Annotated in this window: 104 protein-coding genes and 3 pseudogenes (1 of these 107 running past the window's edge); 62 read left to right on the forward strand and 45 right to left on the reverse strand. The window is 64.2% G+C overall.

The genetic code is table 11. The features are described from left to right. The first annotated feature begins 156 nt into the window (after positions 1-156). From P9272_RS18995 to P9272_RS19015, 5 genes are read left to right on the forward strand one after another with little or no spacing between them, the layout of a single operon-like run. A complete protein-coding gene (locus P9272_RS18995) occupies positions 157-1,632 on the forward strand; it encodes a glycine cleavage T C-terminal barrel domain-containing protein (protein WP_278161720.1) in 1,476 nt (491 codons plus the stop codon). Further along, positions 1,633-2,214 carry a hypothetical protein gene (locus tag P9272_RS19000; protein WP_278161721.1) on the forward strand — a complete coding sequence of 194 codons (582 nt, stop codon included), beginning with the start codon at positions 1,633-1,635 and terminating at the stop codon, positions 2,212-2,214. A gap of 2 nt (positions 2,215-2,216) precedes the next feature. Continuing rightward, a complete protein-coding gene (locus P9272_RS19005; protein WP_278161722.1) occupies positions 2,217-3,125 on the forward strand; it encodes a dihydrodipicolinate synthase family protein in 909 nt (302 codons plus the stop codon). Between the two features lie 7 nt (positions 3,126-3,132). Then, on the forward strand, positions 3,133-4,101 hold the full coding sequence (locus tag P9272_RS19010; RefSeq protein ID WP_278161723.1) for a D-2-hydroxyacid dehydrogenase: 969 nt from the start codon (positions 3,133-3,135) through the stop codon (positions 4,099-4,101). 21 nt (positions 4,102-4,122) lie between these two features. Further along, entirely contained in the window at positions 4,123-5,664 is a 1,542-nt protein-coding gene (locus P9272_RS19015; protein WP_278161724.1) for a trimethylamine methyltransferase family protein, read from the forward strand. Between the two features lie 49 nt (positions 5,665-5,713). Here P9272_RS19015 and P9272_RS19020 read toward each other — a convergent pair whose 3' ends face one another. Genes P9272_RS19020 through P9272_RS19050 form a run of 7 tightly spaced genes read right to left on the reverse strand, consistent with a single transcriptional unit; the run spans position 5,714 to position 12,834 of the window. Then, positions 5,714-6,379 (reverse strand): isochorismatase family cysteine hydrolase, encoded by a 666-nt coding sequence (locus P9272_RS19020; protein WP_278161725.1) that lies wholly within the window; start codon positions 6,377-6,379, stop codon positions 5,714-5,716. Positions 6,380-6,381: 2 nt separating this feature from the next. Continuing rightward, positions 6,382-7,659, reverse strand: a complete 1,278-nt coding sequence (locus P9272_RS19025) for a Zn-dependent hydrolase (protein ID WP_278161726.1) — start codon at positions 7,657-7,659, stop codon at positions 6,382-6,384. Next, positions 7,656-8,816, reverse strand: coding sequence for an FAD-binding oxidoreductase (locus P9272_RS19030; RefSeq protein ID WP_278161727.1), 1,161 nt, complete (start codon positions 8,814-8,816; stop codon positions 7,656-7,658). Before P9272_RS19030 ends, P9272_RS19025 begins: the two co-directional genes overlap by 4 nt. 16 nt (positions 8,817-8,832) lie before the next feature. Beyond that, complete coding sequence (locus P9272_RS19035; RefSeq protein WP_278161728.1) at positions 8,833-10,119, reverse strand: Coenzyme F420 hydrogenase/dehydrogenase, beta subunit C-terminal domain; 1,287 nt, start codon at positions 10,117-10,119, stop codon at positions 8,833-8,835. Between the two features lie 7 nt (positions 10,120-10,126). Continuing rightward, on the reverse strand, positions 10,127-11,041 hold the full coding sequence (locus P9272_RS19040) for a nitrilase-related carbon-nitrogen hydrolase (RefSeq protein WP_278161729.1): 915 nt from the start codon (positions 11,039-11,041) through the stop codon (positions 10,127-10,129). Further along, positions 11,026-12,456 (reverse strand): dihydropyrimidinase, encoded by a 1,431-nt coding sequence (gene hydA / locus P9272_RS19045; protein ID WP_278161730.1) that lies wholly within the window; start codon positions 12,454-12,456, stop codon positions 11,026-11,028. The genes P9272_RS19040 and hydA overlap by 16 nt, the downstream gene beginning before the upstream one ends. 27 nt (positions 12,457-12,483) lie before the next feature. Further along, positions 12,484-12,834 (reverse strand): RidA family protein, encoded by a 351-nt coding sequence (locus tag P9272_RS19050; RefSeq protein WP_278161731.1) that lies wholly within the window; start codon positions 12,832-12,834, stop codon positions 12,484-12,486. Between the two features lie 236 nt (positions 12,835-13,070). On the opposite strand from P9272_RS19050, the gene P9272_RS19055 reads away from it, so the two are divergent. From P9272_RS19055 to P9272_RS19095, 9 genes are all read left to right on the forward strand, one after another. Next, positions 13,071-14,318, forward strand: a complete 1,248-nt coding sequence (locus tag P9272_RS19055; protein ID WP_278161732.1) for an MFS transporter — start codon at positions 13,071-13,073, stop codon at positions 14,316-14,318. Continuing rightward, complete coding sequence (locus tag P9272_RS19060) at positions 14,318-15,082, forward strand: SDR family oxidoreductase (RefSeq protein ID WP_278161734.1); 765 nt, start codon at positions 14,318-14,320, stop codon at positions 15,080-15,082. The genes P9272_RS19055 and P9272_RS19060 overlap by 1 nt, the downstream gene beginning before the upstream one ends. 26 nt (positions 15,083-15,108) lie before the next feature. After that, complete coding sequence (locus tag P9272_RS19065) at positions 15,109-16,131, forward strand: NAD(P)-dependent oxidoreductase (RefSeq protein ID WP_278161735.1); 1,023 nt, start codon at positions 15,109-15,111, stop codon at positions 16,129-16,131. 28 nt (positions 16,132-16,159) lie between these two features. Then, a complete protein-coding gene (locus tag P9272_RS19070) occupies positions 16,160-17,092 on the forward strand; it encodes a polysaccharide deacetylase family protein (RefSeq protein ID WP_278161736.1) in 933 nt (310 codons plus the stop codon). A 3-nt stretch (positions 17,093-17,095) separates the two neighbouring features. Beyond that, complete coding sequence (locus P9272_RS19075; protein ID WP_278161737.1) at positions 17,096-18,430, forward strand: dihydroorotase family protein; 1,335 nt, start codon at positions 17,096-17,098, stop codon at positions 18,428-18,430. A 5-nt stretch (positions 18,431-18,435) separates the two neighbouring features. Next, the gene (locus tag P9272_RS19080) at positions 18,436-19,209 is read left to right on the forward strand and encodes a glucose 1-dehydrogenase (protein ID WP_278161739.1); all 774 of its coding nucleotides are present in this window, start codon (positions 18,436-18,438) and stop codon (positions 19,207-19,209) included. Between the two features lie 195 nt (positions 19,210-19,404). After that, on the forward strand, positions 19,405-20,502 hold the full coding sequence (locus P9272_RS19085; protein ID WP_278161740.1) for an HlyD family secretion protein: 1,098 nt from the start codon (positions 19,405-19,407) through the stop codon (positions 20,500-20,502). Continuing rightward, a complete protein-coding gene (locus P9272_RS19090) occupies positions 20,499-22,097 on the forward strand; it encodes a DHA2 family efflux MFS transporter permease subunit (RefSeq protein ID WP_278161741.1) in 1,599 nt (532 codons plus the stop codon). Before P9272_RS19085 ends, P9272_RS19090 begins: the two co-directional genes overlap by 4 nt. A 69-nt stretch (positions 22,098-22,166) precedes the next feature. Beyond that, complete coding sequence (locus P9272_RS19095; RefSeq protein ID WP_278161742.1) at positions 22,167-22,598, forward strand: cupin domain-containing protein; 432 nt, start codon at positions 22,167-22,169, stop codon at positions 22,596-22,598. Positions 22,599-22,632: 34 nt separating this feature from the next. Here the strand turns inward: P9272_RS19095 and P9272_RS19100 are convergent, their stop codons facing one another. Next, complete coding sequence (locus P9272_RS19100; RefSeq protein WP_278161743.1) at positions 22,633-22,890, reverse strand: hypothetical protein; 258 nt, start codon at positions 22,888-22,890, stop codon at positions 22,633-22,635. A 281-nt stretch (positions 22,891-23,171) separates the two neighbouring features. On the opposite strand from P9272_RS19100, the gene P9272_RS19105 reads away from it, so the two are divergent. The 3 genes from P9272_RS19105 to P9272_RS19115 all read left to right on the forward strand — a co-directional run bounded on the left by P9272_RS19105 (position 23,172) and on the right by P9272_RS19115 (position 24,998). Then, on the forward strand, positions 23,172-23,927 hold the full coding sequence (locus tag P9272_RS19105; RefSeq protein WP_128260605.1) for a copper homeostasis protein CutC: 756 nt from the start codon (positions 23,172-23,174) through the stop codon (positions 23,925-23,927). Positions 23,928-23,938: 11 nt separating this feature from the next. After that, the gene (locus P9272_RS19110; RefSeq protein WP_128260639.1) at positions 23,939-24,436 is read left to right on the forward strand and encodes a GNAT family N-acetyltransferase; all 498 of its coding nucleotides are present in this window, start codon (positions 23,939-23,941) and stop codon (positions 24,434-24,436) included. A 76-nt stretch (positions 24,437-24,512) separates the two neighbouring features. Further along, complete coding sequence (locus P9272_RS19115) at positions 24,513-24,998, forward strand: SRPBCC family protein (protein ID WP_278161745.1); 486 nt, start codon at positions 24,513-24,515, stop codon at positions 24,996-24,998. A gap of 7 nt (positions 24,999-25,005) precedes the next feature. Here P9272_RS19115 and P9272_RS19120 read toward each other — a convergent pair whose 3' ends face one another. The 4 genes from P9272_RS19120 to P9272_RS19135 form a co-directional block, all read right to left on the reverse strand. After that, a complete protein-coding gene (locus P9272_RS19120) occupies positions 25,006-26,028 on the reverse strand; it encodes an acyltransferase (RefSeq protein ID WP_278161746.1) in 1,023 nt (340 codons plus the stop codon). 205 nt (positions 26,029-26,233) lie between these two features. Then, positions 26,234-27,031 (reverse strand): xanthine dehydrogenase family protein subunit M, encoded by a 798-nt coding sequence (locus tag P9272_RS19125; RefSeq protein ID WP_278161747.1) that lies wholly within the window; start codon positions 27,029-27,031, stop codon positions 26,234-26,236. A gap of 12 nt (positions 27,032-27,043) precedes the next feature. Then, positions 27,044-29,392, reverse strand: a complete 2,349-nt coding sequence (locus P9272_RS19130; RefSeq protein WP_278161748.1) for a xanthine dehydrogenase family protein molybdopterin-binding subunit — start codon at positions 29,390-29,392, stop codon at positions 27,044-27,046. 99 nt (positions 29,393-29,491) lie between these two features. Then, positions 29,492-29,992, reverse strand: a complete 501-nt coding sequence (locus P9272_RS19135; protein WP_278161749.1) for a (2Fe-2S)-binding protein — start codon at positions 29,990-29,992, stop codon at positions 29,492-29,494. A gap of 255 nt (positions 29,993-30,247) precedes the next feature. Here P9272_RS19135 and P9272_RS19140 point away from each other — a divergent pair, with 255 nt between their 5' ends. Both P9272_RS19140 and P9272_RS19145 read left to right on the forward strand, forming a co-directional pair. After that, on the forward strand, positions 30,248-31,432 hold the full coding sequence (locus P9272_RS19140; protein WP_278161750.1) for an FIST N-terminal domain-containing protein: 1,185 nt from the start codon (positions 30,248-30,250) through the stop codon (positions 31,430-31,432). 5 nt (positions 31,433-31,437) lie between these two features. Next, positions 31,438-32,775: a hybrid sensor histidine kinase/response regulator gene (locus P9272_RS19145; protein WP_278161838.1), complete on the forward strand. Its 1,338-nt coding sequence runs from the start codon at positions 31,438-31,440 to the stop codon at positions 32,773-32,775. A gap of 10 nt (positions 32,776-32,785) precedes the next feature. On the opposite strand, the gene P9272_RS19150 is transcribed toward P9272_RS19145, so the two are convergent. Continuing rightward, a complete protein-coding gene (locus P9272_RS19150; protein WP_128260599.1) occupies positions 32,786-33,469 on the reverse strand; it encodes a response regulator transcription factor in 684 nt (227 codons plus the stop codon). Between the two features lie 225 nt (positions 33,470-33,694). On the opposite strand from P9272_RS19150, the gene P9272_RS19155 reads away from it, so the two are divergent. From P9272_RS19155 to P9272_RS19170, 4 genes are read left to right on the forward strand one after another with little or no spacing between them, the layout of a single operon-like run. Then, positions 33,695-34,393 carry a fumarylacetoacetate hydrolase family protein gene (locus P9272_RS19155; protein WP_278161751.1) on the forward strand — a complete coding sequence of 233 codons (699 nt, stop codon included), beginning with the start codon at positions 33,695-33,697 and terminating at the stop codon, positions 34,391-34,393. After that, entirely contained in the window at positions 34,390-35,040 is a 651-nt protein-coding gene (gene maiA, locus P9272_RS19160; RefSeq protein ID WP_278161752.1) for a maleylacetoacetate isomerase, read from the forward strand. The genes P9272_RS19155 and maiA overlap by 4 nt, the downstream gene beginning before the upstream one ends. Continuing rightward, a complete protein-coding gene (locus P9272_RS19165) occupies positions 35,030-35,509 on the forward strand; it encodes a DUF4262 domain-containing protein (protein ID WP_278161753.1) in 480 nt (159 codons plus the stop codon). The genes maiA and P9272_RS19165 overlap by 11 nt, the downstream gene beginning before the upstream one ends. Positions 35,510-35,564: 55 nt before the next feature. Continuing rightward, positions 35,565-36,608, forward strand: a complete 1,044-nt coding sequence (locus tag P9272_RS19170) for a zinc-dependent alcohol dehydrogenase family protein (RefSeq protein ID WP_278161754.1) — start codon at positions 35,565-35,567, stop codon at positions 36,606-36,608. Positions 36,609-36,612: 4 nt separating this feature from the next. Here the strand turns inward: P9272_RS19170 and P9272_RS19175 are convergent, their stop codons facing one another. Beyond that, complete coding sequence (locus tag P9272_RS19175) at positions 36,613-37,476, reverse strand: DMT family transporter (protein WP_278161755.1); 864 nt, start codon at positions 37,474-37,476, stop codon at positions 36,613-36,615. Between the two features lie 102 nt (positions 37,477-37,578). On the opposite strand from P9272_RS19175, the gene P9272_RS19180 reads away from it, so the two are divergent. After that, positions 37,579-38,997 (forward strand): PLP-dependent aminotransferase family protein, encoded by a 1,419-nt coding sequence (locus tag P9272_RS19180; protein WP_278161756.1) that lies wholly within the window; start codon positions 37,579-37,581, stop codon positions 38,995-38,997. A gap of 186 nt (positions 38,998-39,183) precedes the next feature. On the opposite strand, the gene P9272_RS19185 is transcribed toward P9272_RS19180, so the two are convergent. The 3 genes from P9272_RS19185 to P9272_RS19195 form a co-directional block, all read right to left on the reverse strand. Further along, positions 39,184-39,675 carry a MaoC family dehydratase gene (locus P9272_RS19185; RefSeq protein ID WP_128260592.1) on the reverse strand — a complete coding sequence of 164 codons (492 nt, stop codon included), beginning with the start codon at positions 39,673-39,675 and terminating at the stop codon, positions 39,184-39,186. Positions 39,676-39,857: 182 nt separating this feature from the next. Next, the gene (gene phaP / locus P9272_RS19190) at positions 39,858-40,286 is read right to left on the reverse strand and encodes a TIGR01841 family phasin (RefSeq protein WP_128260591.1); all 429 of its coding nucleotides are present in this window, start codon (positions 40,284-40,286) and stop codon (positions 39,858-39,860) included. A 131-nt stretch (positions 40,287-40,417) separates the two neighbouring features. After that, entirely contained in the window at positions 40,418-41,713 is a 1,296-nt protein-coding gene (locus P9272_RS19195) for a DUF445 domain-containing protein (protein ID WP_278161757.1), read from the reverse strand. Between the two features lie 210 nt (positions 41,714-41,923). Between P9272_RS19195 and rirA the strand changes: the two genes are divergently transcribed. After that, positions 41,924-42,385, forward strand: coding sequence for an iron-responsive transcriptional regulator RirA (rirA, locus tag P9272_RS19200; protein WP_128260589.1), 462 nt, complete (start codon positions 41,924-41,926; stop codon positions 42,383-42,385). Here the strand turns inward: rirA and P9272_RS19205 are convergent. The 4 genes and pseudogenes from P9272_RS19205 to hemP form a co-directional block, all read right to left on the reverse strand. Continuing rightward, on the reverse strand, positions 42,382-43,170 hold the full coding sequence (locus P9272_RS19205; RefSeq protein WP_278161758.1) for a heme ABC transporter ATP-binding protein: 789 nt from the start codon (positions 43,168-43,170) through the stop codon (positions 42,382-42,384). The two genes, rirA and P9272_RS19205, sit on opposite strands and share 4 nt — an antisense overlap. A gap of 7 nt (positions 43,171-43,177) precedes the next feature. Next, positions 43,178-43,792: pseudogene (locus P9272_RS19210) on the reverse strand (iron ABC transporter permease); the annotation flags it as partial. A 4-nt stretch (positions 43,793-43,796) separates the two neighbouring features. Next, positions 43,797-44,522, reverse strand: a pseudogene (locus P9272_RS19215) (ChuX/HutX family heme-like substrate-binding protein); the annotation flags it as partial. A gap of 49 nt (positions 44,523-44,571) precedes the next feature. Beyond that, on the reverse strand, positions 44,572-44,778 hold the full coding sequence (gene hemP, locus P9272_RS19220) for a hemin uptake protein HemP (RefSeq protein ID WP_128260584.1): 207 nt from the start codon (positions 44,776-44,778) through the stop codon (positions 44,572-44,574). Positions 44,779-45,044: 266 nt separating this feature from the next. Here hemP and P9272_RS19225 point away from each other — a divergent pair, with 266 nt between their 5' ends. From P9272_RS19225 to P9272_RS19240, 4 genes and pseudogenes are all read left to right on the forward strand, one after another. Next, entirely contained in the window at positions 45,045-47,195 is a 2,151-nt protein-coding gene (locus P9272_RS19225) for a TonB-dependent hemoglobin/transferrin/lactoferrin family receptor (protein ID WP_278161759.1), read from the forward strand. Between the two features lie 7 nt (positions 47,196-47,202). Continuing rightward, positions 47,203-47,635: pseudogene (locus P9272_RS19230) on the forward strand (hypothetical protein); the annotation flags it as partial. Positions 47,636-47,768: 133 nt separating this feature from the next. Then, entirely contained in the window at positions 47,769-48,731 is a 963-nt protein-coding gene (locus P9272_RS19235) for an energy transducer TonB (RefSeq protein WP_278161760.1), read from the forward strand. Positions 48,732-48,869: 138 nt separating this feature from the next. Beyond that, on the forward strand, positions 48,870-49,184 hold the full coding sequence (locus tag P9272_RS19240; protein WP_128258047.1) for an antibiotic biosynthesis monooxygenase: 315 nt from the start codon (positions 48,870-48,872) through the stop codon (positions 49,182-49,184). A gap of 42 nt (positions 49,185-49,226) precedes the next feature. Here P9272_RS19240 and putA read toward each other — a convergent pair whose 3' ends face one another. Further along, a complete protein-coding gene (gene putA / locus P9272_RS19245; protein WP_278161761.1) occupies positions 49,227-52,835 on the reverse strand; it encodes a bifunctional proline dehydrogenase/L-glutamate gamma-semialdehyde dehydrogenase PutA in 3,609 nt (1,202 codons plus the stop codon). A gap of 164 nt (positions 52,836-52,999) precedes the next feature. Here putA and P9272_RS19250 point away from each other — a divergent pair, with 164 nt between their 5' ends. Next, positions 53,000-53,452: an Lrp/AsnC ligand binding domain-containing protein gene (locus P9272_RS19250; protein WP_128258049.1), complete on the forward strand. Its 453-nt coding sequence runs from the start codon at positions 53,000-53,002 to the stop codon at positions 53,450-53,452. On the opposite strand, the gene P9272_RS19255 is transcribed toward P9272_RS19250, so the two are convergent. After that, a complete protein-coding gene (locus tag P9272_RS19255) occupies positions 53,453-54,661 on the reverse strand; it encodes a cytochrome c peroxidase (protein ID WP_278161762.1) in 1,209 nt (402 codons plus the stop codon). It lies immediately after the preceding gene. Positions 54,662-54,668: 7 nt separating this feature from the next. Next, on the reverse strand, positions 54,669-55,112 hold the full coding sequence (locus P9272_RS19260; protein WP_278161763.1) for a FixH family protein: 444 nt from the start codon (positions 55,110-55,112) through the stop codon (positions 54,669-54,671). Between the two features lie 158 nt (positions 55,113-55,270). On the opposite strand from P9272_RS19260, the gene P9272_RS19265 reads away from it, so the two are divergent. Further along, positions 55,271-56,191 carry a sugar kinase gene (locus tag P9272_RS19265; RefSeq protein ID WP_278161764.1) on the forward strand — a complete coding sequence of 307 codons (921 nt, stop codon included), beginning with the start codon at positions 55,271-55,273 and terminating at the stop codon, positions 56,189-56,191. A gap of 41 nt (positions 56,192-56,232) precedes the next feature. On the opposite strand, the gene P9272_RS19270 is transcribed toward P9272_RS19265, so the two are convergent. The 3 genes from P9272_RS19270 to P9272_RS19280 form a co-directional block, all read right to left on the reverse strand. Next, positions 56,233-57,258 carry an aldose epimerase family protein gene (locus P9272_RS19270; protein ID WP_278161765.1) on the reverse strand — a complete coding sequence of 342 codons (1,026 nt, stop codon included), beginning with the start codon at positions 57,256-57,258 and terminating at the stop codon, positions 56,233-56,235. 94 nt (positions 57,259-57,352) lie between these two features. Continuing rightward, complete coding sequence (locus P9272_RS19275; protein WP_278161766.1) at positions 57,353-58,810, reverse strand: NAD-dependent succinate-semialdehyde dehydrogenase; 1,458 nt, start codon at positions 58,808-58,810, stop codon at positions 57,353-57,355. 178 nt (positions 58,811-58,988) lie between these two features. Then, complete coding sequence (locus P9272_RS19280; RefSeq protein ID WP_278161767.1) at positions 58,989-59,939, reverse strand: AEC family transporter; 951 nt, start codon at positions 59,937-59,939, stop codon at positions 58,989-58,991. A gap of 159 nt (positions 59,940-60,098) precedes the next feature. On the opposite strand from P9272_RS19280, the gene P9272_RS19285 reads away from it, so the two are divergent. From P9272_RS19285 to P9272_RS19310, 6 genes are all read left to right on the forward strand, one after another. Further along, positions 60,099-60,647, forward strand: coding sequence for a histidine phosphatase family protein (locus P9272_RS19285; protein ID WP_278161768.1), 549 nt, complete (start codon positions 60,099-60,101; stop codon positions 60,645-60,647). Positions 60,648-60,870: 223 nt separating this feature from the next. Next, positions 60,871-61,152 (forward strand): acyl carrier protein, encoded by a 282-nt coding sequence (locus P9272_RS19290; RefSeq protein ID WP_042644943.1) that lies wholly within the window; start codon positions 60,871-60,873, stop codon positions 61,150-61,152. A 54-nt stretch (positions 61,153-61,206) separates the two neighbouring features. Next, positions 61,207-62,394, forward strand: coding sequence for a beta-ketoacyl-ACP synthase (locus tag P9272_RS19295; RefSeq protein WP_278161770.1), 1,188 nt, complete (start codon positions 61,207-61,209; stop codon positions 62,392-62,394). Positions 62,395-62,422: 28 nt separating this feature from the next. Further along, positions 62,423-63,694 carry a beta-ketoacyl-ACP synthase gene (locus P9272_RS19300; protein ID WP_278161771.1) on the forward strand — a complete coding sequence of 424 codons (1,272 nt, stop codon included), beginning with the start codon at positions 62,423-62,425 and terminating at the stop codon, positions 63,692-63,694. A gap of 116 nt (positions 63,695-63,810) precedes the next feature. Continuing rightward, positions 63,811-64,839 (forward strand): zinc-binding dehydrogenase, encoded by a 1,029-nt coding sequence (locus tag P9272_RS19305; RefSeq protein WP_278161772.1) that lies wholly within the window; start codon positions 63,811-63,813, stop codon positions 64,837-64,839. Positions 64,840-64,859: 20 nt separating this feature from the next. Continuing rightward, entirely contained in the window at positions 64,860-65,849 is a 990-nt protein-coding gene (locus P9272_RS19310; protein ID WP_278161773.1) for a lipid A biosynthesis lauroyl acyltransferase, read from the forward strand. Between the two features lie 203 nt (positions 65,850-66,052). Here P9272_RS19310 and P9272_RS19315 read toward each other — a convergent pair whose 3' ends face one another. Continuing rightward, the gene (locus P9272_RS19315; RefSeq protein WP_128258061.1) at positions 66,053-66,898 is read right to left on the reverse strand and encodes a hypothetical protein; all 846 of its coding nucleotides are present in this window, start codon (positions 66,896-66,898) and stop codon (positions 66,053-66,055) included. Positions 66,899-67,076: 178 nt separating this feature from the next. Beyond that, complete coding sequence (locus P9272_RS19320) at positions 67,077-67,508, reverse strand: L,D-transpeptidase (protein ID WP_278161774.1); 432 nt, start codon at positions 67,506-67,508, stop codon at positions 67,077-67,079. 262 nt (positions 67,509-67,770) lie between these two features. Here P9272_RS19320 and P9272_RS19325 point away from each other — a divergent pair, with 262 nt between their 5' ends. From P9272_RS19325 to P9272_RS19345, 5 genes are all read left to right on the forward strand, one after another. After that, complete coding sequence (locus P9272_RS19325; protein WP_278161775.1) at positions 67,771-69,048, forward strand: acetylornithine deacetylase/succinyl-diaminopimelate desuccinylase family protein; 1,278 nt, start codon at positions 67,771-67,773, stop codon at positions 69,046-69,048. Positions 69,049-69,163: 115 nt separating this feature from the next. Continuing rightward, positions 69,164-70,645: an ABC transporter substrate-binding protein gene (locus P9272_RS19330; protein WP_278161776.1), complete on the forward strand. Its 1,482-nt coding sequence runs from the start codon at positions 69,164-69,166 to the stop codon at positions 70,643-70,645. A 28-nt stretch (positions 70,646-70,673) separates the two neighbouring features. After that, a complete protein-coding gene (locus P9272_RS19335; protein WP_278161777.1) occupies positions 70,674-71,621 on the forward strand; it encodes an ABC transporter permease in 948 nt (315 codons plus the stop codon). Then, complete coding sequence (locus P9272_RS19340; RefSeq protein ID WP_278161778.1) at positions 71,618-72,487, forward strand: ABC transporter permease; 870 nt, start codon at positions 71,618-71,620, stop codon at positions 72,485-72,487. The genes P9272_RS19335 and P9272_RS19340 overlap by 4 nt, the downstream gene beginning before the upstream one ends. Next, positions 72,484-74,106, forward strand: coding sequence for a dipeptide ABC transporter ATP-binding protein (locus tag P9272_RS19345; RefSeq protein WP_278161779.1), 1,623 nt, complete (start codon positions 72,484-72,486; stop codon positions 74,104-74,106). Before P9272_RS19340 ends, P9272_RS19345 begins: the two co-directional genes overlap by 4 nt. Positions 74,107-74,169: 63 nt before the next feature. On the opposite strand, the gene P9272_RS19350 is transcribed toward P9272_RS19345, so the two are convergent. Next, positions 74,170-74,601, reverse strand: a complete 432-nt coding sequence (locus P9272_RS19350; protein WP_128258068.1) for a TerB family tellurite resistance protein — start codon at positions 74,599-74,601, stop codon at positions 74,170-74,172. A gap of 105 nt (positions 74,602-74,706) precedes the next feature. Between P9272_RS19350 and P9272_RS19355 the strand changes: the two genes are divergently transcribed. Then, positions 74,707-75,492, forward strand: coding sequence for a TSUP family transporter (locus P9272_RS19355; protein ID WP_278161780.1), 786 nt, complete (start codon positions 74,707-74,709; stop codon positions 75,490-75,492). Between the two features lie 52 nt (positions 75,493-75,544). After that, positions 75,545-75,715, forward strand: coding sequence for a hypothetical protein (locus tag P9272_RS19360; protein WP_108702979.1), 171 nt, complete (start codon positions 75,545-75,547; stop codon positions 75,713-75,715). Positions 75,716-75,835: 120 nt separating this feature from the next. Here the strand turns inward: P9272_RS19360 and P9272_RS19365 are convergent, their stop codons facing one another. Together P9272_RS19365 and P9272_RS19370 are read right to left on the reverse strand one after the other, a co-directional pair. After that, a complete protein-coding gene (locus P9272_RS19365; protein ID WP_278161781.1) occupies positions 75,836-77,308 on the reverse strand; it encodes a cobyric acid synthase in 1,473 nt (490 codons plus the stop codon). After that, positions 77,308-77,925, reverse strand: a complete 618-nt coding sequence (locus P9272_RS19370; RefSeq protein ID WP_278161782.1) for a dimethylsulfonioproprionate lyase family protein — start codon at positions 77,923-77,925, stop codon at positions 77,308-77,310. The genes P9272_RS19365 and P9272_RS19370 overlap by 1 nt, the downstream gene beginning before the upstream one ends. A gap of 139 nt (positions 77,926-78,064) precedes the next feature. Here P9272_RS19370 and P9272_RS19375 point away from each other — a divergent pair, with 139 nt between their 5' ends. Next, positions 78,065-79,231, forward strand: coding sequence for an isobutyryl-CoA dehydrogenase (locus P9272_RS19375; RefSeq protein WP_128258072.1), 1,167 nt, complete (start codon positions 78,065-78,067; stop codon positions 79,229-79,231). A 24-nt stretch (positions 79,232-79,255) separates the two neighbouring features. Next, entirely contained in the window at positions 79,256-80,140 is an 885-nt protein-coding gene (gene mmsB / locus P9272_RS19380) for a 3-hydroxyisobutyrate dehydrogenase (protein WP_278161783.1), read from the forward strand. A 322-nt stretch (positions 80,141-80,462) separates the two neighbouring features. Here the strand turns inward: mmsB and P9272_RS19385 are convergent, their stop codons facing one another. Continuing rightward, entirely contained in the window at positions 80,463-81,842 is a 1,380-nt protein-coding gene (locus P9272_RS19385) for an aspartate aminotransferase family protein (RefSeq protein ID WP_278161784.1), read from the reverse strand. A gap of 205 nt (positions 81,843-82,047) precedes the next feature. Further along, positions 82,048-84,117 (reverse strand): prolyl oligopeptidase family serine peptidase, encoded by a 2,070-nt coding sequence (locus P9272_RS19390; RefSeq protein WP_278161785.1) that lies wholly within the window; start codon positions 84,115-84,117, stop codon positions 82,048-82,050. Positions 84,118-84,332: 215 nt separating this feature from the next. Here P9272_RS19390 and P9272_RS19395 point away from each other — a divergent pair, with 215 nt between their 5' ends. From P9272_RS19395 to P9272_RS19410, 4 genes are all read left to right on the forward strand, one after another. After that, positions 84,333-85,910 (forward strand): trimethylamine methyltransferase family protein, encoded by a 1,578-nt coding sequence (locus tag P9272_RS19395; RefSeq protein WP_128258076.1) that lies wholly within the window; start codon positions 84,333-84,335, stop codon positions 85,908-85,910. A 101-nt stretch (positions 85,911-86,011) separates the two neighbouring features. After that, on the forward strand, positions 86,012-88,582 hold the full coding sequence (locus tag P9272_RS19400) for an FAD-dependent oxidoreductase (protein ID WP_278161786.1): 2,571 nt from the start codon (positions 86,012-86,014) through the stop codon (positions 88,580-88,582). 186 nt (positions 88,583-88,768) lie between these two features. Further along, positions 88,769-90,280: a glycosyltransferase family 39 protein gene (locus tag P9272_RS19405; RefSeq protein WP_278161787.1), complete on the forward strand. Its 1,512-nt coding sequence runs from the start codon at positions 88,769-88,771 to the stop codon at positions 90,278-90,280. A gap of 17 nt (positions 90,281-90,297) precedes the next feature. Further along, positions 90,298-91,638, forward strand: coding sequence for a Xaa-Pro peptidase family protein (locus P9272_RS19410; protein WP_278161788.1), 1,341 nt, complete (start codon positions 90,298-90,300; stop codon positions 91,636-91,638). Here the strand turns inward: P9272_RS19410 and P9272_RS19415 are convergent. Together P9272_RS19415 and P9272_RS19420 are read right to left on the reverse strand one after the other, a co-directional pair. After that, positions 91,606-92,445, reverse strand: coding sequence for a PhnD/SsuA/transferrin family substrate-binding protein (locus P9272_RS19415; protein WP_278161789.1), 840 nt, complete (start codon positions 92,443-92,445; stop codon positions 91,606-91,608). The genes P9272_RS19410 and P9272_RS19415 overlap by 33 nt on opposite strands. A gap of 75 nt (positions 92,446-92,520) precedes the next feature. Beyond that, positions 92,521-93,522, reverse strand: coding sequence for a fatty acid desaturase (locus tag P9272_RS19420; protein ID WP_278161790.1), 1,002 nt, complete (start codon positions 93,520-93,522; stop codon positions 92,521-92,523). 249 nt (positions 93,523-93,771) lie between these two features. Between P9272_RS19420 and P9272_RS19425 the strand changes: the two genes are divergently transcribed. Together P9272_RS19425 and bmt are read left to right on the forward strand one after the other, a co-directional pair. Next, on the forward strand, positions 93,772-94,629 hold the full coding sequence (locus P9272_RS19425) for a helix-turn-helix transcriptional regulator (protein ID WP_128258082.1): 858 nt from the start codon (positions 93,772-93,774) through the stop codon (positions 94,627-94,629). Between the two features lie 163 nt (positions 94,630-94,792). Further along, positions 94,793-95,815, forward strand: a complete 1,023-nt coding sequence (gene bmt, locus P9272_RS19430) for a betaine--homocysteine S-methyltransferase (RefSeq protein ID WP_278161791.1) — start codon at positions 94,793-94,795, stop codon at positions 95,813-95,815. 7 nt (positions 95,816-95,822) lie between these two features. On the opposite strand, the gene P9272_RS19435 is transcribed toward bmt, so the two are convergent. The 6 genes from P9272_RS19435 to P9272_RS19460 form a co-directional block, all read right to left on the reverse strand. Further along, complete coding sequence (locus tag P9272_RS19435; RefSeq protein ID WP_278161792.1) at positions 95,823-96,107, reverse strand: hypothetical protein; 285 nt, start codon at positions 96,105-96,107, stop codon at positions 95,823-95,825. A 138-nt stretch (positions 96,108-96,245) separates the two neighbouring features. After that, on the reverse strand, positions 96,246-98,441 hold the full coding sequence (locus P9272_RS19440; RefSeq protein ID WP_278161794.1) for a VWA domain-containing protein: 2,196 nt from the start codon (positions 98,439-98,441) through the stop codon (positions 96,246-96,248). A gap of 2 nt (positions 98,442-98,443) precedes the next feature. Beyond that, on the reverse strand, positions 98,444-99,004 hold the full coding sequence (locus P9272_RS19445) for an RNA polymerase sigma factor (RefSeq protein ID WP_128258085.1): 561 nt from the start codon (positions 99,002-99,004) through the stop codon (positions 98,444-98,446). A gap of 173 nt (positions 99,005-99,177) precedes the next feature. Further along, complete coding sequence (locus P9272_RS19450) at positions 99,178-99,909, reverse strand: dienelactone hydrolase family protein (RefSeq protein ID WP_128258086.1); 732 nt, start codon at positions 99,907-99,909, stop codon at positions 99,178-99,180. A 75-nt stretch (positions 99,910-99,984) separates the two neighbouring features. Beyond that, the gene (locus P9272_RS19455) at positions 99,985-100,701 is read right to left on the reverse strand and encodes a hypothetical protein (protein WP_278161795.1); all 717 of its coding nucleotides are present in this window, start codon (positions 100,699-100,701) and stop codon (positions 99,985-99,987) included. Positions 100,702-100,790: 89 nt separating this feature from the next. Next, on the reverse strand, positions 100,791-102,365 hold the full coding sequence (locus P9272_RS19460) for a trimethylamine methyltransferase family protein (protein ID WP_128258088.1): 1,575 nt from the start codon (positions 102,363-102,365) through the stop codon (positions 100,791-100,793). Positions 102,366-102,638: 273 nt separating this feature from the next. Here P9272_RS19460 and P9272_RS19465 point away from each other — a divergent pair, with 273 nt between their 5' ends. Next, a complete protein-coding gene (locus tag P9272_RS19465) occupies positions 102,639-103,337 on the forward strand; it encodes a B12-binding domain-containing protein (RefSeq protein ID WP_128258089.1) in 699 nt (232 codons plus the stop codon). Positions 103,338-103,418: 81 nt separating this feature from the next. Here P9272_RS19465 and P9272_RS19470 read toward each other — a convergent pair whose 3' ends face one another. Then, entirely contained in the window at positions 103,419-103,553 is a 135-nt protein-coding gene (locus tag P9272_RS19470) for an EncA/B family entericidin (RefSeq protein WP_278161796.1), read from the reverse strand. A gap of 53 nt (positions 103,554-103,606) precedes the next feature. On the opposite strand from P9272_RS19470, the gene P9272_RS19475 reads away from it, so the two are divergent. From P9272_RS19475 to P9272_RS19505, 7 genes are all read left to right on the forward strand, one after another. Beyond that, the gene (locus tag P9272_RS19475; RefSeq protein ID WP_128258090.1) at positions 103,607-104,236 is read left to right on the forward strand and encodes a DUF1638 domain-containing protein; all 630 of its coding nucleotides are present in this window, start codon (positions 103,607-103,609) and stop codon (positions 104,234-104,236) included. Positions 104,237-104,259: 23 nt separating this feature from the next. Then, complete coding sequence (locus P9272_RS19480) at positions 104,260-104,838, forward strand: DUF4893 domain-containing protein (RefSeq protein ID WP_278161797.1); 579 nt, start codon at positions 104,260-104,262, stop codon at positions 104,836-104,838. 94 nt (positions 104,839-104,932) lie between these two features. Continuing rightward, positions 104,933-105,715, forward strand: a complete 783-nt coding sequence (locus P9272_RS19485; RefSeq protein ID WP_278161799.1) for a formyl transferase — start codon at positions 104,933-104,935, stop codon at positions 105,713-105,715. Between the two features lie 136 nt (positions 105,716-105,851). Beyond that, entirely contained in the window at positions 105,852-106,154 is a 303-nt protein-coding gene (locus tag P9272_RS19490) for a virulence factor (protein WP_095815460.1), read from the forward strand. Next, entirely contained in the window at positions 106,147-106,737 is a 591-nt protein-coding gene (locus tag P9272_RS19495; RefSeq protein WP_278161801.1) for a methylenetetrahydrofolate reductase C-terminal domain-containing protein, read from the forward strand. The genes P9272_RS19490 and P9272_RS19495 overlap by 8 nt, the downstream gene beginning before the upstream one ends. Further along, positions 106,734-107,825 (forward strand): methylenetetrahydrofolate reductase, encoded by a 1,092-nt coding sequence (locus P9272_RS19500; RefSeq protein ID WP_128258093.1) that lies wholly within the window; start codon positions 106,734-106,736, stop codon positions 107,823-107,825. The genes P9272_RS19495 and P9272_RS19500 overlap by 4 nt, the downstream gene beginning before the upstream one ends. Before the next feature lie 79 nt (positions 107,826-107,904). After that, positions 107,905-108,879 (forward strand): methyltetrahydrofolate cobalamin methyltransferase, encoded by a 975-nt coding sequence (locus P9272_RS19505; protein WP_128258094.1) that lies wholly within the window; start codon positions 107,905-107,907, stop codon positions 108,877-108,879. 79 nt (positions 108,880-108,958) lie between these two features. Here P9272_RS19505 and P9272_RS19510 read toward each other — a convergent pair whose 3' ends face one another. Beyond that, positions 108,959-109,201: a hypothetical protein gene (locus P9272_RS19510; protein WP_278161803.1), complete on the reverse strand. Its 243-nt coding sequence runs from the start codon at positions 109,199-109,201 to the stop codon at positions 108,959-108,961. A gap of 89 nt (positions 109,202-109,290) precedes the next feature. Between P9272_RS19510 and P9272_RS19515 the strand changes: the two genes are divergently transcribed. After that, positions 109,291-111,360, forward strand: a complete 2,070-nt coding sequence (locus tag P9272_RS19515; protein ID WP_278161804.1) for an ASKHA domain-containing protein — start codon at positions 109,291-109,293, stop codon at positions 111,358-111,360. 19 nt (positions 111,361-111,379) lie between these two features. Here the strand turns inward: P9272_RS19515 and P9272_RS19520 are convergent, their stop codons facing one another. Continuing rightward, entirely contained in the window at positions 111,380-112,402 is a 1,023-nt protein-coding gene (locus P9272_RS19520; RefSeq protein ID WP_278161805.1) for an acyltransferase, read from the reverse strand. A gap of 293 nt (positions 112,403-112,695) precedes the next feature. Between P9272_RS19520 and P9272_RS19525 the strand changes: the two genes are divergently transcribed. Continuing rightward, on the forward strand, positions 112,696-112,785 hold the 5' portion of the coding sequence (locus P9272_RS19525) for a hypothetical protein (protein WP_040982459.1). 96 nt of this gene lie beyond the right edge of the window; only the first 90 of its 186 coding nucleotides appear in the window; its start codon is at positions 112,696-112,698; its stop codon lies beyond the right edge, outside the window.

Raw genomic sequence — 112,785 nt, forward strand, 5'->3', positions numbered from 1 at the left:
CCCAAAACTATGCCTACCCCCCTGCCGAATGGCCCGTTTAATCCCCCGGCGCCGTTGGCGGCCAGGCACTATTTCTTGTTTCCACCCCCCTGGGGCCGCGGGGGGGGGGGGGCCGCGCTCTCGAGACTCGGCCATGCGGTTGCCGATGAGCCTCCGGTGGCCAGCCCAAAAGTCGCCCGGCCACGCTATCTGCAGCTGATCGTCGCCGATCCCAAGGGACGCGACTTCGTCGATTTCGACGAGGATCTGCAGGTCAAGGATCTGCAGAACGCAACCAAGGACGGCTATCGCGAGATCGAGCTTGTCAAGCGCTTCACCACCATCGGCATGGGCCCGAGCCAGGGACGCCATTCGGCTCTGGCAACCGCCCGCATCGTCGCCGAGGCGACCGGCCGCACGGTGGGCGAGATCGGCATCACCACGGCGCGCCCTCCCGTCGGACCGGAAACGCTCGGCGTGCTCGCCGGCCAACACGAAGTGCTGGAGCGCCGCACGGCACTGCATGCCAGGCATGTCGCGCTGAACGCCGCGATGAAGCCGGTCGGCGCATGGTGGCGGCCCTATTATTACGGCGACGCAAGCGACGCCGAGGATGCTGTCCGCGAGGAAATCCTGGCAGTGCGCGAAGGCGTCGGCCTGCTCGATGTCTCGACGCTCGGCAAGCTGGAGATCCGCGGCCCGGACGCCGGCGAGTTCCTCGACCGGCTCTACACGATGGCGCATGCCAACCAGCCGGTGGGCCGTGTCCGCTATTGCCTGATGCTCAACGAAATGGGCTCGGTGATCGACGATGGCGTGGCCTACCGGATGGCGCAGGACCAGTTCTATGTGACGGCGACCACCGGCGCCGTCACGCGCGTCTATGCCGACATGCTGTTCTGGAATGCCGAGTGGCGCCTGGAGGTGGACGTGCTCAACCTCACTGGCGCTTTCTCCGGCCTCAACGTGACCGGACCCAAGGCGCGCCAGGTGCTCGAAGCGCTGCAGAGCGACATTGATTTCAGCCGCGACGCTTTCCCTTATCTCAGCGGCCGCGAAGGCATGGTCGCCGGCGTCCCGGTGCGGGTGATGCGCATCGGCTTCACCGGCGAGCTGAGCTACGAGCTGCATTGCCCCTCAAGCCTGGCGCCCGCACTTTGGGATGCCGTGATGGCCGCGGGCAAGCCCCACGGCTTGCGCCCGTACGGCCTGGAGGCGTCGCGCATATTACGCCTGGAGAAAGGCCACATCCTGATCGGCCAGGACACGGATGCGATCACCGCGCCGGACGAGCTCGGCTTCGGCTGGGCGGTCTCGAAGAAGAAGCCGTTCTTCGTCGGCAAGCGCTCCATCGAAATGCGCGCAAGGCTCGGGCAGACGCGCAAGCTGGTCGGGCTGCAATTCCCCGCCGGCGCCAGCAACATCCCTGGCGAAAGCTGCCTGGTGCTGCGCGGTGGCGCCCCCGTCGGCCAGATCACCTCGGTCGGATATTCGCCGTCGCTCGGGCGCCACATCGCGCTCGCCTATGTCCATGTCGACGACCAGGCGGAAGGCAGCCGCGTGGCGGTGAAGTGCCGCAACGGCGAGCTGGTCGAGACGCCGGTCGTCGGCCACGCGTTCTTCGACCCGACCAACGCGCGGCAGGAGATTTAGATGGCCGCCGGCACCGCGACTCGCATTTATCCTTTCATGCCCGGCGGCGCGGCCGACGGCACCAGGCTGGCTTCCGGCGCGGTCGTGCTGAGCGATCTTACCGACCGCCCGCGCTTTGGGTTGAAAGGCGGCGGCAGCGCCGCCTGGCTTGCCGCGCAGGGCGTCAAGCTGCCAGCCGTCAACCGCATCGGCGACCATCGCGGCATGCGCGTCCTGCGCCTCGGCAACGAAGACATCCTGCTTCTCGCGGAGGACGCCGCGGAAACTCTCGCCCAAATCAACACCGGGTGGCAGGCCGCAACGGTGCCGAAAGGCTATTCGTCATGGCGCGAGGAAGGTTGGGCATGGATGCGGCTTTCCGGCCCTGACCTAGCCAAAGCGATGAGCGGGCTTTGCGCGCTGGACCTGAGACCCCAGAAATTCGGCGTTGACGATATCGCGCAGACGCGCGTCGGCCATATTGAAGCCGTGACATTCCGTTCCCCGACAGGTTTCGACATACTCTTCGACATCACCGCTTCGGCCTACTTCGCCCGCGCCGTCGCGGCGATGGCCGGCCACATAGACCACCACAGAGGATAGCCATGACCCGCCCGCAAGGAACCATCGCCCCGATCCTGACGCCGTTCGAAGACGACGGCCGCATCGCGCGCGATCTCTGGATTTCCCATGCCAAATGGGTGCTCGGCCAGGGCGCGCATTTCCTCTCGCCCTTCGGCACCACGGGCGAAGCGCTGTCGGTGTCCCTGCGGGAGCGCATGCAGGCGCTGGAATGGCTGGTCGAGGCCGGCATCGCGCCCGACCGGCTGATGCCCGGCACCGGCGTTACCGCCCTGCCCGAAACGGCCGAATTGTCGGCGCATGCCGTCGGCCTCGGCTGCGCCGCGGTCATGGTGCTGCCGTCCTTCTTCTACACCGGCGCCGGCGACAACGGCCAGGCACGCTATTACGGCGAGCTGATCGAGAAGGTCGCAAAGCCTTCGATGCGCATGATCCTCTACCACATCCCGCAGAACTCCGGCGTGCCGGTCAGCCCCGCTTTGACGGCAAGGCTGAGCAAGGCCTTTCCGGACACGGTCGTCGCCTACAAGGACAGCGCCGGCGACTGGAACAACACCGCAGCCGTCATCGCCGCCGCGCCCGATATCTCCGTGTTCCCAAGCTCGGAGGCGCAACTCACCAAGGGTCTCGCCAACGGCGCGGCCGGCTGCATCTCGGCCACCGTCAATCTGAACGCCGCCGCCATCCGCCGCCTCTACGATGCGGCAAGGAAGGGCGAAGACGTCACGGAGGCGGATGCGGCCGTCAAGGCGTTCAGGAAGGTGATCCAGGATGCCGGGCTGATCCCGGCGATGAAGGCGGTGCTTGCGGTCAAGTCCGGCGACCGGCGCTGGCTGAACCTGCGCGCGCCGCATGAGAATGCGACGCCGAAAAACGGCCAGGCGCTGATTGCGGCGCTGGGCAGCGCCGCCGACCATATCGGCCATAGCTGAGGTCGCGATGTCGGCGCGCCCAACAATCATCCTGCACACCGACAAGCCGGCCGGTGCGCTTGCCGTGCTCGCCGAGATGCATCCTGACCTTGATGTCCATGCCTGCGATACCTACGCCGGCCTCCCTGCCCTGATCGAACAAATCAGCGCCGAGGTGGTCTATTCGATCCGTTTCGACGGCACGCCGCGTTATCCGCGCCAGGCCCTTGTCGAGAGTCCGACGGTGAAATGGGTGTCGATCGGCGGCTCCGGTACCGACCATCTGGGCCGCTGGGATCCCGAGCATCTCACGGTGACGAACTCGGCCGGCGTCGCCGCCGGGATGCTAGCCGAATATGCGCTCGGCGCCATGCTTTCCTTCTCGCTCGACCTGCGCGGCTTCGAGCGCCGGCAGCAGGCCCGCCAATGGGGCGGCGGCCGCGTCGAGCCGATCGAGGGCAGGACCGTCCTCATCGTCGGCCTCGGCAAGACCGGCGAAGCCGTCGCGCGCCGCGCGCAGGCGATGGGCTTGCGCACGCTGGGCATTCGCGCGGGGCCGAAACCGATGCCGGCGCTCGACGAGGTGCATGGTCCCGACGCGCTACTGGCGCTGATCGGCCGCGCCGATTTCATCGTCTGCTGCGTGCCTCTGCTGCCGACCACGCGCGGCTTGCTTGGCGAGGCCGCCTTTGCCGCGATGAAGCCGTCCGCCGTGCTGATCGACATTTCGCGCGGCGGCGTCGTCGAGGAGAAAGCTCTTCTCGCTGCGCTCGACAATGGACGGATCAGGGGCGCTGCACTCGATGTCTTCGCCACCGAGCCGCTGCCGGCCGAACATCCGCTCTGGGGCTACGACAACGTCGTCGTCACGCCGCATTGCGCGGCCGTCTATGACGGCTGGGACATTAAGTCGGTACGCATGTTCGCCGACAATCTGGCGCGCTACCGCCGCGGCGAGCCGCTGGAGAATGTGGTCAATCCGGAACGCGGCTATTGAAAGCCGGGAGGAAATAATCCGATGTCACAGGACAGGCGCGGCGGTGGCCGCAGATCGAAGCTGGGCCGCAGTGGCGGCGGCATTTCGCAACTGCCGTGGCAGAGCGTGAAAAACCCCTACCCGCCCATGCAGCTTCTCGACGAAGAGCGCATGGAGCAGTTGCACAACACCGCGATGCGCATCCTGTCGGAGCTCGGCATTCGCGTCATGAGCGAGAAGGTGATGGACCTATTCGCCAGGGCCGGCGCCATCGTCGATCGCGAGGAGCGGACCATCCGCATCGACGAGAGCATCGTCAACGAGGCGCTGCGCAATGTTCCCTCGTCCTTCACGCTGACCAGCCGCAACCCCGACAAGCAGGTCCATCTCGGCGGCAATTCGCTGGTCTTCGGGCTGGTCGCCGGTCCGCCCAACGTACATGACTGCGTCAACGGCCGCAGGCCGGGCAACCTGCCCGACTATCAGAACTTCATCCGGCTGGCGCACCACTTCAACGCCATCCACATTATCGGCAACCAGGTGGTAGCGCCGGTCGAATTGCCGGCGAATTCACGTCATCTTGATACCTATCATGCCAATCTGACGCTGAGCGACCGCTCCTTCCATTGCACCGCGATCGGCCGCGCCAGGGCGATGGACGGCATCAACATGATGGCGATCGCGCGCGGCATCTCGGTCGAGGAGATGCGCGCTTCGCCCGGCGTGACCACGATCATCTCAATCAACTCGCCGCGCCTGTTCGACGACGCGATGGCCGAGGGCCTGATCGCCATGGCCGAGCACGGCCAGCCGGTGACCGTCACGCCGTTCACTTTGATGGGCGCGATGACGCCGGTGACACTCGCCGCAGCGCTCTGCCAGCAGAACGCCGAGGCGCTGTTCGGCGTGACGCTGACGCAGCTCGTCAATCCCGGCACGCCGGTGATGTATGGCGCCTTCACTTCCAATGTCGACATGAAGTCGGGTGCGCCCGCCTTCGGCACGCCGGAAAACGCCAAGGCCAACATCATCGCCGGCCAATTGGCGCGACGCTATAATTTGCCCTACCGCACCTCCAACGCGAACGCTTCGAACGTCGTCGACCTGCAGGCGGCCTACGAAACCGAGATGGCGACCTGGGGCGCTGTGCTTGGCGGCGCCAATCTCATCTACCACGCCGCCGGCTGGCTGGAGGGCGGGCTGACGGCGTCCTACGAGAAGCTCGTGCTCGACGTCGAGATCCTGCAGAACATGATGGAGTTCCTGCGGCCGCTGCCGTTCCAGGAAGACGACCTCGGCTTCGAAGCGATCAAGTCGGTGCCGGCCGGCGGCCATTTCTTCGGCGCCGAGCACACCATGTCGCGCTACACCACCGCCTTCTACCAGCCGATGCTCTCCAACTGGCAGAATTACGGCGCCTGGCAGGAGGCCGGCGGCAAGGACGCGCTGGAGCGGGCGACCGAGCTCTGGCAGCAGGCGCTGCACGATTACGAGGAGCCGGTGATGGATCCCGCGATCCGCGAGGAGCTCGACGCCTATGTCGCGCGCCGCCGCGAGGAGATTGCCGCCAATCCGGAAACTTAGAGCATGCTTCAAAGACGATTGTCAGAGGCAGATGCGGCTGCGACGCCGATCACAGCGCCTCATAGATCCGGTCGACGCTCTCCAGCGTGTAGGCGAACTCCACCGGCCGCGTGCAGTGCCAGCCTTCGAAGGGCTGGCCGGCCAGCGCCTTCAATGCCTGCGGCAGGCGCAATATGCCGCCGCCATAAAGCCGGTTCGCCATGTCGAGCATGCCGGTGCGATGCATGGCCTCCGTCATGCTGCCGCAGGCGTCCTTGACCAGCCATACGCGAAAACCTTGGTAAACCGCGTCGAACACGCTCGCGGTCACGCAGCTGTCGGTCAGCACCCCGGCGACAACGAGGTTCTCAATGCCAAGCGCGATGAGCCGCTGCACAAGATCGGTGCTGCGAAAGGCGCTCGGCCAGTGCTTGAGGATGACGATGTCGCCCGGCAGCGCCGCCACCTCGGCGCAGATATCCGCGCCTTCGCTGCCCGCCACCGCGGAGCGGAATTCCTCGGTCAGGATCTCCTCCTGCCGCGCATAGCCGTCGCGTTCCTCCGGCTTCACCCAGGCCTGTGCGTAGAGGACGGGCACGCCAGACTCGCGGGCGGCATCGATCAGCGCGGCGGTGTTGGCGAGCACAGCGTCGTAACCGACGACCGGCCAAGCCCCGCCTGGGCGGTATTCGTTCTGCAGGTCGATGACGAGCAAGGCGGTTTTGGCAAGGTTCATGGCTAATCCGGGGAATTGTCGAAATCGGTGACGAAACGCAGAAGCAGTCGGATCGCCTGATCGAGGTCGGTGATCTCCATCGCCTCATGCGGGTTGTGGCTGCCGTTCTCATTGCGCACGAAGAGCATTGCCGTCGGAATTCCGGCGCCGGCAAAGGTCGCCGCGTCATGACCCGCCCCGCTCGGCACATGCGGCGCCTGCATTTTCAATCCTGTGGCGGCGCGATCCAAGCCCTCGATCAACGCAGGTGCCATCGTCGCCGGCTGCCAGGTGAAGCGCTGCCCGAGTTCGAACGTCACGCCCCGCCTAGCGCTGACTTCGGCGAGAATAGTCCGAAGCCGCGCCTCGACGCGTTCCAGAACCGTTGCCTCGGCGCTGCGCACATCGAGCGTGAAGCCAAGCTCGCCGAGTACGCGGCTGCCACCATGCTGCGTGGGATCGGATTGAACCCGGCCGAAGGTGATCGTCGCGTCATGCCCTTCCCGTTCGAGCGCATCCCATTCGATCTCAAGCGCGGCGACAAGATCGGCGAAGCCAAGCACGGCATCATGCCGGGCAAAGCGCGGCTCCGCGCCGGAATGGGCATAGGCGCCAAGGCACTTCGCATCGACGTAGCGGAAGCCGCCGGCAATCCCCGTGACGATGCCAATCGGCGCTTCGGCGGTGACGAGGCGCGGTCCCTGCTCGATATGCACCTCGATAAAGGCCGCGATCTGTGCGGCACCGATGCCCGGCACGCCGCGTCGCGCGGCGTCGGGGTCGAACCCTTCCTCGAGCATGTGTTCGGCCAGCGTGCGGCCGCTGTCGGATCGCCTGGCTTCGAGCGCCTGAGGATTGAGCAAGCCAAGCGCCGCCTGGCTGCCCGGATAGGACAGTGGAAACCAGACCGCCTCCTCCGCGCGCGTCGCCAGCACGATGAGATCGCGCGGCAATCGGATGCCCCTCGCGCCCAATTCGGCCATCACCGCCAGGCCTGCCACGACGCCGGCGGCGCCGTCGAAATTGCCGCCATGCGCCACGCTGTCGAGATGCGAGCCGATGACAAGAGCCGGCAGGTCCGGGTCGCGGCCACTGAGCGTCAGATAAAGATTGCCGGCGACATCGACGCGCGCAACAGCTCCGAGCTTTTCTGCTTCCTTGCGCACGAGGTCATGGGCGAAGCGCTCACCGGCTCCGTAAGCGACGCGCGTGATGCCAGGCGCGTCGGTCGTGGCTTCAGCGAGCACATCCAGGATGCGCCCCGCCAATTCACCGCCAGCCGTCAGGGCGGCGCTGTTCATGAAGCAACCTTGCTGGCTTCGGGTGCAACATCACGCAGCCGGTGCGGCGTAAGATCATCCAGTGCCACGCCTTGCCTCGCGACATCGTCCGGCAGGCCGCCGCCGCGGATCAGGCTGGCGCAGACCCGCGACAACGCTGGCGAGGTCTTGATGCCGTAGCCGCCCTGCCCGACCAGCCAGGCGAAATCCGGAAACTCGTCATCGGGCCCGACCACCGGTGACCCGTCGGCGACGAAGGTCCTCAAGCCCGCCCAGGAGCGCGACACGCGCTGCACCTCAATCGTCGTCGCACGTTCCAGACGCTCTGCGCCGATCGCGACGTCGATGTCTTCGGCAAAAGCATCCATCGGCGCCGACGGCGTGGCATCGGCCGGCGAGACGAACAGCTGTCCGGCATCCGGCTTGAAATAGAACTCCGCGCCGATATCGTTGACCATCGGCCAGTCGGTTATGTCGAGGCCGGCGGGCGCCGGAATATTGAAGGCTGTGCGGCGCTTCGGCTGCAGGCCGACCGGCCGCACACCCGCCATCAGCGCGATCTCGTCACCCCAGGCGCCGGCCGCATTGACGATCAGCGGCGCAAGGAAGGTCCCCGCTTCCGTCTTGACCCGCCATTGGCCGCCATGCCTACCGATACCCTTGACGCCGGCGCTGGTGGCGATGCGCGCGCCACGCGCCCGCGCGCCACGCAAGAAACCCTGATGCAGGCCGTTGACGTCGATATCCATCGAATACGGTTCGATGTAGGCGCCGGCGAGATAGTCCCGGCGCAGTGCCGGCACGCGCGCGATCGCCTCATCCGGCGTCATCGCGACGATCGAGGGCACCAGCGCCTGCGCAGCCGCCAGATCTTCACGCAAAAGGTCGAGTTGGTCGGCGCGTGCCACGGTGATCATGCCGCGCCTGCTAAGCAGCGGATAATCGCAAAAACCCGTGGGCGGCTCAGTCAGGAAGGCGCGACTGGCGAGCACGATGCGGCGGATGACGCCGTTGCCATAATTCTCGGTGAAGCTCGCCGCGGAGCGTCCCGTGGTGTGATAGCCGCAATGGCTCTCGCGCTCGAGCAGCACGACCTTCCTGTCGCGTGAAATCTCGAACGCGGCACCCGCGCCGGCCATGCCCCCGCCGATGATAATGACTTCCGTCTGCTCGCTCATGGATCCCCCAAAATGCTCAACGCGGCACGGCAGGCGGCTCGCCCAGGCGGCCGCGTCGGGCGCGGTTACGGGCGCCCCGCCCTTCGGCCAGATTCTCGGCCGGCGAATTCTGCGCGGCGCAGTCGCGCAACGCGAGGTCGCTGACAAAAGGCACCGGCTTGCCGGCGATTGCCATGCCTGTCAGCCGCGCCCAGACGGCGCGCCGCTTGCGCACCTGATGCGACTGCAACTCGCTGATCTCGGCGATCCCGCTCTCTCGCTTGATCTGCAGAGCGCCGGCCTCGACAGCCGCTTCGAACAGCTCCAGCCCGCGCTTGGTTCGCACGATGATGCCGTTGAGCGGTTCATCCTCTATAGCCGGGCCGCCATTCAGCCAGGCATCCGACACCGCGATATCCGCCACCTGCCCGATCGCATCAGGACAGATCTTGCAGCGCGGCTGGATCATCCATTTGTCCTCGTCTTCCCACAGCTGCCGGTAGCTGATCTCGAAGGCGCGGCCGTCTTTGGTTTCGATCCGGTTGAAGCCCGGGTTGCCGTGGCCGCGATAGCGGAAGAGAGACAACTCGTCTTCGCGAAGGCCAAAACGCTGCAGCACCTGTTCCGACTTGGTCAGGTCCGAGGCGCCGCCGCAGACGAAGGCGAGCGCATAGCGCATGTGCTTGTCAACGCGCGGATCGAGCCGCGCCAGGTTGTGTGCGGCGGTGATATCGCAGGGCTTGGCGATCAGCGCGAACGGCTCGCCGCGATCGAGAATGTCGTTGAAATCCACCAGCGTCGCCGCCGGGCCGTAGCGCGAGCCTGCCCCTTCGAGCACCGAGGCGGCGTCGAAGCTCAGCTTGCGTTCCGTGCGCATTGGCATGGAGCGCGACGCAGCGACATGCAGCACGAATTTTACGCGCCCCGAGCTGAGCAGGAACTGTCCGAGCGCCGTCAGTGTCCCGCCGCCGGAGCCGACAAACCGGACAGTGGGATCTGCGGCGGAACCGAGCACGAGCCGCTCGACCGGTCCCCAGACCGTATCCGTCGACACGGCGTCATTTATCTGCGCGGGGGGCGGACCGGCGATGCGCGTTCCGGGGCAGACGGCGTTGATGCTCTCCAATGTCTGCTTCTCCAATGCCCGCAACGCCACCGGCCGCTCGCGCCCTTCCGGCGTCATCACCATCTCAACGTCGCCGGGACGAGCCATCGACCGGCAGAGGCCACAGCCGATGCAAAGACCGTTCTCGACGATCTCGCCAAGCGACAGCGGATCGGCCGCGAGCGGCGCCTTGCTGCAACTGGTCTCGATCAGGCCCATCGCTGTCTCAGACCGGATCCGAGATGCGCTTGTACTGGTTCGGGCGGCGATAGAGCGCGAAGTTGAAGTTCACTTTGCGACAGATCTCGATCAGGTCGAGGTCGGCGCGGTGCACGATCACCTCGTCGTCGAGCGACATTGCTTGCGCCGCGATCTCGCCAGTCGGCGCGATGATGCAGGACCCGCCGATCAGCGCCTGGCCGTCTTCCAGCCCGGCCTTGGCGGCGGCACCAATCCAGAGCGTGTTCTGGTAGGCGCCAGCCTGCATCGGCAGATGGTTGTGGAACATTCTCAGATGCGCCAGGGCCGGCGCCTCGTCGAGCAGCAGCGGCGTGTTATAGCCGAGCAGCGCCACCTCGGCGCCGTTGAGGCAGAGCATGCGATAGGTCTCAGGCCAGCGGCGGTCGTTGCAGATGGCGAGGCCGATGCGCACGCCGCGATAGTCGTAGACCGGAAAGCCGAGATTGCCTGGTTCGAAATAGCGCCGTTCGAGATGCGTTGTCGTGCCCGCCTGGGGCTCGCTGGACCCCGGCACATGCATCTTGCGATAGCGGCCGATGAAGGCGCCGTCCGACCCGACCAGATCCATCGTGTTGAAATGACGCGTGCGGCCCTCTTCCTGCGTTAGCTCACAATAGCCCAGCGCGAAGCCGACCTTCAGGCGCGCGGCGGCATCATAGAGCCGGCGCGTCTCCGGACCCGGCATCGACGCTTCGAAGAAGGCGTCGATCTCGGCCTGGTCGTCCATGCGCCAGCGTGGGAAGAACGTGGTCAGCGCCATCTCCGGGAACACCGCGACCTCGGCGCCGGAGGCCGCTGCCTTCTCAAGCAGATGCACCAGCCGTCCGACCGTCTCGGCGCGCGTGGCGCTGCGCTGGATCGGCCCCGTCTGGCAAACGGCGATGATCAGGCATCGAGCCACGGCGTCCAATCCTCGACTGGTTTTCCCGAAAGCGCGAGATCTGCGGCGTTGCGTGTCAGGAAGCGGCCGAAGCCCGGCGACGCATGCAATTCGCCATCCGCAACCACCGGCACGCCGCGCACCAGGACGGTGGTCGGCTTACCGGTGACACTCCTGCCTTCATAAGGCGTGAAATCGACCCGCGAATGCAGCGCCTTGTGCCCGAGCGTCCAGCGCGCCCTCGGATCCCACAGCGCAAGATCCGCGTCGAGCCCGACGCCGATGCGACCCTTGCGATCCGCAAACCCGTAGATCGAGGCGGCATTGCGCGAGGTGAGGTCGAGATAGCGCTCCAGCGTCAGCCGACCGGTGAGCAGCCCTTCAGAAAACAGCAGCGGCAGCCGTGTCTCGATGCCGGGAATGCCGCTCAGCGTCGTGGTGAAGCCTGGCATCTCGGAGCGGCCGATCTTGTCCGCGAAGTAATATGGCGAATGGTCCGACGACCAGAGGTCGATACCGCCATTGGTCAGCTCTTGCCACAGATGTTCATGGCTGCGCGGCGAGCGCGGCGGTGGCGAGAAGACGAAGCGCGCCGCATCGATTGGAGAGCGATTGAGATCGGCGGAGGCCAGGAAGAGATATTGCGGGCAGGTTTCGGCGATGGCGGCCACCCCACGCAACTTTGCCCGCGCCACCTCCTCGGCCGACTGCCAGGACGAGACATGCACGATGGTCATGCGAGCGCCGGTCATCTCGGCGAACGCTAAAGCGCGATGCGTCGCCTCGCGCTCCATCGTCTCGGTGTGAGCCACCAGATGATGGCGGATGTCGGTGCGGCCGAGATCGATCAGCCGCTGTCGCGTGCGGCGGATCGCGGCATCGTTCTCGGCATGGACCATGACGATCCAGCCCAGGCGCCTTGCCGTATCGAGAACCTTGAAGAACAAATCGTCGTCGACGGCAAAACCCTGATAGGTCATGAACAGCTTGACCGAGGCGATGCCGCGTGCCGCAAGCGCCCCAAGTTGTGCCTCGACATCGGCGCCGGTGCCCATGGTCACCACGGCATGCAGCCCATAGTCAATCACGGCGCGTCCAGCCGCGCGCTCCAGCGCGCGGTCGATGGCGCCGATCGTCGTCATATCCTGTCCGGGCATGCCGAACGGCACGATGCAGGTCGTGCCGCCGAACGCTGCGGAGATCGTGCCGGATTCGAAATCGTCGGCATTGCCGGCCCCGCCCCAGACGGGCTGGTCGAGATGGCAATGCGCATCGATGCCGCCGGGCATCACCCAGCGGCCACCGGCGTCGATCGACTTCTCGCCGGACAGGCCTTTGCCGATGGCGGCGATACGGCCGTCGTCAATGCCGATGTCGCATTCGGCCCAGCCGTCGTCGAGCGCCACGCGCCCGCCTTTGATCACCAGCTCATGCATTGGCCAGTTGCCCGTTTTGGATTGTCCTCAACCGACAGCCGCCGTCACCATGATCTCGACACGGTACTGGTCGCCGGCGAGCCGCGCTTCGACCGTGGCGCGCACCGGCATGGCGCTGCGGTCGATCCAGGCGTCCCAGGCGGCATTCATCATCTCGAAATCGGCGATGTCGCGGAGCCATATCTGCGCGCTGAGCAGCTTCGACTTGTCGCTGCCGGCCTTGGCCAGAAGCGCGTCGATCTTGGCGAGGATCTCCTTGGTCTGGCTGGAGGTGTCGCCGGAAAGATCGTCCGCCGTCAGGCCGGCCACATAGACGGTGCCGTTGTATCGCAGCACCCGGCAGAAGCGCTGTCCGTTTTCCAGGCGTTCGATCGTCATATCGTTCCTTTCCGCTGTTCCTCGGATTCTGGCTTTTGCCTATGGTAAGGAGGGTGCAAAACCACTGTAAAGCCCGCAGCAAAGCCAAGATGCCGCTTTCCTTCATGGCGATGGCCAAAAAAAATCTAGCCATAGCCGCATCAATCTTCGTTTGTGGCAGCCACGGCAAAGTGTAGCTTCTACTTGGGCTGCCGTTGGTCAACGGTCACGCCAGGGGAGCCACTGCAGCCGCATCAATGAGGTCGATCGCTCAATCCTCGGCGCGGCTCTGGCAAAATGCAGAGCGGTCCCGCGCCATGCTGCCGATCATGGTTGGCGTCTGCCTGGCCTGCATCGGCAGCGCCATGCTGACCACGGCCGTGTCGCTGCATCTAGGAAAGCCCGGCATTTCTCCCCAGGTCGTGCAGATCGTGCTGACCGCTTATCCCGTGGGCTTCCTCGTCGGATGCCTGGTCACCCGCCCCGCGGTCGCCCAATACGGGCATGAGCGCACTTTTGTGGTGATCCTAGTGCTGGCGCTGCTGGCGGCGTCCGGCTTCGTGTTCACCGACTTCCTGCCGAGTTGGATCTGCTTTCGCCTGCTCGGCGGCATGGCGATGGCGTCGCTCTTCGTCGTCTGCGAAAGCTGGATCAACCTTTATGCCGAGCAGCACAATCGCGGCGTGCTGTTCTCGCTCTACATGCTGACGACGGCAATCGCCGTGCTGCTCGGACAACTCCTTGTCGGGCTGGTCGGCCCGCAATCGCCGCATCTGTTTCCGGTCGCGGCCTTAACGGTGCTGCTGGCGCTGGTCTCCAAATTCGTTGGTGGACGCTGGCCGGCGCTGCCCGCAACCGATCCGGAGCACGCGGGTTCAGCGAGACCGGTCAAGCGGCTTGGCCCGCTGGCGCTGTTCCGGCTGGCGCCGGTGACGGTCGTCGCAATCTTCCAGGGCGGTATCACCAACATGAACATCTTCGTGCTGACGCCGATCTACGGTACCCTGATCGGGCTGTCGGCGGCGACGACAGTCGGGCTGGTCACGACCATCAGCATCGCTGGCATGTTGGCGCAAACCCCGGTCGGCTGGCTGTCGGACCGATTTGAGCGGCGCATCATATTGCTTGTCCAGGGCATTCTGTCCGTCGCGCTCTGCGCGACGATCGCCTGGGTCGGCAATTCCTCGGTGCCGCTGTTGTTCGTGCTGTTCTTCGTCTATGGCTGCACGGCGCTGACGGTTTATCCTGTGGCGATGGCGTTCGGCGCCTCGCAATTGCACAGCCGACACATGGTCGGCGCTTCCGGCACGCTGCTCCTGCTCTATTCGATCGGCAATGTTGCGACGCCCGGCATATCCGCCGGCCTGATGGAGCATATGGGCGCGCCGGCCATGTTCCTGCTTCTGGGCGGCGGCGCCGTGCTGGTCACGCTCGCGGCCTGCTACAATCTGTTGCGCCGGCCGGTCATCGCGCCGGCGATGCAGGCAGTCGAGGAGCGCGCCTGATGGCGGATGCAGCAACGAACCGCCTTGAAGGCAGCGTCATCCTGATCGCCGGAGCTGCCAGCGGGATAGGCGCGGCAATCGCGCGCCGCTGCATTACCGAAGGCGCGAAGGTCGTCTGCGCGGATTACGATCTGGAGCCGGCAACCAGGCTCGCCGAAGCGCTCGGGCCTGCCGCCGCCGCTTGCCAGTGCGACGTGACCAAGATCGAATCCGCCGAAGCAGCCGTCGACTTCGCCGAGAGAAAATACGGCCGGCTCGACGGGCTGGTGCACAACGCCGCCGCGCCTTCGACTAGCGCCACCGTTGTCGATCTCGACGAACGCGCCTGGCGGCACGAGATCGATGTCGGCCTGACCGGCGCCTTCTTGATGAGCAAGTTCGCCGTGCCACTGGTCGCGGCCAGCGGCGGCGGCTCGGTCGTCTTCATCGGCTCGCAATTCGGGCGCGTCGCCACCACCAGGGCGGTCGCCTATTGCGCCGCCAAGGCCGGGCTGATCCATCTCGCCAAGGCGATGGCTGTCGACCACGCGCCCGACAAGATCCGCGTCAACAGCCTGTCGCCCGGCGCGGTAGCGACGACCCGCCTGCTGCGCCGGTTCGCCGATTTCGAGGCGGCCAATGCCGGGCTCGGCCATGCCCATCTGCTCGGCCGCATCGCCGAGCCCGAGGAGATCGCCGCAGCGGCGGCTTTCCTGCTTTCCTCCGACGCATCCTTCGTCACCGGATCCGACATGCTCGTGGACGGCGGCTATGCGACGCGCTGAACCGGTATTTTTTCAAAGGAGTTCCCATGACCCTGCTCGTCACCGGCGGCACCGGCTTCGTCATGAGCGTGGTCACGCGCGCCTGGCTGGACCGCGATCCGCAAGCCCGCGCCGTGATCCTCGACCGGTCCGGTCTCGACGCGGCGGCGCAAAAGCATTTTGCGCCGGTGCGCGACCGGCTGACGGTGATCTCCGCCGACATTCTTGACCCGAAGGCCTGGTCGGCGACGCTCGACGGGCAAGGCATCACTGCAATCGTCCATGGCGCGACGATCACGCCGATCTCGCGCGGCAGCGCCAAGGAGGCCAAGCGCCGGCCGGAGGCCGAAGACCCGGCTCGCATCGTCGACGTCAACCTGATGGGCACCGTGCGCATGCTGGACTGGGCGCGCACGAATCCCAACCTGAAACGCTTCATCTATGTCAGCTCCGGTTCCGTCTACCGCCACAATGGGCCCGATTGGGCGAGCGAGCCGCTGCCGGAAGACGGCTATGTCGCGCCGCTGACGCTTTACGGCATCTCGAAATTCGCCTCCGAGATGGTCACCAACCGCTATGCCGACCTGTTCGGCCTCTCGGCGGTCTCGGTGCGGCTTGCTTCCGTCTACGGTCCAATGGACCGCGCCACCGAGAGCCGCAACTTTCGCCATGTTCCGAACCGCGTCGCGCATATGGCTTTGGCCGGCGAGACGATCAGGCCGAACAGCCTGGAGCCGGTCGGCGATTATGTCGCCTCGACCGATGTCGCCGCTGCGATCCTGGCGCTGATCGATGCTCAGCACCTCAATTACCGCCACTACAATATCGGTTCCGGGTCCAGCCAGACCATCGGCGAGATCGTCAACTGGGCACGGGAGCGCGTACCGGGGTTGAAGGCCGAGGTGACGGCTGGAGACGACGCTAATATCGTCCAGGACGTAACGCTGAAAGGCGGCATGTGGGGCGCCTATGACATCGCCCGCATCATGCGCGACACAGCATGGCGGCCGCGCCCCGGCAAGGAAGCCTTCCACGCCTACATGGACTGGATCGCCGCCAACGAGAACTGAGCCTACGAGATCAGAGGGAGACCAGCCGATGCCGACCGATCCGCAGCAAGCGCAGCAGCAGCGCGACTTTGTCGGCTACGGCCCGCACCCGCCCTTCGTCACCTGGCCGGTCGGCGTCAAGCTCGCCGTCAACCTCGTTCTCAATTACGAGGAAGGGTCGGAGTACAACTGGCTGGAGGACGGCCGCAATGACAATTGGGGCGAATACAACCTCACCGGCAGCATGCCGGTGCGCGACCTCGGCACCGAGACGCATTACGAGTATGGCAGCCGCGCCGGCGTCTGGCGCCTGGCTAGGCTGTTCGACCGCTACGACATTCCGGTCACCTTTTCCGCCTGCGCCGTGGCGCTCGAACGCAACCCGCCCTTGGTCGAGTGGATGAAGGCGCGCAGACATGACCTGATGGGACATGGGCTGCGATGGATCGACTACACGGCGATGGAGCGAACTGAGGAAGAGCGCCATCTGCATGAGGCGATCGCGCTCTACGAGAAACTGCTGGGAAAGCGGCCTCTGGGCTGGAACTGCCGCTCTCTGCCCAGCGTCAACACGCGCGACCTGCTGGTCGAGGAAGGCGGCTTCCTCTACCACTCCGATCCTTGCAACGACGACCTGCCTTATTTCCTCGACCATCGCGGCACTGAGACCCTGGTTGTGCCTTACTCCAAGGCACTCAACGACAGCCGCTATCTCGTGGCGCCCGGCTATAGCAATCCGCGCGACTTCGCCGAGGACTGCCGCTCGGCCATCGACTATATGCTCTCCGAAGCCGACGAGACCGGCGGCCGCATGCTGACCATCGGCATCCACGCCCGCTGGACCGGCCAGCCCAACCGGGCGTCTGGCCTGCGCGAAGTGATCGAGCATGTCCAGCAAAGCGACGGCGCTGCCTTCATGCGCCGCGAGGACATCGCCCGCTTCTGGCACGCCAACCACGCCCGCTTCGAGCAGCGCGGCTGAGCGATGTTCGAAACGCTGATCCGCGGTGGAATGCTGGTGAACGCCGACGGCCTCAGCCGCGGCGATGTCGGCATTGCTGCGGGCAAGGTCACCGCAGTCATCGCGCCCGGGGAAGCCGCTGAAGCCAGAACCGTCATCGATGCCTCCGGCAGTCTCATCCTCCCCGGCCTCGTCGACGCGCATGCGCATCTGCGCGACCCCGGCTTAACCCATAAGGAGGATTATTCATCCGGCACCCATGCAGCAGCGCTTGGCGGCGTGACGACGGTACTCGACATGCCGACTGACGAGCCGTGGACCGCGACGGCCGAGCAACTCGCCGACAAGATGGCAATCGCGGAAGGCCGCATCCATGTCGATGTCGGCCTACAGGCTGTGGTCAGCCGCGGTCTGTCGCTCATCCCTCGCCTGCTCGACCTCGCGCCGGTCTCGTTCGAGCTCTTCACCGCCGACGTGCCGGACGGATTCCTGTTTGCAACGCTCGATGATGTCGCCGAGGCGCTGCAGGCCTTCGCCGGCACCGATACGCTGGTCGGCATCTCGCCCGGCGACCAGTCGATCCTGGCCGGCAGCACGGCGCGCGATCGCTCGGGCAGCATCGCCGCTTTCTTGGACAGCCGGCCGCCGATCGCCGAAGCCAACGGCATCGCCCGCGCCCTTGTCGCCGCCGCCTCGGCCGAGGCGAAGGTCCATGTCCGCCAGATCAACTCCGAACTGGGCGTCGAAACCTGGAGCCGATTGCGGGGCATGGCAGACGCAAGCGTAGAAACGACACCGCAAAATCTGTTCTTCGCGGCGCAAGATTACGAAACGCAGGGCGCCAACCTGAAGGCCTCGCCGCCCTTGCGCTTCGCACACGATGTCGACGCACTGCGCGCCGCGCTGGGCGCAGGGCTGATCGACATCGTCGCCACCGATCATGCCCCGCATGCACCAGCCGAGAAGGCTGCGAGCTACGCGGCTTTCGCCGACATCCCGGGCGGCATGCCGGGACTGCAGACGCTGCTTCCGACCATGCTGAAGCTGGTCGACGACGGGCTCATCGCCCTGCCCGATCTGGTGCGCATGTGCTCGCGCAATCCGGCCGAGCGCTTCGGCCTCGGCCGGCGCAAGGGACGCATCGCCGCCGGATCCGACGCCGATCTGCTCATCCTAGACCCGCGCCGATCCAGCACCATCGCCAGTGCCGATCAGGTGTCGCGGGCCGGCTACACGCCGTTCGACGGCTGGACCGTGAAATCGCGCCTGATCAGCGTCTTCCTGCGCGGCGATGAGATCGTCCGCGACGGAAAACTGGTCGGCCCGGCGCAAGGCAAGATCGTCACTCGGGAGCGCTGAACACCATGGCCCTGCTCGCCAACAAAACCGCCATCGTCACCGGAGCGAGCTCCGGCATCGGCCGCGCCATCGCGCTGAAATTCGCCGCCGAAGGCGCCAACGTCGTCGTCGCCGACACGGTGGAGCAGCCGATCGAGGGCGGCCAAGCCACCGTCGACATGATCCATTCGGCCGGCGGCACAGCCATCTATGTCAGAACCGACATCTCGGACTGGACTGCCGTCGACGCGCTTGTCGGCGCAACCGTCGATCACTTCGGTCGGCTGGACGTGATGGTCAACAATGCCGCGATCTACACCAGCACCAACCTGATCGAGACCACGCCGGAACAATGGAGCCGCGTTATCGGCGTCAATTTGACGGGCTTCTTCTACTGCAACAAGCGCGCCGTCACGCAGATGCAGACCCAGGCGCCGGTCAACGAGGTGCGCGGGCGCATCATCAACATCTCCTCGCAGCACGGCATGATCGCCTGCCCCGGTGACCTGCCCTATTCCGTGAGCAAGGGCGGCATCGTCCAGATGACGCGCCAGATCGCGGTCGATCACGCGGACGATTTGATCGTCTGCAACGCTATCGCGCCGGGCAAGATCATCACCGGCAAGCCGGGCGTCGCCAACGATCCGGACGCGCTCGACTATTCGCGCCGCCGCACGCCCTGGCCAAGGCTCGGGCAACCAAGCGACGTGGCGGGCGCGGCGCTGTTTCTGGCCAGCGACATGGCGAGCTACGTCACCGGCATCAACCTGATGGTGGATGGCGGCTGGATGGCGGGCTGACCGCCCGGACCTCCATTCGAGGGCAGGAACCTTTGCGGAAACCACCCGTTGACCCTGCTGCCAGGGGGCCGACGATATCTGGAACCCGTTGCCTTGGACGCCAAAACTGAAAGAAAAGAGCGCGAAACCGCTCCCGCCGAGAGAACGCGGGCTCAGCCCCGGTCCGATCGGCGCCCGCCCGGCGACGAAAAACGGGTGGAAAACGAGCGCGCGGACGATAGGCGCGTGCAAGACGCGCAGGCGAATGACAGTCCGTCCGACACCAACAAGCCGGGCCTCATCAGACGCCACCCCTACATAGCCGCGATCGTCGCCATCCTCATTTTGCTGGTGATCGCGGCCGTCGTCATCTGGTGGCTCAACGCACGCCACTATGAATGGACCGACGACGCCTTCATCGACGCACGCACGGTAACGGTTGGCGCGGAAATTGCCGGGCGCATCACCGATGTCGCCGTCACCGACAACCAGCCGGTCGAGGCCGGCGCGGTGCTTCTGCGCATCGACGACAGCGATTATCAGGCTTCGCTTAAACAGGCGGAAGCCGGCGTGGTGGCGGCGCGGGCCGAGATCGCCAACGTCGAGGCGCAGACCCAGGCGCAGAACGCCAAGATCGATGCTGCCGAAAAGCAGGTGGCCCAGGCGCAGGCGGCGCTCGAATTCGCCAAATCCGAGGACCAGCGCAACCGCGAGCTCCTGGCCAAGGGCACAGCAACGCAGCAGCAGGCGCAGCAGGCCGCGTCAACCTTGCGCCAGGATCAGGCCGCGCTGGACGCCGCCAACGCCAATGCCGAGGCGGCGAAAAGCCAATTGGCGGTCCTGCAGGCGCAAGGCAAGAGCGCCGAGGCCAAGCTTCGGCAGGCGGAGGCCGCCGAGAACCAGGCCAAGACCACCCTCACCCGCACGACCATCACGGCCCCTGCCGCCGGCCATGCAACCAGCATCACGGCGGCGAAAGGCACCTATGCGCAGCCCGGCCAGGTGCTGATGATGTTCGTGCCCAACGACGTCTGGGTGAAGGCCAATTTCAAAGAGACGCAGCTCGACCTGATGCGGCCGGGCCAGCCCGTCGACATCGCCATAGACGCCTATCCGGAAAAGACCTTCCATGGCCATGTCGATAGCGTCCAGGCCGGCAGCGGCACGGCGTTCAGCCTGCTGCCTGCCGAAAACGCCACCGGCAATTTCGTCAAGGTGGTGCAACGCGTGCCGGTCAAGATCGTGTTCGATCAGCCGCCCGGCGTCTATCTCGGTCCCGGCATGTCGGTGGTTCCGACGGTCAAGGTACGATGAGCGATGCCGCGACAGTCCAGGGCAACGAAAGCCGTTCCGCCGCCGGCGGGCGCAACCCCTGGCTGATCGCGATCGTCGTCTCGATCGCGACCTTCATGCTGGTGCTCGACACCTCGATCGCCAATGTCGCGCTGCGCAACATCGCCGGCAGCCTTGCCGCCGGCATGGACGAGAGCACATGGGTGATCACCACCTATCTCGTCGCCAACTCAGTCATCATCCCGGTCAGCGGCTGGCTGACCAGCGTTATCGGCCGCAAGCGCTATTATATGATCTGCGTGGCGACCTTCACCCTGGCATCGCTGCTGTGCGGGCTGGCCCCCAACCTGCCGACGCTGATCGCCTTCCGCATCCTGCAGGGGCTGGGAGGCGGCGGCATGGCGCCGAGCGAGCAATCGATCCTCGCCGATACTTTTCCGCCGGAGAAGCGGTCCCAGGCCTTTGCGCTCTACGGTATCGCGGTGATCGTCGCACCAACGGTCGGACCGACAATCGGCGGCTGGCTGACCGACAATTTCTCCTGGCACTGGATCTTCTTCATCAACGTGCCGTTCGGCATCATGTCGCTGGCGCTCGTGCAATGGCTGGTGATCGAGCCCGACATCCTCGAACGCGAGCGCCGGGAGCGGTTGAGCAAGGGGCTGAGGGTCGACTGGATCGGCTTCATCCTGGTGGCGATGGCGCTCGGCTGCCTCGAAGTCTTTCTCGACGAAGGCCAGCGCAACGACTGGTTCGCCTCGACCTTCATCACGACCTTCGCCGTGATCTCGGCCGTGTCGTTCCTGCTGCTGGTCCCTTGGGAGTGGACAAGGCGCGATCCGATCGTCGACATCCGCCTGCTGTTCAGCCGGCAGTTCGGCATGTCCTTCCTCGTCATGATGGCGGTGGGCGCGGTGCTCTTCAGCACTACGCAGCTTTTGCCGCAACTGCAGCAGACCACCTTCGACTACACCGCCACCCTTTCCGGCCTGTCGATGATGCCGGGCGGCATCGCCATGCTCATGCTGATGCCGATCTCGGGCTTTGCGGCCGGCGTCGTCCAGCCGCGCTATCTCATCATGTTGGGCATGTCAGTGATCGCGGTCGCGCTCTGGCACACGACCTCGCTGACGCCCGACGCCAGCTTCAGCTTCTTCGCCTATGCGCGCGTCTATATGATGATCGGCCTGCCGTTCCTGTTCATCCCGATCTCCACCGCCGCCTATGTCGGCCTGCCGCCGCAGAAGACCGACCAGGCATCCTCGCTGATCAACGTCGCCCGCAACATCGGCGGCAGCATCGGCGTATCGCTGTCCAACACGGTGATTGCCCAGAACGCCCAATTCCATCAGTCGGTGCTCGTTGGCCACACCGCGCAATCGAGCGACACCTATCAGCAGACGCTTCGCCAGCTGACGAACCATTTCGTCGCCGAGGGATCGCCGCTGGTTGAAGCCAGGCAACAGGCCGTCGGCTGGATCGGACAGCAGATCGGCCGCCAGGCTTCGCTGCTTGCGTATGTCGACGTCTTCTTCTACTGCGCCGTGGCGACGGCAGTGCTTGTGCCGTTTGCCTTGTTGCTGCGGCCGCCCAAACAGGCGCCAGCGAAGCGTTAGCTATTCCATTGTCCGGAGCTTGCGCCTTATCGTTCTCCGCGCCAAGCTGGCGATCTCTGGAGGAATCTCATGCGCAACATCACGACACCGGCGCTGCTTTTGGCGGTGGCATTTTTCACCACCAGCGCGAACGCGCTAGACAGCTCGAACACACCCGTAGTCGTCACGCCGCTGGCGTCCAAGACCACCACCGCGTCAGGGCAGCCCATCACGCTGCCGCAAAAGAACGTCGAGGTGCAGGTCTCGTCCTACCAGATCGCGCCGGGCGCGATCTTGCCGGTCCACAAGCACCCCTTCCCGCGCTACGCCTATGTCGAGCAGGGAACGCTCAGGGTCACCAATGTCGAGACGGGCGCCGCCAACACCTACAAGACCGGCGACTTCATCGTCGAGATGATCGGCCAATGGCACCAGGCCACCAACACCGGCACCGATCCGGTGAAGCTTCTGGTGATCGACCAAGTCAAGCAAGGCGCCAAGAACACGATCTTGCAGAACTGAGCCACTCTTTGAAGAGCGCTGGCGCGCCTGGTGGTCATTCAATCACGGGTGCCGTGGCCACGATGGCTTGGGCGTGAGCGTGCAGCGTACAGGCAGCCTTCCGGTGTTCGATTTCATCGCCGCTGCAGACGACCATGTATTGTGCCGCGAATTCCTGAATGGTCGCGGCGGGAATCGCCAGCATTGCTTCCACAATCCCGGACATGTCGTCGTAAATACGTTTCAAATCGTTGTCGGATACGTCGAAAGAGATCGAGTCCCTAAGCGCTTCCCAGCGCCGGAAGCCGGCCATGATCGGACCTCCGTTCGAGTTTGCGGCGACAACTCCTCTCGCCGCGGCGGACCAAGCAGGGTCAACCGTGCGCAGCAAGGTGTGTCTGGTCATTTCGTAAGACGCCACGTCCAAGTTTCCTGCACCCAATAGCGCCTTGTTATGGCCATCACCCCTGCACTGCATTGCTCTGGATCAAATCTCAGCGCACCAATCCCACATGGCCGGATCGTTCCGGACTTTCGCGGCGGCGCGACCGGTGCTAGGGCTGCCCAACGTCTCGAAAGCATGGATGGAAGCCGGTGGCGGACACGCAAAAACCTCTGATCGAAATCTGCGTCGAAGGCATTGACGGGCTGCTCGCAGCCCAGACCGCCGGCGCCGACCGGGTCGAGCTCTGCGCCAGCCTGATCGAGGGTGGCATCACGCCGAGCCTGGGCACGGTTCGCGCCGCGCTCGAAAGCGCGACCATCCCCTTCCATGTGATCGTGCGGCCGCGCGGCGGCGATTTCCTCTACAGCGAAGCCGAATTCCGCTCGATGCTCGCCGATGTCGAAGCGCTCCGCGAGCTGAGCGTCGCCGGCGTCGTCGTCGGCTGCCTGACTGCCGATGGCGCCATCGACGAGCCGCGCATGGGCGCGCTGGTCGAGGCCGCCGGCCCGCTCAACGTCACCTGCCACCGCGCATTCGATATGACGCGCGATCCGTTCGAGGCGCTCGAAGCGCTCATCCGCTGCAAGGTCGGCCGCGTGCTGACCAGCGGCCAGCGCGACACGGCGGTCGAAGGCGTCGAGCTTCTGGCTGAGCTTGTTCGCCAGGCTGGCTCCCGCATCATCATCCTTGGCTGCGGCGCCCTTGCACCCGACACGATCGGCGAGGTGCGCAAGCGGACCGGATTGACCGAGATGCATTTTGCGGCATTGGCGGACGTGCCCAGCGCCATGCGCTACCGCAACCCGAATGTCGGCATGGGCGGCACAGATCTCGACCGCGAATACCGCAACACGGTGACCGACCAAGCCAAGGTCGCGGCGACGATCGCGGCCGCGAGAGCCTGAAGGCCAAGATGATGACCAAGGAGTTGCTGCCGATCGAACGCGTCTCGCCCGCCTACGAGCCCGCTATCCTCGCGCTCAACAACGAGCATGCGGCGGAGCTGTCCTGGCTCGAGCCGGAACGGCTTTCCTTCCTGCTCTGCGAGGCTTTCTACACCCGCCGCATCGGCGCGCTCGAAGCCTTCATCCTGTGCTTCGACCAGGACGCAACCTACGACAGCCCGAACTTCCTCTGGTTCCGCGAGCGCTATCCGCGCTTCGTCTATGTCGACCGCGTGGTGGTCGCCGCGGCGGCCCGCGGCCGCGGCCATGCCCGCCGCCTTTATGAGGATCTGTTCGAGCAGGCGCGGGGCGCCGGCCACACGATCGTCAACTGCGAGGTCAACGCCAATCCGCCCAACCCAGCATCCGATGCTTTCCACGCCGCGCTCGGCTTCGCCGAAGTCGGCGATGCGGTGATCCATGGCGGCAAGAAGTCCGTGCGCTATTGGGCAAAACCGATCGCCGCCTGAGCAACACCCGGCTCTACTGGTCAGGAAAACAAGCCGAAGCTAATATAACAGCTCGGCTGGCTGGGGGCGCGACATCATGGCGAGTAATGTCTTCCGCTTCGACGAAAGCTGGGACATCCCTGAAGGCACACCCCAGGAAGTGTGGGACGTGCTGTCGGACGCCGAATTGCTGCCGCTCTGGTGGGGCGATGCCTATAAGGAGATCGAGCCGCTCGACAAGAAGGGCAAGGGCGTTGTCGGCGCCCGCGCCAGGACACGAGCGCGCGGCGCGCTGCCCTATGAGCTGAACTTCATCATCGAGGCTGCCGAACTCATACCCGGCCGGCTGGTGGTGGTAAAAACCTTCGGCGATTTCGACGGGCTCTGGCGGGCGGAACTGTCTCCTTTGGGAAGCGGCACGCATGTCGACCTGGTCTGGCAGGTCACGGTCGAGAGGCCGATCCTCAAATTCCTGGCGCCGCTGCTCAGGCCCGCCTTCGCCTGGAACCATCGCTGGACGACGCCGCGCGGCGAAGCCGGGCTTCGCCGCTATCTCGCCGCACAGAAGAACAACAAGGCCTGACCGCTGCTCACCAATTGCGGTTGAGCCAGCCGCGAGCCGGTTTCTCGACGATGTAATAGCTCGCCAGCGCGCAGGCGAAGACGGCCGCCAGCATCGGGAGAGGCGCGCTGCCGCGCTCATCGACGAATTTGTAGAAGGGCTGCTGCCAGAGATAGAGCGAATAGGACCACAGGCCGAGCATGACCATCGGTCGGGACGACAACGGACCTTTCAGAGGGCCGCCCGCGAAGTCGAGCGCGTTCACAGCCAGCGCCAGCAGCGGCACGGCGAGGGTGTAATGCAGTGTCGTTGGTACCCGGTCGCTGAACAGCAACACGCCGCCGACCGCCGCCGCGAGCGCCACATGCTGGCTCTTCAGGCAAGCCGGCAGGCGCCTATCAGCCTTGAGCAGGCAGATCGCGGCGGACAAAAGGATCGAGGCGATATGCACGTCGGTGCGCCAGTAGGTTGTCTCGTAGCTCATGCCGAGGAGCCCGTACGAAATGGCGCCGTTGGCCATTGCCAGCAGCGCCAGCACCATCAGCAGCCGCATGACCTTCGCCCTCGCGGGAACCACCACGCTGATCAGCGCCAAAAGGATATAGGAGTGCTCCTCGACGCACAGCGACCAGATGTGGTCGAGCGCGCCGGCGCGGGTGATTAGGATGCCGGCGTAATTGTAGGTGAAGGTCAGCGCCGTCAAGGCCGCCTTCCATTTGAAGGCGATGAATGTCCCCGTCAGACCGATCATGGCGGCGATCACGAACACCAGCAGCGCCGGATAGATCCGCGAGAAGCGGCGCTTGAAGAATTTCTTCAGCGGAAAACGCTCGATGAACAGGATCTCGCCCATCAACCGGCCGCTCAGCACGAAAAAGAATTCGACGCCGAGCACGCCGAGGTTGATGCCTGGAACCGGAAAGAAATGGCCGATCAGCACCAGCGCGATCGACAGGCCGCGCCAGCCATCGAGATGCGCCAGTCTTGCTCTGGCTTCTCTGTCGACTGCGGCCCGCGGCAGGACAACGGTCGCTGCGGAGATGTCGGCCATACCCTGCCTTCGCAATTCGAGGTCCGCATGCGAAGCGCTGCCCGCGCGTGGACCGTCTGGTATCCCGCCGCAATTATTTTGCAGTGCGGGATAACTTTGTGCAAGTGCGAAGCTGCGAATTCTCAGCTGGTTGCCGCCAAGTCGTTGCGAATACAGAACGAAAAGGGGCCGCGACGGCCCCTTTCCTTACCCCGGATGAGAGCGTTCAGGCGTTAGCCGAGGCCACCGCGCGTTTCGCCATCACCGCGATCAGGTTGGCGCGGTAGTCGGCGGAGGCATGGATGTCGCTCATCAATCCTTTTGCCGGCACTTTGAGACCGTCGAGCGCCGAGGCGTCAAAATTCTTCGCCAGCGCCGCCTCGATTTCCTTGGAGCGGAAGACGCCGTCATCTCCGGCGCCGGTCACCGCCGCCCTCACTCCGTCCTTGCCCTTGGTCACGAACACGCCGACGATCGCGTAGCGCGAAGCCGGGTTGCGGAACTTCTGATACGCTGCCTTGGCCGGAGCGGTGAAGCTCACCGCCGTGACGATCTCGCCTTCCTTCAGCGCGGTCTCGAACAGGCCCTTGAAGAATTTGTCGGCCGCGATCTCGCGCCTGCTGGTGATGATCGTCGCGCCCAGCGCCAGCAGCGCAGCCGGATAGTCAGCCGCCGGATCGTTGTTGGCGATCGAGCCGCCGATCGTGCCCTTGTGGCGCACGGCCGGATCGCCGATCAGGGAAGCCATATGCGCAAGCGCCGGGCACACCTTCTTCAGCTTCTCGTCGGTTGAGACCTCGTAATGTGTCGTCGCCGCACCGATCGTGACGGTCTTGCCGGACACCTTGACGCCCTGCAGGTCCTTCAGCCGCGAGACGTCGACGAGATCGGAAGGCGCAGCGAGCCGCGTCTTCATGGCGGGGATCAGCGTCATGCCGCCGGAGAGCAGCTTGGCGTCGCCGTTCTTCAGCAGCTTGACGGCCTCGGCGACGGAGGACGCGCGGTGATAGTTGACGGAATACATGCTCGTTCCTCCTCAGTGCTTCGTCGCGCGGATGGTTGCCCACACCGTGGCGGGCGAAGCCGGCATTGGGATGTCGACGACGCCGAGCGCATCGGTGATTGCGTTGATGACCGCCGGCGGCGAACCGATGGCGCCGGCCTCGCCGCAGCCCTTGACGCCGAGGGGATTGCCCGGGCATGGCGTATTCGAGGTCGAGACCTTGAAGGACGGCAGGTCGCCCGCGCGCGGCATGGTGTAGTCCATGTAGCTCGCCGTCAAGAGCTGCCCGCTGGCGTCATAATGCGCGCCTTCCAGCAAGGCCTGGCCGACGCCTTGGGCGATACCCCCATGCACCTGCCCTTCCACGATCATCGGATTGATGATGTTTCCGAAATCGTCTGCTGCGACGAACTGGATGATTTCCGTCAAGCCGGTTTCCGGATCGATCTCGACCTCGCAGATGTAGCAGCCGGCTGGGAAGGTAAAGTTGGACGGATCGTAGAAGGCGGTTTCCTTCAAGCCCGGCTCCATGCCCGCCGGCAAATTATGGGCGGTATAGGAGGCAAGAGCCACCTGGAACCAGGGCAGGCTCTTGTCGGTGCCGGCGACCTTGACCTCGCCATTCTCGATGACGATGTCGCCCTCGTCCGCTTCGAGCAGGTGGGCCGCGATCTTCTTCGCCTTGGCCTCGACCTTGTCGAGCGCCTTGACGATGGCCGACATGCCGACAGCGCCGGAACGCGATCCGTAAGTGCCCATGCCCATCTGCACCTTGTCGGTGTCGCCATGCACGATCGAGACGGAGTCAATCGGCACGCCGAAGCGCTGGGTGACCAGCTGCGCGAAGGTCGTCTCATGGCCCTGGCCATGGCTGTGCGAGCCGGTGAGCACCTCGATCGTGCCTACGGCATTGACCCGCACCTCCGCCGATTCCCACAGCCCCACGCCGGCGCCGAGCGAGCCGACCGCCGATGACGGCGCCAGGCCGCAGGCCTCGATGTAGCAGCTCATGCCGATGCCGCGCAGCTTGCCCTGCTTGGCCGCACCCGCCTTGCGTTTGGTGAAGCCGGCATAGTCGGCGGCCTTCATTGCCGCGTCGAGCGAAGCGTTATAGTCGCCCGCGTCATAGGCCATGATCACCGGTGTCTGATGCGGGAAGGACGTGATGAAGTTGCGACGTCTGAGTTCCGCCGGCGACACACCAAGCTCGCGCGCGGCGGTTTCCATCATCCGCTCGAGCACGTAGGTGGCCTCCGGCCGCCCTGCCCCGCGGTAGGCATCGACGGGCGCGGTGTTGGTGTAGACGGTGCGCACATTGGCGTGGATCGCCGGGATGTTGTACTGGCCTGATAAGAGCGTCGCGTAGAGATAGGTCGGCACGCAGGACGAGAAGAGCGACATATAGGCGCCGAGATTGGCTATCGTGTCGACCTTCAGGGCGGTGATGCGGTTATCCTTGTCGAAGGCCATCTCCACCGTCGAGACGTGGTCGCGGCCATGCGCGTCCGCAAGGAAGCTCTCAGTGCGGTCGGCCACCCATTTGACCGGGACGCCGGTCTTCTTCGATGCCCACAGGCAGACGATCTCTTCCGGATAGATGTATATCTTGGAGCCGAAGCCGCCGCCGACATCGGGCGCGATGACTCGCAGCTTGTTCTCCGGCGCGACATTGTAGAAGGCGCTCATCACCAGCCGCGCGACATGCGGGTTCTGTGACGTCGTCCAGCAGGTATAGTGGTCCTCGGCCTTATCGTAATGGCCGAGAGCCGCGCGCGGCTCCATCGCATTCGGCACCAGCCGGTTGTTGACGATCTTCATGCGCGTGACATGGGCCGCCGACTTGATTGCCGCGTCGGTCGCCTTGCCGTCGCCGAGCTCCCAATCGAAGATCAGATTGTTCTCGGCTTCGGCATGAACCTGCGGCGCGCCCTTTTCGAGCGCCTTGGTCGCTTCGACCACAGCCTTCAGTTCCTTGTAGGTGATCTCGACCGCTTCCGCCGCGTCGCGCGCCTGGCCCTTGGTATCGGCGACGACGATGACGACGGCGTCGCCGACATAGCGCACCTTGTCGACCGCGAGCGGCGACCAGGCGCCCATCTTCATCGGCGTGCCATCCTTGGAATGGATCATCCAGCCGCAGATCAAATTGCCGATGCCGTCGGCCTTGAGCTCCTTGCCGGTGAGCACGCCGACGACGCCGGGCATGCCTTGAGCCTTTTGCACATCGATCTTCTTGATCTGGGCATGCGCGTGCGGGCTGCGCACGAACACGGCATGCTTCATGCCGGGAACCACCATGTCGTCGACATAGCGGCCGCCGCCGGTGATGAACCTCTTGTCTTCCTTGCGCGCCACGCGGGCGCCGACGCCTTCGATACCCATAGGAAATTCCTCCTCCGGTGAATGGTGAATTGCAAAATGATGAATGGTCGAACGAGCCAGCCAGCGGCTCTATTCACCATTCACTATTCACCATTCACTCTAAGCTGCCTGTTTCGCCTTGCCCTTGGCGCCCTTCGCCATCGTCTCCGATGCGGCGAGGATCGCCTTCACGATGTTGTGGTAGCCCGTGCAGCGGCAGATATTGCCTTCGAGCTCGGCGCGCACCGTCGCCTCGTCGAGGCCTTCCGGATGACGCGCGATCATGTCGGTCGCCGTCATGATCATGCCGGGCGTGCAGAAGCCGCATTGGAGCCCATGATGCTCCTTGAACGCGGCCTGGACCGGATGCAGCTCAGCGCCGTCGGCCAGCCCTTCGATGGTGACGATGGTCGAGCCTGAGGCCTGAACGGCCAGCGTCGTGCAGGATTTCACAGCCCGGCCGTCGACATGCACGACGCAGGCGCCGCATTGCGACGTATCGCAGCCGACATGCGTTCCGGTGAGGCCCAGATGTTCCCGCAGGAAATGCACCAGCAACGTTCGGTCTTCGGCGCTCCCGCTGACCCGTTTCCCATTCACAGTCAACGACACGTCCGACATGAAACCTCCCTGGGTATTAACCTTGGTCATCACTTGCCGATGCCGTGCTTCGGCAGTGCGTTATTCAAGGAGCGTACAACGGGCAAAACACCGCTGCCAGCGCTCCGCTCCTTGTACTTTCGGTCATGGTCGGCATGCTTTTGTGCACGCTTTCCGGCCCATTGCCAAATCAGGGATTGAGGGCAAAGATGCCGTCGACGCGGAGCGTGCCTGGCACGCATAAGAAAAGACACGCATAAAACCGGGTCGGAGGAATTGCGGAGAAGGCAGCTGGCCAGTTCGAGCACGCGCTATGCATCGGGCCTATCGGCGCTCACCACGGATGAGCCCGACCCGAATGCCTTTGCCCGGGCCATCGCCGCCGAAGCGGCAACCGTCGATGCCGGCTTCGCGCTTCTGTTCTTCTCCCAAGGCCTGGTCGACGCGGCGGCGCTGGCGCAGGCGCTGAAGATATATGCGCCGTCGCTCGCCTATGCCGGCTGCTCGACCGCCGGCGAGATTACGCCGCAGGGATTGGAGGAAGGGCATATCCTTGCCCTGCTTTTCCCCTCGGCGTCCTTTTCAACAGTTTCCACCATGGTCGAGAACATCTCCTCGTCGGGCATGGACAGGATCACCGGCGAGGTCGCGGCGTTGCGGGGCCTGCTGCGCGAGCGCATCGGCCACGACCGCTCGAAGGGGATTTTCGCGCTCTGTTTCATCGACGGGCTGTCCTACGCCGAGGAAGCGGTGACCTCGGCCATCCACTGGGGGCTTGACGACGTCCCGCTGATCGGCGGCTCGGCCGGCGACGACCTCAAATTCGAGACGACCAGGCTGATGGCCAATGGCAGGGTCGCCTCCGACAGCGCCATCATCGTGCTGGTCGCGACCGAGATCCCCTTCCACGTCTTCAAGACCGACAATTTCATCCCGACCGACGAGAAGCTGGTGGTGACGGCATCCGACCCCGACCATCGCATCGTGCGCGAATTCAACGCCGCCAACGCGGCGGAGGAATACGCAGCCTCCGTCGGCATCCTGCCGCAGACGCTGACACCGCTGAGCTTTGCCTCGCATCCCGTCGTGGTGAAGGTCGGCGGCGAATATTATTGCCGATCGATCCAGCGCATGCATCCTGACGGCTCGCTGTCCTTCTTCTGCGCCATCGACGACGGTATCGTGCTTTCCATTGCCCAGCCGAAGAACATGGTGGAATCGACGCGAACCGCTTTCGAGGACGTCGAGCACAAGCTCGGCGGGATAGACATGATCCTGGGCTTCGACTGCGTGCTGCGCCGGCTCGATGCGCGCAACCGCCAGGTCTTCCGCGAAATTTCCGAGCTCTACCGGACCAACAAGGTCATCGGCTTCGGCACCTATGGCGAGCAATATCGCTCGATGCATCTCAACCAGACCTTCACCGGCATCGCCTTCGGCGAGCGCCAGGCGGCCGAGTGAACGAGATGCCGCTTCGCGACATCGACGACCTCGAGAGGCTGAAGAAGATCAACGCGGCACTTGTCAGCCGCGTCGAGCGCTCGATGGATCAGCAAGGCAACGCCTTCTCGCTGTTCCAGACCGCCATCTCGCTGGAAAACCGGGTGCGCAACCGCACCGAGGAATTGCACGCGACGCTGCGCAGGCTCGAGCAATCGAACATCGAGCTCAGCGCTGCGAAGGAAAACGCCGAGCTGGCGAACCTCTCCAAGACCAGGTTCCTGGCCGCCGCCAGCCACGACGTGCTGCAGCCGCTCAACGCCGCGCATTTGTCGGTTTCGGCGCTGGCCGAGGTCCAGACCAGCGAGGAAGGCAAAAAGCTGGTGCGCCAGGTCGAGCGCTCGCTGGAGACGATGGAGGACCTGCTGCGCACTCTGCTCGACATTTCCAAGCTCGACGCCGGCGTGGTGCAGCCCGAAATCGGCGACGTCAGCCTCGAGACGCTGTTTTCCTCGCTGCGTTCGGATTTCTTGCCCGAGGCTGAGAAAAAAGGCCTGTCGCTGAAATTCCGGCCGGTCAATGTCGTGGTGCGCTCCGACCGCACGCTGCTCAGGCGCATCCTGCAGAACATCCTCTCCAACGCGCTGCGCTACACCCGCTCCGGCGGCGTGCTGGTCGGCACCAGGCATCGCGGCGACACCATCCGCATCGATGTCGCCGACACCGGCTGCGGCATTGCCGAGGACCAGCGGGAAGCGGTGTTCGAGGAGTTCCACCGCGGCACCTCGACGCTTGCCGACGGCGGATTGGCCGGCGGGCTCGGGCTGGGCCTCGCCATCGTGCGTCGCATGGCGGCGGCGCTGGGCCACCCCGTCACCTTTTCCTCAAGGGTTGGGCGCGGCACCATCTTCCACATCGACGTGCCGATCGGCATGGCGGCCGCCGAACCGGCGGCCGCCATCGCCGACATGGAGCGTCCGCGCGGCTACGGCCTGTTCGGCACCAAGGTCTTGCTGGTTGAGAACGACGCCGACGTGCTCTCCGCCATGACCTCGCTGCTCGAACGCTGGCAATGCCTGGTGCGCGCCGCGACCTCGACCGACGACGCGCTCGATCTTCTGGGCGACACCGACTGGGTGCCCGACATCATCATCGCCGACCAGCATCTCGACGGCGGCGACCTCGGCACCGCCACCATCGCCGAAGTCCGCGACTACCTCGGTCGTCCGGTGCCGGCACTGATCGTCACCGCCGACGGCTCCGAGCCCGTCGCCAAGGCCGCTCGCGCCGCCGGCATCGAGCTTATGCGCAAGCCGCTGAAGCCGGCGCAGTTAAGGGCGCTGCTGGCGCATCTGTTGGCTTAGGATTGCTTTTTCAAAACCCCGCCTGATCCCGAAACAGCTCTGCATTGTCCAGCTTCGAGACCTCGATCACCGCCTGCGTGCGGCTATACACGTTGAGCTTGCGCAAGATCTCCGAGACATGCGCCTTCACCGTGGTCTCGCCCACCTGCAGCTCGTAGGCGATCTGCTTGTTGAGCATGCCTTGGCGCAGCATCTGCAGCACTCTCAGCTGCTGAGGCGTCAACCTGGCCAGGCGCTGCACCATGTCGGCGCGGTCGGTGCTGTCGGGGTCGGGCGGCTGGCCCTCGTAGTTCTCCGGCACGTAGACCGCGCCATCCATCACCGAGCGGATGGCGGCGGCGAGGTCGCTCTTCCTCGCCGATTTCGGGATGAAGCCGGCCGCGCCATAGGACAGCGCCTCGGAGATGATCTTCGGCTCCTCATAGCCCGACACGATCACCACCGGCAGCCGCGGATAGCGGGTCCTGAGCTGCAGCAAGCCCTCGAAGCCATGCACGTCGGGCATGCTGAGATCGAGCAGCGCTAGATCGAACGGCTTGCCGCCGGCGAGCAGCTCGATCGCCTCGGCGATCGAGCGCGCCTCGACCGTGTCGACGTCCGGATAGGCCATCTGCACGGCACTGTGCAGCGCCTCGCGAAACAGCGGATGGTCGTCGATGATCAGGAAGCGGGCGCGGTCGCTGACGGAGCTCATTGCAAAGGTTCGGGCATGGGTTCGGTTTCGTCGGACACAGGATAGTCCGGTGACCATGGCCAGATTATTGGCAAATAGTATATCGCCCAATGGTACAGGGCCCCAATGGTACAAGGCGTTGCCATTGAAACGACAGGCCGCTGTGTGCGTTAGCGTCCTCCGTCTTGCCCAGCCGTCGAAATCGGCCGAAGGTGCGCACGATTCATGCCAACACAGAGGCCGTCCATGCCAGAATTCGTCCTTCCGCCGCCAGCAATCGCCTCGGTAGCTGTTGCCGGCTCGGCGGAACGGTTTGCCGTGCGCCGCATCTTCTGCGTCGGCCGCAACTATGCAGCGCATGCGCGCGAGCTCGGTAATGACGAGCGCGACCCGCCCTTCTTCTTCACCAAGCCGACCGACGCGGTTGTCGACAGCGGCGCCGAGATCCCCTACCCGCCGCTGACCTCGAACCTGCATCACGAGATTGAGCTGGTCGTCGCCATCGGCACGGCCGGCTTCCGAATTCCGCGCGAGGATGCGCTCGCTCATGTCTGGGGCTACGGCGTCGGCGTCGACCTGACGCGCCGCGACCTGCAGGATCAGGCGAAGAAAGCGGCGCGTCCCTGGGACTGGTCGAAGGCCTTCGACCAGTCCGCGCCTTGCGGTCCGCTCGTCCCGGCCGCGAAATCGGGACATCCCGAGAAAGGCCGCATCTGGCTTGCCGTCAACGGCGCGGTGAAACAGGACGGTGACTTAGCCGAATTGATCTGGCCGGTCGCCGATATCGTCTCGATCTGCAGCGAGGCGGTCGAGCTTCGACCCGGCGACCTCATCTTCACCGGCACCCCGGCCGGCGTCGGCCCGGTCCAGGCGGGCGACAGGATCGCCGGGGGTGTCGACGGAATCGGCGAGATCGCGGTGACCATCGGGCAGCCGAGGCGATGAGCGAGTTCGTCCTTCACAATTACTTCCGCTCCTCCACCTCCTACCGGGTGCGGATCGCGCTGGCGATGAAGGGGCTGGACTACACCTATGTGCCGCATCATCTGCGCCATGGCGAGCATCTCGAGCCTGCCTATCTCGCGGTCAATCCGCAGGGCCTGGTGCCGGCGCTGGTGCTGGACGATGGTACGCTGCTGACCCAATCGCTGGCGATCATCGAATATCTCGACGAGATTGAGCCCGAACCGCCGCTGCTGCCGAAGGATGCGCGGGGTCGGGCTCGAGTGCGGATGCTTGCGCAGATGATCGCCTGCGACATCCACCCCGTGAACAATCTGCGCGTGCTGACTTCGCTGCGCGCTTTGTTCGGCGCCGGCGACGAGGACGTCGTCAACTGGTTCCGGCACTGGGTGAACGAAGGCTTCCAGCCGCTTGAAAAGATTCTCGCCTCCTCGCCCGAGACCGGCACTTTCTGCCACGGCGACACACCGGGCCTCGCTGATATCTGCCTCGCCCCCCAGGTCACCAACAACGCCCGCTTCGGCGTCGACATTGCGCCCTATCCGGTGATCGCGCGCATCAACGCCGCCTGCATGGCGCTGCCGGCGTTCCAGAAGGCAGCGCCGCAGAACCAGATCGATGCCGAGTAGGGAAGCCAAAGACGCTGAGGAGGCCAAGGCACTCGCCGACATCGACGAGTATGGCTGTCACATCCTCTATGTGCTGGAAGAGGATGAGCATTCGCCCTTCGCATACTCGGTCGGGATCGAGCACAATTTTGGCATCCCTGAATTGGTCGTCATCGGGCTCAAGCCGGAGCTTTCGATGACCATCATCAATGAATACTGCCGACGCGTGCGCGACGGCGAGAGGTTCCGCGTCGGCGAGCGGGCGTCGGGTTTCCTGGGGGGTGGCTTCGACTGTCAGTTCGGTGCGGTCCATCCGGATCACTATCCCGAATATTTCGGTTGGGATATCTGGTTCTACGACGGGCCGGATTTCCGGATCATGCAGCTTATTTTTCCGTCGACGTCCGGGGTTTGGCCATGGGATGCCGAAGCCGACAACTGGCTTCGCAAGCGGCAGCCCCTTCTAGACCAACCACCGTTGCCACCTTAGTTCGGATTGTCATCCAACCACCTGCCATTGAACTGAGATATATGGAAGCAATCTTATGAAAGCCGTTGTCTTCGAGAAATTCGGTGAGACGCCGACCATCCAGACCGTACCGGATCCGAAACCGGCCGCCGACGGGGTGGTCATCAAGGTCGAGGCGACCGGTCTTTGCCGCAGCGACTGGCACGGCTGGATGGGCCATGATGACGGCATCACGCTGCCGCACGTCCCCGGCCATGAACTGGCCGGCGTCGTCGTCGCCGCCGGCAAGCAGGTCAGCCGCTGGAAAGCCGGCGATCGCGTCACCGTCCCCTTCGCGGTCGGCTGCGGCCGCTGCTTCGAGTGCACCTCCGGCAACCATCAGGTCTGCGAGCACCAGACCCAGCCTGGCTTCACCGGTTGGGGCTCCTTCGCCGAATATGTCGGTATCGAGCATGCCGACACCAATCTCGTGCGCCTGCCCGACGAGATGGAATACGCCACCGCCGCCAGCCTCGGCTGCCGCTTCGTCACTTCCTTCCGCGCCATCGTCGACCAAGGGAGAGTGACGCCCGGCGAATGGGTTGCCGTGCATGGCTGTGGCGGCGTCGGCCTTTCGGCGATTATGATCGCCAGCGCCATGGGCGCCAATGTGATCGCCATCGATCTGACGGATGAGAAATTGGAGTTCGCGAAGAAGATCGGCGCGGTGGCAACGATCAACGCCTCGACAACGCCCAACGTGGTCAAGGCGGTCAAGCAGATCACCAATGGCGGCGCGCATATGTCGATGGACGCGCTCGGGCACCCGATCACCTCGTTCAACTCGATCTCGAACCTGCGCCGGCGCGGCCGCCACGTTCAGGTCGGGCTGATGCTGGGCGAACATGCCCGCCCGCAGGTGCCGATGGGCAAGGTGATCGCCTTCGAGCTCGAAATCCTAGGCAGCCACGGCATGCAGGCCTATCGCTATTCCGCGATGATGGAGATGATCCGCACCGGCAAGCTGAAGCCCGAGCTCCTGGTGGGAAAAAGGATCAGCCTCGAGGAAGCGCCCGCCGCGCTGATGGCCATGGGTGGCTTCGAGGGGATTGGGATTGGGGTCGTGACGAAGTTTCAGTAGGCGTCTACCGCGCGAACTTCTTCGCTCCGAACACGCAGGCCACGACGCCGAGTGTCACGATCACCATCATCGGGCTGACCTTTTCGTGCAGCAGGCTCGCCGCCAGCCCCAGGCCGAAGAAGGGCTGCAGCAATTGCAACTGCCCGACGGCGGCGATGCCGCCTTGCGCCAGGCCGCGATACCAGAACACGAAGCCGATCAGCATGCTGAACAGCGAGACATAGCCAAGGCCGATCCAGGCGCTGGAACCGATGGCCGCGAAGGATGGCGGCAGCGTCAAAAAACTCAACGCCAGCATGACCGGCAGCGACAGCGCCAGCGCCCAGCAGATCACCTGCCAGCCGCCGAGCTTGCGCGACAGCTTGGCCCCTTCGGCGTAGCCCAGCCCGCAGACGATGATGGCGCCGAGCATCAGGCCGTCGCCGACCGGCGACGCGGTCATGCCTTGCGCCAGGGCAAAGCCCGCGACCAAAGCGCTGCCCAGGCACGAGAACAGCCAGAAGGCCGGGCGCGGACGGTCGCCGCCGCGCAGCACGCCGAAGATCGCGGTCGCTAGCGGCAGCAGGCCGACAAAGATGATCGAATGCGCCGAAGTGACATGTTTCAGCGCCAGCGCCGTCAGCAACGGGAAGCCGACCACGACACCCAGCGCGACGACGGCCAGCGAGACCAGATCTCCTCGCCCCGGACGTTTCTCGCGGAACAGCAGCAGCATCGCGATCCCAAGCAGCCCGGCGATCGCCGCCCGGGCCGCCGTCAGGAAGGTCGGGTCGAAATCCATCACCGCCACCCGCGTCGCCGGCAGCGATCCGCTGAAGATCAGCACCCCGATGAAGCCGCTAAGCCAGCCGTCGAAACTCTTTTCCATGATCTGCTCCGTTTGCGCTTCCGTACCGGCGCAGGCCATGGTGCTACCAGAGACAATGGAGTACGATTCTACAAAACTGTAATGGTCAACAGGGAAGTACAGATGGATGGATCGGGCCCAAATGCCAGCGGCGCCACTCTCGTCGAAACCGTCATGGCGGCAATCCGCCAGCGTATCGCGGCGCGCACGCTGACACCCGGAGCCCGCCTGCCGTCGATACGGGCCATGGCCAAATCGATGCAGGTTTCGAAGTCGACCGTGGTGGAGGCCTATGAGCGGCTGGCAGCTGAGGGCACGATCCGTTCGCGCCCGGGCTCGGGTTTCTACGCTGCCGGCCAGCTTGCGCCATTGTCGCTGGCCGAGATCGGCCCTCGGCTTGACCGCGCCGTCGACCCGCTCTGGGTGTCGCGGCAATCGCTGGAAGCCGGCGAGGAGATGCTGAAACCCGGCTGCGGCTGGCTGCCCGCTTCCTGGATGCCGCAGGCTGCCTTGCGCCGGGCGCTGCGCACCGCGGCCCGCGCTGACGACGTGGTGCTCGCGGACTACGGCACGCCCCTTGGCCTGCCGCCGCTGCGCCAATTGCTGGCGCGGCGCATGGCCGAGCACGGCGTCGAGGTCTCGCCGGACCACATCATGCTGACCGACTGCGGCACCCAGGCGATCGATCTTCTGTGCCGGTTCCTGACCGAGCCCGGCGATGCGGTCCTGGTCGACGATCCCTGCTATTTCAACTTCCACGCCCTGCTGCGCGCCCACCACGCCAAAGTGGTCGGCGTGCCTTTCACGCCTTCGGGGCCGGACATCGAGCTTTTCGCCGCGGCGCTAGCCGAGCATCGGCCGCGCCTCTACATCACCAATTCCGGCATCCACAACCCGACGGGCGCGATCCTGTCGCCGGTCACCGCGCATCGGCTCCTGAAACTCGCCGACCAGGCGGACCTCACCATCGTCGAGGACGATATCTTCGCCGACTTCGAGCACAACCCTGCCCCTAGGCTCGCGGCCTTTGACGGGCTGCAGCGCGTCGTCCAGATCGGCTCCTTCTCTAAAACGCTGTCGGCCTCGGTGCGCTGCGGCTTCATCGCGGCGCCACCTGACTGGATGGAAGGCCTGACCGACCTCAAGATCGCCACGACATTCGGTGGCGCGCGTCTGTCCGCCGAACTGGTGCTGACCTTGTTGAAGGACGGCAGCTACCGCAAGCATGTCGAGCAATTGCGCACCCGCCTGTCACGCGCCATGGCCGAGACCGCCGACAGGCTGAAGGCGATGGGCATCACGCCCTGGATCGACCAGCCGGCCGGCATGTTCCTCTGGTGCCGCCTGCCCGAGGGCATCGACGCGGCGGAAGTCGCGCGCCATGCGCTGTCGGACAACGTCGTGCTGGCGCCCGGCGATGCCTTCAGCCTGTCGCACACCGCCGGCCGCTTCATGCGCTTCAACGTGGCGCAATGCGGGGATCGGCGGATCTTCCAGATACTCGAAAAAGCGATGGCCGAGTGTCGTCGGAAAGCCGCCTAGAGGCATAGCCTGTTCGGCGAACATCATCCGGTGAACCGATAGCGCGAGGTCTGTCGAGATTCGGGTCAGACCGAGTCGAGAACGGTGGCTTCCGAGAACCGGAGTGGACCGTACTTGAAGTAAGTGAGCCCCGGAAGCGCAGGGAGCCGCCGTTCGCAGGCCGGCCTCACCCGAATATCGGCAGACCTAGGCCCGCTTGCGGCGCTCATACATCATCACCAGCGTCTCGGCGGTCAGCGCCGGCTTCTGCTCGCCTTCGATCTCGACGGTGTTGGCAGCCTTCATCAGATATTGGCCAGGGCCGCGATCTTCCATGGACAGCAGCGTGGTGCGCAGCCTGATGCGCGCGCCGGCCTTGACGGGCGCCAGGAAACGCACCTTGTCGAAGCCGTAGTTGAAGGCGGCCTGGGTGTTTTCCGGCACGATGCCCATCTCCAGCGCCAGGGCGCCGATGATTGACAAGGTCAGATAGCCATGCGCGATCGTGGTGCGGAACGGGCTCTGCCGCCTTGCCCGCTCGGGATCGACATGGATCCACTGATGGTCGCCCGTGCACTCGGCGAACTGGTCGATGCGCTGCTGGTCGACCGTCGTCCAATCGGACACGCCGAGCTCCTGCCCGGACATCGTGCGCAACTGTTCAAAAGTCGGCGGCGTTCTCCGCCGTGGTTCGGTCATTCCGGCTTTCCCGTCACTCTTGCCTGTCTCCCGACCATGAAGTGGCAGCCCCTGTCAATTCGCCACTCTGCAATTTTCGCCGGTAGAGCTGATGCTTTTTGCGGCAAGCGGAGAACGCGCCCGCTCTTCGACCGGTTGCATCGCATGTCGGTCTATGATGGGGGCCGAAACCGCCGGCTAGCCTATTTCTTTTCGTATCCGGAGCGGATTTCCGCCATCGCTGCCCTGATCCGGTCGCGCAGGATCTCTACCGATTCGGTGCTGGATTTCCGTACAAGGTCAGCCACTTCGCTGGCGTTCTTCAGCGTCGTCTCGAACGATTTACGGGCAAATTCAGCCTGCTTGCTCATCAGCTCCTGCGGATTGCCGGGCGCCTGGTAGTTCTGCGCCATCCGCGTGATCTCGTTGATGGCATTCTGCACCATCTCATGCTGCCTCGCCAGCACCGAGGAGGCGCCGGCCGCGCCCGCCCGCGCCGACTTTTCCAGGGCCTCGAGGTTCTTGCGATGATGGTCGAGGATCGCCTGGACATCGACATTCGGCAGTTTCAGGTCGCGGCCGAACCTGCTGAACATATCGAGGAACGAGTTGGATTCCGGTTGTTTTGCCATGCCCTGCCTCCCGATTTGCCGCCTTGCGGCGTCCCAGAAGCAATTCCGCGAAAAGTGCGCAGCAGTCAGACTCCGCCGTAGCCCTCCGTCCGGAATTGCTTGAAGGCAGAATAGTGCGCCCTGGGCCGGCGTCAATTGACGAGAAACAGCCGCTCCGCCGTGTAGAGCCCCAGGCCGGCAAGCCCGCCGATGATCATGCCGTTGAAACGGATATATTGCAGGTCCTTGCCGATATTCGTCTCGATCAGCCGCGTCAGCTGCGCCAGGTCCCAGCGCTTGACCTGGTCGGCGATGAATTTCGACACGCCACTCTTCTGGCTCTCGACAAACGAGGCCAGCGCCACGACAAAGCCCCGGTTCATGTCAGCCCTGATCTGCGCGTCGGCGGCCAAATGCCGGCCGATCTCGACGAACATGTTGGCCAGGTGCTCGCGTATGGTCGAATTCGGCGCGTTGATGTCCTGCTCGATGAACAGGCGCAGGCTCGCCCAGGCATCGCCGGCCAGCGCCCTCACCTCCGGGCGGCCGAGAAAATCGCGCTTCAGCTTCTCGGCGCGCCTTGCATATTGCTTCGAGGTCCTGAGCCGCTCGATGAAGCCCAGCGCAAAGCGGTCGAACTCGGCGCGCATCGGGTGGTCGGGATCGGCCCTGACCTCCTCCAGCAGCGAGCCGGCCGACGCGACGATCTTCTTCAACAGATAGGCGTCGGCGCGAAACAGGTTGAATAGCGACGGCAATTCCTCGCGGATCTTTTCCCGCATCCTCGCCAGCGCCTGCTCGTCGCTGAGGAAGCGACCGACGACCCGGGTAAATTCGTCGAACAACTTCTGGTGGCGGCGATCGTCGGTCAGAGCCGACAAAAGATCCGCCGCGAGCGGGGCCAGCGGCACCTTTTCGATCTGCTCCAGCATGCGGCTGGTGACGAATTCGCGCAGGCCGGATTGCTCCACCGCCGTCAATGTCTGCGGCACCAGTCGCGCGACGAATCGCGACAGGCCGGCGGCACGCTCGGCATCGGCCAGCCAGTCGGCGACTAGAGCGGCGAAATCGACCTCGGCGAGCTTTTCGCGCACGGGCTCCGGCGCCAGGAAATTGGCCTCGATGAAGCGGCCGAGATTGTCGGCGATGCGGTGCTGTTTCTCCGGGATGATGGCGGTGTGTGGGATCGGCAGTCCGAGCGGCCGTCTGAACAGCGCCACCACGGCATACCAGTCCGCTATGCCGCCTATGGTCGCCGCCTCGGCGAAGGCCGCGACGAAGCCGAGCCACGGATAAGTAGCCTGGAAGGACTTCGCCAGCGCAAAGACAAGGATGCACAGCGCAACCGCGGCCGCGGCGATGAGTTTGGTCCGCCGCAGCGCCGAGAGCTTTGCCTGCGCGTCGGCGTCGAATCGAACCGGCGCGAGAGCCGGAGCTGATTGAGACATGAAAAGGCCGTTTCCTGTTTGCACCCGCCTCTATCTAGTGCCTGCGCCCGCGAAACGCTCGCCCGAAGCACAGGAGGGCAAATTAGGCCACCATCGGCCCCGGCCCGCACAAAAAGTTGACACGATTATTCAGCTATGGTCCCGTCCAGTCTGGAATTGTTCCAATCTATGGGCCATATTCGGTTTAAGCTAATATTTCGCGAGGATACCATGCGGCTCACGCGCCAGACCAATTATGCGATGCGCATCCTGATGTATTGCGCCGCAAATACCGACAGGCTGAGCCGCATCCCTGAGATCGCCGCCGCCTATTCGGTGTCGGAACTGTTTCTGTTCAAGATCCTGCAGCCGCTGGTCGAGGCCGGTCTTGTCGAGACCGTGCGCGGCAGGAATGGCGGCGTCAGGCTTGGCCGTCCGGCCGAGCAGATCAGCCTGTTCGATGTCGTGCGTGTCACCGAAGAGAGCTTCGCCATGGCCGAATGCTTCGAGAACGACGCCGCCGAATGCCCGCTGGTCGACAGCTGCGCCCTGAATTCGGCGCTGCGCGAGGCGCTCAACGCCTTCTTCGCCGTGCTTTCCCGCTACACTATCGCCGACCTGATCGCCGCGCGCCCGAATGTGCGCCATCTGCTCGGCATCGACGTTCTGGAGCAGCGCGCCCCTGCAGCCTAAGCCGCGGACTGCGGCAGCACGAACGGCACGCTTCCCGCAGGCAATGCGCCGACCTTCAAGCGGCAGTCGAACACCTTCTCGATCAGCTCGTCATTGAGCACGTCTCGTGGCGCCCCGGCGGCCGCCAGTTGGCCGCGAGAGAGCACGAAAATCCAATCGGCATACATGGCCGTCAGATTGAGGTCGTGCAGGATCGCCACCACGCCGCCGCCGCGCCGGGCGAAATCGCGCGCGATGTTCATGATGATGAGCTGGTGCTTGACGTCGAGGCTGGAGACCGGCTCGTCTAGGAACAGATAGCGCGGCCGCCCTTCGAGCACCGGCGACCAGACCTGGCAGAGCACCCGGGCAAGCTGCACGCGCTGCTGCTCGCCGCCGGAAAGCTCCTGGTAGAAGCGGCCGGCAAAGCCGTCGAGGTCGACGCGCGCCAGCGCCCGCTCGGGCAGCCGCGCGTCCTCTCCGGGCAGCACGCCCGAGCGCCCGCCGATGAGGCCGAGGCGAACGATCTCGCGCACGGTGAAGGGAAAGGATAGCGCCGTGGCCTGCGGCAGCACCGCGCGCAACGTGGCTGCCTCGACCGGCTTCATGGCCGACAGGTCGCGGCCGTTGAGCGTGACGGTGCCGGCATAGGCGAGCTCGCCGGTCAGCGCCTTGAGCAAAGTCGTCTTGCCGGACCCGTTCGGCCCGACGATCGCCGAGACCTCGCCCGGCCGCGCCGTGAAGTCGACATGCGAGACGATGCGCTTGCCGCCGATCGCCACCGAGATATTGCGCGCTTCGATCATGGCAAGCTCACAGATCAATGACGCCGCGCCTGCGCAGCAGGATCCAAAGGAAGGACGGCGCGCCGGCGACCGCCGTGACGATGCCGATCGGCAGCTCGGCCGGCGCGACGATGGTGCGGGCGACCGCGTCGGCGATGAGAAGCAGCGATGCGCCAAGCAGGGCCGAGGCCGGCAGCAAATAGCGGTTGTCCGGGCCGATCGCGAGCCGCAGGACATGCGGCACGACGATGCCGATGAAGCCGATGCCGCCGCTGACAGCGACCGAAGCGCCGACCGCCGCCGATACGCCGACGATGGCCGTGTATTTCAGCCGCTGCACCGGAATGCCGAGATGGCCCGCGGTCGCTTCGCCGAGCGCCAGCGCGTTGAGGCCGCGCGACAGGAAGGGCATCGCGGCCAGCGCCAGGATGATCACCGGCCCGATGGTGCCGATCTTCGGCCATGTCGCGCCGGCAAGCGAGCCGAGCTGCCAGAAGGTCAAGTCGCGCAGCTGCCGGTCGTCGGCCATGAAGATCATGATGCCCGTGAGCGCCATGGCAAGGGCGCTGATGGCGATGCCGGCAAGCAGCATCGTGGCGACCGACGTCCGTCCCTGGCGGGTGGCGATGGCATAAAGCAGCAACGCCCGCGTGATGGAACATGGCGCCGACCGCATCATTGTCGAGCAGCCAGGCATAGTCCTGGCCTACCATGCGCACCGCCTCGCGACGGCTGAGCTTCAGCGTCTTCAGCATGCCGAAGAACTGGTGCGCGTCGGTGAGCCGGCTCCAGCGGTCGCGCAGGTCATCGATCGAGGCAGCCGGCCCTTGGGGCCTGCCCCCTCCTTCCGCGGCGCTTGGAAGGATCGCGACGGTCGGTTCCTGGTTCGGCGATTCGAGGCTCGCCACCAGCTTCTGATAGGCATAGAGGTTGGATGCGGCCTTCAGATGCACCTTGTGCACCGCCTCGCCCGCTGCGTCGAAGAACTGCAGGCTGCGACGGATTTCGCCATCGTCGCGCTTCTCGACGGCAAAGCCGTGCGCCCAGACCTTCGGGAAAATACGCAGGTCGATGTTTTCGCCAAGCACCATGGCGTTGTGGTTGCCGGTGACGACCTTGTCGTAGACGCCGATCTTTTCATGCACGGCGCTTTGGTTGCGCGTCAGCGCCATCACCTCGCCGACCGCCTCGAGGCCGATCAGCAAATCGTTGACGCGCGGCTCGACTCGGACAGCGCCGAAGCCACATTGGGCCGCGACCAGTTCCGCTTCCGAGATGCCCAATTGTGCCGAGAGATCGCGCTCCCGCATTTTCGGATTTTCCTCTCGCGCCCGCCGGATTTCCTCCGGCGACGGCTTAACGCGCTGGTCCATGTCGTTCACCTGTAGTGCCTGATGTTAGTCTATCGCCCGCCGATGGCGGTCACTTGTTGAGGATCAGCTTGCCCTGGCGGGTGATCTTCAGGCGGTAGAGCGCGCCATGATGCTCGATGCCGATCTCGTGCTCGCCCTGGAAGAGCGTGTTGCTGGAGAGCGTCCTCACGGCCAGCGGCACGCGTTCGTAACGCATCTGCATGTCGTCCTGACGGCGGACGCGATAGCGGAAATCGTTGGGATTGTGCGTGTTCATCGGGTCGGTTCCCTTCCTGTGACGGCCACCTCGGCCGAAGCTTCATAAAATGCCGATTAAATTCTTGACTCGAATAGTCATGTTTACTAGTCACTGCATTACCGGACTAAATGAGTCAACATTTAAGACGCCGGACATGATCAAAAATGCGAGCGAGCCCCTGGCCAGCCAGCTACGAGCCTGAAATCTGGAGTTGGGGCATGGGGTTGGTGACTTGGGGACGGACGGGCCTGGCGTGCAAGAACGCGGGTCCAGGCTTCCGATCGATGGCGAGCAGCATTTCCATATTGATGGCCGGAGCGGCGGCAATCACGCTAAGCCTATCAACCGCAAAAGCTCAACAGACCGCGCAGCCGGCAGCCAACCAGCAGGCCGATCGGAAAAAGAAGGCTGATGAAAAGGCCGAGGCCGAAGGAACCTTGCTCGACAAGATCCTCGTCATCAGCCGCACCGGCGAGACAGCCATCCAGTCGCTGGCTTCCGCCAGCCATGTCGATCAGGAGCAGCTCGACCGTCGCATGGCGACGACATCGAACGAGATGCTGCTCGGCGTGCCCGGCGTCGCCGTGCAGGCCGACGCGCGGCGCGTCTCTTCGAGCATCAACATCCGCGGCCTGCAGGATTTCGGCCGCGTCGCGGTGATCGTCGACGGCGCCAGGCAGGATTTCCAGCGCTCGGACCACGGCACGCAATCGACCTTCTATGTCGATCCCGAGCTCATCAAGGCGGTCGATGTCATCCGTGGCCCCGTCGCCAACACCTACGGTTCCGGCGCCATCGGCGGCGTCGTCTTCTTCGACACCAAGGACGCCGCAGATTTCCTCAAGCCGGAAGAGACCTGGGCCGGCTCGCTGACCGGACGCTATGAGAGCAACGGCAAGGGCTGGAGCAGCAGCGCCACCGGCGCCTACAAGATCAACGACAGCTGGGATGTGCTCGGCAACATCGTCTACCGCGACTACGGCGACTACAAGAACGGCGGCGGCGACACCGTTGCCGGCACCGGGTTCGACGTGCTGAGCGGCCTGCTCAAGACCACCATACGCCCGACCGAAAACAGCCAATTGAAGCTCGGTTGGGTCGGCTCCAAGGACGGCTGGACCGAGACCAGCGGCGGCGTGCCGGCCAACGACGTCGATCTGAAGTCGAACACTTTTACCGCCCGCTACAACATCACCGACGACGCCAGGAGCTGGCTCGACCTCCACATCAACGCCTCCGACAACAAGACCTTGCTCGACCTGACGACGCTTACCGCGCAGAACCGCTTCGATCCGACCACCGGCCTGCCCGTGGTGCTGCCGGCCGGTTCGCTGTCGACCTTCGATGTCGGCACGACCGGCATCGACATCTGGAACACCTCGCGCTTCGAGACGGCGAGCGTCGCGCATGAGCTGACCTATGGCGGTGACTGGGTTGGCGACGATGTCGATACCGGCGGCAGCGCCGGCGGCGACAGTTTTTATACGCCGTCGGGCAAGCGAAACCTCTCCGGGGCCTACGTCCAGGACAAGCTGACCTGGGAGTGGCTCGAGGTTATTGGCGGCCTGCGCTATGACAATTACAGCCTCAAGGATTCGAAGAACGAAACATCGGGCGACCGGGTGTCGCCGCGCATCACCGTCGGCGTCTCGCCCTTCGAAAGCGCCGGCCTGGCTGGCCTGCAATTCTACGGCACCTATGCCGAAGGCTACCGCTCGCCGTCTCTGACCGAGACGCTGATCAGCGGCAACCATCCGGCCGGCGTCAGCTTCCCGTTCCTGCCCAATCCGAACCTGAAGCCCGAGACCGGCAAGACGGTCGAGTTCGGCGTCAACTACAAGCAGAACGATATCGTCGAGGCCGGCGACGCGCTGCGGCTCAAGGCCGCCTACTTCAACAACAATGTCGAGGACTATATCGACGGCGTGACGCTTTCGCCCTTCGACCCGGCGAGCGGCTGCCCGTTCGGCCCCGGCATTCCGATCTGCTTCCAGTACCAGAACTTCGCGAAGGCCAAGATCAACGGCTTCGAACTTGAAAGCGTCTACGACGCCGGCTGGGGATTTGCCGGATTGTCGGCGTCCATCATCGACGGCCACACCGTTTCCTACGAGGGCGAGCGCGCCGACTTGGCCACCATTCCATCCTCGCAGGCAACCGGCCAGCTTGGCTTCCGCTTCCTTGAGGACAAGCTGACCGTCGGCGGCGAGGTGCAGTACAACGGCAAGCCCAAGGGCAATCCGGTGGCCAAGGACTTCACGCTGGTCAATGCCTTCGCCAGCTACCAGGCGACGGACAATCTCAAGCTCGACTTCCGCGCCGACAATCTGTTCGACGTCAAATACACCAACCCGCTCAACGGAAGCACGACCGCCGTCCTCTACGAGCCCGGCGTCACGCTGAAGCTGGCGGCGACCATGCGCTTCGGAGGCTGAGCGAGACATGAAACGCTTGATGGCATCCTTTCGTCCGCTGACCTCGACGTTCGCGATGTCGCTTGCGATGGTGCCGGCGTGGGCCCAGTCCGCGCCGGCCCTCAGTCTCGAGCTCAACGGCCGCGCAGCCTTCGGAAAAGGGCTGCAGGCTGACCTTCGTCGTCAACAGCGCGCTCGGCGCCGACCCGTCGAAGGCGGCTTTCGAGATCGCGCTCTTCAACGAGGCCGGCATCGTCGACCGCCTCACCGTGCTTGATTTCAAGGACCTGCCGGCAGGCAAGACCAAGGTCACGCGCTTCGACCTCGCCGGCGCCGACTGCGGCAAGCTCAGCCGCGTGCTGATCAACAGCGCGACCGGATGCGCCGGCGTTGGCGTCGAACCCGCGGCCTGCATGCGCGCGTTGAAGACCTCGACCAGGACCGCCATCGCTTTTGGAGTTGACAAGCAGTGGGCTTCGAGCCGCCACGGACCGCCTTTGCACAAGCCCGGCCGGCATAGGCCTGGTGCTGCTTGCGGCAACCGATCTTGATTTGACAATGTCGGGTCGCTTGCCGCAGGTCTCCTCGCGAGCCATGCAGGACATCGACCCCCTCCCCGACGCCGACAGTGAACCGGCGATCCCGCCGGCCGAGTCGCTCGCGCAGGATCGGCGGTCGGCGCAAGACCGCAAATGGCCGGTGGCGATTGTCGTCTCCGGCTTGCTCCATGCAGCTGCCGCGGTGGCGTTTTTCACCGCGCCCGCCGGAACATTCGACTCCCTCGACGCGATCGAGGCGCAGGGCTCCGATCGGTCGGGTGCCGATGTCGCCGGCAGCGTCCTCGACAACCAGCCTTCCGGCGCGGTGGATGTCACCCTGGTTGCGGATCCGCGGCCGCCCGAACCCGAGGCTGCCAAGCCAGCACCGCCGACGCAGGTGCCTCAACGCGCGACGGACCAGCCAACGCGGGAGACCGGGCAGGAAGCAGCCAAGCAACCAACCGCCGATCCTGAGATACTAACGGCGGACTCGCCGCGCCCGGACGATCAGACCGTCGCCACGAGCAGCGAACCGGCCGCGTCCCCAAGCCAGGCGCCAAGCGCCGAAGCGCCTCCTGCCCAGGCTGCCCAGCCGCCGATCCCGAGCGCGAGGCCGAGCGCAACAGTCGGATCCCCACAGCCGAGCGCGACGCTTGGCGCATTAACCGATGGCGATGAAGCAGACACCGCGAAGATTGCCAGCAAGGGCGGGAAACAGACCGCGACCGGCAATGCCCTGGAATCCCGTTACAGCGGCGAAATTCAAAAGAAGCTTGCCCGCGCCAACCGCCGCGTTTCGAAATCGGTCCAGGCGAAGGCCCGCAACAATGCCAGGGTGGTGTTTGTCGTCTTGGCCGACGGCAGCATCGGCGACCTGCAACTCGCCGAAAGTTCAGGCTCCGACGAGCTCGATCAATTCGCTTTGAAGCTGGTGCGCCAGCAAGCTCCCTTCCCTCCCATCCCGCCCGAGACCGGAAGGTCAAGTTGGGTATTCAGAGCGCGGGTCGGCCCGTTCTGAAAATGATCCCGAACCGAAGGTCAGCGTCGCAAAAAGTGGGAGCCGGTTTTCGGAGAAGATCATTTGCAAACAAAGATAGAGGCCTGCACCAGGCACCCTCGTCAAACCTCATAATTCGTCTGTTTCGAAAGGAAGCCAATGTACATCGCCATGAACCGCTTCAAGGTCCAGAACGGCTCGGAAGAAGCCTTCGAGGACGTCTGGAAGAACCGCGATTCCAGCCTCTCCGAAATGAAAGGCTTCAAGGAATTCCACCTGTTGCGCGGCCCGGTCAACGAGACCGAGGGCTATACGCTGTTTGCCTCGCACACGGTCTGGGCAAGCCAGGAGGACTTCGTCGCCTGGACGAAGTCGGAGAACTTCCGAGCCGCCCACCGCAACGCCGGCGGCTCGAAGGTGCATTATCTCGGTCATCCGCAGTTCGAGGGCTTTTCGGTCGTCGAAGGCGCCTGACCGTCGCCGGTTCGCGACGGTCGCTTCTAGCCTTGCTACCTGTTATGCAGCCGCCAGCAGGCTGGCGTTCCCACCGGCTGCCGTCGTGTCGACACAGACCGCGCGCTCATGCGCATAGGCCGCTGGATTGAGCACCTCGCTGACCAACGGCACGATCGGCCCGGCGCGTTCAGCAATCACCTTGCGCACGACGCGCGCCGCCTCCGGCGCGCCCGAGAAGGCGACCACATCGACCCGCAGCGAACGCGCTTCGACCGGATCGGGCCGGCCGTCGATCGCGGCCAGCGGCAGGCCCTTGCCGGTTAGCGCCGAGAGTGCCGCCGGCGCGCCCGGCGCCACGGCAAGCACCGCATTGCCGGCCGCAAGCGCCTGGATCGTCTGAGCAAGCAGCGTCTCGGCATCCGGACCGAGGCACAGCACCCGGCCGCGCGGCGCCAGCGACAGAGTGTTGGCTTCGCCGGTCGGTCCCGGCAGGTCGACCTGGCCGAAATCGAGGCTGGCGGAGGCGGCAATTGCCGCCGCGCCCTTACCGCGCAGATGCTTCCTCAGGATCGCCACGCGGTCCGGCCGCGTCGACCAGTCCCCCAGCGCCGGGTCCGGCAGATTGTCGGCGAGTTCGGTCGCGGTCACCTTGTGGCCCTCGCCAACCTCGGTGCCGGCCTCTGCCCCCTTGCGGAAGCGGCGCAGATAATGCGGCCCGCCGGCCTTCGGCCCGGTGCCTGACAGCCCCTCGCCGCCGAAGGGCTGCGAACCGACGACGGCGCCGATCTGGTTGCGGTTGACATAGATGTTGCCGGCATGGATGCCGTCGACGAAATGCTGGACGCGGCCCTCGATGCGCGTGTGCAGGCCGAAGGTCAGGCCATAACCCTTGCGGTTGATGGCGGCGATCACCGCGTCGATCTCGTCGGCGTCGAAGGTCGCGACATGCAGCACCGGGCCGAACACCTCCCGCTCCATCTCCTCGATGCCCTTGACGCGGAACACGTGCGGCGCGACGAAACGGCCGGTTGCCGGCGCTTCCAATTTCGCGATCAGCCGGCCTTCCAGCCCTTTCTTCTTGCAGTAATCGCTGATCGAAGCTTGCGCCTCGTCGTCGATGACCGGGCCGACATCGGTCGAGATGGCCCAGGGATTGCCGACGTTGAGCGCTTCCATCGCGCCCTTCAGCATCTCCAGCATCTTCTTCTCGACGTCCTTCTGCACGTAGAGCACCCGCAGCGCCGAGCAGCGCTGGCCTGCGCTCTGGAAGGCGGATGCGAGGATATCGCGCACGGCCTGTTCGGGCAGCGCGGTGGAATCGACGATCATCGCATTCAAGCCGCCGGTCTCGGCGATCAGCATGGCGTCGGGCGCCGCAGTCTCGGCCAATTGCTTCTCGATCAGCTTGGCCACCTCGGTCGAGCCGGTGAAGCAAACGCCGGCGATGCGCGGATCGGCGGTCAGCGGCGCGCCGACCGTGGGGCCGTCGCCCGGCAGGAGCTGGATGACATCCTCCGGAACGCCGGCCTCGCGCAGCATCTCGACGGCGCGGAAGGCGATGAGCGGCGTCTGCTCCGCCGGCTTGGCGATGACCGAATTGCCGGTGACCAAAGCTGCCGCGATCTGGCCGGTGAAGATCGCCAGCGGGAAATTCCACGGCGAGATGCAGGCGATCGCGCCGCGCGCTTCGGTGCCCGCCTCGGCATTGGCCGCCTCGGCCGCGTAATAACGCAGGAAGTCGACCGCCTCGCGCACTTCTGCGATGCCATCGGCCAGCGACTTGCCGGCCTCGCGGATGGCGAGAGCGAAGAACTCGGCCGCATTGGCCTCGTAGAGGTCGGCGGCGCGGTTGAGGATCGCGGCGCGATCGGAAACCGGACGCTTCGCCCAGGCAGGCTGAGCGTCGACGGCGATACGCACGGCGGTCGCCACCTGCTTGGCCGCCGCCTCATGGACGGTGCCGACGATCTCGTCGGGCTTGGCAGGATTCACGATCCGCCGCTGCTTGCCGTAGCCGGCGGCTCGTGTGACCGGCTTGGCGTGCCAGCGGTCCGCTCCGGCGAATTCGGCCCTCGCCTTGTCGATTGCCGCAAGCATCACCGGATCGGTGATGTCGAAGCCTTTCGAGTTGCGGCGCCCAGCGCCGAAGATCGCGGCCGGGCGCGCGATCGCCGGATTGGCGGCAGGGCCCTGCGTCTCGACGGTCGCAAGCGGGTCGCGCGCGATCTCCTCAGGCTCGACTTCCTCGTCCGTCAACTGGTGGACGAAGGAGGAATTGGCGCCGTTTTCCAGCAAACGCCGCACAAGATACGCAAGCAGATCGGAATGCGCGCCGACTGGCGCATAGATGCGGCAGCGCGTGCCTTCGACCTGCCGCACCGTCTCGTGCAGCGCCTCGCCCATGCCGTGCAGGCGCTGGAACTCGAAGCTCTCGCGGTCCTTCGCCATCGACAGGATCGCTGCAACCGTGTGCGCGTTATGCGTGGCGAATTGCGGATAGATGCGGTCGGTCATCGACAAAAGCTTTTTCGCGCAGGCCATGTAGGAGACGTCGGTGTTTGCCTTGCGGGTGAAGACCGGATAGCCGGACAGGCCAAGCGTCTGCGCCCGCTTGATCTCGGTGTCCCAATAGGCGCCCTTCACCAGCCGCACCATGATCCTGCGGTCGTATTTCTTCGCCAGCGCATAGAGCCAGTCGATGGCGAAAGCCGCACGCGGGCCATAGGCCTGGACGACGACGCCGAAACCCTCCCAGCCGGCAAGGTCCGGCTCGGCCAGCACGCGTTCGATGACGTCGAGCGACAGGTCGAGCCGGTCCGCCTCCTCGGCGTCGATATTGAGTCCCATGCGCGAATGCCGGGCGGCAAGTGCCAGCGACAGAAGCCGCTCGGCCATCACCGGCAGCATGGTCTCGCGCTGCGCCACCTCATAGCGCGGATGCAGCGCCGAAAGCTTGACCGAAATGCCATGATTGTAGCGAATGTCGGGGCCGTTCGACCCGGCATCGAGCGATGAGATCGCATCCGCATAGGCGCGGTGGTAGCGCAGCGCGTCGGCTTCCGTGCGAGCCGCCTCGCCCAGCATGTCGAAGGAATAGAGATAGCCCTTCTGCGTCATCGGCCGGCCGCGCTTGACGGCCTCGGCGATGGTGCGCCCGAGCACGAACTGCTCGCCCATCTCGCGCATCGCCGCTGCGACCGCCTTGCGGATCACCGGCTCGCCCAGCCGGCGCACCATGGCGCGCAGCGTGCCTTCGATGCCGCCCTCGCCTTCGTCGAGCACGCGGCCGGTCAGCATCAGCGCCCAGGTCGAGGCGTTGACGAAGATCGAGCTGGAACCGCCCGAATGCGCCGACCAGTCATGCGGCGCGATCTTGTCGGCGATCAAATCGTCCATCGTCTCGGTGTCGGGCACGCGCAGAAGCGCTTCAGCTAGGCACATCAGCGCCACGCCTTCCTTGGTCGACAGGCCGTAGGCCGAGAGGAAGACCTCCATCAGCCTGGGGTCGGTCGAGCCGCGCACCGAGCGCACCAGATCGGCCGCGCGGGCCGAGATCGCCTTGCGCTCCCCGGCTGACAAGCCCGCCGCCGCTGACAGGCGCTTCACCGCCTCGTCTTCGTCGGGCAAATAATTGGCGCGGATCTGCTGGCGGATGGCGTCGAGCGGCATGTTGGGTCCATGAAAGCGAGCGTGAGCGAACGGTCAGGCGGTCGCCGGACCGAATGGCGCAAGCTAGCACAGCTGCCAATTTCAGTCGGTCCAAAGAAATCGACAAGATAGGTCAACTGGACTATCATTTAGCCACCATTCGTATCTTTATGACTGCTGAATCTATGTTTGAAGACCAATTGGACCGCATTGACCGCAACATCCTGTCAGCGCTTGGGCGCGACGGCCGGCTTTCCATGTCGGAACTAGCCGGCCGGGTCGGCCTGTCGAAGACGCCGGTGCAGGCGCGCGTGAAGCGGCTGGAGAAGGACGGCTATATCAGAGGCTACCGCGCCATCATCGATCGCGAACGCATGGGCGAAGGCCATGTCGCCTTCGTCCAGGTGAAATTGTCCGACACCCGTTCGGCGGCGCTCGATGCCTTCAACCGCGCGGTGCAGGGCGTGCCGGAGATCGAGCAATGCCACATGATGGCGTCGAGCTTCGACTATCTGTTGAAGGTCCGCACCACCGACATCGCCGCCTATCGCCGTGTGCTCGGCGAGCGCATCTCGGCACTGCCCCATGTCGCCCAGACGTCTACCTTCGTGGCCATGGAGACAGTCAAGGACAGGTAGTCAGTCGGACAGCGTCTTCAAGAACGCCACCAGCGCCGCGCGCTCGCGATCGGACAGGTCGAGCGGGTGCACTTCCGATACGCCTTCAACGCTGGGCGGCGCCTTCGAATAATGCGCCACGACCTCGTCGAGCGTGGAGAACTGGCCGGCATGCATGTAGGGCGGGCGATCCGCCGCGCCCCTGAGCGACGGCGTCTTGTAGGCGCGCGTGATTTGCGGACCGTCCTTGACCATGAACCGCAACTCGCGGCAGGCGCTCTCGTCGCCGTCGCGGAATTTGCCGAGGCAGTTGAACGGGTCGGCCTGAACTTGCGCCACCGCATCGACTCGCCCGCGGTCCGGCGGCAGGCCGTCGACCGGCGGCACGCCGGTGTTGTGGAAGGCGTTGTCGGTGAAGCGCGGACCATTGTGGCAGCTCACGCAATTGGCCTTGCCGATGAACAGTTTCAGCCCAAGGATTTCTTCCGGCGAAAACACGGCGTCGCCTTGCGCCGCCGCACCGGTCGCGAGATCGATGGCGAAACGGTCGAAGCGCGTCTGCTGAGGTTCGATTGATCGCTCGAAGGCGGCGATGGCCTTGCCGATATTGGCAAAGACGCGGTTGACGTCGTCTTGCTGAGCGGCGGTCATCCCATTCCACACCGCTTTCTCTGCATCGGTGCCGAGCGGACTGGCACTGGCCGGCACGGCCGAAAGGTCCGGCAGCGGCCCAAAAATGCGCTCATAGCGCTCGCCGAACCGCTTCTTGATGTAATGCGCGAAAGCGGCCCGGTTGCCGGCCTGTTCCAGCGGGTTTTCAAGCGGCGTCAGCGCCTGCGCCCACAGGCTGTCGCGCCTGCCGTCCCAAAAAAACCACGGATTGCGCGCCACGCCCGCCAGCGGCATGGTGCGGCGGTTGGTGTGGCTCACACCGACCGCCTGCGGCAGGTCATCCTGGAACTGGCGGTCGATCTTGTGACAGGTCGAGCAGGACACGGTGCCATCGCGGCTCATGCCGACATCGAAGAACAGCGTCGAGCCGAGCGCGGCAGCCGCCGGCGCATCGGCATACTGGTTCGTTGTGTCGGATTTCAGTGACGGCAGCGTGTTCAGCGCCAAAGACGCAATGGTCTTCTTCTCGGCGTCGCTGAACTGCGGTTCGCCGCAGCCGCCCAGCAAGGCGAGATTGGCCAAAGCCAGCAGGCACGCGACACTCCTTAGACGACTCATCGCCCGCTCACAATACGATGTTGAAGACTACGGAATCGGAACCCGCCGCTGCCGAGATGCCGAAATGGAGCTGCCACCAGCCGCTCATCGTGAACTTCACACCGTCGATACGGTAGCGTCCCTCGCCCAGATAATCGGTCGCCTGCGGGCTGGTCGGCAGGCCATGATCGTGCTGCGGCATGCCGCCGGAAACCGTGATGGCGGCGCCCTCCACCGGCGCGCCGGCGGCGGTCTTCAACGTCAGCAGCCAGGACTGCAGTTCGCCCTGCCGGACGACGCCGTGCTCCGGCTCGAAGCTCGCGACAAACAGCCCGTTCGCCGTCTTCTTGGAGCGCGACAGGTCTGGACCGGACGCCGAAGGCGGCAGCGTCAGATAGACGGCGGCCACGATGCCGAGCAGCAAAGCGGCGAGGCCGAGACCCGCAAGGATGTAACGCCATATCGATGCCAAACCCGTTTCCTCTTCGGCTGCTAACGTCGCGGGCCGCTCCTCACGTCCCGCCCTGCCTGTGGGAAATCGCTTCTGGCGCAAAATTCGCCGACAGCCAAGCATGGCGCTACCGGCCGCAAAAAGCTACAGCAACAAGACCTTAAGAAGGATAAGTCTATATGGCCGCCAATGGTATCGCGTCGATCGGCGAGTGCATGATCGAATTGTCGGGACAGACCGGCGACAGCTGGCGCATGGGCTTTGCCGGCGACACCTTCAACACGCTGTGGGCATTGCACGCCTTGAGCCCGGAGCGCCCCGCGACTTATGTCTCGGCCTTCGGCGACGACCCTTTTTCACACGACCAGATCGCCTTCTTCGGCCGGAACGGCATCGGTATAGGCAACAGCCCGGTCATTGCCGGCGCGCGCCCCGGCCTCTACGCCATCACGCTTACGGGAGCCGAACGCGCCTTCACCTACTGGCGAAGCGACGCAGCAGCGCGCCAGCTCGCCTCCGATCCGGCAGCCTTGGCGAAAAGCCTTGAAAACCAGGCACTTGTCTATTTTTCCGGAATCACCCTGGCAATTCTGGACGAGGTCGCGCGGAAAACTTTGCTGGCGGCCATAGTTGAAGCCCGCGCGGCGGGCTCGCTTATCGCCTTCGACCCGAATTACCGGCCGCGTCTATGGCAGAGCAGCGAGGCAGCGCAGGCCGCTATCCTGGAGGCGCTTGCTGTGGCCGACATCGCGCTGCCGACCTTCCCGGACGAGCAGATGCTGTTCGGGGATCCGACACCGCAGGCGACCGTGGAACGCCTTGGCAAGCTGACCGGCGAGATCGTGGTCAAGAACGGCGAGCAGCCGGCCTTGATCGCGCTCAACGGCGTTTCCCAATCCGTTGACGCGGTACATGTGGCCGCCCCTGTCGACACCACGGGCGCCGGCGATTCCTTCAACGGCGGCTATCTCGCCGCGCGCATTGCCGGCCATGCGCCCGACGCCGCCGCTCACCGCGCGCATAAAGTGGCTGCCGCGGTCGTGCAGGTTCGCGGCGCGCTGGCGCCGTTCGAGACGTTAAGGGCTGCGTTCGACAGTTAAGCGATACAGAAGCACACACATCACTTCAATATCGTCGAACCTTAAGGCAGCCGGAACCGATATTCCGTGACCTGATGGTAGATCTGCCCCGGCCACAGCGTGGCCTGCGGGAAATAGGGCCGGTTCGGCGCGTCCGGCCAGGTCTGCGCTTCGAGGCAGAGGCCTGAAAACGCCTTGTAGCGGCGGCCATCGAGCCCCGCCGATGTCGGCGCGACGAATTGGCCGCTATAGAGCTGCAGTCCAGGCTCAGTGGTCCAGACTTCCATCTCTACGCCGGAACTGGCGCCTTGCACCCAGGCAGCCTGGTGTAGCGGTCCACGGCTGGAGGCGAGGCAGTAATTCAAATCGTAGCGAAGCTGCTCGCCTTCCATTTCCATGCGCAGCGCCCGCGCCTGCCGGAAATCGAAAGGCGTGCCGTCGACTGGCTTCACCGCGCCGGTCGGGATCATCTCGTCATCGACGGGCGTGTAGGCGCCGGCGTTGAGCATCAGTCGGTGGTCGAGGATGTCGCCGGCGCCGCCATCGTCGAGATTGAAATAGGAGTGCTGCGCCAGATTGCAGAGCGTCGGCTCCTCGCAAGTCGCGGTCAGTTCCATACTGAGCGTGCCGGGGATCTTCAGCCGGTAGGTACAGGTGACGTCGAGCGCGCCGGGAAAACCCATCGCGCCGTCCGGATCATGCAGTGTCAACGTCACGAAATCGCGGCCATGCAGCGAGACGGTCCATGGCCGGTGGAAAAAGCCTTCCGAACCGCCATGCAGCGTATGCTTGCCGAGAAAATTCCGCTCGGTCTGGTAGCGCTGGCCGGCAATGGTGAAGCGGCCGCCGCCAATGCGATTGGCGAAGCGGCCGACCACGGCGCCGAAGAAGGCGCGGTCGGTCTCGTAGGGTTCGAAGCGGTCGTAGCCCAGCACCAGCGGCGCGTCGTGGCCGTTCAGCCGAAGATCCTGGACGATTGCGCCCAGTCCAATGATGTTGGCGGTCAAGCCGCCGCCCCGGATCGTGAACCGGCGTACGGCCTCGCCCGCCTGCGTCGTGCCGAAGACCTCGCCGTCCTTCATCGCCATGCCCGAAATGTCGTTTCCGCTTCGTGGATTTAGGCCGGCCGCGTATCATCCGGCAAGGGCAGGCTAAACGCCTGCCCTTTTCAAGGGATCAGGATCAGAGCCCCAGGCCGCCGAAGCAGGCATATTTGGTGTCGAGATAGTCCTCGATACCTTGATGCCCGCCTTCGCGGCCGAGACCCGATTCCTTGACGCCGCCGAAGGGCGCCTCCGGCGTGGTGATCAGGCCTTCATTGACGCCGACCATGCCGTATTTCAGGCCTTCCATGACCCTGAAGGCGCGGCCGAGATTGCCGGTGTAGAAATAAGCGGCGAGGCCGAACTCGGTGTCATTGGCCAAGGCTACCGCCTCTTCCTCGGTCTCGAACTTGAACACTGGCGCGATCGGCCCAAAGATCTCTTCTTTCATGAAGCGCATGTTCGGTGTGGCGCCTGAGATCACCGTCGGCTGGAAGAACGAGCCGCCCAGCGCATGGCGCTGGCCGCCGGCGACGACCTTGCCGCCCTTCGACGTTGCGTCGGCGATGAATTCCTCGACCTTTTCGACCGCCCTCTCGTCGATTAGCGGTCCCTGCTGGACACCTTCCTCGAGGCCCGAGCCGACCTTGAGGTTGTTGCTGGCGGCGGCCAACTTCTCGACGAACTGGTCATAGATGCCGGCTTGGACGAGGAAGCGGTTAGTGCACACGCAGGTCTGGCCGGAATTGCGGTATTTCGCAGTGATGGCGCCAGCCACCGCGCGGTCGACATCGGCGTCGTCGAAGACCAGGAACGGCGCGTTGCCGCCGAGTTCCATCGACACCTTCTTAACCGTCGAGGCCGACTTCTGGATCAGCAGCTTTCCGATCTCGGTCGAGCCGGTGAAGGTGATCTTCTTGACCAGCGGGTTGGTGCAGAGCTCGTCGCCGATGTCGCCGGCCGAGCCGGTGACGACGTTGACGACGCCTTTAGGAAAGCCGACTTCCTCGACCAGCGCGCCCCAGGCGAGGCCTGAATAAGGCGTCTGCGAAGCGGGCTTCACCACCGCGGTGCAGCCGGCGGCCAGGGCCGGGCCAATCTTGCGGGCCAGCATCGAGGACGGAAAGTTCCAAGGCGTGATTGCGGCGATGACGCCGACCGGCTCCTTGGTTACCAGGATGCGGCGGTCGCCCCACGGCGAGGGCACGATGTCGCCATAGACGCGGCGGCCTTCCTCGGCGAACCAAAGGATGTAGGCCGCGGACGAGCCGATCTCGCCCTTGGATTCGGTGAGCGACTTGCCCTGCTCGATCGTCAGCAGCTCGGCCAGCACGTCCTGATTGTCCATCATCGCGTCATGCAGCTTGCGCAGCAGCTTCGAGCGCTCGAGCGCAGTGGTCTTGCGCCAGCTCTTGAAGGCTTCCTCGGCAGCCTCGATGGCGCGGCGGGTCTCGGCCTTGCCGGCCTTCGGCACGGTGCCGATCTTGAGGCCCGTCGCCGGATTGTTGACGTCGATGGTCTGGCCGCTGTCGGCCTGCACCCATTCACCATTGATGAGATTGGCCTGGCGCATGAAATGGCTGGTTTTCTGAAGCATGGTCTAGCCTCCGTTCGGCGCGCTGATCGGGCCGTTTTTCTGGATATCCGTTGAAGCGTGCTTCAAGAGCCGCACGCCGGCGCATTGCTCTTACCTAGGGAAAGGCAGGCAAGCAATCACAAGATGGCATATAGGGGTTGGGCCAGCAAAGGCGAGCCGCGTATCGGCTTGCTGACGCTTATCCGAAAATATGCACGACCACCGTCAGCCAGAACGACGTGGTCAACACCGCGCTTGCCGTGGCAAGGGTCATCTGGTTCGAGGCCAGCGCCTGGCCGGTGTTGAACTGGACGGCGATCAGGTAGGAGTTGATGCCCGAAGGCAGTGCCGCAACCACCACCGCGACCTTGGAGGTCAGTGGCGGCAGGCCGAGCAGCCACACGAAGGCCAGCACCAGCGCCGGCATCAGGAACAGCTTCAGCCCCGACAGCGCCAGCGCCGGCCTGATATTGCCGGAGATGCCGAAGTGGCGCAGGCTGAGCCCCATGGCGAACAGCGCCACCGGGCCGGCCGTGTCGGCAAGCGTATCGACCAGCCGCTCGACGAGGTCCGGCAGCGGCACGCCCGTAAGGCGCCAGCCAAGCCCCGCCAGGATGCCGATGATCAGCGGATTGATGAACAGGCGCCTGAGGAAGCTTTTGACGACACGCAGCGGATGGACCGTCTCGCCGCTGCCGCGCCCGAACATCTCGAACAGCACGATCGAGGCCATCATCATGATCGGCAGATGGACCGAGACCAGCAGCGACAGCACCTCGAAGCCGCTGGCGCCGAACACGCCAAGGATAAAGGGCGCGCCGAGCAGCACGACATTGGAATAGGCCGAGGACACGCCACCAACTATGCCGGCGCGGGCGTCACGGCCGAAGATGCGCGTGATCACCAGATGGCCCGCGGCCCAGGTAATGGCGACGGCTGCAAAATAGGCGCCCCACAGCGACCATGGCGTGACGCCGTGGAAGTCCGACTTGACCATGGTCTGGAAGAGCAGCAGCGGCATCGCCACGTTGACGGCGAATTCGGAAATTCCCTCCCCGCTCGCCGGCCTCAGATAGCCGGTAAGCCCGGCCAGATAACCGAGCGCCACAAGGCTGAAGACGAAGAGGACGGTTTCGGTGAGCGGAGTCATTTTGCGGGCGGAGACATTTTTCCCGTGATAGGCGAGCCACGACCGCGGTGCAATTGGCGCGGCGCGCCGATCTCCGGCGCCTCTGCTTGTTTTCCGGACGGCTTTGCGGTCCCTATATGCCAATCACGGCCCGGCCGGGCCGCCGCCATAGGACTTCCGATGCTGCGACTTGTTCTGGCGCTTTTTCTTCTGGCTGTTCCGAGCCTTGCCTACGCGACCGATGCCGGCTGGGCGCTGCTGCGAGACGGCGGCCATGTCGTGCTGCTTCGCCACGCCTTCGTCACCGGAGCGACGGACCCGGCCAATTTCGACATCGGCAATTGCGCGACCCAGCTCAACCTGTCCGAGCGCGGCAAGCAGCAGGCAAGCCGCATCGGCGCGCTGTTCGCGGCGCGCGCGGCGCCGATCGACCATGTCCTCTCCAGCCGCTACTGCCGCTGCCTCGACACGGCCCGTATCGCCTTCGAATCCGAACCGCAGCCTTTCGCGCCACTCGACCTGCTCAAGACCGACCCGGCTCAGAAAGCCGCCCAGATGGCGGCAATCATGAAGGAGATCCGCGGCTATTCCGGTTCGGACAATCTGGTGCTGGTCACGCATCTCGAAGACATCGAGGCGCTGACCGGGGTAGCGCCGCGCGAGGGCGAGGCCGTGGTCGTGGCGCCGGACGGCGACGGCCTCAAGGTGCTCGGCCGCGTCACTTTCTGACGGCCGCTTATCTATTTTTAAGGCGCATTTGTTGCAGAAATGCCACCGGCGGTGATCGCGAACACGTTTCAGGAAGACCCGCGTACCGCTTTTGAATTGCGTTCCCGAAGCCGGCACCCCATCTGCCCCGGGCGCATCAGGCCTTTTCCTGCCGGGAAAAACCGATTAGACAGCGCCCAAGCAAGATGCGGACAGATTCCGCCCGCAACCGAAGGAAGAGCCCTTGTCCACCACGTTCGAGAAAGTCGCCAAGATCATTGCCGACACCAGCGAAATCGATATCGACACCATCACGCCCGAGAGCCACACGATCGACGATCTCGGCATCGACAGCCTCGATTTCCTCGACATCGTCTTTGCCATCGACAAGGAATTCGGCATCAAGGTGCCGCTGGAGAAGTGGACGCAGGAGGTCAATGACGGCAAGGCCTCGACCGACGACTATTTCGTCATGAAGAACCTGTGCGCCAAGATCGACGCGCTGGTCGCCGCCAAGAGCGCCTGAGATGCAGGGCGCGGAACTTGACGCGCTCTCCCGCCTGACCCACAACAGCCGCCCATGAATTCTCACGACGTTGTCATCACCGGCATAGGCCTTGTCTCCTCGCTGGGAGAAGGTCCGGATGCCCATTGGCGAAAGCTTACGCAGCCTGGGTTCCAGCCGGTGCTCGATGCAGAGCGTTTCGCCCCCTACACCATTCATCCCCTGCCCGAGATCGACTGGAACCTGCAGATCGCCAAGCGCGGCGACCAGCGGCAGATGGAAACCTGGCAGCGCCTCGGCACCTATGCCGCCGGCCTCGCGCTGGACGATGCGGGAATCAAGGGCAATGACGAGCTTTCCACGACCATGGACATGGTCGTGGCGGCCGGCGGCGGCGAGCGCGACGAGGCCGTCGATGCCGCCATCCTTGCGGCTTCCGAAAGCCGCAACGACCGCGACGTGCTGCTCAACGAGAAGTTGACCACGGAATTGCGGCCGACCTTGTTCCTCGCCCAGCTTTCCAACCTCCTCGCCGGCAACATCTCGATCGTCCACAAGGTCACCGGTTCGTCCCGCACATTCATGGGCGAGGAAGGCGCGGGTGTCTCGGCCGTCGAGACGGCTGCGGCGCGCATCCGCTCCGGGCAATCGACCCATGTTTTGGTCGGCGGCGCGTTCCAGACCGAGCATTCCGACATGCTGCTCGGCTATGAGCTTGCCGGCTATCTGCATCGCGGTCCATGGAAGCCGGTCTGGCAGCGGCAGGGCTCCGAGGGCGGCGGCGTGGTCACCGGTTCGGGCGGCGCTTTCCTGGTGCTGGAGCAGCGCGAGCACGCGAAAAGCCGCGGCCGAAGGATTTATGCCGAGCTCGGTCCCATCGTGTCCGGCCGCGCCAGGCGCCGCCTGGGCGAGTTGGATGCAGAGATCGCGACCCTGCTGAAGCAGGCCGAATTGCCCGCCGGCGAACTGCTGACGATATCCGGCGCTTCGGGCGCGCATGCAGCCACCGCCGCGGAAAAAGCGGTGCTCGACACCAATCCGGCGCTCGCCGTGCGCGGCTTCTCGACGCTGACAGGCCATATGAAGGAGGCGCAGTTCCCCTTCGCCGTGGCCCTCGCGGCCATGGCGATCGACCGCAAGGCCGGTTACCCCGTTTTCGACGCCGCAGCCGAGAAGCCCTTTGACGGTGCGCCGAAGACAGTCCTTGCAACGGCGATCGGCTATCACCAATTCGAGGGCATGGGGCTGATCAAAGCGGCCTGAGGTACGATCGAGGCTGTCAGGACAAAACATGGCCAATCTCAAAGACCACATGGGCAGGCCGGTTGTGGCCGTCACCGGCATCGGCGTCGTGACGTCGCTGGGCGTTGGCAAGACCGACAACTGGGCGGCGCTGACGTCCGGCAAATCCGGTATCCATCCGATCACCCGCTTTCCGGTCGATCACCTCAACACCCGCATTTCCGGCATGGTCGACTTCCTGCCGTCGAGCTCCAAAGGCGCCAGCCACCTCACTTACGAACTGGCCGAGACGGCTGCCCAGGAGGCCGTCTCGGAAGCGGGTCTCGATTCCGGCGATTTCGGCGGCCCGCTGTTCCTCGCCTCGCCGCCGGTTGAGCTCGACTGGGCCGACCGCTTCTCGCTCTACAATTCCGACAAGAAGGATGGCGGTTCCGAGAGATTGCTGCGCGTCGCCCGCGCGCTGAAGGAGCTCGACATCTTCGAAACCACCCAATTCGGCTCGATCGCCGACCGTCTGGCCGATCGCTTCGGCACGCGCGGCCTGCCGATAACGCTCTCGACCGCATGCGCTTCAGGCGCTACCGCCATCCAGCTCGGCGTCGAGGCGATCCGGCGCGGCGAATGCGACAAGGCGCTGTCGATCGGCGCCGACGGCTCGGCGACAGCCGAGGCGCTGATCCGCTTTTCGCTGCTTTCTGCCCTCTCCACCCACAACGACATCCCTGAAAAGGCCTCAAAGCCTTTTTCCAAGGATCGCGATGGCTTCGTGCTGGCCGAAGGATCCGGCGCGCTGGTGCTGGAATCGCTGGAAGCCGCTCTGGCCCGCGGCGCGACGATCCTCGGCATCATGAGCGGCTGCGGCGAAAAGGCCGACGATTTCCACCGCACCCGCTCCAAGCCCGATGCTTCACCGGCGATCGCGGCGGTGCGCGCCGCCCTCGCCGATGCGGGCATGAGCGAGGACGAGATCGAGTATGTCAACGCACACGGCACCTCGACGCCGGAGAACGACAAGATGGAGCATCTGTCGCTGTCCACGGTGTTCGGGGAGCGTATCGGCTCGATGCCGGTCTCGTCGAACAAGTCGATGATCGGCCACACGCTGTCGGCCGCCGGCGCCGTGGAGGCCGCCTTCTCGTTGATGACTATGCGCGAAAGCGTCATCCCACCGACCATCAACTACGACAATCCCGATCCGGCTATTGTGCTCGACGTCGTGCCGAACAAGAAGCGCAACGCCGAGGTCCGCACAGTTTTGTCGAACTCCTTCGGCTTCGGCGGCCAGAACACCTGCCTTGTCATGGCGCGGGAACCGGTCTAAGCGGGCGTTGTTCCGCCAATGCAAGTCGCGCAAAAGTGAAATCGGTTTTGCGACAACGACATGCACAACAAAGAACCTAAAGCGCAACACGCTTTAGAACCGAACTGACAGGCCCTATGCGCGCATTGCAACTTATCGAGGACCGCCGTCTCGAAACGGTGGACCTGCCGCCTCCCCCGCCGCCTTCGCTGGGCGAAGTGACGTTACGCATCAAGGCGGTAGCGCTCAACCATATCGATGTCTGGGGCTGGCGCGGCATGGCTTTCGCCAAGCGCAAGCTGCCGCTGGTCGTCGGCGCCGAGGCCGCCGGCGAGGTCGAAGCGGTCGGCCCCGGCGTCTCCACCCTCCTGCCAGGACAATTGGTCTCGATCTATGGTGCGCGCACCTGCGGGCTGTGCCGCGCCTGCCGCGAAGGCCGTGACAATCTCTGCGAGCATGTTTCCGGCGTCCACGGCTTCCATCTCGACGGCTTCGCTCAGGAAAAGATCAACCTGCCGGCGCGCCTGCTGGTGCCCGCTCCGCCCGGCGTCACCGAGATCGGCGCGGCGGTCGCGCCCGTGACCTTCGGCACAGTCGAGCACATGCTGTTCGACAACGCGAAGCTGGAACCCGGCGAGACCATTCTCGTCCATGCCGGCGGCTCCGGCATCGGTAGCGCAGCCATCCAGTTGGCCAAGAAGATGGGCTGCACGGTCATCACGACGGTCGGCTCGAACGACAAGATCGACAAGGCCAAGGCGCTCGGCGCCGACCACGTCATCAACTATCGGGAGGACCGGTTCGAAGGCGTCGTGCGCAAGCTGACGAAGAAGAAAGGCGTCGACGTCGTCTTCGAGCATGTCGGCGCCGACACTTTCGCCGGCTCGATGCTATCCTTGAAGCGCGGCGGCCGCCTCGTCACCTGCGGCTCGACCTCCGGCGTATCGACGCAGGTCAATTTGATGCAGCTTTTCCAGCAGCAGCTGAAGCTGCTCGGTTCCTTCGGCTGCCGCATGGAGAACATGGCCAACGCCATGCAGAAGATGGCCGCCGGTCTTGTTGCCCCCGTCATCGATACCGAAGTGCGTTTCGACGACATCGATGCGGCGCTGAAGCGCATGGAAGGCCGCGACGTCTTCGGCAAGATCATCCTGCGCGTTTCCTAAAGCAGTTCCAGGAAAGGCGGATGGTCGGCAACGCGCTCAGGAAAGCCCGCCGGGACTTCATGTTCCGCTACGGCCGACGGGTGCGCCAGATGGAGCACTGGCTGGTCGCCAGGCTTGCCATGGTGTTGCTCTCACTGCTGCGCCTGTTGCCGCCGGACAGCGCGCTCAACTTCGCCGACCGCGCCGCCCGCCGGGTTGGCCCGCTGGTCGGGCGCCATCGCGTCGCGGTCAACAATCTGCGCCTTGCATATCCGCAGAAGACCGACGCCGAGATCGAGGCCATCGCGCGCGACATGTGGGGCAACATGGCTCGCCTCGCGGCCGAGTACATCTTCCTCGATGCATTGTTCGACTTCGACCCGGACGCTTCGAAGCCGGGCCGGGTCGAGGTTCGCGGCATCGAGCATTTCGTCGAGATCGCCGGCGAGAAGAAGCCTCACATCCTCTTCACCGGCCATCTCGGTAATTTCGAGCTTCTGCCGGTGGCCGCGGCCACGTTCGGCATGAACATCACGGCGCTGTTTCGCCCGCCGAACAACCCTTATCTCGCCGACTACATCCATTCGACTCGCCGCTCCTCGATGGGCGCGCTGCTGCCCTCCTCCACCGGTGCCTCCTTCGCCCTTGCCGCAATCCTGGAGAAAGGCGGCAATATCGGCGTGCTGGTCGATCAGAAATTCTCGGGCGGCGTGGAGACGACTTTCTTCGGCCGCCTGTGCCAAACCAACCCGATGCTTGGCATGCTGGCCCGCCACTATGACTGCGATGTCTATCCCGCCCGCTGCGTCAGGCTGCCGGGCAACCGCTTTCGTCTGGAGATCGAGGACAAGCTGGCCTTGCCGCGTACCGAGGACGGTAGCGTCGACGTCGATGCCACGACCCAGCTTCTCACCGATGTGGTCGAGCGCTGGGTGCGTGAAGACCCTGGACAGTGGATGTGGTTCCACAAGCGCTGGGAGATCAGCGGCCGCCGTCGCAAGCGGCAAAGGCAGACCAAAGATTTCGGCTAGAGTTCCACGAAACCGTGAGCGGTTTTCCGCCCCGATTACTCAACGTAGAGCGGGTCGCTGCTCCTGTATAAAACTCTCGAAACTGGTTCTAGGAAAATGCGCCGCATTCCGTCTGGATCAGCGGCCGAATTACCGTGAGAGAACTCCACCGGGGACGCTGCTCCGCATGCGGAAGCGCCCCCGCGGCTCTGGATTGGTTTCCCTCAAAGCGGAGCTGGGATGGTAAAATTCGGCCGGAACGTATCCATGGTGGCGCCGTTGCGATCCTCGGAGAGCAAGGTATCCGAACCGAAGCTTGCCCGCAGACCGATCACATATTTGTGGATGTTCACACTTCCAGAACCTTCCGAGAAGGTCAGGTGGTCCAGTTGGTAGCGGCCAAACACCGACCAAGGTGTCCCCGAGAATCGGTAGGTAGCCTGCAATGCCGCCGTGACAGTATCGAAATGTCCGCCAAAACCGGACAGCCGCGAGAAGCCGAGTTCACCATCGAAGCGAAGGTCGTCCTGCGCGAAATATCGCACGACGCCACGGCCGCCCCAATTGTCGAAATGTTCGGACTCGCCGCTGGCCCGCAACTGCCCGTAATAGGCCTGACCGTAGAGTGTCACGTTGCCGAAATAGGCCTGAGCCTCGGGACCGACGGTGAAAGTGTAAAGGCCTGCGTCGCCGATCCCCTCGTCCCCGCCATATCCATTGATCGTCGCAAAGCCGCCGAGAGCGTACGAACTCGGATCGCGCCAGTAGCCGTGGACGGCGCCGCCATAGCTATAAATGTTGGTTCCTTCCACCCACAGCGAATCAATCACCGCGTCGGTCTGAATGTTCCAGCGGGCGTCTATCGGGAAGTTGATCCGAGCCGCGCCACCGGCGGTCGTGCCGTTTGCGTCGTCCCCGGGCGTCGAGAAATGGATGCCGCCAAGATAAATCTCACCGTAGCCGGAAATATGCGGCTGTGCGAGTTCCTGGTCCAGAACGACCGGTGCATCAGCAGCGAAAGCCGATGTTGCCGTTGCCGCAATCGCGGCGCTGAGAAAAAGGCGATGCATCCAGATGCCCCCAAACGATCAAAATCGACGCTTTGTTTCTACCCCTGCAGCACTGCATAGGCCAGGTTCAGCACTGCGGTTGATGGCGCAAACGCTTGTTTTTCCCGTCATATGAGGCATTGCTGCAACGGCGTCGGCAATCGCCGCCTGCGCAACGAGCGTTTGCCTCTTCGGCGCCTCAGTTGGTGACGACGATCCGCGTGTTGCCGAAGCCGACTTCCTTGACCATCGTATAGAAGGTCGCGGCGTTGGCCGGATGCAGGCGCACGCAGCCATGCGACGCCGGGCGCCCCAGATTTCTCAACGCCCCGGTACCGTGAATGGCGTAGCCGCCGTGGAAGAACACCGAATAGGGCATCGGCGAGTTGTCATACTTGCGCGAATACCACATGCGTGCCGTCCACTGCGGCCGGTAGCTGCCGCGCGGCGTGAAGTAGCCCTTGCGCGCGGTCGACACGTTCCAGCGATAGAGCACCTGCCCGTATTTGCTAACGGTCATGGTCTGTGTCGAGACGTCGATATTGGCGACCAGCGTGGCTGCCCGGCTTGCGATGGACATGCCGAACAACGCGGTTGCCAGCACGGTTGCCATGAGAACGAAGCTTTTCATGCGATCAAACCCCTTTGATTGCCCCCTGCCATTCGCGCGGTTTTTCCATCTTTTTGCCGGCAGATGCGTTAAATACCACACACTCCTTGACGATTCCGCCAATCCAATGCGACGAATTTGAACGATTTTCCCGGCATAGTTGCCGCGCCGACACGCACCCTCTGGAGTTTAGGAGAGCGCGTTGGGCCATGCCCGGATCGTCGTCTGGCAATGGGTGACTGCTTGCTTGCAAAAGTGCTGCGTTCCTTCTTCAATCCACCGAATGAGTGAACGACTTTTCAAGGCGGTCGAGGACCGGGTCGACGACCTGGTCGCACTGACCGCGGACCTGATCCGCTTCCCGACCGTCAATCCGCCAGGCGAGGCCTATCGGCCATGCGCCGAGTTCCTGGGCGCGCACCTGAAGAAACTCGGCTTCGAAATCGAATTCATCCGTGCCGAGGGCGCGCCAGGCGACAGCGACCGCTATCCGCGCGTCAACGTGGTCGCCCGCTTCGACCGCCGCTCGCCCGGCCCCTGCGTGCATTTCAACTCACATATCGACGTGGTCGAAGCGGGCGACGGCTGGACCGTCGATCCCTTTGCCGGCGTGGTGAAGGACGGCAGGGTCTACGGCCGCGGTGCCTGCGACATGAAAGGCGGCCTGGCGGCCTCCGTCATCGCGGTCGAAGCCTTCATGGAAGCTTATCCGGATTTTCCCGGCGCCATCGAGATATCGGGCACGGCGGATGAGGAATCCGGCGGTTTCGGCGGCGTCGCCCATCTGGCCAGGCTCGGCTATTTCTCAAAACCGAAGGTCGACCACGTCATCATCCCGGAGCCGCTGAACAAGGACCGCATCTGCCTTGGGCATCGCGGCGTCTGGTGGGCCGAGATCGAGACAAAGGGCGAGATCGCTCACGGCTCGATGCCGTTCCTCGGCGACAACGCGGTGCGCCATATGGGCGCCGTCCTGCAGGCCTTCGAGGAGGAACTCTTCCCGGCGCTCGACCGCAAGATGACGCGCATGCCGGTGGTGCCGGAAGGCGCCCGACGCTCGACCATGAACATCAATTCCATCCATGGCGGCCAGACCGAGGATTTCCGGCCCGGACTTCCCTCGCCCAACGTGCCTGATTGGTGCCGGCTCACCATCGACCGGCGCTTCCTGCTCGAAGAGGATATCGCCACCGTCAAACGCGAGGTCACCGGCATCCTGGAGCGGCTGAAACGCGAGCGCAAGAAATTCGATTACGAGATCCGCGACCTGATGGAGGTGCTGCCGCTGATGACCGAGCGCGACGCGCCGGTGGTGAAGGCCGTCGCGAAAGGCATCATGGAGGTGTTCGACCGCGAGCCTGACTATGTGATCTCGCCCGGCACCTACGACCAGAAGCATGTCGCGCGCCTCGGCCACCTCTATGACTGCATCGCCTACGGCCCCGGCATTCTCGACCTCGCGCATAGGCCGGACGAATGGGTGGGCATCGCCGACATGGTGGAATCGGCCAAGGTGATGGCGATCGGCCTCAATGTGCTCTTGCGCGGCACGACCGGCTAATGGGCAAAAACATTCCGCCTGGCCCCGCCGGGCAGCACGAAACGCAATTTACTCGCACGCGAAATCACGCTTCTATCCGCCAGCTTGAGCAGGTTTGAGCAATGGGAGTTCAGCGATGAAACTGTGGAAGACCATCCTGGCCGCGGCTGCCCTGTCGCTTGCCGCCGCCACGTCGGCCCTTGCCGCGCGCACCGATCTCACGCTCGGCATCGTGCTCGAGCCGCCGCATCTCGATCCGACCGCCGGCGCGGCCGCGGCCATCGGCGAGGTCACCTATGCCAATGTCTTTGAAGGCCTGACGCGCATCGACGACAACGGCCAGGTTCAGCCCGGTCTCGCCGAGAGCTGGGCCGTTTCCGACGACGGCAAGGTCTACACGTTCAAGCTGCATTCCGGGGTGAGGTTCCACGATGGCTCGGCCTTCAGCGCCGACGATGTGAAATTCTCGCTGGACCGGGCGCGCGCCAAGGACTCGCTCAATCCGCAAAAGCAGCTTTTTGCTCACATCACCGATGTCACGGCGGTCGATCCGACGATCGTCAAGGTCACTCTCGACGGGCCGCAAGGCAGTTTTCTCTACAACATGGGCCAGGTTGCGGCGGTGATCGTGGCGAAGGGGTCGGCCGACGGCAACAAGGACAAGCCGATCGGCACCGGTCCGTTCAAGCTCGATCACTGGGCCAAGGGTTCGGAGATCACGCTCGTCAAGAACACGGAATACTGGGGTACAGCCGCCGCGCTCGACAAGGCGACATTCCGTATCGTGCCGGATGCGGCCGCGGCTGTCCCCGCCTTGCTCTCGGGCGACATCCAGGCTTTCGCCAACATGCCCGCGCAGGACGCGCTCGGACAGATCCAGTCCGATCCGCGCTTCAGCGTCGTGATCGGCTCGACCGAGGGTGAGACGATCCTGTCGATCAACAACAAGAAGCCACCCTTCGACAAGCTCGCAGTGCGGCAGGCGCTCGCCTCGGCGATCGATCGCAGCGCCATCATCGCAGCCGCCTCGAACGGTCTTGGAAAGCCGATCGGCTCTCATTTCTCGCCAGGCGACGCGGGCTATGTCGATCTCACCGGCGTCTATCCGCACGACATCGCCAAGGCCAAGGAGTATCTGAAGGAAGCGGGGCTGGAGAACGGCTTCTCGGCCACGCTCAAGCTGCCGCCCGTACCTTACGCACGCGACGGCGGCCAGGTGATTCAGTCCCAACTGAAGGAGATCGGGGTCAATCTGCAGATCATTCCGGTCGAATGGGCGGAGTGGCTGAGCCAGGTCTTCACCAACAAGGACTACGACCTGACCATTGTTTCCCATGTCGAGCCGAACGACATCGATATCTATTCGCGGCCCGGCTACTATTTCCAGTATGACAACCCGAAGTTCAACGATGTCATCAAGGCGCTCGGCACCGCGGTCGACAAGGACAAGAGACTGGAACTGCTGGGCGAGGCGCAGAAGATTCTCGCGCACGACGTGCCCGCTGTCTACCTGTTCGAGCTGCCCAAGATCGGCGTCTGGGACGCCAAGCTGCAGGGCATGTGGACGAACTGGCCGATCGAGGCGGATGATCTCACCAAGGTGAAGTGGACGGATTGAGTCCGGCGCGATCACCGGATCGCTTCCCATGCCCGCCTATCTCCTCAAACGCCTCATCATCGCGGCCTTCACCCTGGTGCTGGCCTCGATGGTGGTGTTCGCGATCATGGAGGTCCTGCCGGGAGACCCGGCGCGCCTGATGCTGGGGTTCAATGCCAGCGCCGATCAGGTCGAGGTGCTGCGCAACCAGATGGGGCTGAACACCCCGCTGGTGCTGCGTTACCTGCACTGGGCGGGTGGATTGCTCAGGCTCGATTTCGGCCGCTCCTACACCTATTCGGTTCCCGTCATCGATCTGGTGCGGGAACGCGTTGCCGTCTCCCTGCCCCTGGCGCTGATTGCACTGGCGCTTTCGACCATCATCGCCATTCCGGTCGGCGTGTTCTCGGCCAGCCGCCAGGGCCGCGCGGGCGACACGCTGGCCATGGGCGCGGCCCAGCTCGGCGTCGCCGTGCCGAATTTCTGGTTCGCGCTGATACTGATCTATCTCTTCGCCGTCTGGTTGCATCTGGTGCCGGCCGGCGGGTTTCCGGGTTGGAATGCCGGCATCTGGCCTGCCTTGAAATCCCTGATCCTGCCGGCCGTGGCCCTGGCCTTACCGCAGGCGGCGATCCTGGGCCGCGTCGCCCGCTCGGCGCTGATCGAGGTTTTGAACGAGGACTATATCCGCACCGCGCGCGCCAAGGGCCTGCCCTACCGCGCCGTGCTGTGGCGCCACGCGCTGCGCAACGCCATGATCCCGGTGCTTACCATCCTCGGCCTGCAATTCGCGTTCCTGCTCGCCGGCACCATCATCATCGAGAATGTTTTCTACCTGCCTGGCCTCGGCCGGCTGATCTTCCAGGCCATCACCCAGCGCGATCTGATCGTGGTCAAGAGCATCGTCATGCTTCTGGTCGCCGCCGTGATCCTCATCAACCTCCTCGTCGATTTCTCCTACGCCATCGTCGACCCGCGCCTTAGAGGCCGGCAATGACCATGCGCTTCGACCTGCCCGAGGAAACCCTTGCTGGCGTGCTGGCCAAGGCCTTTGGCAACCGCTCCTTCCTGATCGGGCTCGTCATCACGCTGCTAATCGTGGCCGTCGCGCTCGTCTCCTTCGTCTGGACGCCTTACGACGTCACAAAACTGGTGATCGCCGACAAGACGCAGGCGCCCTCCTGGGCGCACTGGTTTGGCACCGACCATTTCGGCCGCGACATCCTGTCGATGGTCATGGTCGGTGCCCGCAACTCGATCGCCGTGGCGCTGGTCGCGGTCGGCATCGGCATGGGCATCGGTGTGCCGCTCGGCGGTTTGGCCGCGGCGCGCGGCGGCCTGGCCGACGAGGCTCTGATGCGCGTCAACGATCTCATCTTCGCCTTTCCGGCATTGCTCTCGGCGATCATGATCACCGCGATCTTTGGCCCGGGCGCCGTCAACGCCATCATCGCCATCGGCATCTTCAACATCCCTGTTTTCGCCCGCGTCGCCCGCGCGGGCGCTTTGGCCATCTGGACGCGCGAGTTCATTCTCGCCGCGCGCGCCGCCGGCAAGGGTGTGACGCGCATCAGCATCGAGCACATCCTGCCCAACATCGCGACGCTGCTGCTGGTCCAGGGCACGATCCAGTTTGCGCTGGGCATCCTCGCCGAAGCGGGGCTTTCCTATGTCGGCTTGGGCGCCCAGCCGCCGATGCCGAGCTGGGGCCGCATGCTGTTCGATGCGCAGACACGCATGGTAACCGCGCCCTGGATGGCGATCTTCCCCGGCATGGCTATCGTCGTCACCGTGCTTGGGCTGAACCTGCTCGGCGACGGCATCGCCGACATTCTCGATCCGAAATCGAGGCGGCGCCGATGAGCCTGCTCGAGATCGAGAACCTGTCGCTAGTGATCGGCGCCACACCGATCCTGAAGGGCGTTGAGCTGACAGTCTCGCCGGGCGAGGTCGTGGGCCTTGTCGGCGAATCCGGCTCCGGCAAGTCGATGACGGCGCTGACGATTATGCAGCTCCTCCCCCATCTCGCGCGCGCCGAGGGGCGCGTGACCTTCGACGGCATCGACATCCTGCGCGCCACCGAAGACCAGATGTGCGCCTTGCGCGGCGACGATATCGGCATGGTCTTCCAGGAGCCGATGACGGCGCTCAATCCTGTCAAGACGATCGGCGAACAGGTGGCCGAAGGCATTCGCTGGCACACCAAGGCGGGCCGCGCCGAAGGCGAGGACCGTGCGCGAAAAATCCTCGACCGCGTCGGACTGCCGGAAGCCAAGTTCCCGCTGTCTCGCTACCCGCACGAACTGTCCGGCGGCCAGCGCCAGCGCGTCGTCATCGCGATCGCCTGCGCGCTGAAACCAAAGCTCCTGATCGCGGACGAGCCGACGACGGCCCTCGACGTGGTGCTGCAGGCGCAGATCCTCGACCTGTTGCGCGATCTGGTCCGCGAAAACCGCATGGGCCTGCTGCTCATCTCGCACGACCTCGCCGTCGTGACCGAGATGGCCGATTGCCTGACCATCCTGCGCAACGGTGAGGTGACGGATGCCGGCGAAACCGCACGCACATTGTCGGAGCAACAGCATCCCTACACGCGCGAGCTGGCGCTGGCCTCCATGCACTTGCCGGCGCGGCCGAAACCGCACCTTGCCGGATCGGCAAAACCCTTGCTCGAAGTCGAAGGTGTCGTCCGGGATTATCCAGGACGACGCATGTCCCTGTTCCGGCCGGCGCAGCCGATCCGCGCCGTCGACGATGTCTCGCTCACCATCGAGCCCGCGCAATCCGTGGCGCTCGTCGGGCGCTCAGGCTGCGGCAAGTCCACCCTGGCCCGTATGATCCTTGCGTTGGACAAGCCGACAACAGGTACGATCCGCTTTCGCGGCGAGGCTATCACCGGAAAGTCTGAAGCCGAGCTGAAGCCGGCGCGGCGCGACATGCAGGTCGTGTTCCAGGATCCCTACGGCTCCTTCGACCCGCGCCAGAAGGTGGAGAGACTGGTGGCCGAGCCGCTGCATCTTCTGCAAAAGCAGCCGACGCAGGCTGAGCGCCGCGAGATGGTCGCGCATGCGCTCGACGAAGTCGGGCTCGGTCCGCGCGACATGGACAAATACCCGCATGAATTCTCGGGCGGCCAGCGCCAGCGCCTGTCGATCGCCCGCGCCATCATCACCCGCCCAAAGCTGGTGGTGGCCGACGAGCCGGTCTCGGCGCTGGACGTCTCTATCCGTGCCCAGATCCTCGATCTTTTCGCCGAGCTCAACCAGAAGCTAGGCATCGCCTATCTCTTCATCACCCATGACCTGACCGTCGCCCGCGCCATGGCGGACGAGGTTCTGGTCATGCATGAAGGCAAGATCGTCGAGCGCGGCCGGACCGCCGATATGCTCGACCATCCGCGTTCCGAACCGGCACGGGCGCTGGTCGCGGCCGTCCCGGACCTACATCGCGCGATTGCGCACAAAATGCAGGAACAGGGGTAAGCCAGCCTATTGCTGGACGCGATCCCGTGCGGAAAACCGCTTCACACTTTTCCTGGAATTGCGTCAGCCCTCCGGCTTCACCAGATCGACCGGACTGATGTCGAGCAAGTCGAGCGTGCGGCGCAGCAGCTTCACCTCACTCTCCGCCAGCTTGGCGTCGGCCTTGGCGATCTCGGCCATGTGGCGCGCAAGCAGCTTGCGCCGCTCGACATCGAGATCCCGGAACAGCGCGATCGCCTGCGAGCCGTTGGTCTCGTAGCCATAGTCGTTGAGATATTCGATGACGCTATCGATCGAGGTCTCCGGGATACCGAAGGCCTCCTTGCAGATGTGGCGGAAGACAACCATCTCGCTCTCCGAAACCGACCCGTCGGCCAGGATCATGCGAAACAGCATCAAAAGCTCCGCCGAAAGCACCGGATCGTCCGCCACTTTGCGCACACCCGGGTCACCGTCGAAGATCGAACGTATCTGGTCGAGCAGCGCCATCGCCACCAAGCTCCCTTTGCGATTCCGTGAGATTGTTAGCGTGGAATCGCTCTTGCGCAAACGGGGCGAGCATGTTGGAAGCTGCGGTTTCCTTCCAGGCATCCCTCCCCGATGATCGATCTTACCCTGCAGACCATCCTCATCCTGATTGCCGCCGCCTTTGCCGCCGGCTTCGTCGACTCGATCGCGGGCGGCGGCGGGCTGATCACGATCCCGGCGCTGCTGCTCGCCGGCTTTTCGCCGGTCGCAGCACTCGGCACCAACAAATTGCAGGGCATGTTCGGGTCCGGCTCGGCCACCATCCATTATGCTGCCAACGGCCAGGTCGACCTGCGCCGCCAGCTGCCGTCGGCGCTGCTGGCGCTTGCCAGCGGCGCGGTTGGCGCCCTTTTGGCGACCGTCGTCCCCGGCGATTTCCTGCGCGCCATCCTGCCGCTGCTACTGATCGCGATTGCGCTCTATTTCGCGCTGAAGCCGAACATGGACGACGTCGACCGTGCCGAACGGCTGTCGCCCTTCTTGTTCGGACTGATCATCCCGCCGCTGGTCGGCTTCTATGACGGTGTCTTCGGTCCCGGCGCTGGCTCCTTCTACATGCTCGCTTTCGTCACGCTTGCCGGCTACGGCGTGCTCAAGGCGACGGCGCACACCAAGCTGCTCAATTTCGCCTCCAACATCGGCGGCTTCATTGTCTTCGCCGCCGTCGGCGTCATCGACTGGAAGGTCGGCTTGATGATGGGCGCAGCACAATTCATCGGCGCCCGCGTCGGCGCGAGCCTTGCCATCCGCATCGGTGCCCGGCTGATCAAGCCGCTACTCGTCGTGGTCTGCCTAGCCCTGGCGGTCAAGTTGTTAGCCGATCCCGCCAATCCGCTGCGCCAGCTCATTGGTGTATGAAGCGCCTGCGGTTAGACTTTAGACGTTGCGAATCATGGTGGAGGGACCAGACATGAATCTCAGTGCACCCACCCAGATCGTGTTCATTATTTCGTTGGTCATCGCCGTCATCGGCCTTCTCGCCGCTCTTGGCGTTCTTGCATTCATTCCGCTTGCGTCCGTTTGGATCATGCTCATCGCCTATATCGTGCTCGCCGCCGGCTGTTTGATGCGCGGCGCTTGAAATTCGCAGATCTCAGGCAACTCGGAGCGCCCGGCCCTGCCGGGCGCTTTTGATGTCTCGCCAAGGCAGCGACTCCCGCGATGCGGGAAAGTCGCCGTGAAACCCCCGAGCATCGGGCAGCTATCGCGCCAAGCCAAAGATCGCATCGCAGTCGAGATGCCGTTCCATATCGGCCGCGACCTCGTCCAGCGCCTTCTCGACCTCGGCGCGATAGTCGATACGGCCTCCCTTGACGCCAAGGCTCTCCAGATAGGCGGCGCGAAAAGCGTCGGCGGAAAATAGCCCATGCAGATAGGTGCCGATCACCTTGCCGTCGGCGGAAACCGCGCCGTCCTCGGCGCCGTTGAGGATCGTCGACGGCCGCGCCGTGTCCGGCCCGGTGGTGCGGCCGAGGTGGATCTCATAGCCTTCGAGCGGCAAGCCGAACTGCACCGACTGCGCGCTTGAATTGCGCACGGTTTTTTCCGGCTCCATCACCGTTTCGATGTCGAGCAGGCCGAGGCCCTCTGCCTCGTTTACGCTGCCTTCGATGCCGCCGGGATCGCGCACCACGCGGCCGAGCATCTGATAGCCGCCGCAGATGCCGACGACATGGCCGCCGCTCTTGCGGTGGGCGAGAAGGTCACGGTCCCAGCCGTTCTCGCGGAATTTGAGCAAATCGCCGATGGTCGATTTGGAGCCGGGGATGACGACCAGCCCGGCATCTTCCGGCAGCCTCTTGCCCGGCGGCACGAACACCACCTCGACCTGCGGCTCGGCTTTCAGCGGATCCAGATCGTCGAAATTGGCTATGCGCGCCAGCATCGGCACCGCCACCTTCAGCGCCCGCTTCTCGCCGGAAGCGAGGCGTTCGAGCGCCACGGAATCCTCGGACGGCAGCCGCCCGGCCGCCTTCAGCCAAGGCACCACGCCGAAGCAGCGCCAGCCGGTGAACTTCTCGATCTCCTTGATGCCGTCATCGAACAACGAGACATCGCCGCGGAATTTGTTGATGATATAGCCTGCGATCATGCGGCGGTCTTCCTCCGGCAGGATCAGATGCGTACCGGCCACCGAAGCGATAACGCCGCCGCGATCGATGTCGCCGACGAGGATCACCGGCACATTGGCGCGCGTCGCGAAACCCATATTGGCGATGTCGCGGCTCCTGAGATTGATTTCGGCCGGCGAGCCGGCGCCCTCGACGATGACCAGGTCGGCGCCCTCGCCGACCTTAGTCCACGAATCTAGCACGGCATCCATCAGTCCGGCCTTCATCGCCTGGTAGTCGCGCGCCCGCGCCTCTCCATACACTTTGCCCTGCACCACCACTTGCGAGCCGATATCACTCTGCGGCTTGAGCAGCACCGGGTTCATATGGACGGTCGGCCGCACACCACAGGCCAGCGCTTGCAGCCATTGCCCGCGGCCGATCTCCCCCTCGCCGGCAACGTCGCCGGGAATGTCGGCGACGGCCGCGTTGTTGGACATGTTCTGCGGTTTGAACGGCCTGACCTTCAGCCCACGATTCCTGGCGGCACGGCAAAGCCCCGCCACCAGGACGGTTTTGCCGACATCCGAGCCGGTGCCCTGCAGCATGACTGCCTTGGCCATCAGCCCCTGTCCCTCAAGTCAATCATCGGGCCGATCGTGGACTTCTGCGCCAGCGGTCCACCGCGCCACAGATAAAGCGCCATCAGCGGCTCCTTGCTCGTGCGCATGGCATGGCTGACATTTGAGGCATGGTGGATGACCTCGCCGGCGTCGCGAACATTGAAATCGCCCTCGCCCATCCGCCATTCCGTCCCGCCGGTCAGCGGAATGTAAATCTCCTCGGCAATATGATGGTGATCGGGATAGAGGATGTCCGGCCCAAGGATCAGCAGACCGGCCGCGATCTCGTCATTGACGAAATGCCCGCGCATGCCGAACACTTCCAGCCAGCCGTAATTGTCGATGAAACTCTGCCCGAACTCGTTGGCGGTATAGGTCTGCCCCCAGCGCAGCTCGTCGCGGTGGTCGGCAACGAACCGCGTCAGCGGCTTGGCGCCGGCCGGCGCGAGCTCGGCGATACGATCGAGATAGTCGAGGCAGGCAAGCGTGCGCGGTTCGAGCGCACGAGCCGACATGTCCCAGCCGATGCGCGCGAGTTCATCCGCGACCGGTTCGTTGTCCACGCCTGCGAGATAGGCGTGAAATCGCTCAAGCAAATCATCGAAAATTGTCGGCACGCAAGAGCTCCGTTAGTCATTCCATGCACAGCCGGTTCTCAACGGTCCGGGTTGCGCGGCGGCATCATTGGTCTAGATTGAACGGCGCGCAAAGCCAAAAACGACAGGCCAGAAGGCCTGGAACGACAGGGAGCACGCCATGGACGCGGCAGTCGATGCGGGCGCTGGCCAGTTCGAGCTCAACGAGGAACAGCGCGCCATCCAGGAGATGGCTCAGGCCTTCGCGACGGACCGCGTCGCGCCCAATGCGCTCGACTGGGACAAAGCAAAGCATTTTCCCGCCGATGTGATCCGTGAGACCGGGCCGCTCGGCCTTGGCGGCATCTATGTGCGCGACGATGTCGGCGGCTCGGCGCTTGGACGGCTTGACGCCGTGCTGATCTTCGAGGCGCTTGCCCACGCCGATCCGGCCTTCTCCTCCTTCATTTCCATCCACAACATGGCGGCTTCGATGATCGACCGCTTCGGCAGCGACGAGCAGCGCCAGCGCTTCCTGCCGAAACTGACCTCGATGGAATGGCTGGCGAGCTATTGTCTGACCGAGCCAGGCTCCGGCTCCGATGCCGCAGCGCTGAAGACGCGCGCGGTCAAAAGCGGCGGCGATTATGTCCTCAACGGCGCCAAGCAGTTCATTTCCGGTGCCGGCGACAGCGACCTCTATGTCGTGATGGCGCGCACCGGCGGCGACGGCCCCAAGGGCATATCGACCTTCGTCGTGCCCAAGGATGCGCCGGGCCTGTCCTTCGGCGCCAATGAGCACAAGATGGGCTGGCACATGCAGTCGACCCGCCAGGTCATCTTCGAGGACTGCAAGGTGCCGGCCGAGAACCTGCTGGCCGTGGAAGGCGCCGGCTTCGGTATCGCCATGGCGGGCCTCGACGGCGGCCGATTGAACATCGCCGCCTGCTCGCTGGGCGGCGCGCAGTCGGCGCTCGACAAGGCGCTCGCCTATACGGCCGAGCGCAAGGCCTTTGGCTCCAAGATCAACCAGTTCCAGGCGCTGCAGTTCAGGCTGGCCGACATGGAGACGGAGCTGCAGGCCGCCCGCATCTTCCTCTACGCTGCGGCCTCGAAGCTCGATCGCAAGGCGCCCGACGCCGGCAAATGGTCGGCAATGGCCAAGCGGTTCGTCACCGATGTCGGCTTCGACGTCGCCAACCAGGCGCTGCAGCTGCATGGCGGCTACGGCTATCTGCACGATTACGGCATCGAGAAGCTGGTGCGCGACCTGCGTGTCCATCAGATCCTCGAAGGCACCAACGAGATCATGCGCGTCATCATCGCGCGGACGTTGATTGGCCGCTGACGGCAACAAAATCAGGAGAAAACGATGGCAACCATCGCCTTCATCGGCCTCGGCAATATGGGCAATCCAATGGCCGCTAATCTGGTCAAGGCTGGCCATGCGGTGCTGGGCGTCGATCTCGTGCCCGAGAACTTGGCCACGGCAAAAGAACACGGCATTGCCGTCATGGCGAACGCCGTCGCCGCGGTGAAGGATGCCGATGTCGTCATCACCATGCTTCCCGCCGGTAAGCATGTGCTGTCGGTCTATGAGGACATTGCGCCGAAAGCGAAGAAAGGCGCGCTGTTCATCGATTCTTCGACCATCGATGTCGAATCGGCGCGCAAGGCGCATGCGATTGCCGCCAAGCATGGCCTGCCCTCGATCGATGCGCCGGTCTCCGGCGGGACCGGCGGCGCCACTGCTGGCACCCTTACCTTCATGGCCGGCGGCTCGGACGAAGCCTTCGCCGCTGCCGAGCCGATCCTGAAGCCGATGGCGGGACGTGTCGTTCATTGCGGCGGCGACGGCGCCGGCCAGGCGGCCAAGATCTGCAACAACATGATTCTCGGCATCTCGATGATCGGCGTCGCCGAAGCTTTCGTGCTCGCCGAAAAGCTCGGCCTGTCGCACCAGGCGCTGTACGATGTCGCCTCCACTTCGTCAGGCCAATGCTGGTCGCTCACTACCTATTGTCCGGTGCCAGGCCCTGTTCCGGCCTCGCCGGCCAACCGCGACTACAAGCCCGGCTTTGCCGCCGCGTTGATGCTGAAAGACCTGAAATTGTCGCAGGAAGCCGCGCAGAGCGCGGGCGCCGTAACCCCGCTCGGCGCCGAAGCCACGCAGCTTTATGCCCTGTTCAACGCGCAGGGGCATGCCGGCGTCGATTTTTCCGGCATTATTAATTTCCTGCGCGGCGATAAAAGCTAAGCGACTGCTTTGAACGACTATTAGCGCGTTTTTTCAACACCAAGCCGGCAAATTTAGATTTGCTTAAGGTCTCGCTAACTCACCGGTAACGATGTGCCTTTAAAACGGACTGCGAGGCGGACAGCGCGTCTGCCCGGCGCTCCGGATCAGGTCTCGCGTACCGGAGCCCGTAAGTTTCGCAAGTATCCTCGTCGCGAAACGCCATGCGTATCTGGCAAAGCCGCGTTCCCGTTGGGGCGCGGTTTTTGCGTTTTGGAGACATCACGCACGAAGTCCAGGAATGGACCGGGCGCTCATGGGGGAGCGCCCGGACAATATCCCCTCAGCGCTTCCGTAAATCCGCGTCCGCGAGATCGAGCGCCTTCGCGATACGCTCGCAAGCCATATCGATCGTGTCGCGCGTCCAGATCAGTGGCGGCGACAGGATCATCGTGTCGCCGGTGGCCCGCAGCATCATGCCGTTCGCGATGGCGTGGTCGCGCACCACGACGGCCGCACTTCCCGACGGTAGGTAGCGTTCCTTTGTCGCCTTGTCCTTGACGATCTCGATCGCGCCCATCAAGCCGATCGAACGCACCTCGCCCACCAGCCTGTGCCCGGCGATCCGCTCCTGCAGCGCCTGCGCGAAATACGGACCGGTGTCGTGCTTGACGCGCTCGACCAACCCTTCCTTCTCGATGATCTCGAGGTTCTTCAGCGCCACCGCGCAAGCCACCGGATGACCGGAATAAGTGTAGCCGTGATAGAATTCGCCGCCCTTCTCGACCAGCGTCCTGGCCACGCGATCGCCGACCAGCAGAGCCGACAGCGGCTGGTAGCCCGAGGTCAGCGCCTTGGCGGTGGTGATGGTGTCGGGCTCGATGCCGAAGGTCTGCGCCGCGAACCATTCGCCGGTGCGGCCATAGCCGGTGATCACTTCGTCCAGCATCAACAGCACATCGTATTTGCGGCAGATGCGCTCGACTTCCGGCCAGTAGCTCATCGGCGGGATTTTTACCCCGCCGGCGCCCATCACCGGCTCTCCAATGAAGGCAGCGACCTTGTCGGCGCCGGCTTCGAGAATCGCCTCCTCGACCGCCTTGGCCGCGCGAATGCCGAAATCATGGTCGCTTTCGCCGGGCAGCGCCAGCTCATAGGCATAAGGCATCATCACATGGACGATGTTGGGCACCGCGCCGCCGAGCTGCTTGTGCATCGGCTCCATGCCGCCCAGCGACGTGCCGGCGATGGTCGAGCCATGATAAGCCATCTTGCGCGAGATGATGCGGTTCTTCTCGGGCTTGCCCTCGAGCGCCCAGTAGTGGCGCACAAGCCTGAGCGCCGTGTCGTTGGCCTCCGAGCCGGACGAGCCGTAAAAAACCTGGCTGACATGCTTGGGCGCGAGTTCCGCCAGCTTCTTCGACAAGAGCACCGGCGTCGGCGTCGAACATTTGAAGAAGGAGTTGTAGTAAGGCAGCTCCTTCATCTGCGCGTACGCCGCCTCGGCTAACTCGTCGCGACCATAGCCGACATTGACGCACCAAAGGCCCGCCATGCCGTCGAGGATTTCGGTGCCGTCGGCGTCGTAGATGAACGGCCCCTTGGCATGGGTGATGATGCGTGAGCCCGCCTCGCGCAGCTCCTTGTGGTCGGTGAAGGGATGAAGGTGATGCGCGGCGTCGATCTGCTGAAGCTGCTTCAGCGAATAATTCTGATAGGTCATGGATTTGATCTTTCCTCTTGAATCAATCCGGCAACGGCCGGGGCGGATTCTTAGAGGAACGCGGGTGGCGAATAGCCAATGCGGGCGCACAGCCGCAGCAGCTCGGCGCGAAGGGTCCGCGGTGACGGCGTCACCGCGACCCCGAAGGCGCCTGATGTGCTGAAGCGTATCATGGCGCCAACTTATGCCGGCTGCGGTTAGAAATTCAAGCTGTTCTGGTCAGCGCCCGCTTGAGGAACATGTAGCGCATCGCTGTCTGCGCCGCCTGTGGCCGGCGATCACCGCGCCCGCCATGGCCGCCTTCGGTCTCCTCGAAGAACAGCGTCCGGCCATGACCGGCCTCATTAAGCCGCGCCGCCATCTTGCGAGCGTGTCCAGGATGGACGCGGTCGTCGGCAGTCGAGGTCATCAACAGCACCGGCGGATAGGCGGCATCGGTTGCGACATGCTGATAGGGTGAATAGGCGGCGAGCCATGCCGCCTCCTCCGGCTTCGACGGATCGCCATATTCGGCGATCCAGGAGGCGCCAGGCGGCAGTTCCGTGTAGCGCAGCATATCGAGCAAAGGCACGTCGATGATGACGGCGCCGAACAGCTCCGGCCGCTGCGTCAGCGACGTGCCGGTGAGCAGGCCGCCATTCGAGCCGCCCTGGATGCCGAGCTGCGCCGCCGTGGTGATGCCGCGCCTGACCACGTCCTCTGCGACGGCCGCGAAGTCGTCGAAGGCATTCTGGCGCTTGCCCTTGAGCGCCGCCTGGTGCCAGGCCGGACCGAACTCGCCGCCGCCCCGGATGTTGGCCTGGATGTAGGCGTTGCCCTCGTCCAGCCAGAGCTTGCCGCGGATCCCGGCATAGCCGGGCAGCAGCGGCACTTCGAAGCCGCCATAGCCATAGAGCAGCGCCGGCACCGGCCCGTTCTGGTCGCGGCGCCTGACCACGAAATACGGGATCATCGTGCCGTCTTTCGAGCGCGCCTCGAACTGCTCTGAAACATAAGGCGAGGCATCGAAGCGGGCCGGCTGCGCTTTCACGGTTTCAAGTGTCTCGCCATCGTCGTCCGACCAGATGATGGAGCTCGGCGTCAGGAAATCGGTGAAGGAAAAGGACACGCTCGAGCCGAAATGCTCAGCATGGCTGATGCCGACATTGCCGTTGTCGGGCAGAGCCACCGGCTTGAGCGACCAGCCGTCGGGAGTGCGGTCGCAGGCGATGACCTTGCCGCGCACATTGTCCATGAGGTTGATGAACAGCCGGTCCTGTGTCCTGGCGAGCCCGGCGATCGAAACACGACGCACCGGTGCAAGCACGGTTTCGAACGGACCGAACTCCCCGGTCTGGATCCAGCGGTCGAAATCGACCGAGTAAAGCCCGTCGGGCAGGCAGCGCGTGCCGTCCGGCGTCGTCCACGGGCTGCGCACGCCGAAGATCAACTGGCCCTTGAAGATCGCCGTGTCGGTGGCGTCGTCGGGCAGCGGAATGCGGCGGTTCTCGCCTGAATCCAGCCACAGGAAACTGTGGGATGTGAAGAAATCGAGCGTCTTGCCGAGCAGCACATGCCGCTTGTCGCGGTCATATTCCACACCGCCGCCGACCGCGAGATGCTGCTTCTCGCCTTCGAAGATCGGCGTGGCGTTCTCGAGCTTCGTGCCGCGCCGCCAGAGCTTTATGACGCGCGGATAGCCGGACTGGGTCTTGTCCTCCTCCGTGAAAGCCGCCGAGACGATCACCGTCTCCTGGTCCAGCCAGGAAAAGCCCGACTTGGAAGCGCGCGCGGAAAAACCGCCCTCGACAAAGGACCTCGTCGCGATGTCGAATTCGCGCATCTCGCTGGCGTCGCCGCCATCGGGCGACATGTAGAGCAGGCAGCGGTTGAAATCGGGATAGAGCCGACTGGCGCCGCCAAAAACCCATTTGACGCCTTCCTTTGCCGAGAGCTGGTCGAAATCGATGATCGTCTCCCACTCCGGTTTGTCGGTCTTGTAGGAAGCGACCGGCGTGCGCCGCCACAGGCCCAGCGCGTTGGTCTTGTCCTGCCAGAAATTATAGACGTAGCCGGCAAGCGCGGCCCCTACCGGCATATTGTCCTCCGCCGTCATCAGGTCGAGCGCGGTCTCGAAGGTCGCCTGATAGGAAGGATCGCCCTGCAATTCGGCGACCGTCAGCGCATTCTGACTATGAACCCAGTCGAGCGCTTCCTTGCCGTTGCGATCCTCCAGCCAGAGGAAGGGATCGTTGGCGGTCAATTCGGGCTGGGTTTTGGTCATTGCGCTGGCCATGCGGGTCTCCGGGTGTCATCTCACGGCCCGCCCTACATCGCGTTCGCCGCACGAACATTCAAGAGCGGCATCCCGCGATGCCGCTTGGCGGATAGGACCAGCGGCTCCCCTTTCGTCATGTCGCTTCCCTCGCCCTAGTGGTCGCAGCCTCCTCACCGGCTGTATTGCCGCCGGTCCATTATGCCGGCCAATTTCGCATCCTCACGAGGCTTCTCATGACCGCCGCCCTTCATCCCGCCGAGCCGGCACTGGCAACCGATCGCCCCCGCCGTGGCGGCCGCGCGGGCAAGCGCGCTGGCGGCTCAGCCGCCTTCGAGCAGCCCGCCTTCCGGCAATTGAAGAACCCGCTGGCGCCGACCAGATTCGTGTCCGACGACGAACTGGAATCGATCCACCTCGCCTCGCTGCGCGTGCTGAAGGAGATCGGCGTGGATGTCCTGCACGAGGAAGCTCGGCGTATCATGAAGGCGCATGGCGCGGATGTGCGCGAAGGCTCGGAGCGCGTGCGCTTCGACAGCGACATGATCCTCGAGCTGGTCTCGCACTGCCCGTCGGAATTCACGCTGCACGCCCGCAACCCCGACCATAATCTGCGTTTCGGCGGCAACAACGTCATCCTGTCGATGATGGCTTCGGCGCCGAACTGCTCCGACCTCGATCGCGGCCGCAGGCCAGGCAATCAGGCGGACTATCGAAATTTCCTGCGCCTGGCGCAGATGCACAACATCTTGCATTGCACCGGCGGTTATCCGGTCGAGCCGATAGACATCCATCCGTCGGTGCGGCACCTGGAGTGCATCCGCGACCTCGCCATGCTGACCGACAAGGTCTTCCACATCTATTCGCTCGGCAAGGAGCGCAATGTCGATGGTATCGAGATCACTCGCATCGCCCGTGGCATTAGCCGCGAGCAGTTGATGCAGGAACCGTCGGTCTTCACCATCATCAACACCAATTCGCCGCTCAAGCTCGATGTGCCGATGATGGAAGGCATCATCCAGATGGCGAGCATGGGCCAGGCCGTGATCGTCACGCCTTTCACGTTGTCGGGCGCCATGGCGCCGGTCACCGTCGCCGGCGCGCTGGTGCAGCAGAACGCCGAGGCGCTTTCCGGCATCGCCTTCGCGCAGATGGTCAAAAAAGGCGCGCCGGTCGGCTATGGCGGCTTCACCTCCAACGTGGACATGAAGTCCGGCGCGCCGGCCTTCGGCACGCCCGAATATATGAAGGCGCAGCTCGTCGGCGGCCAGCTCGCTCGGCGCTACAACATCCCCTACCGCACCTCCAACACCTGCGCCGCCAATACGGTGGACGCGCAGGCCGCCTATGAGAGCGTGTTTTCGCTATGGGGTGCGATCCAGGGCGGCGGCAACCTGATGATGCACGGCGCAGGCTGGCTGGAAGGCGGCCTGCGCTGCTCCTACGAAAAGACCATCCTGGACATCGACCTGTTGCAGATGGTGGCCGAGTTCCTCACCCCCCTCGATCTGTCCGAGGATGCGCTCGGCTTCGACGCCATCCAGTCGGTCGGCCCCGGCGGCCATTTCTTCGGCACCCAACACACGCAGGAGCGCTACAAGACCGCCTTCTATTCGCCGATCGTGTCCGACTGGCGCAATTTCGAGACTTGGACCGAGGCGGGCTCGCCGACGGCTATGGAACGCACCAACAAGGTCTGGAAGGAGCGCCTTGCCTCCTATGAGGAGCCGTATATGGACCCGGCCATACGCGAGGAGCTCAACGACTTCGTCGAGAAGCGCCGCGCCGAAGGCGGCGCGCCGACGGATTTCTGATTTTCTGTGTGAGGATGGACAGTCGACCCCCACCCCGTCGAGCTTCGCTTAGCTTCCATACCAATCATTCGATTCAGTCTCTATAAAACGGACCTATCTTCATGAAATCCCATGTAAAAGCGGTTGTCATCGGCGGCGGCGTCGTCGGTTGCTCGGTGCTCTATCACCTCGCCAAGGCCGGCTGGACAGACATCATGCTGATCGAGCGTTCGGAGCTGACTTCCGGCTCGTCCTGGCACGCTGCCGGCGGCTTCCATACGCTGAACGGCGACCCGAACGTCGCCAAGCTGCAGGCCTACACGGTCCAGCTCTATAAGGAGATCGAGGAGCTCTCCGGCCAGTCCTGCTCGCTGCATCTGACCGGCGGCGTGATGATGGCCGATACGCCGGAGCGCATGGACTTCCTGCGGCTTGCCCACGCCAAGGGCCGTTATCTCGGCATGGACACCGAACTGATCACGCCCTCGGAAGCCAAGGCGATGTTCCCGCTTATGGATGAGAAGAATTTCGTCGGCGCAATGTGGGATCCGGTCGAGGGCCATCTCGACCCTTCAGGCACCACCATCGCCTATTCCAAGGCCGCGAAAAAGCTTGGCGCCGAGATCGTGCTGCGCAACCGCGTCGTCGACCTGACGCAGCAGCCGGACGGCACCTGGAACGTCGTCACCGAGCAAGGCACGGTCCACGCCGAGCACGTCGTCAACTGCGGCGGCCTGTGGGCGCGCGAGATCGGCCGCATGGTCGGCGTCGAACTGCCGGTGCTGGCGATGGAGCACATGTACCTGCTCACCGAGCCGATGCCGGAGGTCGAGGAGTTCAACAAGTCGACCGGCCGTGAGATGATCGGCGTGCTCGACTTCAAGGGCGAGATCTACACCCGCCAGGAGCGCAACGGCATCCTTCTCGGCACCTATGAGAAGGCGTGCAAGCCGTGGTCGCCGGTCAACACGCCATGGGATTTCGGCCATGAATTGCTGCAGCCCGACATCGACCGCATCGCGCCGTCGCTGGAGATCGGCTTCAAGCATTTCCCCGGCATCGAGAAGGCCGGCATCAAGCAGATCATCAACGGTCCCTTCACCTTCGCGCTCGACGGCAACCCGCTGGTCGGCCCGGTGCAGGGCCTGACCAATTTCTGGTGCGCCTGCGCCGTCATGGCCGGCTTCAGCCAAGGCGGCGGCGTCGGCCTCGCGCTTTCCAACTGGATGGTGCATGGCGATCCGGGCTTCGACGTTTGGGGCATGGATGTCGCTCGCTTCGGCGAATGGGCGACGCTGCGCTACACCAACGCCAAGGTGCGCGAGAACTATTCGCGCCGCTTCTCGATCCGCTTCCCGAATGAGGAACTGCCGGCCGCCCGTCCCGCGCAGACCACGCCACTCTACGACACCATGTTGGCCAACAACGCCGTCATGGGCGATTCGTGGGGCCTCGAGACGCCGCTCTGGTTCGCGCCGAAAGGTACGGAACCGAAGGACATCGTGTCCTTCCACCGCTCCAACGATTTCGGACCGATCGGCGAGGAAGTGCGCGCCACGCGCGAGAAGGTGGGCGTCACCGAGATTGCCAACTTCGCCAAATACGAGGTGTCCGGCCCGGGCGCCGAGGATTTCCTCAACCGGCTGATGACCAACCGGATGCCGAAAGTCGGCCGCATCGTGCTGACCCCGATGGTCAACGAGTTCGGCAAGCTGATCGGCGACTTCACCATCGCCAAGACCGGCGAGGACCGCTTCATGATCTGGGGCTCCTCGGCCGCGCAGAAATACCATATGCGCTGGTTCGAGAAGCATCTGCCCAAGGATGGGTCGGTGCGTATCCACCGCTTCGACCAGACGCTGGTGGGTCTCTCGATCGCGGGGCCGAAATCCCGCGATCTGCTTCAGAAGCTGGTCGATGTCGACGTCTCGACCAAGGCCTTCCGCTTCATGGACTTCCGCGAGATGGCAGTTGGCGGCGCGCCCTGCATGGTCAACCGCATCACCTATACTGGCGACCTCGGCTACGAGATCTGGATGGCGCCGGCCTATCAGCGCCTCGTCTACAAGGCGATCAAGAAGGCCGGCGAGGAATTCGGCCTCGTCGATTTCGGTATGCGGGCGCTGCTCTCCATGCGCCTGGAAAAGAACTTCCCGACCTGGTTCCGCGAGTTGCGGCCAATCTACGGGCCGTTCGAAGGCTCGATGGACCGCTTCATCAAGCTTGAGAAAAACGACTTCATCGGCCGCGAAGCGTCGGCCAAGGAGCATGCGGAAGGGCCGAAACTGCGCCGCGTCTCCTTCATCGTCGACGCCATCGATGCCGACGTGATGGGCGACGAGCCGATCTGGGCCAAGGTGAGCAAGGACTACGGCACGGTCGAGAAGCCGCATGGCTACGGCGCGCCGCGTTTCGATGAGACCGGCAAGGAGGTGCGGGGCTCCAAGGCAGCCGAAGGCGCCTCGGCCGTGCGCGGCATCGTCGATGGCGAATGGCGCGTCGTCGGCTGGGTGACCTCGGGCGGCTACGCGCACTACGTCCAGAAGTCGATGGCGCAGGGCTATGTGCCTGCCGCCCTTGCAGAGGACGAAAGCGCCTGCCTGTTCGAGATCGAGATCCTCGGCCACCGCCGTCCCGCCCGCATCAATGTCGAGCCGCCTTTCGACCCGAGCGGCGAGAAGATGAGGACCTGACGCGTCGAGCAATTCCGGGACAAGTGTGACGCGGTTTTCCACCCGGAATTGCGTAAAACAGACAGACAGAGCGGTTCACCGTTTCGTGGAAACGGCAAACCGCTCTGGCGATTTGTTGGATCGCGCCAGATGCTGTGGCATGCTCGATGCTCGCTACCGGCGCATCAGCATGAGAAGACTTTCCCCTTGCGGCAGCTAGAGAAATGGACCGATTGGCTCTGCGATGGACGGGTCGGTCCATTCAGCGCCGCGATCGCGTCGGTACTCCTCTATTGCCTGACCCAGATCGTGGTGATGGCGCTTTTGTCCCATTTTGCGGGCACGGGCGTCGGCGTCGACGATTCCGAGCAGTTGATGGAGATGCGGTTCCTGGCCGCCGGCTACGGCAGCTCGCAGCCGCCTCTATACACCTGGCTGGCAATCCTTGCGGCCTCGCTGGTCGGAGCCAGTGTCCTTGCCCTCAAGATCGTCAAATACGGCCTGCTGGCCGCCGGGCTGGCCGCCTATTTCACCGCCATACGCCGCCTGGGTTACTCGAACCGGGCCGCTGCCGCCGGCATGTTCGGGCTGCTTCTGTTTCCGCAGATCTTCTGGGAAATGCAGCACGCCTTGACCCACTCGGTCGCCATATTCTGCTTCACCTCGGTGCTGCTTCTCGCGCTGGTCGAGGTGGAAAAGCGGCGATCTGCTGTTGCCTATGCATTTTTTGGCCTGGCGACGGCGGCCGCGATGCTATCGAAATACAACATCGTCATCTTCCTTGCCGCCCTGTTCCTGGCATCTCTGTCGGTCCGAGAAACGCGTGAGGCGATCTTCGACCGCCGCTTCCTGATCAGCGTGGCGGTAGCAATCCTTGCCTGCCTCCCGACGCTTCACTGGAACATCGCGCACCCGGATGACTTCCTGGCTCACAGCGGCGGCTTCGGCGCCGGCCAAGGCGACAGCCTCCTGGAGACGGCGGTGCTCGCCCTGCGGGGACTGGGCAACGCGGTGCTCAATTTCGCGTGTCTGCCGATAGCTATCGTTGCCGTCGCGTTTCTCCTGGCGGCACGGAAAACCACGACATCCCCACAGTCGACGCGTTGGCCCGAAAAGCTGCTGTGGCGCACGATCGCCCTAGCCGTGCTGATCACGCTGGTGGTGGTTCTGGCCGGCGGCATCACGCAGTTTCGCGATCGCTGGGTGCTGCCCATATTCGTCCTTTTGCCCGCTGCCCTTGCCATGCGTTTTGATGCCATCGGCCAAACGGGCGGAAAGGCGCAAGGAACCATTGTCTTCGTCGGCGCGGTCCTCGCCGTCCTTGTGCTGCCGGTAAGCTGGTACATGCACTTGAACGGCGGCGACAGTCGCGGCAGCATCGTGCGCATGGACTACCGGTCGCTTTACGAAAAGATCAGCGCCGGCGGTCCGGTCAAGACCGTGGTCTCGAGCTGGTTCTGGGTCGGCAATCTGCGCCTCGTCGACGCCAACCTCATCGTGCTCGATGACGAGATACCGGACTTCGCCCGCCTCATCCGCGAACCGGCGGTGCTTGTGCTTGCCGATGACAGGGAACCGCCCTCGGATGTCTTCGAAGAGTTGGCCCGCGCCGGCTACGCGATGGATACTGTCCACCGCACTGTCGAGGTGCCGCAGGCGCTCGGCTTCCAGCCGCGCAAGGTCACGATCACCAAACTGCATAGGAAGATCGCGCCGTGAGTTGTGAAGGGGGACGAATGGACAAGCTGGGCTTCGGTCGCCACCGAAAGATCATGCCCTTCGAGCCTGGCTCGGTCGAAGCGTTGCGCGAGGCCTCGCGCGAGAAGGCGGCCTCGCTCAACCAGCATTTGCTGGGCTATGGCGCGACAGCGGAGGCGGAATGGGCCGCGGCCGGCATCGCCGCGCCTGACCTTACCGCCATGCGCAGATACCGGCTGGAGCGCATCCGCGCCGAACTGAAGCGTCGCGACTATGCCGGCGCCCTGCTCTACGACCCGGTCAACATCCGCTACGCGACGGACTCGACCAATATGCAGCTCTGGGTCGCGCACAACCCGACGCGCCACTGTTTCGTCGCCACCGAAGGGCCGGTGGTGCTGTTCGACTATTTCTCATGCGAGCACCTGTCCGACCATTCGGGCGTCGTCGACGAGGTCCGGCCGGCGGTGTCGTGGATGTATCTCTACAGCGGCGAGTTGACCGATGAGAAGGTCCGCCGCTGGGGCGCCGGCATTGCCGAGCTCGTCGCCGGGCATGGCGGCGGCAATCGCCGCATCGCCGTCGATCACATCAATCCGGACGGGGTCGAGGAACTCGCCCGCCGCGGCATTTCCGTCGGCAATGGCGAGGCGGTGATGGAAAATGCGCGTCTCATCAAATCTCCGGATGAAATCCTTGCCATGCGGCGCTCGATCGTCGCCTGCGAGGCGGCGATGGGCGAGATGGAAGCAGCGCTGAAGCCCGGTATCTCCGAGAACCAATTATGGGCGGAACTGCATCGTGGCAACATCGCACGCGGCGGTGAATGGATCGAGACGCGGCTTCTGTCGTCCGGCCCGCGCACCAATCCCTGGTTCCAGGAATGCTCCTCGCGCGTCGTCGAGAATGGCGACCTCGTCGCCTTCGATACTGACCTCATCGGTCCCTACGGCTTCTGCGCCGATCTTTCGCGGACATGGCTCTGCGGCGACAGGCCGCCGTCGAACCAGCAGCGGGATCTCTTCCGCATCGCTGCCGATCAGATCGCTCATAACACCGGTCTGATGCGGCCGGGCGTCTCCTTCCGCGATCTCGTCGAGCGCTCGGCGGTGCCGCCGGACGATTGCTACCCCACGCGCTACGGCGTGCTTTACCACGGGGTCGGCCTTGCCGACGAATATCCGACGTTGCCACATGCTGGCGACTGGACCGATGACACGCCGGACGGCGTGCTCGAACCAGGCATGGTGCTCTGCGTCGAAAGCTATATCGGCAGGCTGGGCGGACGCGAAGGCGTTAAGATCGAAGAGCAGATCCTGATCACCGAGGCCGGTAACGAGAAGCTGTCAGCCTACCCATTGGACGAGCGGCTGCTCTGACGTGCCGCCTTCAGCCGCTGCGACGGCCTCGCGCATCACGGCAATGGTCTTTTCCGGCGTCGTCCTGGCGGAGATGAAGGGCAAGCCCTTACGCCGTGCCGTCCAGCCGACCACCTTCATACCTTTCGCCGCCGGCTCGAAACGTTGCGCCAACGCCCAGCTCTCGCAGTCGACGGCCGCGATATCGGCCCTGCCCTCGGCGATAGCGACGATTGACGATCGGTGGCCGCCGCTTTCGCTGCGCGAAGCGAAGATGTCCAGGCTTTCGCCCATCGCCTCTAGGTCGCGTGTCAGCCCGAGCAGTCCCGACATCGAATCCGGATTGTTGAAGGCGAAGCGCTTGCCGCGAATAAGATCGAGCGGGATCATAGCCTTGCCATCCTGCGGCGAGGCAATGGGCGGTCCGCCATCAGCGGCCATCACTAGCGCGCTAGAATAGAGTTCGCCCTGCCCGCCCTCGAACGCATCGTAGTTCGGCTGCGCGATCACCTGCACATGCCGGGCGAGGCCGAGTTCCATCGGCCCCCAGCATGTCTGCCCGAAGAGCAGCACCGGACTTAGCCAAAGTTCATGAAAATCGAGTTCGTCCGGAGGCAGCGTCGCCGGATCCGGCGCGATCACCTCGCCGGCGGCGTCGAGGATGCCGCCGGGCACCGGCGGCAGATCACCATTGCGGCGCACGATCGTTTCCGGCGCATCGATGCCCCGTTGCCGGAACGCGTCGCGGAGCCGCGCCCATTGGGCGTCAACCTCGCCCCGCGCTTCGGGCCAGTCATACATCGGCAGTGCCGCAACGAACTTGCTCATGTCGAACAGCTTTCAAGGACAGGCGACCTTCGGCGCCTGCGTTCCGCCGCGAAAGGCGGTCGCGGAAAGCCGAGATTACTCCTTCGGCGGCTCAGCGGGAACTGGCGCCGTTCCAAGCCCGCTGACACTGCGCGCCCTGATGCGCGGCTTGAAGGCGCGGCCCGATTCCGGCGTGCGGCGCAGCACCGGATGGACGACCGGCTCCTTGGCTTTGAAAGCGTGGACCTTCAGCATCGCGAAATAGTTCGGATAGGCATAACCGTTGTTCATCCGCAGCCACTCTTCGCGGCGCTCGCGAAACAGCTTTGGCAACCTATACCAGGCAATGGTTGGGCTCTTGTGATGAAGGAAATGCAGATTGTTATTGAGGAACAGGAAGGAGAGCGGCGAACGCTCTACGATCACCGTGCGCCCTTCCGGATGCTCTGACCACTGGTGCTCCGCATAGGTGCGGATCGAGATCAGCGACTGGCCTAACCACACCGGCACTAGGATATAGAGCCAGAGCGGAATGCCGAAGCCAAACGTGACGATCAGCACCACAACCGCGAGACCGATGGCATGCAGCAGCCAAGCCTTGCGGATCACCTTGTCGCCGGCAAGGATCTGCTTGGCGTCGTCGACGAAGAAACCGACTGAGGACAACCACGGCCCGAGAACGAAGCGGCCGACCATGGTGTTGTTGACCTTGAGCAGAAGCTTCATTGTCGGCGGCAGCTCTTCATGTATCCAAAGCGCCTGGTAATAGCTCTCCGGATCGTCGAGCGGATCGGTCAGCCGCTCGTCTGCATGATGACGAAGGTGGATGGTCTTGAAGCGGCGGAACGGCCACACCATGCCGATCGGCAAGAAGACGAAGGCTTCATTGACCCTGCCGCTGCGGGTTGGATGGCCGTGCGACACCTCATGCATCAGCGAGGATTGCAGAGCCAGGATAAAGGGCAGGATGGCAAGCGCCAAAAGCGGATAAGATGGCCACAACAAAAAACCAGTGGCGAGCCAGGCACCGTAGCAGAAGAGAATGAGGAAGACTGTCGGCCATTCGATTGCCGGTGCGCTGCTACGTCTCTTATCCATGACGGTATTCGTGCTTGCCATGCTATCGACCACTGCCCCTCAGTCGCCGGAACCAACTCGATTCCTGACAGCATTGTGTCAGGAGCCTGCCGTTACATCAACGCGACAAAGCGCACAAACTGTTGCGAATGCGCATTATCGGCCTCATATGTTATACATTGTCAACAAATATGGGGATTCATTTCCGCCTGAGCCACGTTCAAACCGGTGCCGGCGCAAATTTTTCCTCTCTGAAGCAGGAGCAGCGTGATGGACAAGCGCGATCTGTCGACCCTCTTCCGGGAGCGGTTGAAAATGCTCTTGACACGGTCCGACCTGAACCAGTCGGCCTTCGCGGGCGCCGTCGGAATCGATCGCTCGGCGTTGTCGCAGCTCCTGTCAGGCGCCTCGACCCGCCTGCCCCGTGCCGAGACGCTTCTCAACATCGCGGCCGAGTTCAAGGTGTCGCTCGACTGGCTGCTGGGCCTCTCCCAGGACGAGGGCGTCACCGGCGAAATTAGAGAGAGCCTGGAGATCGAGGAGGCGCCGGACGGTTTCGACCGCACGTTGCTCGCCAAGTGGCACGCCGAGGCGGCAGGCACGAAAATCCGCTACGTGCCGGCAGGCATCCCTGACCTTCTGCGCACCGAGGCGCTGGTCGAATATGAGGCCGGAATAACCAACAAGAGCCGTGAGGCGCAGGCAGGCGAAACGCAATACCGCATCGACTACAACCGGCGGCCGGAGACCGACATGGAGGTCTGCATGCCGCGCCACACGCTGGAGATCTTCGCGCGAGGTCTCGGCGTCTGGGATCGTTTTCCCGAAGCCGACCGCCGTGCCCAGTTGCTGCACATGGCAGCGCTCCTCGACGACCTCTACCCGACCTTCCGCCTGTTCCTCTACGACGGCCGCGTGCGCTATTCGATCCCTTACACGATCTTCGGCCCCTATCGCGCCGCGATCTATGTCGGTGACATGTATCTGGTGTTGAACGCGACCCAGCCGATCCGCACCCTCACCAGCCATTTCGACAATCTGATCCGCGCTGCCGACATCAATGCGCATGAGGCGGCCAGCTTCGCTCAGAAGCTGGCCGCGACGTCTTTCCCGTCAGGCTCAGTCTGAGCGCCTGCCTGTCCGGTCGACCACCAACCAACGGGCAGGCCCCACCGAGATCGAGGTCGCGATCATTCCGGCCACTCAAGGCCCTCGCTGCCGCAAGCTCGTTGACTAGACATAAAGACTTCTTTATATCGTTATTCGAAATTCGAACACGAAAGCCAAAGCCATGACCGCGACCAACCCGATTGACGCCCTGCTTGCCGAAAAGGGCGTGCTTCTGGCCGACGGCGCCACCGGCACCAATCTGTTCGCGATGGGCCTGCCGGCCGGCGAAGCGCCCGAACTCCTCAACGAGACGGCGCCCGAAACCATCGCCAGACTACATCAGAACTTCGTCGATGCCGGCGCGGATATCATCCTGACCAACTCTTTTGGCGGCACCCGACACCGCCTCAAGCTGCATCACGCGCAGGATCGCGTTCACGAGCTAAACAAGCGGGCAGCCGAGATCGCCCGTTCCGTCGCCGACAAGGCCGGCCGCAAGGTGATCGTCGCCGGCTCCGTCGGCCCGACCGGCGAGCTGCTGGTGCCGCTCGGTGCCCTGACCTATGACGATGCCGTCGATGCGTTCGCCGAGCAGATCGAGGGCCTCAAGGCCGGCGGCGCCGAAGTCGCCTGGATCGAGACCATGTCGGCGCCGGACGAGATCCGCGCCGCGGCCGAAGCGGCCATCCAGGTCGGCCTGCCTTATACTTATACCGGATCCTTCGACACGGCCGGCCGCACCATGATGGGTCTGCTGCCGAAGGACATCCACGCCGTTGCCGACGGCCTGTCGCGGGCCCCGCTCGGTGTCGGCGCCAATTGCGGCGTCGGCGCTTCCGATATCCTCGCCTCGCTGCTCGACATGACCGAGGCGAAGCCGGAGGCGACGGTGATCGTCAAGGGCAATTGCGGCATTCCAGAATTCCGCGGCAGCGAGATCCATTACTCCGGCACGCCGGAGCTGATGTCAGATTATGTGCGGCTGGCGGTCGATGCCGGCGCCAAGATCGTCGGCGGCTGCTGCGGCACCTCCTTCGCCCACCTCGCCGCCATGCGCAAGGCGCTCGACGGCCACACCAAGGCGGCGCGCCCGACCGTCGAGACGATCGTCGAGCGTATTGGCCCGATGCGCAACAAGGTGGCGACGGCAAACACCGCCGAAACCAGCGAAGCGCGCCGTGAGCGCCGGCGCAGCCGCGCCTAATACGGTTCTACTTGCTGTTTTCGGCGTAGCGCGACAGCGCGGTATCGAAATCGACACCGACGCCGTTCTGGCTGTCGCCGCCCATCGTCATCAGGGCGCCCGATGCGCCGGGGTCGGTGATCTGTTCCAGCATCACGCGAAAACGGTCGTTGTTGAGCGCCGAAAGCGCCGTGTTGCGGGCCGCATCGACATCGTTTCGGATGCGCGCCGCTTCAGCCGAAGCCGCCGACGATCCCCGCACCGGCGCATTGGCCGCCGTCGCGTTCGCATTGCCGATTGTCGTGATATGCACTGCTGATCCCCCAAAATTCTATGAGCACGAACTAACAAAAGTTAATTGCGGCGAGGTTCCGGAAAAGCTGCGCAATTTAATGATCGACAAAGGCCGACGGGATTTTTCCCGCCGGCCCTTCGTTAAACTCGCCACGTTCTACTTATTGCCGTCCAGCGATGAGGCCAGGCGTACCAGCGACAGGAACTCCGCCCTGTAGCCGAACGGATCGGCGCCGCGCGCGGCATTGGCGATCTCCGCGATCCGGTCGTAGCCGAAATTCGCCGTCTGATCCTCGTCGCGCAGCTTCTGCCCGAAAGCCGCCACGGCCACCGAGAAGCGCTGGTCGGCGCCAGCCGCATCGAACGACTTGACCTCGTTGGCGGCGTTCACCGGCGTGGTGATGAGTTTCGAGACATTCTCGTCCGGCAGCTTGTAGCGGATTTTGACGAAGGCATATTCGTCGGCATTGGCGATGCCGCCATTGTCGACCTTGGCCTGGCCGTAGCGCAGCGGGTCGACCTGCTCGCCGCCGCTGCCCTTCGGCGTGATCTCATAGACCGCCGTCACCGAATGGCCCGAACCGATATCGCCGGCATCGACGCGGTCGTTGTTGAAATCCTCGCGCTTGACCGCCCGGGTCTCATAGCCGACCAGCCGGTATTCCGAGACCTTGGCCGGATTGAACTCGACCTGGATCTTGACGTCCTTGGCGATGGTGAACAGCGTCGAGGAGGCGTCCTCGACCAGCACCTTCTCGGCTTCTGCCAAAGTGTCGATGTAGGCCGCAGTACCGTTGCCGTTCTGGGCGATGGTCTGCATCATCTGGTCGTTCAGATTGCCGCGGCCGAAGCCGAACACCGACAGGAACACGCCGGTCTTGCGCTCTGTCTCGATCAGACGCTTGAGATCGTCGTTATCGGTCTGGCCGACATTGAAGTCGCCGTCGGTCGCGAGCATCACGCGGTTGACGCCGTCCTTGACGAAGGATTGCTGGGCAAGCTTGTAGGCCTCGCGGATGCCTTCCGCGCCCGCCGTCGATCCGCCGGGCTCGAGATTGTCGATGGCCGCAAGGATTTTCTGCTTTTCCGCCGCCTTGGTCGGCATCAGCACCGTGCCGGCATTGCCCGCATAAGTGACGATCGAGACGGTGTCGTCGGGCTTCAGCTTGCTCACCAGCAGGCGGAAGGCGGATTTGAGCAGAGGCAGCTTGTCCGGCTCGTCCATCGAGCCCGACACATCGATCAGGAAGACCAGATTGGCCTTCGGCTGCTCGGTCGGCTTCACGTCGAAACCCTTGATCGCGACATGCATGAGCTTGGTGTGCTCGTTCCATGGCGTCGGCATGACGGTGACCGTCGAGTTGAACGGCGTCGCGGCCGAGTCCGGACCCTTCCAATGATAAGGGAAGTAATTGATCATTTCTTCGACCCGCACAGTATCCGGGTCTGGCAATGTGCCTTCCTTCAGCGAGCGCCGCACGAAGGAATAGGAGGCCGTGTCGACGTCGATCGAGAAGGTCGAGACCGGATCCTGAGCCGTCTCGTGCACCGGATTGGTCTTGAAGGTCTCGATGCGGTCGCGGTTTTCCTCCTGCGGCAGCATCCGGTCGGACGGCATCGGCACCGGCGGCACCATCAGCTTTGAATCGCCCATTACTGGGGGAGACTGCGGCATGGTGGTCGCCGCGCCCGCCGGCACCTGGTCGGCTCGCTCGGCCTCGTCGACGCTGGGCGGCGGCGTCATGGACATGATCACCCTGTTGGACGACCCGTCCTTGCCGCCGGCCACGAGCTGTCCGCTCTCTGCTGGCGCAGGTTGCAGGGCAGGCTTGGCCGCCGGCGCCGCCTCCTGCTTGAGCAGGGCGTCGACCTCGGTCGCCGGCTTCGGCGCCGCGGGCGCCACCTGTGAATTGGCCCGGGCCTCCGCGCCCGCGTCGGTCTTCTTTTCCTTGGCGGGCGCCGCTGCCAGCGGCTCGTTGATCGCCGGTTGAAGCGGCGCGGGCTTCTGCGCCACCGGCTTGCCGGCCAGCGTCTCGGTGATCTTGCCGTTGCCGGTAATGACGGCCGGCTGTTCCTTCAGCATCTCGAAAGCGGCATAGCCGGCGATAGGCAGGGCGACCAGCGCGGTGATGGCCGGCGTGGCAATGAGTTTCCGTTGCATGATTTCTCTCCAGAGCTTTTGTGCTCGCTCCGTGAGACGAAGGCCTGCCGGTGATCCTTGGGTGGCGGCGGAAGATTTTTCGTCCAAGTCGAAGGCCCGCATTGCGGCAGCCAGTGCGCGCGCCTTCGCCTCGCCGTCCGGTGCTGGCATCGCGAGATCCCGCAGCCTTTCGAGTTCGTTGTCGTCGACCATGGTCACACTTCCCCGGCTGAACGCATCAGCAGCTTCAGCCGTTTCTTCGCTTCATGGATGTGCCATGAAACCGTCGTCTCCGAGATCGCCATCACCTCCGCCGCCGCCGCGTGGTTGAGACCTTCGCCATAGACCAGCAGCACCGCGTCGCGCTGCTTGTCGGGCAGCATCCGCACCGCCGCCCATAGCGCCTCTGCGGGATCGTCACTCTCCGCCGGCGCCTCGCCGGCGATCGACGCATAGGCGCCATAGGCATCGGTCTTGGCAGTGTCGCGGGCGCGCTTGCGCATCATGTCGCGCGAAGCATTCAGCGTCATGGCATAGAGCCATGTCGTGAAGGCGCCACTGCCCTGATAGTCGCGGATCGCACGGCCGAGCCGCACGCAGACGTCCTGGGCGATGTCCTCGGCATCGGTCTTCTTGCCGCACCAGCGATAAGCGGCGCGATAGACGAAGCCATAGTGCCTTTCGAGCAATTTGCCGAAAGCCCACCGGTCTCCGCCCCTCGCCCGCCCGATCAATTCGGCATCGGAGGCTTCGCTGTCGTCCAGCATCATCGCCATCATGTGCCTGTTGGACGAAGGCTAATGACCAATCCTTGGGGCGATGGAAAGATTTTTTGCAGCAACATTTTTTCCTTCTCCCCGTGACACGGGGAGAAGGTGTCCGAAGGACGGATGAGGGGCGGCGCGAACCTTCGAAGGTCTGCACTATCTTCGTAATCTGAAAGCGAAGGTTATCCGAGCGTCTCTTTGAAAAACGTCGTCAGCCGCTTCCAATGCCTCTCGGCACCCACCTCGTCATAGACGCCATGATCCTTGATGCACCACCCATGGCCGACGCCGACATAATTCTCGATCGTGTGGTCGACCTCTGCCACCCTGAGCGCCTCCGCCAGCCGCGCTGACTGCTCCGGCGGGAAGCTGCCGTCGACGCCGGCGACGCCGACATAGACGCGCGCCTTGATCGAAGCCGCCTTCCGGTGCGGGCTGTCGGCCGCGTCGCTGGCCAGATTACCGCCATGGAAGCTTGCCGCGGCAACGATCCGGTCCGGATAGCTCGCCGCCGCGTTCAACGCCCGCGCGCCGCCCATGCAATAGCCGACGACGCCGATCGGTCCGTCAATGCCCTCGGCCGCGAACGCGTCGAGGAAGGCGCTGCCGTCGCGGATGGTCATGCCCTGCGTCGTGCCGCCGCTCAGCATCAACAGCAGGGCCTTGGTCTTTGCCTCGGCGAAGGCGGTTTTGGGATCGAACGGGCCATAGGGCGCATAGCGGTAGAAGAGGTCGGGCACCAGCACGGCATAGCCATGCCCCGCGAGGCGCTCCGCCATCTGGTCGAGCACCGGACGCGGACCGAAAATATCCATGTAGAGGATGACGCCGGCCTTGGCCGGCGCTGCTGGACGAAACAGCCGACCCTTCGCCGTGCCGTCCTGGGTCTTGATCTCGATGTCCCGCTTCGTCATTGCGCGCTCCGGCGGTTGCCAGGCGATAGATATCCGCGCTGCCCTCAAGGGCAAGCCGGAACCTCTCGATCGCGGTCAAGTTTCCGTGCGGTCCGGAAGGATGCGCACCCCGGCGAACGCCGCCATATGGAAGGCCTGGACATCGGCCGGATAGCGATACTCAGCGCCATAGGGACAGGCGTTGCGGTCGAGGCAGCCGCCGGCGCGGCAAGGCGCACCATTCGTGCCACGCACATGCGCCAGGCACGCCTGGTGCGCAAAGCCATCCACCGAATAAGCGCCGACCGGACAGGATTTCAGGCAGGGTTTTTCGACACATGTGTCGCAAAGATGAATCGCTTCATGAGCTTCGGGAACAGAAATCTCGTCCTCGAACAGCAAGGCGCCGCGATAGGCGTGCCAGAGCCCATATCGCGGATGCATGAGGATGCCGAGCGGCGACGGCTTCAACCCTTCAGCCCGCATCGCCCATTGCTGGAACGGCAGGTAAGGCCGGTCTGAAGGCGAAACCGCACGCGCGCCGAATTCCTTCGCCACGCCGCCAATCACCTCGCGCGACCAGCTATCGAGCGGGTTGGCGATATCCCTCGCCTGCCGCCCCAGCCAGCGCTGGAAATGCGGCCATGGCGCCGCGCCTGCCTGCCCGACCAGCAGCACGGATTTGGCCAGCGCGCCGGAAGGTCCAACTGGCGCCACCTCATCGTCGCCGAAGCCGAAACCGCCGCGAAGGATCAGGCCGCTGGCCGCGAGCGCATTCGCGATCTCCTCGGCCGTGCCGCGGGAAAAAGTCATCCCCTCCGGTCCGGTTCGGAGAACGCGCTCCGCCAGACTTCCTTGTGGATGATGTTGGCGACTTTAGCCCGGCCTGAATCGGGCTCCTTTCACGTGAAGGCGTCGGGCATCGAGCCTTTCTTCTTGGCGATGAAGTCCTTCAGCGCCTCGTCGATGGCCGGGTCGAGATGCGGCGCCTCGTAGCTTTCCAGCCAGCGGCGGGCGAGCTCGTTGGCGCGCTGCGGCGCGGTCTTCTCGCCTTCGGCCAGCCACTGTTCGTAGGAATTGTTGTCGGCGATGTTGGAGCGGTAGAAGGCCGTCTGGAAATTCGCCTGGGTGTGGTCGCAGCCGAGATAATGGCTGCCCGGGCCGACCTGGCGGATGGCGTCCATCGCCTGGCCGTTTTCCGACAGGTCCACGCCTTCGCAGAACTTCTGCTGCATGCCGAGCTGGTCGATGTCCATCATGAATTTTTCGTAGCAGGAAGCGAGGCCGCCCTCGAGCCAGCCGGCCGAATGCAGCACGAAATTGGTGCCGGCGAGGATGGTCGAGTTGAGCGTGTTGGCGCTCTCATAGGCCGCCTGCGCATCCGGGATTTTTGAAGCGCAGAGCGAGCCGCCGGTACGGAACGGCAGCCCGAGCCGGCGCGCCAACTGTGCCGCGCCGTAGGAGACCAGCGACGGTTCGGGCGTGCCGAAGGTCGGGGCGCCCGACTGCATCGAGATCGACGAGGCGAAGGTGCCGAACAGCACCGGCGCGCCGGGCTTGATCAGCTGCGTGAACGAGGCGCCGGCGAGCACTTCGGCCAGCACCTGCGTCAGCGTGCCGGCAACCGTCACCGGGCTCATCGCACCGGCCAGGATGAAGGGCGTGACGATGCAGGCCTGGTTGTGGCGCGAATAGACCTTCAGCGCTCCCAGCATGGTCTCGTCGAACACCATCGGCGAGTTGGCGTTGATCAGGCTGGTCAGCACCGTGTTGTTCTCGACGAAGTCGTCGCCGAACACGAGCTTGGCCATCGCCACCGTATCCTCGGCCCGCTCCGGCGCCGTCACCGACCCCATGAACGGTTTGTCCGAGTAGCGGATATGCGCATAGATCATGTCGAGGTGGCGCTTGTTGACCGGCACGTCGACCGGCTCGCACACCGTGCCGCCCGAATGGTGGATCGACGGCGCCATATAGGCGAGCTTCACGAAGTTCTGGAAATCCTCGATCGTCGCGTAGCGGCGGTTGCCGTCGAGGTCGCGCACGAAGGGCGGGCCGTAGACCGGCGCGAACACCGTCGCATTGCCGCCGATCTGCACCGAGCGCTCGGGGTTGCGCGCATGCTGGGTGTAGATGGAAGGCGCAGTCTTCAGCAGCGAGCGGCAGAGCCCCTTTGGGAAGTGCACGCGCTCGCCCTTGACGTCGGCGCCGGCCTCTTTCCACAGCGCCAGCGCCTCGGCGTCGTCACGGAAGATGATGCCGGTTTCTTCCAGCACCGTGTCGGTGTTCTTCTCGATCAGCGCCAGGCCCTCCTCGTTGAGGACCTCGTAGACGTTGATCTTGCGCTTGATGTAGGTGAGCTGGGTGCCCGGGCCGCCGCCCGAACGGGCCGCACGGCGTGCCGCCGCGCCGCCGCTGGCGCCGCGACCGCGCCGTCCGCCCGACGTTTCCTGCTCGACTGCCGCGTTATCGCTCATGATCGTTCTTCCCATAACTTGGTCTGAATTGGCTGGGGCGGCCCGTCGCTGCCGCCTCCTGCCTGGATCGTAGCCATACACCCTATTGGAAACGGCCAGCCAGCGCCAACACCTGTCGCAAAATCGACAAGAAAAGCGCTAGTTTTTCAGTCGCTTTCCTTTTGCGGGAAGTCGCAAATCAGCTATGGCTAGCTCGCCCTCGCGGGTTAGGTATTGGCGCATCGATTTTTTGGCTGCCGCAGTCATTCCGAGCAGCAAGGAGCCCGAGAAAAAATGTCCGACGACGAGATCATCCTTTCCGAGCTTTCCGACGAGGAGCTTGTGCAGCAGATGCACGACGACCTCTATGACGGTCTGAAGGAAGAAATCGAGGAAGGCACCAACATCCTTCTGGAGCGCAACTGGGCGCCTTACAAGGTGCTGACGGAAGCGCTGGTCGAAGGCATGCGCATCGTCGGCGAAGATTTTCGCGACGGCATTCTCTTCGTGCCGGAAGTGCTGCTCTCGGCAAACGCCATGAAGGCCGGCATGGCCATCCTGCGTCCGCTGCTTGCCGCCACCGGCGCGCCGAAGCAGGGCAAGATGGTGATCGGCACCGTCAAGGGCGACATCCACGACATCGGCAAGAATCTCGTCGGCATGATGATGGAAGGCGCCGGCTTCGACGTCATCGACCTCGGCATCAACAACGCGGTCGAGAAATATCTGGACGCCATCGAACAGCACCAGCCCGATATCATCGGCATGTCGGCGCTGCTCACCACCACCATGCCCTATATGAAGGTCGTCATCGACACGATGAAGGAAAAGGGCATCCGCGACGATTATGTCGTGCTGGTCGGCGGCGCGCCGCTCAATGAGGAATTCGGCAAGGCCGTCGGCGCCGACGCCTATTGCCGCGACGCGGCGGTGGCCGTCGAGACCGCAAAGGATTTCATGAAGCGCAAGCACAACGTTCGCGCTTCCGCCTGACCCAAGGCATCAGGATGGATCAAAAAAGCCGCGCCTTGCAGCGCGGCTTTTTTGTTCCCAGATGATGGACGAGGCTGAAGATCAATTGACAGTGTCTTTGACCGCCCTTGCCGTCGATTTGACGTCCTTGCCGACGCCCCGAATGGTGTTGGCGCAGGCGGTGAGCGCAAGCGCGCAGGCCAGGATTGCGGTCGGCGCGACGCGTAGCAGTTTCATGAACAGTGTCTCCCTCGACAGATATTAAGCCCCGCAGCGAAAGCCGGCCCGACTTGGTCAAGACGCAAAAAACGGAACCGAATCAAACAGACAGGCTGCTCGTCATCGCCTGCGGAATGATTGCGCGCGAAGTTTTGGCCGTCAAGCAACAGCTAAAGCTCGACCATCTCGAGCTGACCTGCCTGCCGGCCGAGTTCCATTTCTATCCGGACCGCATCGCGCCGGCGATGGACAAGGCCATCGAGAAGGCTAAGGCGGAAGGCTACCGGCATATCTTCGTCGGCTATGCCGATTGCGGCACGGGCGGCCTGCTCGACCGCGTCATCGAGAAACATGGCGTCGAGCGCATGGCTGGACCGCATTGCTTTGCCTTCTATCAGGGCGCGGAGGCCTATGCGAAGGTCGCCGACGACGACATGATGTCATTCTACATGACCGACTTCCTTTGCCGCCAGTTCGATGCCTTCTTCATCAAGCCCCTCGGCCTCGACAGGCATCCCGAGCTGATCAATGATTATTTCGGCAATTACGAGAAGCTGATCTATCTTGCCCAGACCGACGATCCGGAGCTCGACAAGGTCGCCGAGAAAGCCGCAATTATGCTCGGGCTTGCCTATGAGCGCCGCTCGACCGGCTATGGTGATCTGAGGGCCGAGCTGGCGCGGGCGACGGAATCTGGCTGAGACTTTCGATCGGGGGGAATTCCATGCCGGTTAGACCTTTGCTCCTCGCTTTGCTCGCGAGCGTCTGCATGGCCCTGCCGGCATACGCCGACGGCGAAGTGCAGAAGCTGATCACCGCCGCCGACAAAGGGCGGCTGGAGAAGTACGGCGAGACGCACAAGGCGGCCCTCGAAGAGGCCAAGGCCGGCAATCCGTCGGAGGTCAAGCAGTTGGATGACCTGCTCGCCAAGCCAATCGTCGCTTTCTCCGACAAGGACCTCACCGGCAATTGGAAGTGCCGCACCATCAAGACGGGCGGCATCAGTCCGCTCATCATCTATGACTGGTTCAAGTGCAAGGTGACCGACGACGGCGCCGGCTGGCGGCTTACCAAGATCAGCGGCTCGCAACGCACCACCGGCCGCTTCTTCGACGATAGCGACAAGCGCTCGATCTATCTCGGCTCTTTCTCGGTGAACAACGACAAACCCAAGCCCTATGGCAGCGGCCCGGAAAGCGACCAGGTCGGCTACGCCTTCCGCAACAGCGCCAGCGAGTGGCGGATCGAATTCCCCGCGCCCTATTACGAATCGAAGCTCGACATCATGGAATTCAAGCGCTGAGCCGGGCCTTGGCGCCTGACTGAAAGCCTCCGGCACACCAAGGATTAACCGGCCCCGCTTAGCATGCGCCCGGTTTTCAAAGCGGGTGCTTGCCGTGGCAGCGTCGGAATCGAGTACGCGACCGATCGTGGTCGTCACCGAAGGTGGCCCGCATGTCTGGGCCATCGTCAACGCGCTCGCCGATCGGGTCGGTCCTGTCAGCGTCATCCTCGAATCCCCTGAATCCAAAAAGCGACTTCTCATGGGCCGCGCACGGCGGCAGGGCTGGGTCTCGGCCATCGGCCAGCTCGGCACGATGGTGCTGACCAGGCTCGGCAAGCGCTTCCTGGCTGGCCATGCCGAGCGGCTGATCGCCGAGGAGAAGCTCGCGACCGAGCCGCGGCAGGGCCAGACGCTCATCTATGTGCCCTCGGCCAACGGGCCGGAATGCCTGAAGGAAATCGCGAGCATCAACCCTGGCGTCGTGCTCCTGGCCGGCTGCAGGCTGCTGTCGAAGGATACGCTGGCAAAGATGCCTTGCCCGGTGCTCAACTATCACGCGGGCATCGCGCCGAAATATCGCGGCATGAATGGCGGTTACTGGGCGCTGGCCTCCGGCGATCCAGGGAACTTCGGCGCCACCGTGCATATTGTTGATGCCGGTGTCGACACCGGCGGCGTGCTGAAGCAGGCACGGGGCGAGCCCAAGAGGGGCGACACGATCGCCAGCTATGCGCTTCGCCAGGCGGCGTTTTCTCGCGACATCTGCGTCGAGGCAGTCAGCAACGCGCTGGCCGGCAGACTGGAGACGATCGACCCCAATCTACCATCGAAGCAGTGGTATCACCCGACGATCTGGCTCTATCTCTGGACTGGCCTTACCAGGCGCGTCTGGTAGTCAGCCGGCCACAGAATTCAGCATTCTCTTTGCGACCTCAACCAGCGTCGCTTTTGAAGGCGCGCGCGTCGTCCCATAACAAGCGGGCCAACGGCGCATGCGGCAATGCTCCACGATATCGAGGAGTTGAGAATTCATGGCCGATCTGATCGTCGTCTATTGGCGCGACATTCCCGCCCAGGTCATCGTCAGGAAGGGCCGGCAGAACGCCAAGCGCGAGCTGCCGCTGCGCTTCACCGAGGCGATCGACATGTGCGCCATGCGCACCGGCGCCGGCGGCACCGACGACTATCTGGCTGAATGGCGAAAGGCCGACCCGGTCCCGGTCGGCGACGACATCGAGGCCGAGGTCGAGAAGGCGTTCCAGGAACTCGACGCGAAATACGACCGCGAGCGGCTGGTCGCTCTGGTCAAGGCGGGCGGGAAAGAAAATGTCTGACAAGCAGCCGGCGGTTACCCAGGCCACTTTGGTCAAGAAGGCAGCGCCGAAATCCGACTACAAGCCTGCCGACGTGTCGCCGCAGCGGCGCGTGCAGCGCACCTTCGCGGTCAGACTGTGGTCGATCCGCCATTCACGACTGCTCGAATGGTTCTACGGTCGGTTCGCCGACGCCTTCCTGCTCCTCCACCCTCTGTGGAAAGGCATCGGCTACGGCCGGGTCGAAGCCCCAGTAAAGTTTGTGGAGAAGCGCGTAAAAGGCTTCATGTTCGACTGCCGCATGTGCGGTCAGTGCGTGCTTTCCTCGACCGGCATGTCGTGCCCGATGAACTGCCCCAAGCAATTGCGCAATGGGCCTTGCGGCGGCGTACGCGCCAACGGCAATTGCGAGGTCGAGCCCGACATGCCTTGCGTCTGGGTCAAGGCATGGGAAGGCTCGCGCAACATGGTGCATGGAGACAAGATCCTAACCGTGCAGAAGCCGGTCGATCAGTCGCTGCGCGAAACCTCAGCATGGCTGAGGGTAACGGCGCAGGCGGCAGCCGCGCGTCAAGCAGCCCAGAACCCCGGAGCTTCGGCATGAACGCCCGCCAGCGCGACGAGAACCCGGCCGGCATTCACCTGCCGCTCGATCCCCTGCCCGGCCACACCTCGCGCGGCCGGCTGGAGCGCGTGCTGCGCCGCGGCGAGTTCGCTGTCACCACCGAGCTCAATCCGCCCGACAGCGCCGACCCGGAAGACGTCTACAACCGCGCCAAGATCTTCGACGGTTGGGTCGACGCCATCAACGCGGTCGACGCCTCGGGCGCCAACTGCCACATGTCTTCGGTCGGGATCTGCGCGTTGCTCACCCGCATGGGCTATGCGCCCATCATGCAGATCGCCTGCCGCGACAAGAACCGCATCGCCATTCAGGGCGACGTGCTGGGCGGCGCCGCCATGGGCGTCGCCAATATGCTTTGCCTCACCGGCGACGGCGTGCAGGCCGGCGACCAGCCGGGCGCCAAGCCGGTGTTCGACCTCGATTCCATGTCGCTGCTCGAAACCATCCGCATCATGCGGGACAACGGCAAGTTCCTGTCCGGCCGCAAGCTGACGACGCCGCCGCAGGTTTTCCTCGGTTGCGCGGTCAATCCCTTCGCGCCGCCTTACGACTTCCGCCCGATCCATCTCGGCAAGAAGATCGCCGCCGGCGCGCAGTTCGCGCAGACGCAGTACTGCTTCGACGTGCCGATGTTCAAAGCCTTCATGCAGAAGGCGCGTGACCTCGGCCACACCGAAAAGCTCTTCCTGCTCTGCGGCGTGGGACCGCTCGCTTCCGCCAAGACGGCGAAATGGATCCGCTCCAACGTGCCGGGCATCCACATCCCCGACGCGGTAATCAAGCGGCTGGAAGGCGCGCAGGATCAGAAGAAGGAAGGCAAGCAGCTCTGCATCGACATCATCAACGAGGTGAAGGAAATCCCCGGCGTCGCCGGCATCCATGTGATGGCCTACCGCCAAGAGGAATATGTCGCCGAGATCGTCGATGAATCCGGCGTGCTGAAAGGCCGCCAGCCATGGAAACGCGAGATCCGGCGTGACGACCAGTTGGTCGCCAAGCGGCTCGACCACATCCTGCATGACGAGATTACCGAAACCCAGGTGGACATGGTGAAGACCGCGCACTGACGGCGTGGCAGTCAGCATTCGCTTGAACCAAATCAGATAACGATATAAAGAACTCTTTATATCCCGACGGAGAGATCGCATGACCCGCACCATCGTCGCCTCGGCGACCCGAGAAATCGTCATCGGCTTCGATCAGCCTTTCTGCGTGATCGGCGAACGCATCAACCCGACCGGCCGCAAGAAGCTGGCCGCCGAGATGGTGGCCGGCAACTTCGAGACCGTTATCAAGGACGCACTGGAGCAGGCCGCCTGCGGCGCCACCATGCTCGACGTCAATGCCGGCGTTACCGCCGTCGACCCCAACGCCACCGAGCCGGCGCTTCTAGTGCAGACGCTGGAGATCGTGCAGGGACTGGTCGATCTGCCGCTATCGATCGACTCCTCGGTGAGCGCCGCCATCGAGGCAGCGCTGAAGGTTGCCAAGGGCCGCCCGCTGGTCAACTCCGTCACCGGTGAGGAGGAAAAGCTCGAGGCCATCCTGCCGCTGGTCAAGAAATACAACGTCCCGGTCGTCGCCATCTCCAACGACGAGACCGGCATCTCGATGGATCCGGACGTCCGCTTCGCCGTCGCCAAGAAGATCGTCGAGCGTTGCGCCGATTTCGGCATTCCCGCGCATGACGTCGTCGTCGATCCGCTAGTGATGCCGATCGGCGCGCTGGGCGATGCCGGCCGCCAGGTGTTCGCGCTGCTGCGGCGGCTCCGCGAGGAGCTCAAGGTCAACACCACCTGCGGCCTCTCCAACATCTCCTTCGGCCTGCCGCACCGCCACGGCATAAACGCCGCCTTCATCCCGATGGTGATCGGCGCGGGCATGACGAGCGCCATCATGAACCCTGTCCGGCCGCAGGAAATGGAAGCCGTGCGCGGCGCCAACGTGCTCAACGGCACCGACGAGAACTGCACCAACTGGATCCGCACCTACAAGGACTACAAGCCGGCCGAAGGCGGCCAGGCTGTTGCGGCTCCGGTCGCGGTCACAGCTCCTGGCGACGGCGCTGCCGCCGGCGGACGTCGGCGCGGTGGCCGTGAAGCCCGCATGGCCAGGGGATAAGCGCGCAATCGTGGGCCGCACCGCAAACAATGCTGGTCCGATCGCATCCCGGATGCGGTCGGACAGCTCTGCTTTGCGTTCAGGCCACGCCCAATATGGCGTCGAACAACGCCATTCCCGCCCAGGACCCGAACATGCCCGTCACCCCGCCGACAATGAAATCGTCGTCATAGGCGGGCCAGTACGCGTGCAGCACCAGGGTTCCGGCGATCGCGCCGACAATCCCGGTGGCGAGGTATTGCGGGTTGCGCAGCCACGAGCCCTTGATCACGCGCACCACGGTGAACGCGGTGAAGATGGCGGAAAGCAGCAGATCCGACATGGTTGGCCCCTGGACCAACCGACTCTCCGCCCAATAGTAAAACGATCCGTTAAACGGCATCGGCAATTGCCATCGAGACGCGTGCCAGCATGAATCCTCCCCCCAACATAACCGATCCACTCGTCCTGTTCATGCCGTCGGGCAAGCGCGGCCGGTTCCCGGTCGGCACGCCGGTCCTCGATGCGGCGCGCCAGCTCGGCGTCTATGTCGAAAGCGTGTGCGGCGGCCGCGCCACCTGCGGGCGCTGCCAGATCGAGGTGCAGGAAGGCAATTTCGCCAAGCACAAGATCGTCTCGTCCAACGACCACATCTCTTCCAAAGGCGCCAAGGAGGAGCGCTACGAGCGCGTGCGCGGCCTGCCCGAGCGGCGCCGCCTCTCCTGCTCGGCGCAGATCCTCGGCGATCTCGTCATCGATGTGCCGCAGGACACGGTCATCAACGCCCAGACAATCCGCAAGGACGCCGACACCAGGGTGATCGCCCGCGATACGGCGATCCGCATGTGCTATGTCGAGATCGAAGAGCCCGACATGCACAAGCCGCTCGGCGATCTCGACCGGCTCAAGATCGCCCTGATGAAGGACTGGGGCCTCAAGAACCTCGAATTCGACTTCTACCTCATGCCGCAGGTGCAGGGCATTCTGCGCAAGGGCAACTGGACCGCGACCGCCGCCATCCACAAGGATGCCGACAGCGACATCGCGCGCGTCATCGCGCTGTGGCCCGGCCTGAAGAACGAGGCCTACGGCCTTGCCTGCGACATCGGCTCGACCACCATTGCCATGCATCTGGTGTCGCTGCTGTCGGGCCGCGTCGCCGCCTCCTCCGGCACCTCGAATCCGCAGATCCGTTTCGGCGAAGATCTGATGAGCCGCGTCTCCTATGTGATGATGAATCCCGACGGCCGCGAAGGCATGACGGTCGCCGTGCGAGAGGCCATCTCCGGCCTTGTCGACAAGGTTTGCGCCGAAGGCAACGTCCAGCGCAACGACATCCTGGATTCCGTCTTCGTCGGCAATCCCATCATGCATCACCTTTTCCTCGGCATTGATCCGACCGAGCTCGGCGGCGCGCCCTTCGCGCTCGCCGTCTCCGGGGCGGTGCGCATCAAGGCCTCGGACATCGGCCTGAAACTCAACCAGGGCGCGCGCCTCTACATGCTGCCCTGCATCGCCGGCCATGTCGGCGCCGACGCCGCCGCCGTCACGCTGTCGGAGGGTCCGCACCGCCAGGACGAGATGATGCTGATCGTCGACGTCGGCACCAATGCCGAAATCGTGCTCGGCAACAGGACACGCGTCGTTGCCGCCTCCTCTCCCACCGGTCCGGCCTTCGAGGGCGCGGAAATCTCCGGCGGCCAGCGCGCCGCGCCCGGCGCCATCGAGCGCGTGCGCATCGACCCGGACACGCTGGAGCCGCGCTACCGCGTCATCGGCTCGGAACTGTGGTCGGATCAGTCGGGCTTCCCCGAGAGCGTTCAGGCGACCGGCGTCACCGGCATTTGCGGCTCCGGCATCATCGAGGTGATCGCCGAGATGTATCTGTCCGGCATCATCTCCGAGGACGGCGTCGTCGATGGATCGCTCAGCATGCGCTCGCCGCGCATCGTGCCCAACGGCCGCACCTTCTCCTACGTGCTGAAGGAAGGCGAGCCGAAGATCACCATCACGCAGAATGACGTGCGCGCCATCCAGCTTGCGAAGGCGGCACTCTATGCCGGCACCAAGCTGTTGATGGAAAAGCAGCACACCGAGCATGTCGACCGCATCCATTTCGCCGGCGCCTTCGGCTCCTTCATCGATCCGAAATACGCAATGGTACTTGGCCTGATCCCGGACTGCGACCTCGACAAGGTCTCGGCTGTCGGCAATGCCGCCGGCGCCGGCGCGCGCATGGCGCTCCTCAATCGCGGCTACCGGCGCGAGATCGAGGAGACGGTGAGCAGGATCGAGAAGATCGAGACGGCGCTGGAACCGAAATTCCAGGAACACTTCGTCTACGCCATGGCGCTGCCGAACAAGGTCGACCCCTTCCCCAAGCTGGCCGCTGCGGTGAAGCTGCCGCCGCGCAAGGCGATGAGCGAGGACGGCGGCGCAGGCGACGCCACCCCGCGCCGACGTTCGCGCGAGGAGCGCGCGGCACGCCGTGGCCGCGATTAGAGCAAGGCGTTAGCCGGTATCATTCCGCGGCCCCTGGGGCCGCGACATTGCTCGCCTTCACGGCGCCCTTCGGGCGTTGCGGGTGCAGCAGCCCGATCAGTGGCTTTTCGACGATCAGGTAGAGCATCGCCGACAGGGCAAGTGTGGCGACCAGGATCGTCGCCGGCTGCAAAGCTGCGGGGATACCGATCCTCAGGACGACACCCGTCGCCAGCACGCCAACCACGACGTGCCACAGATAGATCGAATAGGACGCGTCGCCGAGGAATGTGGGCAACGCAGCCGGCTTGAACGGCCGCGCCCGCTCGGCAAAAACCGCGCCCGCCACGATCAACGCGGCCGGAAGTCCCCAGCGCAAGGCGCGGGGCAAATCGGCATCGAAATGCGGGCCGGTCGCAAGCAGAAGGAATCCGGCGCCGGCCATGGCCAGCGCCGCCCCGAACGGCAGCCTGGCGCCCTGGAGCCACAAGCGACCCACGACGACGCCGGCCGCGAACTCGATCACGACAGGATCAGTGAAGGCGCGTGCGTATACCGCGGGAAGGACGAAATGCAGCGCGACCATCGCGACAAGCGCGCCAACGAGAACGCGGAACCGCCAGCGCTCCTCAAGGAACAGGACCAGGGTCAAGACGAGATAGAACATCATCTCATAGCAAAGCGTCCAACCCTGTATGACGATGGGATGCAGCGCATCCTCCTGCAGGACCGGCAGAAAGAACAGCGAGCCGACGAAATTCGCCACGCTGAAGAAATGGCCGTAGAAGAACTGCGGCTTGAGCAGGATGCCCGCCGCGGTCAGCAAGGTGACGATCCAGTAGAGAGGCACGATGCGGGTGATGCGGCGCCCCATGAAACGCCAGGGATCGGCCGGCCGGCCCGCCGTCGTCACCCACATGATGAAGCCGCTAATGACGAAGAAGACGTCGACACCCGCTGCTCCGACGTCGAACGAACCGCCGAACTGCTCGCTGACGTGAAAGCAAACGACCGCGCACGCGGCGAGGCCGCGTAGATATTGAATGCTGTGTATGCTTGTCACGATGCCCTGACCCGTTTCGCATCATGCTGCGGTGCACATACTCCCACGCCGCATTGCACAATAACTATGCAGCTGCTCGCCTGTGTCAACCGCCGATGGCAGCTATTCGGACCGGACCCGGCCCGTCGGCCGCTTAATGCATTTGCATGCAAATGTTTCCAGATCCGCGCGATCCCGAAACCGAAGCTCTGTTTTCGCGAAATCGACCCGATACATGCGAGACGCATTTAGCGGCCATCGCATGGCGGCAGCGGCCATCGTTGGCCGCCATTGCTCTTGAAGAGAGATGAAAAATGTCGATGTTCGGAAATCTTAGTCGCTTCGGTGTCACCATCAGGCAGGCTCATGCCAGGAACAAGGCGATCCGCGCGCTCAACGATCTG

Source organism: Mesorhizobium sp. WSM4976 (assembly GCF_029625685.1).
Lineage (GTDB): Bacteria > Pseudomonadota > Alphaproteobacteria > Rhizobiales > Rhizobiaceae > Mesorhizobium.

Coding starts and splice junctions, on each gene's coding strand:
- P9272_RS19490 (WP_095815460.1), top strand. CDS start 105,852: ATGGCCGATCTGATCGTCGTCTATTGGCGCGACATTCCCGCCCAGGTC.
- P9272_RS19020 (WP_278161725.1), bottom strand. CDS start 6,379: ATGAACCTTGCCAAAACCGCCTTGCTCGTCATCGACCTGCAGAACGAA.
- P9272_RS19420 (WP_278161790.1), bottom strand. CDS start 93,522: ATGGATAAGAGACGTAGCAGCGCACCGGCAATCGAATGGCCGACAGTC.
- P9272_RS19365 (WP_278161781.1), bottom strand. CDS start 77,308: ATGGCCAAGGCAGTCATGCTGCAGGGCACCGGCTCGGATGTCGGCAAA.
- P9272_RS19050 (WP_278161731.1), bottom strand. CDS start 12,834: ATGACGATCGAACGCCTGGAAAACGGACAGCGCTTCTGCCGGGTGCTG.
- P9272_RS19185 (WP_128260592.1), bottom strand. CDS start 39,675: ATGACCGAACCACGGCGGAGAACGCCGCCGACTTTTGAACAGTTGCGC.
- P9272_RS19295 (WP_278161770.1), top strand. CDS start 61,207: ATGAATTCTCACGACGTTGTCATCACCGGCATAGGCCTTGTCTCCTCG.
- P9272_RS19005 (WP_278161722.1), top strand. CDS start 2,217: ATGACCCGCCCGCAAGGAACCATCGCCCCGATCCTGACGCCGTTCGAA.
- P9272_RS19390 (WP_278161785.1), bottom strand. CDS start 84,117: ATGGCCAGCGCAATGACCAAAACCCAGCCCGAATTGACCGCCAACGAT.
- P9272_RS19130 (WP_278161748.1), bottom strand. CDS start 29,392: ATGGGTATCGAAGGCGTCGGCGCCCGCGTGGCGCGCAAGGAAGACAAG.
- P9272_RS19270 (WP_278161765.1), bottom strand. CDS start 57,258: ATGGCGATGAAGGACGGCGAGGTCTTCGGCACGACGCAGGCGGGCGAG.
- P9272_RS19080 (WP_278161739.1), top strand. CDS start 18,436: ATGGCCCTGCTCGCCAACAAAACCGCCATCGTCACCGGAGCGAGCTCC.
- P9272_RS19325 (WP_278161775.1), top strand. CDS start 67,771: ATGAGTGAACGACTTTTCAAGGCGGTCGAGGACCGGGTCGACGACCTG.
- P9272_RS19445 (WP_128258085.1), bottom strand. CDS start 99,004: ATGGCGATGATGCTGGACGACAGCGAAGCCTCCGATGCCGAATTGATC.
- P9272_RS19515 (WP_278161804.1), top strand. CDS start 109,291: ATGAATCCTCCCCCCAACATAACCGATCCACTCGTCCTGTTCATGCCG.
- P9272_RS19240 (WP_128258047.1), top strand. CDS start 48,870: ATGTACATCGCCATGAACCGCTTCAAGGTCCAGAACGGCTCGGAAGAA.
- phaP (WP_128260591.1), bottom strand. CDS start 40,286: ATGGCAAAACAACCGGAATCCAACTCGTTCCTCGATATGTTCAGCAGG.
- P9272_RS19300 (WP_278161771.1), top strand. CDS start 62,423: ATGGCCAATCTCAAAGACCACATGGGCAGGCCGGTTGTGGCCGTCACC.
- P9272_RS19135 (WP_278161749.1), bottom strand. CDS start 29,992: ATGTCGGACGTGTCGTTGACTGTGAATGGGAAACGGGTCAGCGGGAGC.
- putA (WP_278161761.1), bottom strand. CDS start 52,835: ATGCCGCTCGACGCCATCCGCCAGCAGATCCGCGCCAATTATTTGCCC.
- P9272_RS19415 (WP_278161789.1), bottom strand. CDS start 92,445: ATGAGCAAGTTCGTTGCGGCACTGCCGATGTATGACTGGCCCGAAGCG.
- P9272_RS19450 (WP_128258086.1), bottom strand. CDS start 99,909: ATGACGAAGCGGGACATCGAGATCAAGACCCAGGACGGCACGGCGAAG.
- P9272_RS19125 (WP_278161747.1), bottom strand. CDS start 27,031: ATGTATTCCGTCAACTATCACCGCGCGTCCTCCGTCGCCGAGGCCGTC.
- P9272_RS19100 (WP_278161743.1), bottom strand. CDS start 22,890: ATGGCCGGCTTCCGGCGCTGGGAAGCGCTTAGGGACTCGATCTCTTTC.
- hemP (WP_128260584.1), bottom strand. CDS start 44,778: ATGAACACGCACAATCCCAACGATTTCCGCTATCGCGTCCGCCGTCAG.
- P9272_RS19480 (WP_278161797.1), top strand. CDS start 104,260: ATGCCGGTTAGACCTTTGCTCCTCGCTTTGCTCGCGAGCGTCTGCATG.
- P9272_RS19440 (WP_278161794.1), bottom strand. CDS start 98,441: ATGGTCGACGACAACGAACTCGAAAGGCTGCGGGATCTCGCGATGCCA.
- P9272_RS19305 (WP_278161772.1), top strand. CDS start 63,811: ATGCGCGCATTGCAACTTATCGAGGACCGCCGTCTCGAAACGGTGGAC.
- P9272_RS19090 (WP_278161741.1), top strand. CDS start 20,499: ATGAGCGATGCCGCGACAGTCCAGGGCAACGAAAGCCGTTCCGCCGCC.
- P9272_RS19335 (WP_278161777.1), top strand. CDS start 70,674: ATGCCCGCCTATCTCCTCAAACGCCTCATCATCGCGGCCTTCACCCTG.
- bmt (WP_278161791.1), top strand. CDS start 94,793: ATGACCGCGACCAACCCGATTGACGCCCTGCTTGCCGAAAAGGGCGTG.
- P9272_RS19345 (WP_278161779.1), top strand. CDS start 72,484: ATGAGCCTGCTCGAGATCGAGAACCTGTCGCTAGTGATCGGCGCCACA.
- P9272_RS19280 (WP_278161767.1), bottom strand. CDS start 59,939: ATGACTCCGCTCACCGAAACCGTCCTCTTCGTCTTCAGCCTTGTGGCG.
- P9272_RS19155 (WP_278161751.1), top strand. CDS start 33,695: ATGCCAGAATTCGTCCTTCCGCCGCCAGCAATCGCCTCGGTAGCTGTT.
- P9272_RS19060 (WP_278161734.1), top strand. CDS start 14,318: ATGGCGGATGCAGCAACGAACCGCCTTGAAGGCAGCGTCATCCTGATC.
- P9272_RS19320 (WP_278161774.1), bottom strand. CDS start 67,508: ATGAAAAGCTTCGTTCTCATGGCAACCGTGCTGGCAACCGCGTTGTTC.
- P9272_RS19510 (WP_278161803.1), bottom strand. CDS start 109,201: ATGTCGGATCTGCTGCTTTCCGCCATCTTCACCGCGTTCACCGTGGTG.
- maiA (WP_278161752.1), top strand. CDS start 34,390: ATGAGCGAGTTCGTCCTTCACAATTACTTCCGCTCCTCCACCTCCTAC.
- P9272_RS19330 (WP_278161776.1), top strand. CDS start 69,164: ATGAAACTGTGGAAGACCATCCTGGCCGCGGCTGCCCTGTCGCTTGCC.
- rirA (WP_128260589.1), top strand. CDS start 41,924: ATGCGGCTCACGCGCCAGACCAATTATGCGATGCGCATCCTGATGTAT.
- P9272_RS19065 (WP_278161735.1), top strand. CDS start 15,109: ATGACCCTGCTCGTCACCGGCGGCACCGGCTTCGTCATGAGCGTGGTC.
- P9272_RS19495 (WP_278161801.1), top strand. CDS start 106,147: ATGTCTGACAAGCAGCCGGCGGTTACCCAGGCCACTTTGGTCAAGAAG.
- P9272_RS19275 (WP_278161766.1), bottom strand. CDS start 58,810: ATGCTTCAGAAAACCAGCCATTTCATGCGCCAGGCCAATCTCATCAAT.
- P9272_RS19395 (WP_128258076.1), top strand. CDS start 84,333: ATGACCGCCGCCCTTCATCCCGCCGAGCCGGCACTGGCAACCGATCGC.
- P9272_RS19460 (WP_128258088.1), bottom strand. CDS start 102,365: ATGAGCGATAACGCGGCAGTCGAGCAGGAAACGTCGGGCGGACGGCGC.
- P9272_RS19265 (WP_278161764.1), top strand. CDS start 55,271: ATGGCCGCCAATGGTATCGCGTCGATCGGCGAGTGCATGATCGAATTG.
- P9272_RS19195 (WP_278161757.1), bottom strand. CDS start 41,713: ATGTCTCAATCAGCTCCGGCTCTCGCGCCGGTTCGATTCGACGCCGAC.
- P9272_RS19115 (WP_278161745.1), top strand. CDS start 24,513: ATGGCGAGTAATGTCTTCCGCTTCGACGAAAGCTGGGACATCCCTGAA.
- P9272_RS19425 (WP_128258082.1), top strand. CDS start 93,772: ATGGACAAGCGCGATCTGTCGACCCTCTTCCGGGAGCGGTTGAAAATG.
- P9272_RS19385 (WP_278161784.1), bottom strand. CDS start 81,842: ATGACCTATCAGAATTATTCGCTGAAGCAGCTTCAGCAGATCGACGCC.
- P9272_RS19340 (WP_278161778.1), top strand. CDS start 71,618: ATGACCATGCGCTTCGACCTGCCCGAGGAAACCCTTGCTGGCGTGCTG.
- P9272_RS19055 (WP_278161732.1), top strand. CDS start 13,071: ATGAGGTCGATCGCTCAATCCTCGGCGCGGCTCTGGCAAAATGCAGAG.
- P9272_RS19025 (WP_278161726.1), bottom strand. CDS start 7,659: ATGAACAGCGCCGCCCTGACGGCTGGCGGTGAATTGGCGGGGCGCATC.
- P9272_RS19400 (WP_278161786.1), top strand. CDS start 86,012: ATGAAATCCCATGTAAAAGCGGTTGTCATCGGCGGCGGCGTCGTCGGT.
- P9272_RS19035 (WP_278161728.1), bottom strand. CDS start 10,119: ATGGGCCTGATCGAGACCAGTTGCAGCAAGGCGCCGCTCGCGGCCGAT.
- hydA (WP_278161730.1), bottom strand. CDS start 12,456: ATGCATGAGCTGGTGATCAAAGGCGGGCGCGTGGCGCTCGACGACGGC.
- P9272_RS19250 (WP_128258049.1), top strand. CDS start 53,000: ATGTTTGAAGACCAATTGGACCGCATTGACCGCAACATCCTGTCAGCG.
- P9272_RS19070 (WP_278161736.1), top strand. CDS start 16,160: ATGCCGACCGATCCGCAGCAAGCGCAGCAGCAGCGCGACTTTGTCGGC.
- P9272_RS19310 (WP_278161773.1), top strand. CDS start 64,860: ATGGTCGGCAACGCGCTCAGGAAAGCCCGCCGGGACTTCATGTTCCGC.
- P9272_RS19255 (WP_278161762.1), bottom strand. CDS start 54,661: ATGAGTCGTCTAAGGAGTGTCGCGTGCCTGCTGGCTTTGGCCAATCTC.
- P9272_RS19205 (WP_278161758.1), bottom strand. CDS start 43,170: ATGATCGAAGCGCGCAATATCTCGGTGGCGATCGGCGGCAAGCGCATC.
- P9272_RS19465 (WP_128258089.1), top strand. CDS start 102,639: ATGTCCGACGACGAGATCATCCTTTCCGAGCTTTCCGACGAGGAGCTT.
- P9272_RS19175 (WP_278161755.1), bottom strand. CDS start 37,476: ATGGAAAAGAGTTTCGACGGCTGGCTTAGCGGCTTCATCGGGGTGCTG.
- P9272_RS19015 (WP_278161724.1), top strand. CDS start 4,123: ATGTCACAGGACAGGCGCGGCGGTGGCCGCAGATCGAAGCTGGGCCGC.
- P9272_RS19505 (WP_128258094.1), top strand. CDS start 107,905: ATGACCCGCACCATCGTCGCCTCGGCGACCCGAGAAATCGTCATCGGC.
- P9272_RS19180 (WP_278161756.1), top strand. CDS start 37,579: ATGGATGGATCGGGCCCAAATGCCAGCGGCGCCACTCTCGTCGAAACC.
- P9272_RS19375 (WP_128258072.1), top strand. CDS start 78,065: ATGGACGCGGCAGTCGATGCGGGCGCTGGCCAGTTCGAGCTCAACGAG.
- P9272_RS19075 (WP_278161737.1), top strand. CDS start 17,096: ATGTTCGAAACGCTGATCCGCGGTGGAATGCTGGTGAACGCCGACGGC.
- P9272_RS19095 (WP_278161742.1), top strand. CDS start 22,167: ATGCGCAACATCACGACACCGGCGCTGCTTTTGGCGGTGGCATTTTTC.
- P9272_RS19455 (WP_278161795.1), bottom strand. CDS start 100,701: ATGACTTTTTCCCGCGGCACGGCCGAGGAGATCGCGAATGCGCTCGCG.
- P9272_RS19145 (WP_278161838.1), top strand. CDS start 31,438: ATGCCGCTTCGCGACATCGACGACCTCGAGAGGCTGAAGAAGATCAAC.
- mmsB (WP_278161783.1), top strand. CDS start 79,256: ATGGCAACCATCGCCTTCATCGGCCTCGGCAATATGGGCAATCCAATG.
- P9272_RS19010 (WP_278161723.1), top strand. CDS start 3,133: ATGTCGGCGCGCCCAACAATCATCCTGCACACCGACAAGCCGGCCGGT.
- P9272_RS19225 (WP_278161759.1), top strand. CDS start 45,045: ATGGCGAGCAGCATTTCCATATTGATGGCCGGAGCGGCGGCAATCACG.
- P9272_RS19355 (WP_278161780.1), top strand. CDS start 74,707: ATGATCGATCTTACCCTGCAGACCATCCTCATCCTGATTGCCGCCGCC.
- P9272_RS19110 (WP_128260639.1), top strand. CDS start 23,939: ATGACCAAGGAGTTGCTGCCGATCGAACGCGTCTCGCCCGCCTACGAG.
- P9272_RS19030 (WP_278161727.1), bottom strand. CDS start 8,816: ATGAGCGAGCAGACGGAAGTCATTATCATCGGCGGGGGCATGGCCGGC.
- P9272_RS19000 (WP_278161721.1), top strand. CDS start 1,633: ATGGCCGCCGGCACCGCGACTCGCATTTATCCTTTCATGCCCGGCGGC.
- P9272_RS19170 (WP_278161754.1), top strand. CDS start 35,565: ATGAAAGCCGTTGTCTTCGAGAAATTCGGTGAGACGCCGACCATCCAG.
- P9272_RS19285 (WP_278161768.1), top strand. CDS start 60,099: ATGCTGCGACTTGTTCTGGCGCTTTTTCTTCTGGCTGTTCCGAGCCTT.
- P9272_RS19500 (WP_128258093.1), top strand. CDS start 106,734: ATGAACGCCCGCCAGCGCGACGAGAACCCGGCCGGCATTCACCTGCCG.
- P9272_RS19150 (WP_128260599.1), bottom strand. CDS start 33,469: ATGAGCTCCGTCAGCGACCGCGCCCGCTTCCTGATCATCGACGACCAT.
- P9272_RS19470 (WP_278161796.1), bottom strand. CDS start 103,553: ATGAAACTGCTACGCGTCGCGCCGACCGCAATCCTGGCCTGCGCGCTT.
- P9272_RS19410 (WP_278161788.1), top strand. CDS start 90,298: ATGGACAAGCTGGGCTTCGGTCGCCACCGAAAGATCATGCCCTTCGAG.
- P9272_RS19315 (WP_128258061.1), bottom strand. CDS start 66,898: ATGCATCGCCTTTTTCTCAGCGCCGCGATTGCGGCAACGGCAACATCG.
- P9272_RS19235 (WP_278161760.1), top strand. CDS start 47,769: ATGCAGGACATCGACCCCCTCCCCGACGCCGACAGTGAACCGGCGATC.
- P9272_RS19360 (WP_108702979.1), top strand. CDS start 75,545: ATGAATCTCAGTGCACCCACCCAGATCGTGTTCATTATTTCGTTGGTC.
- P9272_RS19120 (WP_278161746.1), bottom strand. CDS start 26,028: ATGGCCGACATCTCCGCAGCGACCGTTGTCCTGCCGCGGGCCGCAGTC.
- P9272_RS19165 (WP_278161753.1), top strand. CDS start 35,030: ATGCCGAGTAGGGAAGCCAAAGACGCTGAGGAGGCCAAGGCACTCGCC.